This window comes from uncultured Ruegeria sp., from assembly GCF_947497005.1.
Lineage (GTDB): Bacteria > Pseudomonadota > Alphaproteobacteria > Rhodobacterales > Rhodobacteraceae > Ruegeria.
In genome coordinates this window covers 223694-338743 of sequence record NZ_CANMFF010000003.1, presented here as the reverse complement: position 1 = coordinate 338743, position 115050 = coordinate 223694, and the positions used below count along the sequence as shown (strand labels likewise).

General features: G+C 56.3%; 101 protein-coding genes, 1 tRNA gene and 2 pseudogenes (2 of these 104 only partly in view). 42 read left to right on the top strand and 62 right to left on the bottom strand.

Going from position 1 to position 115050, the window contains the following annotated elements; all coding sequences use genetic code 11:
* From Q0816_RS06445 to Q0816_RS06425, 5 genes are all read right to left on the bottom strand, one after another.
* Positions 1 to 2634, bottom strand: the 5' portion of a protein-coding gene (locus Q0816_RS06445) for a formate dehydrogenase subunit alpha (RefSeq protein WP_298848741.1). The gene continues 261 nt to the left of window position 1, outside the view; 2634 of the gene's 2895 nt are visible here — the first part of the coding sequence; the start codon lies at positions 2632 to 2634; its stop codon lies off the left edge, out of view.
* 105 nt (positions 2635 to 2739) lie between these two features.
* A complete protein-coding gene (locus Q0816_RS06440) occupies positions 2740 to 2928 on the bottom strand; it encodes a ubiquinol-cytochrome c reductase iron-sulfur subunit N-terminal domain-containing protein (RefSeq protein WP_298848739.1) in 189 nt (62 codons plus the stop codon).
* Between the two features lie 61 nt (positions 2929 to 2989).
* A complete protein-coding gene (locus Q0816_RS06435) occupies positions 2990 to 3601 on the bottom strand; it encodes a molecular chaperone (protein ID WP_298848737.1) in 612 nt (203 codons plus the stop codon).
* 4 nt (positions 3602 to 3605) lie between these two features.
* Positions 3606 to 4178, bottom strand: coding sequence for a DUF3306 domain-containing protein (locus Q0816_RS06430; protein WP_298848735.1), 573 nt, complete (start codon positions 4176 to 4178; stop codon positions 3606 to 3608).
* Positions 4175 to 4729, bottom strand: a complete 555-nt coding sequence (locus tag Q0816_RS06425) for a DUF3305 domain-containing protein (RefSeq protein WP_298848734.1) — start codon at positions 4727 to 4729, stop codon at positions 4175 to 4177. The genes Q0816_RS06430 and Q0816_RS06425 overlap by 4 nt, the downstream gene beginning before the upstream one ends.
* Before the next feature lie 264 nt (positions 4730 to 4993).
* Between Q0816_RS06425 and Q0816_RS06420 the strand changes: the two genes are divergently transcribed.
* Positions 4994 to 6946, top strand: a complete 1953-nt coding sequence (locus Q0816_RS06420) for a 4Fe-4S binding protein (RefSeq protein WP_298848732.1) — start codon at positions 4994 to 4996, stop codon at positions 6944 to 6946.
* Here the strand turns inward: Q0816_RS06420 and Q0816_RS06415 are convergent.
* A complete protein-coding gene (locus tag Q0816_RS06415) occupies positions 6940 to 7668 on the bottom strand; it encodes a cytochrome c (RefSeq protein WP_298848730.1) in 729 nt (242 codons plus the stop codon). The two genes, Q0816_RS06420 and Q0816_RS06415, sit on opposite strands and share 7 nt — an antisense overlap.
* 132 nt (positions 7669 to 7800) lie before the next feature.
* On the opposite strand from Q0816_RS06415, the gene Q0816_RS06410 reads away from it, so the two are divergent.
* Genes Q0816_RS06410 through Q0816_RS06400 form a run of 3 tightly spaced genes read left to right on the top strand, consistent with a single transcriptional unit; the run spans position 7801 to position 10033 of the window.
* The gene (locus Q0816_RS06410) at positions 7801 to 8862 is read left to right on the top strand and encodes an Mrp/NBP35 family ATP-binding protein (protein WP_298848729.1); all 1062 of its coding nucleotides are present in this window, start codon (positions 7801 to 7803) and stop codon (positions 8860 to 8862) included.
* Positions 8859 to 9554, top strand: coding sequence for a biotin/lipoate--protein ligase family protein (locus tag Q0816_RS06405; protein WP_298848727.1), 696 nt, complete (start codon positions 8859 to 8861; stop codon positions 9552 to 9554). The genes Q0816_RS06410 and Q0816_RS06405 overlap by 4 nt, the downstream gene beginning before the upstream one ends.
* Positions 9554 to 10033 (top strand): DUF6505 family protein, encoded by a 480-nt coding sequence (locus Q0816_RS06400; RefSeq protein ID WP_298848893.1) that lies wholly within the window; start codon positions 9554 to 9556, stop codon positions 10031 to 10033. The genes Q0816_RS06405 and Q0816_RS06400 overlap by 1 nt, the downstream gene beginning before the upstream one ends.
* On the opposite strand, the gene Q0816_RS06395 is transcribed toward Q0816_RS06400, so the two are convergent.
* The 8 genes from Q0816_RS06395 to acs form a co-directional block, all read right to left on the bottom strand.
* Positions 10030 to 10530: a flavin reductase family protein gene (locus Q0816_RS06395; RefSeq protein ID WP_298848726.1), complete on the bottom strand. Its 501-nt coding sequence runs from the start codon at positions 10528 to 10530 to the stop codon at positions 10030 to 10032. The two genes, Q0816_RS06400 and Q0816_RS06395, sit on opposite strands and share 4 nt — an antisense overlap.
* An 88-nt stretch (positions 10531 to 10618) precedes the next feature.
* Complete coding sequence (locus Q0816_RS06390) at positions 10619 to 12031, bottom strand: exonuclease domain-containing protein (RefSeq protein ID WP_298848725.1); 1413 nt, start codon at positions 12029 to 12031, stop codon at positions 10619 to 10621.
* Positions 12032 to 12033: 2 nt separating this feature from the next.
* Positions 12034 to 12552: a hypothetical protein gene (locus Q0816_RS06385; protein ID WP_298848724.1), complete on the bottom strand. Its 519-nt coding sequence runs from the start codon at positions 12550 to 12552 to the stop codon at positions 12034 to 12036.
* Positions 12553 to 12579: 27 nt separating this feature from the next.
* Positions 12580 to 14403, bottom strand: a complete 1824-nt coding sequence (locus Q0816_RS06380) for a DUF294 nucleotidyltransferase-like domain-containing protein (protein WP_298848723.1) — start codon at positions 14401 to 14403, stop codon at positions 12580 to 12582.
* A 108-nt stretch (positions 14404 to 14511) separates the two neighbouring features.
* Positions 14512 to 16296: a sodium:solute symporter family protein gene (locus Q0816_RS06375; protein WP_298848722.1), complete on the bottom strand. Its 1785-nt coding sequence runs from the start codon at positions 16294 to 16296 to the stop codon at positions 14512 to 14514.
* A 5-nt stretch (positions 16297 to 16301) separates the two neighbouring features.
* A complete protein-coding gene (locus Q0816_RS06370; protein ID WP_298848721.1) occupies positions 16302 to 16583 on the bottom strand; it encodes a DUF4212 domain-containing protein in 282 nt (93 codons plus the stop codon).
* Positions 16584 to 16761: 178 nt separating this feature from the next.
* On the bottom strand, positions 16762 to 17445 hold the full coding sequence (locus tag Q0816_RS06365; RefSeq protein ID WP_298848720.1) for an adenylate kinase: 684 nt from the start codon (positions 17443 to 17445) through the stop codon (positions 16762 to 16764).
* Positions 17446 to 17452: 7 nt separating this feature from the next.
* Positions 17453 to 19417 carry an acetate--CoA ligase gene (gene acs, locus Q0816_RS06360; RefSeq protein WP_298848719.1) on the bottom strand — a complete coding sequence of 655 codons (1965 nt, stop codon included), beginning with the start codon at positions 19415 to 19417 and terminating at the stop codon, positions 17453 to 17455.
* A 430-nt stretch (positions 19418 to 19847) separates the two neighbouring features.
* On the opposite strand from acs, the gene Q0816_RS06355 reads away from it, so the two are divergent.
* Genes Q0816_RS06355 through Q0816_RS06345 form a run of 3 tightly spaced genes read left to right on the top strand, consistent with a single transcriptional unit; the run spans position 19848 to position 22959 of the window.
* Positions 19848 to 20864, top strand: a complete 1017-nt coding sequence (locus Q0816_RS06355; RefSeq protein WP_298848718.1) for a C4-dicarboxylate TRAP transporter substrate-binding protein — start codon at positions 19848 to 19850, stop codon at positions 20862 to 20864.
* 58 nt (positions 20865 to 20922) lie between these two features.
* The gene (locus Q0816_RS06350) at positions 20923 to 21552 is read left to right on the top strand and encodes a TRAP transporter small permease subunit (protein ID WP_298848717.1); all 630 of its coding nucleotides are present in this window, start codon (positions 20923 to 20925) and stop codon (positions 21550 to 21552) included.
* A gap of 3 nt (positions 21553 to 21555) precedes the next feature.
* Positions 21556 to 22959, top strand: a complete 1404-nt coding sequence (locus tag Q0816_RS06345; RefSeq protein ID WP_298848715.1) for a TRAP transporter large permease — start codon at positions 21556 to 21558, stop codon at positions 22957 to 22959.
* Between the two features lie 138 nt (positions 22960 to 23097).
* On the opposite strand, the gene Q0816_RS06340 is transcribed toward Q0816_RS06345, so the two are convergent.
* The 3 genes from Q0816_RS06340 to rocF are packed head-to-tail and all read right to left on the bottom strand — an operon-like array spanning position 23098 to position 25988.
* Positions 23098 to 24138, bottom strand: a complete 1041-nt coding sequence (locus Q0816_RS06340; protein ID WP_298848713.1) for an ornithine cyclodeaminase — start codon at positions 24136 to 24138, stop codon at positions 23098 to 23100.
* Between the two features lie 9 nt (positions 24139 to 24147).
* Complete coding sequence (gene ctlX, locus Q0816_RS06335) at positions 24148 to 25068, bottom strand: citrulline utilization hydrolase CtlX (protein WP_298848711.1); 921 nt, start codon at positions 25066 to 25068, stop codon at positions 24148 to 24150.
* A complete protein-coding gene (gene rocF, locus Q0816_RS06330; protein ID WP_298848709.1) occupies positions 25068 to 25988 on the bottom strand; it encodes an arginase in 921 nt (306 codons plus the stop codon). Before rocF ends, ctlX begins: the two co-directional genes overlap by 1 nt.
* Before the next feature lie 86 nt (positions 25989 to 26074).
* Between rocF and Q0816_RS06325 the strand changes: the two genes are divergently transcribed.
* Positions 26075 to 26503, top strand: coding sequence for an Lrp/AsnC family transcriptional regulator (locus Q0816_RS06325; RefSeq protein WP_298848707.1), 429 nt, complete (start codon positions 26075 to 26077; stop codon positions 26501 to 26503).
* 117 nt (positions 26504 to 26620) lie between these two features.
* Positions 26621 to 29230, top strand: coding sequence for a bifunctional lysylphosphatidylglycerol flippase/synthetase MprF (gene mprF / locus Q0816_RS06320; RefSeq protein WP_298848705.1), 2610 nt, complete (start codon positions 26621 to 26623; stop codon positions 29228 to 29230).
* Positions 29231 to 29232: 2 nt separating this feature from the next.
* Here the strand turns inward: mprF and Q0816_RS06315 are convergent, their stop codons facing one another.
* The 6 genes from Q0816_RS06315 to Q0816_RS06290 all read right to left on the bottom strand — a co-directional run bounded on the left by Q0816_RS06315 (position 29233) and on the right by Q0816_RS06290 (position 33967).
* A complete protein-coding gene (locus Q0816_RS06315) occupies positions 29233 to 30783 on the bottom strand; it encodes an efflux transporter outer membrane subunit (protein WP_298848703.1) in 1551 nt (516 codons plus the stop codon).
* An 11-nt stretch (positions 30784 to 30794) separates the two neighbouring features.
* Positions 30795 to 31940 (bottom strand): HlyD family secretion protein, encoded by a 1146-nt coding sequence (locus Q0816_RS06310; protein WP_298848702.1) that lies wholly within the window; start codon positions 31938 to 31940, stop codon positions 30795 to 30797.
* Between the two features lie 21 nt (positions 31941 to 31961).
* Positions 31962 to 32324, bottom strand: a complete 363-nt coding sequence (locus Q0816_RS06305; protein WP_298848700.1) for a DUF3302 domain-containing protein — start codon at positions 32322 to 32324, stop codon at positions 31962 to 31964.
* A gap of 36 nt (positions 32325 to 32360) precedes the next feature.
* Positions 32361 to 32930, bottom strand: coding sequence for a disulfide bond formation protein B (locus Q0816_RS06300; RefSeq protein ID WP_298848698.1), 570 nt, complete (start codon positions 32928 to 32930; stop codon positions 32361 to 32363).
* A 10-nt stretch (positions 32931 to 32940) separates the two neighbouring features.
* Positions 32941 to 33096: a DUF5993 family protein gene (locus tag Q0816_RS06295; RefSeq protein WP_298848697.1), complete on the bottom strand. Its 156-nt coding sequence runs from the start codon at positions 33094 to 33096 to the stop codon at positions 32941 to 32943.
* A gap of 109 nt (positions 33097 to 33205) precedes the next feature.
* Positions 33206 to 33967, bottom strand: a complete 762-nt coding sequence (locus Q0816_RS06290; protein ID WP_298848695.1) for a DeoR/GlpR family DNA-binding transcription regulator — start codon at positions 33965 to 33967, stop codon at positions 33206 to 33208.
* Between the two features lie 181 nt (positions 33968 to 34148).
* Between Q0816_RS06290 and glpD the strand changes: the two genes are divergently transcribed.
* Both glpD and Q0816_RS06280 read left to right on the top strand, forming a co-directional pair.
* Positions 34149 to 35735 carry a glycerol-3-phosphate dehydrogenase gene (glpD, locus tag Q0816_RS06285; RefSeq protein WP_298848693.1) on the top strand — a complete coding sequence of 529 codons (1587 nt, stop codon included), beginning with the start codon at positions 34149 to 34151 and terminating at the stop codon, positions 35733 to 35735.
* A gap of 195 nt (positions 35736 to 35930) precedes the next feature.
* On the top strand, positions 35931 to 36476 hold the full coding sequence (locus Q0816_RS06280; protein ID WP_298848692.1) for a DUF2087 domain-containing protein: 546 nt from the start codon (positions 35931 to 35933) through the stop codon (positions 36474 to 36476).
* A 43-nt stretch (positions 36477 to 36519) separates the two neighbouring features.
* Here Q0816_RS06280 and Q0816_RS06275 read toward each other — a convergent pair whose 3' ends face one another.
* From Q0816_RS06275 to metG, 3 genes are all read right to left on the bottom strand, one after another.
* The gene (locus Q0816_RS06275) at positions 36520 to 39657 is read right to left on the bottom strand and encodes an efflux RND transporter permease subunit (protein ID WP_298848691.1); all 3138 of its coding nucleotides are present in this window, start codon (positions 39655 to 39657) and stop codon (positions 36520 to 36522) included.
* A gap of 3 nt (positions 39658 to 39660) precedes the next feature.
* On the bottom strand, positions 39661 to 40764 hold the full coding sequence (locus Q0816_RS06270) for an efflux RND transporter periplasmic adaptor subunit (RefSeq protein ID WP_298848891.1): 1104 nt from the start codon (positions 40762 to 40764) through the stop codon (positions 39661 to 39663).
* 303 nt (positions 40765 to 41067) lie between these two features.
* Positions 41068 to 42786 (bottom strand): methionine--tRNA ligase, encoded by a 1719-nt coding sequence (gene metG / locus Q0816_RS06265; protein WP_298848688.1) that lies wholly within the window; start codon positions 42784 to 42786, stop codon positions 41068 to 41070.
* Between the two features lie 256 nt (positions 42787 to 43042).
* On the opposite strand from metG, the gene Q0816_RS06260 reads away from it, so the two are divergent.
* Both Q0816_RS06260 and Q0816_RS06255 read left to right on the top strand, forming a co-directional pair.
* Complete coding sequence (locus Q0816_RS06260) at positions 43043 to 43759, top strand: OB-fold-containig protein (protein WP_298848687.1); 717 nt, start codon at positions 43043 to 43045, stop codon at positions 43757 to 43759.
* Positions 43760 to 43793: 34 nt separating this feature from the next.
* Positions 43794 to 45464 carry a flotillin domain-containing protein gene (locus tag Q0816_RS06255; RefSeq protein WP_298848685.1) on the top strand — a complete coding sequence of 557 codons (1671 nt, stop codon included), beginning with the start codon at positions 43794 to 43796 and terminating at the stop codon, positions 45462 to 45464.
* A gap of 30 nt (positions 45465 to 45494) precedes the next feature.
* Here the strand turns inward: Q0816_RS06255 and Q0816_RS06250 are convergent, their stop codons facing one another.
* From Q0816_RS06250 to Q0816_RS06220, 7 genes are all read right to left on the bottom strand, one after another.
* Positions 45495 to 46715, bottom strand: coding sequence for an MFS transporter (locus Q0816_RS06250; RefSeq protein WP_298848681.1), 1221 nt, complete (start codon positions 46713 to 46715; stop codon positions 45495 to 45497).
* A gap of 80 nt (positions 46716 to 46795) precedes the next feature.
* Positions 46796 to 47392 (bottom strand): YceI family protein, encoded by a 597-nt coding sequence (locus Q0816_RS06245; protein WP_298848679.1) that lies wholly within the window; start codon positions 47390 to 47392, stop codon positions 46796 to 46798.
* A 61-nt stretch (positions 47393 to 47453) separates the two neighbouring features.
* A complete protein-coding gene (locus tag Q0816_RS06240) occupies positions 47454 to 48074 on the bottom strand; it encodes a hypothetical protein (RefSeq protein WP_298848677.1) in 621 nt (206 codons plus the stop codon).
* A gap of 48 nt (positions 48075 to 48122) precedes the next feature.
* Positions 48123 to 48704, bottom strand: a complete 582-nt coding sequence (locus Q0816_RS06235) for a TIGR02281 family clan AA aspartic protease (RefSeq protein ID WP_298848676.1) — start codon at positions 48702 to 48704, stop codon at positions 48123 to 48125.
* A gap of 42 nt (positions 48705 to 48746) precedes the next feature.
* Positions 48747 to 49364 (bottom strand): MarC family protein, encoded by a 618-nt coding sequence (locus Q0816_RS06230; protein WP_298848674.1) that lies wholly within the window; start codon positions 49362 to 49364, stop codon positions 48747 to 48749.
* A gap of 2 nt (positions 49365 to 49366) precedes the next feature.
* On the bottom strand, positions 49367 to 49756 hold the full coding sequence (locus tag Q0816_RS06225; protein WP_298848672.1) for an ACT domain-containing protein: 390 nt from the start codon (positions 49754 to 49756) through the stop codon (positions 49367 to 49369).
* Positions 49753 to 51603, bottom strand: coding sequence for an ABC-F family ATP-binding cassette domain-containing protein (locus Q0816_RS06220; protein ID WP_298848670.1), 1851 nt, complete (start codon positions 51601 to 51603; stop codon positions 49753 to 49755). Before Q0816_RS06220 ends, Q0816_RS06225 begins: the two co-directional genes overlap by 4 nt.
* A 107-nt stretch (positions 51604 to 51710) precedes the next feature.
* On the opposite strand from Q0816_RS06220, the pseudogene Q0816_RS06215 reads away from it, so the two are divergent.
* Both Q0816_RS06215 and ndk read left to right on the top strand, forming a co-directional pair.
* Positions 51711 to 52912 (top strand): annotated as a pseudogene (locus Q0816_RS06215) (multidrug effflux MFS transporter).
* Between the two features lie 115 nt (positions 52913 to 53027).
* Positions 53028 to 53450 (top strand): nucleoside-diphosphate kinase, encoded by a 423-nt coding sequence (gene ndk, locus Q0816_RS06210; RefSeq protein WP_298848668.1) that lies wholly within the window; start codon positions 53028 to 53030, stop codon positions 53448 to 53450.
* 55 nt (positions 53451 to 53505) lie between these two features.
* On the opposite strand, the gene Q0816_RS06205 is transcribed toward ndk, so the two are convergent.
* Positions 53506 to 53853, bottom strand: coding sequence for a TfoX/Sxy family protein (locus Q0816_RS06205; protein ID WP_298848666.1), 348 nt, complete (start codon positions 53851 to 53853; stop codon positions 53506 to 53508).
* A 202-nt stretch (positions 53854 to 54055) separates the two neighbouring features.
* On the opposite strand from Q0816_RS06205, the gene Q0816_RS06200 reads away from it, so the two are divergent.
* Genes Q0816_RS06200 through Q0816_RS06190 form a run of 3 tightly spaced genes read left to right on the top strand, consistent with a single transcriptional unit; the run spans position 54056 to position 56802 of the window.
* On the top strand, positions 54056 to 55579 hold the full coding sequence (locus Q0816_RS06200) for a CHAD domain-containing protein (protein ID WP_298848664.1): 1524 nt from the start codon (positions 54056 to 54058) through the stop codon (positions 55577 to 55579).
* A gap of 3 nt (positions 55580 to 55582) precedes the next feature.
* The gene (locus tag Q0816_RS06195) at positions 55583 to 56338 is read left to right on the top strand and encodes a ParA family protein (protein WP_298848663.1); all 756 of its coding nucleotides are present in this window, start codon (positions 55583 to 55585) and stop codon (positions 56336 to 56338) included.
* Entirely contained in the window at positions 56335 to 56802 is a 468-nt protein-coding gene (locus Q0816_RS06190; RefSeq protein WP_298848661.1) for a CYTH domain-containing protein, read from the top strand. The genes Q0816_RS06195 and Q0816_RS06190 overlap by 4 nt, the downstream gene beginning before the upstream one ends.
* Here Q0816_RS06190 and Q0816_RS06185 read toward each other — a convergent pair.
* The 5 genes from Q0816_RS06185 to Q0816_RS06165 form a co-directional block, all read right to left on the bottom strand.
* Positions 56799 to 58112 carry an ATP-binding protein gene (locus Q0816_RS06185; protein ID WP_298848659.1) on the bottom strand — a complete coding sequence of 438 codons (1314 nt, stop codon included), beginning with the start codon at positions 58110 to 58112 and terminating at the stop codon, positions 56799 to 56801. The genes Q0816_RS06190 and Q0816_RS06185 overlap by 4 nt on opposite strands.
* Positions 58113 to 58161: 49 nt before the next feature.
* Complete coding sequence (locus Q0816_RS06180; RefSeq protein ID WP_298848658.1) at positions 58162 to 58842, bottom strand: response regulator transcription factor; 681 nt, start codon at positions 58840 to 58842, stop codon at positions 58162 to 58164.
* A 180-nt stretch (positions 58843 to 59022) separates the two neighbouring features.
* Positions 59023 to 60459 (bottom strand): Do family serine endopeptidase, encoded by a 1437-nt coding sequence (locus tag Q0816_RS06175; RefSeq protein ID WP_298848656.1) that lies wholly within the window; start codon positions 60457 to 60459, stop codon positions 59023 to 59025.
* Between the two features lie 748 nt (positions 60460 to 61207).
* A complete protein-coding gene (locus tag Q0816_RS06170) occupies positions 61208 to 61816 on the bottom strand; it encodes a nucleotidyltransferase family protein (protein WP_298848654.1) in 609 nt (202 codons plus the stop codon).
* Between the two features lie 31 nt (positions 61817 to 61847).
* The gene (locus Q0816_RS06165; RefSeq protein WP_298848652.1) at positions 61848 to 64265 is read right to left on the bottom strand and encodes an FAD-dependent oxidoreductase; all 2418 of its coding nucleotides are present in this window, start codon (positions 64263 to 64265) and stop codon (positions 61848 to 61850) included.
* A gap of 190 nt (positions 64266 to 64455) precedes the next feature.
* Between Q0816_RS06165 and Q0816_RS06160 the strand changes: the two genes are divergently transcribed.
* The gene (locus Q0816_RS06160; RefSeq protein ID WP_298848650.1) at positions 64456 to 66024 is read left to right on the top strand and encodes an ABC transporter substrate-binding protein; all 1569 of its coding nucleotides are present in this window, start codon (positions 64456 to 64458) and stop codon (positions 66022 to 66024) included.
* A gap of 49 nt (positions 66025 to 66073) precedes the next feature.
* Here the strand turns inward: Q0816_RS06160 and Q0816_RS06155 are convergent, their stop codons facing one another.
* From Q0816_RS06155 to Q0816_RS06140, 4 genes are all read right to left on the bottom strand, one after another.
* Entirely contained in the window at positions 66074 to 67381 is a 1308-nt protein-coding gene (locus Q0816_RS06155; protein ID WP_298848648.1) for an HlyC/CorC family transporter, read from the bottom strand.
* A gap of 63 nt (positions 67382 to 67444) precedes the next feature.
* The gene (locus Q0816_RS06150) at positions 67445 to 68401 is read right to left on the bottom strand and encodes a site-specific tyrosine recombinase XerD (protein ID WP_298848889.1); all 957 of its coding nucleotides are present in this window, start codon (positions 68399 to 68401) and stop codon (positions 67445 to 67447) included.
* A 2-nt stretch (positions 68402 to 68403) separates the two neighbouring features.
* A complete protein-coding gene (locus tag Q0816_RS06145; protein WP_298848645.1) occupies positions 68404 to 69924 on the bottom strand; it encodes a hypothetical protein in 1521 nt (506 codons plus the stop codon).
* Positions 69914 to 70063: a hypothetical protein gene (locus Q0816_RS06140; protein WP_298848644.1), complete on the bottom strand. Its 150-nt coding sequence runs from the start codon at positions 70061 to 70063 to the stop codon at positions 69914 to 69916. The genes Q0816_RS06145 and Q0816_RS06140 overlap by 11 nt, the downstream gene beginning before the upstream one ends.
* A 79-nt stretch (positions 70064 to 70142) precedes the next feature.
* Here Q0816_RS06140 and Q0816_RS06135 point away from each other — a divergent pair, with 79 nt between their 5' ends.
* Together Q0816_RS06135 and aroB are read left to right on the top strand one after the other, a co-directional pair.
* Entirely contained in the window at positions 70143 to 70730 is a 588-nt protein-coding gene (locus Q0816_RS06135) for a shikimate kinase (RefSeq protein WP_298848642.1), read from the top strand.
* Positions 70731 to 71843, top strand: coding sequence for a 3-dehydroquinate synthase (aroB, locus tag Q0816_RS06130; RefSeq protein ID WP_298848640.1), 1113 nt, complete (start codon positions 70731 to 70733; stop codon positions 71841 to 71843).
* A gap of 9 nt (positions 71844 to 71852) precedes the next feature.
* Here the strand turns inward: aroB and Q0816_RS06125 are convergent, their stop codons facing one another.
* Together Q0816_RS06125 and ssb are read right to left on the bottom strand one after the other, a co-directional pair.
* The gene (locus tag Q0816_RS06125; protein WP_298848638.1) at positions 71853 to 72923 is read right to left on the bottom strand and encodes a site-2 protease family protein; all 1071 of its coding nucleotides are present in this window, start codon (positions 72921 to 72923) and stop codon (positions 71853 to 71855) included.
* A gap of 18 nt (positions 72924 to 72941) precedes the next feature.
* A complete protein-coding gene (ssb, locus tag Q0816_RS06120) occupies positions 72942 to 73436 on the bottom strand; it encodes a single-stranded DNA-binding protein (RefSeq protein ID WP_298848637.1) in 495 nt (164 codons plus the stop codon).
* A 203-nt stretch (positions 73437 to 73639) separates the two neighbouring features.
* Between ssb and Q0816_RS06115 the strand changes: the two genes are divergently transcribed.
* The 3 genes from Q0816_RS06115 (at position 73640) to Q0816_RS06105 (ending at position 76394) form a co-directional block, all read left to right on the top strand.
* The gene (locus Q0816_RS06115; RefSeq protein ID WP_298848635.1) at positions 73640 to 74218 is read left to right on the top strand and encodes a lytic transglycosylase domain-containing protein; all 579 of its coding nucleotides are present in this window, start codon (positions 73640 to 73642) and stop codon (positions 74216 to 74218) included.
* Between the two features lie 96 nt (positions 74219 to 74314).
* Positions 74315 to 75277: a LuxR C-terminal-related transcriptional regulator gene (locus Q0816_RS06110; RefSeq protein WP_298848633.1), complete on the top strand. Its 963-nt coding sequence runs from the start codon at positions 74315 to 74317 to the stop codon at positions 75275 to 75277.
* Between the two features lie 130 nt (positions 75278 to 75407).
* Positions 75408 to 76394, top strand: a complete 987-nt coding sequence (locus tag Q0816_RS06105) for an MBL fold metallo-hydrolase (RefSeq protein WP_298848631.1) — start codon at positions 75408 to 75410, stop codon at positions 76392 to 76394.
* Between the two features lie 119 nt (positions 76395 to 76513).
* Here Q0816_RS06105 and Q0816_RS06100 read toward each other — a convergent pair whose 3' ends face one another.
* From Q0816_RS06100 to miaA, 5 genes are all read right to left on the bottom strand, one after another.
* Positions 76514 to 78601, bottom strand: coding sequence for an ABC transporter ATP-binding protein (locus tag Q0816_RS06100; RefSeq protein ID WP_298848629.1), 2088 nt, complete (start codon positions 78599 to 78601; stop codon positions 76514 to 76516).
* Positions 78602 to 78691: 90 nt separating this feature from the next.
* Complete coding sequence (locus Q0816_RS06095; RefSeq protein WP_298848628.1) at positions 78692 to 80155, bottom strand: ABC transporter permease; 1464 nt, start codon at positions 80153 to 80155, stop codon at positions 78692 to 78694.
* A 13-nt stretch (positions 80156 to 80168) separates the two neighbouring features.
* Positions 80169 to 81215, bottom strand: coding sequence for an ABC transporter permease (locus Q0816_RS06090; RefSeq protein WP_298848626.1), 1047 nt, complete (start codon positions 81213 to 81215; stop codon positions 80169 to 80171).
* A 136-nt stretch (positions 81216 to 81351) separates the two neighbouring features.
* Positions 81352 to 83016 carry an ABC transporter substrate-binding protein gene (locus tag Q0816_RS06085; protein WP_298848625.1) on the bottom strand — a complete coding sequence of 555 codons (1665 nt, stop codon included), beginning with the start codon at positions 83014 to 83016 and terminating at the stop codon, positions 81352 to 81354.
* A 342-nt stretch (positions 83017 to 83358) separates the two neighbouring features.
* Positions 83359 to 84252: a tRNA (adenosine(37)-N6)-dimethylallyltransferase MiaA gene (miaA, locus tag Q0816_RS06080; RefSeq protein WP_298848623.1), complete on the bottom strand. Its 894-nt coding sequence runs from the start codon at positions 84250 to 84252 to the stop codon at positions 83359 to 83361.
* 97 nt (positions 84253 to 84349) lie between these two features.
* Between miaA and pyrH the strand changes: the two genes are divergently transcribed.
* The 11 genes from pyrH (at position 84350) to Q0816_RS06025 (ending at position 96348) form a co-directional block, all read left to right on the top strand.
* Positions 84350 to 85102, top strand: coding sequence for a UMP kinase (gene pyrH / locus Q0816_RS06075; RefSeq protein ID WP_298848622.1), 753 nt, complete (start codon positions 84350 to 84352; stop codon positions 85100 to 85102).
* A 251-nt stretch (positions 85103 to 85353) separates the two neighbouring features.
* A complete protein-coding gene (locus Q0816_RS06070; protein ID WP_298848621.1) occupies positions 85354 to 86580 on the top strand; it encodes an aminotransferase class V-fold PLP-dependent enzyme in 1227 nt (408 codons plus the stop codon).
* Between the two features lie 48 nt (positions 86581 to 86628).
* A complete protein-coding gene (locus tag Q0816_RS06065) occupies positions 86629 to 88053 on the top strand; it encodes a deoxyribodipyrimidine photo-lyase (protein ID WP_298848887.1) in 1425 nt (474 codons plus the stop codon).
* 69 nt (positions 88054 to 88122) lie between these two features.
* Positions 88123 to 89331: a cyclopropane-fatty-acyl-phospholipid synthase family protein gene (locus Q0816_RS06060; RefSeq protein ID WP_298848619.1), complete on the top strand. Its 1209-nt coding sequence runs from the start codon at positions 88123 to 88125 to the stop codon at positions 89329 to 89331.
* Between the two features lie 15 nt (positions 89332 to 89346).
* Complete coding sequence (locus Q0816_RS06055) at positions 89347 to 89787, top strand: TrgA family protein (protein WP_298848617.1); 441 nt, start codon at positions 89347 to 89349, stop codon at positions 89785 to 89787.
* A 27-nt stretch (positions 89788 to 89814) separates the two neighbouring features.
* Positions 89815 to 90930 carry an NUDIX domain-containing protein gene (locus tag Q0816_RS06050; protein WP_298848615.1) on the top strand — a complete coding sequence of 372 codons (1116 nt, stop codon included), beginning with the start codon at positions 89815 to 89817 and terminating at the stop codon, positions 90928 to 90930.
* A gap of 68 nt (positions 90931 to 90998) precedes the next feature.
* Complete coding sequence (locus Q0816_RS06045; protein ID WP_298848613.1) at positions 90999 to 92033, top strand: cysteine synthase A; 1035 nt, start codon at positions 90999 to 91001, stop codon at positions 92031 to 92033.
* Positions 92033 to 94459, top strand: a complete 2427-nt coding sequence (locus Q0816_RS06040; protein WP_298848611.1) for a DUF3772 domain-containing protein — start codon at positions 92033 to 92035, stop codon at positions 94457 to 94459. Before Q0816_RS06045 ends, Q0816_RS06040 begins: the two co-directional genes overlap by 1 nt.
* 131 nt (positions 94460 to 94590) lie before the next feature.
* Positions 94591 to 94680 (top strand) — tRNA-Ser (locus Q0816_RS06035).
* A gap of 244 nt (positions 94681 to 94924) precedes the next feature.
* Positions 94925 to 95293, top strand: coding sequence for a group 1 truncated hemoglobin (locus Q0816_RS06030; protein ID WP_298848609.1), 369 nt, complete (start codon positions 94925 to 94927; stop codon positions 95291 to 95293).
* On the top strand, positions 95290 to 96348 hold the full coding sequence (locus Q0816_RS06025) for an adenylate/guanylate cyclase domain-containing protein (protein WP_298848607.1): 1059 nt from the start codon (positions 95290 to 95292) through the stop codon (positions 96346 to 96348). Before Q0816_RS06030 ends, Q0816_RS06025 begins: the two co-directional genes overlap by 4 nt.
* A gap of 6 nt (positions 96349 to 96354) precedes the next feature.
* Here Q0816_RS06025 and Q0816_RS06020 read toward each other — a convergent pair whose 3' ends face one another.
* The 9 genes from Q0816_RS06020 to guaA all read right to left on the bottom strand — a co-directional run bounded on the left by Q0816_RS06020 (position 96355) and on the right by guaA (position 105776).
* Positions 96355 to 96969, bottom strand: coding sequence for a TetR/AcrR family transcriptional regulator (locus Q0816_RS06020; RefSeq protein ID WP_298848605.1), 615 nt, complete (start codon positions 96967 to 96969; stop codon positions 96355 to 96357).
* Between the two features lie 113 nt (positions 96970 to 97082).
* The gene (ppk2, locus tag Q0816_RS06015; protein ID WP_298848603.1) at positions 97083 to 97952 is read right to left on the bottom strand and encodes a polyphosphate kinase 2; all 870 of its coding nucleotides are present in this window, start codon (positions 97950 to 97952) and stop codon (positions 97083 to 97085) included.
* A gap of 49 nt (positions 97953 to 98001) precedes the next feature.
* Positions 98002 to 98955: an alpha/beta hydrolase gene (locus Q0816_RS06010; RefSeq protein ID WP_298848602.1), complete on the bottom strand. Its 954-nt coding sequence runs from the start codon at positions 98953 to 98955 to the stop codon at positions 98002 to 98004.
* Complete coding sequence (metA, locus tag Q0816_RS06005; protein WP_298848601.1) at positions 98945 to 99862, bottom strand: homoserine O-succinyltransferase; 918 nt, start codon at positions 99860 to 99862, stop codon at positions 98945 to 98947. The genes Q0816_RS06010 and metA overlap by 11 nt, the downstream gene beginning before the upstream one ends.
* 36 nt (positions 99863 to 99898) lie before the next feature.
* Positions 99899 to 100771, bottom strand: a complete 873-nt coding sequence (locus Q0816_RS06000; protein ID WP_298848600.1) for an ATPase — start codon at positions 100769 to 100771, stop codon at positions 99899 to 99901.
* Positions 100772 to 100819: 48 nt separating this feature from the next.
* Entirely contained in the window at positions 100820 to 101716 is an 897-nt protein-coding gene (locus Q0816_RS05995) for a DMT family transporter (protein WP_298848599.1), read from the bottom strand.
* Between the two features lie 100 nt (positions 101717 to 101816).
* The gene (locus Q0816_RS05990) at positions 101817 to 102977 is read right to left on the bottom strand and encodes an OmpP1/FadL family transporter (protein WP_298848598.1); all 1161 of its coding nucleotides are present in this window, start codon (positions 102975 to 102977) and stop codon (positions 101817 to 101819) included.
* A gap of 126 nt (positions 102978 to 103103) precedes the next feature.
* Positions 103104 to 104009 carry a DMT family transporter gene (locus Q0816_RS05985; RefSeq protein WP_298848596.1) on the bottom strand — a complete coding sequence of 302 codons (906 nt, stop codon included), beginning with the start codon at positions 104007 to 104009 and terminating at the stop codon, positions 103104 to 103106.
* Positions 104010 to 104216: 207 nt separating this feature from the next.
* On the bottom strand, positions 104217 to 105776 hold the full coding sequence (guaA, locus tag Q0816_RS05980; protein ID WP_298848594.1) for a glutamine-hydrolyzing GMP synthase: 1560 nt from the start codon (positions 105774 to 105776) through the stop codon (positions 104217 to 104219).
* A gap of 216 nt (positions 105777 to 105992) precedes the next feature.
* Here guaA and Q0816_RS05975 point away from each other — a divergent pair, with 216 nt between their 5' ends.
* Positions 105993 to 106631: an MgtC/SapB family protein gene (locus tag Q0816_RS05975; protein ID WP_298848592.1), complete on the top strand. Its 639-nt coding sequence runs from the start codon at positions 105993 to 105995 to the stop codon at positions 106629 to 106631.
* A gap of 138 nt (positions 106632 to 106769) precedes the next feature.
* Positions 106770 to 108314 (top strand): trimethylamine methyltransferase family protein, encoded by a 1545-nt coding sequence (locus tag Q0816_RS05970; RefSeq protein WP_298848590.1) that lies wholly within the window; start codon positions 106770 to 106772, stop codon positions 108312 to 108314.
* On the opposite strand, the gene Q0816_RS05965 is transcribed toward Q0816_RS05970, so the two are convergent.
* On the bottom strand, positions 108315 to 108614 hold the full coding sequence (locus Q0816_RS05965; protein WP_298848588.1) for a DUF6477 family protein: 300 nt from the start codon (positions 108612 to 108614) through the stop codon (positions 108315 to 108317).
* Positions 108615 to 108853: 239 nt separating this feature from the next.
* Here Q0816_RS05965 and Q0816_RS05960 point away from each other — a divergent pair.
* A pseudogene (locus Q0816_RS05960) lies at positions 108854 to 109934 on the top strand (DUF6456 domain-containing protein).
* A gap of 52 nt (positions 109935 to 109986) precedes the next feature.
* Here the strand turns inward: Q0816_RS05960 and Q0816_RS05955 are convergent.
* Positions 109987 to 110535, bottom strand: coding sequence for a peroxiredoxin (locus Q0816_RS05955; protein ID WP_298848586.1), 549 nt, complete (start codon positions 110533 to 110535; stop codon positions 109987 to 109989).
* A gap of 261 nt (positions 110536 to 110796) precedes the next feature.
* On the opposite strand from Q0816_RS05955, the gene lipA reads away from it, so the two are divergent.
* The gene (lipA, locus tag Q0816_RS05950; RefSeq protein ID WP_298848584.1) at positions 110797 to 111747 is read left to right on the top strand and encodes a lipoyl synthase; all 951 of its coding nucleotides are present in this window, start codon (positions 110797 to 110799) and stop codon (positions 111745 to 111747) included.
* Positions 111744 to 112886, top strand: a complete 1143-nt coding sequence (locus Q0816_RS05945) for an amidohydrolase (RefSeq protein ID WP_298848583.1) — start codon at positions 111744 to 111746, stop codon at positions 112884 to 112886. The genes lipA and Q0816_RS05945 overlap by 4 nt, the downstream gene beginning before the upstream one ends.
* 41 nt (positions 112887 to 112927) lie before the next feature.
* On the opposite strand, the gene hpt is transcribed toward Q0816_RS05945, so the two are convergent.
* On the bottom strand, positions 112928 to 113470 hold the full coding sequence (gene hpt, locus Q0816_RS05940; RefSeq protein ID WP_298848582.1) for a hypoxanthine phosphoribosyltransferase: 543 nt from the start codon (positions 113468 to 113470) through the stop codon (positions 112928 to 112930).
* Between the two features lie 72 nt (positions 113471 to 113542).
* On the opposite strand from hpt, the gene Q0816_RS05935 reads away from it, so the two are divergent.
* Together Q0816_RS05935 and Q0816_RS05930 are read left to right on the top strand one after the other, a co-directional pair.
* Positions 113543 to 113989 carry a type II toxin-antitoxin system RatA family toxin gene (locus Q0816_RS05935; protein WP_298848885.1) on the top strand — a complete coding sequence of 149 codons (447 nt, stop codon included), beginning with the start codon at positions 113543 to 113545 and terminating at the stop codon, positions 113987 to 113989.
* 37 nt (positions 113990 to 114026) lie between these two features.
* Positions 114027 to 115050, top strand: partial view of an MmgE/PrpD family protein gene (locus Q0816_RS05930; RefSeq protein WP_298848581.1) — the 5' portion only. 269 nt of this gene lie beyond the right edge of the window; 1024 of the gene's 1293 nt are visible here — the first part of the coding sequence; it begins with the start codon at positions 114027 to 114029; its stop codon lies beyond the right edge, outside the window.

Below are 115050 nucleotides of genomic sequence, written 5' to 3'. Positions count from 1 at the left end.
CGCCCCGTCCCGAATGCCAAGGTTGTTGGCATCGCGCGGGTTGATCTCGACGAACATGTCCTGCTGTAGCTCGGCCAGCCATGGATTCGACCGGCTTTCCTCGCCGCCGCCTTCATATTCGACCAGACGACCTGACGTGAGGATTATCGGGTAATCCTTTGAAAAGTCGTTCTTTTGGATCGAAGCATAAAGGGTTGGCAGGCGATAGGCCTGACGGTCCTCGTAGGTCGGATAGTCCTCGACCAGATCGCGACGCGGCGTATAGAGAGGCTCGCGATGGATCGGGATCGGGTCCGGGAAGGTCCAGACAACCGCGCGGGCTTTGGCGTTCCCGAAGGGCGCGCAGCCATGCTCGATCGCGACCCGCTGGATACCGCCGGACAGGTCGGTCTTCCAGTTGGTCTCTGGTCCCGCAACGGCATCAATCGCCGCGCGTTCCTCGGCCGTCAGATCGCCGTCCCAGCCAAGGTCCATCAGCATCTGCATCGTGAATTCAGGGTATCCATCCTGAATTTCCGACCCAACGCTATAAACCCCTTCGGCCAGCAGGTTGTCACCATCGCGTTCCACGCCGAATCGAGCACGGAAGGTCAGGCCGCCTTCGGCCACCGGTTTGGACATGTCATAGAGGTTCGGTGTTCCCGTATGACCCATCTCAGCCGTTCCCCAGCAGGGCCAGGGCAGACCGTAATACTCGCCGTCGTTCGGGCCACCAATCGCCTGCAGCGTGGTTCTGTCGAACGTGTGCTGGTTGGCCATATGGCTTTTCAGACGTTCCGGTGACTGCCCGGTATAGCCGATGGTCCAGAGGCCCGAGTTGAATTCACGGGTGATGCTTTCAACATTCGGGGTTTCGGCGTCCTCCATCTCGATATTGCGGAAGAAGCGATCCGCCCAGCCGAACTTGTTGGCGAACTTGGCCATGATGACCTCATCCGGCAGACTTTCGAACAGCGGATCAACCACTTTGTCGCGCCATTGCAGCGACCGGTTCGAAGCCGTGACCGAGCCACGGGTTTCGAACTGCGTACAGGCAGGCAGCAGGTAAACACCATCGGTGCGGTCATGCAGAACGGCGGAAACAGTGGGATACGGGTCGATCACGACCAGCATGTCCAGCTTCTCCATCGCCGTCTTCATCTCCGGTCCCCGCGTTTGCGAGTTCGGAGCATGACCCCACAGAACCATGGCGCGGACGTTGTTGTCCTGATCCATGTTCGCCGGGTCTTCCAGAACACCGTCGATCCAACGGGAGACCGGGATGCCGCGCTCGTTCATCAGCGGCTTGTCCTTGCCTTCCTTGTCCTTGATCGTGGCGAACTGGCCTTTCAGCCAATCGACTTCCTCGCCCCAGACACGGCTCCAATGGCCCCAGGCACCGTTTGACAGGCCATAGTAGCCGGGCAGGGTGTGGGACAGAACACCAAGATCCGTCGCGCCCTGAACATTGTCATGGCCACGGAAGATGTTAGTGCCACCACCCGAGGTGCCCATGTTGCCGAGCGCAAGCTGCAGCACGCAGTAGGCGCGGGTGTTGTTGTTGCCGTTGGTGTGCTGCGTGCCTCCCATGCACCAGATCACCGTGCCAGGACGGTTGTTGGCCATGGTCCGTGCCACGCGCTTGAGCTGCGAGCCGGGCGCACCGGTGACGCGCTCAACCTCGTCCGGGGTCCACTTGGCGACCTCTTCCTGAATCTGGTCCATGCCCCAGACACGGGTGCGGATGAACTCTTTGTCCTCCCAGCCGTTGTCGAAGATGTGCCACAGGATACCCCAGATCAGCGCAACGTCTGTACCGGGGCGGAAACGGACATATTCATCCGCGTGCGCTGCGGTGCGCGTAAAGCGCGGGTCGCAGACGATCAGCGGCGCGTTGTTCTGCTCTTTCGCGCGCAGAACATGCAGCAGCGAGACGGGGTGCGCCTCGGCCGGGTTGCCGCCGATGATGAAGATGGCCCGAGAGTTATGGATGTCGTTATACGAATTGGTCATGGCGCCGTAGCCCCATGTGTTCGCAACACCCGCAACGGTGGTCGAGTGGCAGATACGGGCCTGATGGTCCACGTTGTTCGTACCCCAGTAGGCGGCGAACTTGCGGAACAGATAGGCCTGTTCGTTATTGTGCTTCGCGGAACCCAGCCAGTACACACTGTCTGGCCCGGATTCCTCGCGGATGCTCATCATGCCGTCGCCGATCTCGTCGATGGCCTGTTCCCAGCTAATGCGCTTCCACTCGCCGCCTTCCTTTTTCATCGGATATTTCAGGCGGCGTTCGCCATGGGCGTGCTCGCGGACCGAGGCCCCCTTGGCACAGTGTGCACCCAGGTTGAACGGGCTGTCCCAGCCGGGTTCCTGCCCGACCCAGACGCCGTTCTGCACTTCGGCAACGACTGTACAGCCGACCGAGCAGTGGGTGCATATGGATTTGATATTCTCAACGGCCTGATTCGCCGCAGTTTGGGCACTGGCTGGCGTCACGGTTCCACCCGTGGCGCTGATCGCGGCAAGGCCACCGATCGTCAGGCCCGAGCCACGCAGGAATGCGCGGCGATCGACGGTTTTCTCGCCGACCTGGGACAGGATACTTGTCCGCTGGGGGCGTCTCGCAACCCCGTTGGTCTTTTTCCTAAGCATTTCTTTCCTCCCTTGCGCGCCGTGTGAGCCACGGCTGGCTTGGTACTGCTGATGCCGACGTCAGGGCCAATCGCAACCGTCTGTCGGGTATGAAAACGTCCGGTCCTAGAACCGGGTGCTTTCGATGTAGGCGCGCGTGTGCGCGGTATCCTGAATGCGGGTTTCGTCTGTCGGCAGCTCGGCTGCTTCTGCTTCCCCGGTCAGGCTTGCGGCAGCAACGGCAGCAGGTGCTGCGGTTCCGGCCAGTTTCAGGAAGTCACGGCGCGAGGCACCTTTTTCCTTGGTCTTGCTCATGGGAACCTCCTTTCCCAATTGCAGTGTAACGCCCGTATGGGCGCTGGCGAATGACAGCGGTTCACGCTGTCGTCATCCGGAACGCTTCGCGCTCGATCTCCATGAACACACGCCCGGCAGTGCCGGCGGATGCATATAGAACCGAGTTCTCAGCTGCTTCCAAATCCGAATAAAAATGTGTGGCCCAGGGGCCGATATGCTTGTTCCAGAAAGCTTTCTGGTCTTCCAGCGAGGCGGAAGATCCAAAGCGCCCGACAATCATTCCCGCCATCATCTCCATCAATGATGCGATGTTGTCTTCGGGCTCAAAAACGTTCTGGGCACGTGTGATGCCACGTACCGCCATGTCATTGCGCAACTGTGCCAAGGGCTTCTCGTTCAGGAACCCCGTCAGGTAGAAGCTGGCGTAGGGCAGCAACTCGCCCCGGCCAAGACCGATGAACAAAGCGTTGAATTCCCGCTCGGCTGCAGTGGGCTTGGTGACTTTTGCCACCCGTGCCATGGCCTGAATGGCCTGACCGAGATCGGTGTCATCACCAGACAGCCCGGCCATCTGGTCCAGCAGCATCTGATCGGGCGGACCTGCCAGCAGCAGGCCGAGGAAGTTATAGAAATCCGCGCGCAGGCGATCCTCGGCTGAGATATCCATGGTTTGCGCGTCACTTGCGATCATTCGGTCATCCTTCAAATTCAAAAGTCATGCGGCGCGGGGCCGGGGGCAGGTCGATGTCTTCCGTCTCATCGACCTCGGCCATCAATACAGGTTCCTGGGTTGGTTCAGGTTCAAGCGGTTCAAGCTCGGGTTCGGATTCGTCGCTTACAATCGAGGTTTCTTCAATCTCTTCCGCCTCGGCGGCGAGTGCTTCGACATGTGCAAGCATGCCTTTGCCCACCTGATAGGCGGTTTGGATGTTTTCAATTACACAGGCCGCATCGGTATAGTCTTCGCCATAGTCGACCAGCCCATCGACATTTGCCAGAACCGGGTTCAGCCGCCACAACCGGCGCAGGGCGCGGCGGCGCAGGCGGTCGGGAATGGCTTTGACCATGAAGCCTGAAACATCATCGCCGGGCTGCAACATGTCCGGATCGGGCAGGTCAAACTCAGCCAGAATTTCTGCGTCACTCTTTTCTTCCAGCTCTGCTTGCTGAGCTGCGATCACCTGTTGTTCCGCGACTAGAACTTCAGCTTCAGCTTCGGCTTGAACGGCGGCTTTCCGGCGCGACCAGAAATCACGCGGCCGGGTCATTGCAGCACCTTCCTTGGGGCGCGGTACACGTCCGACTCCTGCCGGATGCGCGCGTCACCTTTGCCGTCTTCCACCAGATCGGTCCGCTTCTTGTCGCGGCGGCGTTTGACGAAGACTTCGTCGTTATGATGCTTGAGCGTGAAATCCCGCACCCAGGCAATTAGCCCCTCGGTCATCGGGATCTTCTCGACAATCTCTTCTCCGGTATCCGCGTAATCCTGCCCCTCGAATGGTGAGGCGGTGATCAATACGGCGTTCAAAGGGGTGTCACCTTTCAGTTCATCCCGCAGTACCAGATAAATCGAAGGTTGCCCGTCAGACAGGTTGACCATGTAGGCCTCGGTTTCGTCTGCCCAAAGGGTAAGGGGGAGGGTGGCGGCATGGTATTCCACAGCATCGCCTTCGCGCCGCAATTCCTGCCAGTCAGCAGATCCTGCACCGGGTAATACGGCAACCGCGCGCCAGTTCCATCGGGCCCAACGTGTGACCCCGGGTGTTTTGCGCACTATGACGCCAACCGGCATTTCGATCTGACTTGCGGCCTTGGCCACTGTTTCCTCCCCGAAAGGCTCTCCCCTGCCTTTCCTCGTCCACTATGGTACACAAGTTAGCTGTGTGCCAAGTCTAAGCTCTACGACTTTGGTCGTAGTCTAGGGTAGCAACTTCGTGAGCGAGCCCCATGACCCCTTTAGTTTCCTGCCATTTTGCGCCGAAATGCAGTCCTGCGCATTGAACGCCACATGGGGTTGAAGTTGCCTTGTCCGAGGTACAGCCTAATGTGCATGCGACCGGGACAGCTTCCCGAGGGAGAAGAAATGGGCACGAAATTATTGCTATGCGACTGCGCTGGTACACAGACACTGGACCCCGACGGGATCGAGAGTGCCTGCGGCATCAGCTGTTCCAAAAAACATACCGCGCTTTGCACGACCGAGCTGCAATCAGCCGCCAAGCTGATGCAGGACGGCGAAACAGTCATTGCTTGCCTTCAAGAGCAGGAGGTCTTCCAGTCGCTTGCCAAAGATCTGAATATCGACGCGCCCGGGTTTGTCGATCTGCGCGACCGTGCCGGGTGGTCCGATCAGGGGGCTGACGCAACCCCGAAGATGGCCGCACTGGCAGCCGAAGCCGTGTTGCCGCAACCCGTGACGCCCAGTGTGGATGTGCTTAGCGAAGGCACCTGTTTCATCATCGGTCCCGGACAGGTGGCGTTTGATTTGGCTGAACGATTGGCAGGCACATTGGCTGTGACTGTTCTGGCCACAGATCAGTCTGAGCCTGTCTCACGAGCCTTTGACGTGGTTCGGGGGAGGCTGTGCTCTGTCTCTGGGGCGCTTGGTGGGTTTGCCTTGCGTCTGGACGCGCTGCAGCAGGTCGTTCCCGGCGGGCGCGGCGCGTTTGCGTGGACTGATCCAAAGGACGGGGCGCATTCGGCCTGCGATATCATTGTTGATCTGACTGGTGATACACCTTTTGTTCAGGCTCCGGCCAAGCGCGAAGGGTATCTGCGGGCCGATCCGAAAGATGCAGTGGCCATCGAACGTTTGGCTTTCGAAGCTGTACAATTAGTCGGGACATTTGAAAAACCACTTTATGTGCGGATGGAAGAAACCCTGTGCGCTCATTCCCGGGCTGAACAGGTGGGCTGTTCAAACTGCCTTGATATCTGCCCGACCGGAGCGATCACTCCGGCGGGTGAGCATGTTGAAATTGATCCGATGGTCTGCGCGGGATGCGGGGAATGTGCGGCAGTCTGCCCGTCAACTGCCATCACCTATGAAGACCCGCCGGTTTCGGCGCTGTTGTCTCGGATGCATATTCTGGCGCGCACCTATCGGCGGGCGGGTGGTCATGCGCCCCGGCTGCTGGTGCATAACGCTCATGGGGCCGAGATGATCCGGCTGTCTGCACGGTTTGGTCGAGGATTACCTTCGGACGTCATCCCGTTGGAATTGAACGTCATATCAGGCTTTGGCCATGCAGAGATGCTGGCTGCTTTGGCGCATGGGTTTGCGCGCGTGGATGTGTTGCTGAGCCCGGCCACGGAACGTGACGCGTTGGACCGTGAACTTGAACTTGCACGCGCAATCGCTAGCCCGGAAAGCATAGGTCTGATTGACGAAGCGGACCCTGATGCCATGGCCGATCTGCTTTACGACCAAGCGGTGCCGCAGCCTTTGACCGATCCGGTTCTGCCGTTGGGCAATCGTCGGCAAATTGCGCGGTTGGCGGCGCAGGCGCTGAACCCTCAGGTTGATGCGCCTTTGTCGTTACCCGAGAATGCGCCTTACGGGGCTGTAGCGGTTAATACGGACAGTTGCACTCTGTGCCTGAGCTGTGTGTCGTTGTGCCCATCTGGTGCTTTGATCGACAACCCGGATTTGCCGCAACTGAACTTCCAACAGGATGCCTGTCTGCAATGCGGGATGTGCAAGACCATCTGCCCTGAGGACGCGATCACTCTGGTTCCACAACTGGATCTCAGCGATGCCGCCCTATCACAGCAGGTCCTGAACGAAGAAGAACCTTTTGCCTGCGTTGAATGCGGCGCGCTGTTCGGAGTGAAATCCACGGTTGAGCGGATCATGGAGAAGCTGTCGGGCACGCATCCGATGTTCGCGACCTCGGATCAGGCACGGATGATCCAGATGTGTGACAATTGCCGGGTCAATACCCAATTCCAACAGCAGGACAATCCGTTTCAATCAAACCCGAGACCTCGGGTTGTCACCACCGAGGATTATTATTCGGACAGAAAGGATCATTGAAACTGCAGCGGGGCACCAAGATCTGCCGCGTCGATGCGCGACACAAAGGCCAGGATCGCATCCAAATCGTCCAGCGTCATCTCGACCGGGTAAATGGGCGACGGACGTTCGGGATCAAACGGCGGCGTCAGTCCGTCGATTTGCGTGAACGCTGGGTGAGGGTTCAATGCAAAGAACGCTTCGAACCGTTCCGACCAGTCGGGCATCGCCCGCAACACGGCGAAAGAGGGTGTCGACCCCAGCCCGTTCATACGGTTCTTTGGCCCGATCACATGACAGCGCCCGCAATGGGTCATCGACAGCTCTTCGCCCAACACTGTGTCTCCGTCCACGGTTTCATCCGACTGAACCGCTTCAATGTCGAAGCTGGCGGTGAAGGGTGCACCCTGCTCAGGAGCATAGCTTTCGACGGTGCGTTTGCCGATATCCGATTGCAGCCAGTCCAAAAACCGGGCCTGACGGTCGTTCTCTTCAGTACGCAGGTGATAGATCACTCCTTCGCGGGCAAAGACCGGATCGCCGGGCGGCGCGGTAACCAGTTCCATAATCCCCGCATCATCTGCAATAACGCGGATCCCGGTCTTGAGAGAGAAGCGAGGAAGGATATGTTGCAGCAGACCAGAGTCGTTCACCTCGGCCGGGGCGGCAAGGCCAATGGCCTCTTGAGACCAAGAAGGGGTGGCAGAGAGCGTCAGGCTCAGGCACAACAGGACAAAGCGCATAGCCCAGCGTAACTTCGCGAAGCGGGATGCGTCAAATGAACAGAAAGAGACGGAGACACATGCAATGAGCGGCGACCAGACTATGTCGATACGCACGACCCTGTCAGCAGGGCGCATTAAAGGGGAGCAGGCATGAGTGTTCGTGACGCGGTTCTGGCGAACCTGAAAAAGATCACCGACCCGGTATCCGGGCAGGATATTGTCAGTGCGGGTATCGTGCGGGCGCTGAACGTGGAAGGCGACGCTGTGCGCTTTGTGCTTGAGATCGATCCAAAGCACGCCGAAAAGATGGAGCCCGTGCGTGCCACTGCCGAAAAAGCCGCGCAGATGGTTGAAGGGGTTGCCAATGTCTCGGCCATGATGACCGCGCATTCCGAAAAGGCTCCACCGGATCTGAAGCCCAAGCCCAAACCGTCGCAGACCGGACCACAGGCCGTTCCCGGTGTGGATCGGATCATTGCCGTTGCCTCTGGCAAGGGTGGGGTGGGCAAATCCACCGTTTCGGCCAACCTGGCTTGCGCACTCGCCGCCGAAGGTCGGCGGGTAGGCTTGTTGGACGCAGACGTATACGGGCCCTCGCAGCCTCGGATGTTGGGTGTCTCGGGCCGTCCGGCCAGCCCCGACGGCAAGACGATCCTGCCACTGCGCAATCACGGCGTTACCATGATGTCGATGGGGTTGATGACCAATGAAGGACAGGCCGTTGTCTGGCGGGGCCCCATGCTGATGGGCGCGTTGCAGCAAATGATGGGACAGGTGCAGTGGGGTGCCTTGGACGTGCTGATCGTAGACCTGCCGCCCGGCACCGGCGACGTACAGTTGACTCTGAGCCAGAAGTTCCAGGTGGACGGTGCTATCGTCGTCTCAACCCCTCAGGACGTGGCGCTGATCGACGCCCGCAAGGGGATCGACATGTTCAACCAGCTCAAGACCCCGATCGTCGGGATGATCGAAAACATGTCCACGCATATTTGTTCGAACTGCGGGCATGAAGAACATGTATTTGGTCATGGTGGCGTGACAGCGGAGGCCGCGGCACTAGGCGTGCCGCTGCTAGGTGAGATTCCGCTGCATCTGGATATCCGGGTCGCAGCTGACGGAGGGGCACCCATTGTGGTCAGCAAACCCGATAGCCCGCAGGCCGAGGCGTTCCGCAAGATAGCCCGAGACCTGATAACCAAGGGCGACGCATGAGCCAGCCAGTCTTTCCCCCCTTGCTGGCGGGCCATCCGGTTCAGGGTGGGGAAGACCCCTTCGAGCGCGCTCAGGCCATGGCGGCGCTGGGCTGTGATGCGGGGTCGGTTGTCTACAACATTCAGGCGGATTTTCTACGGGTGGCGATTGTTTTCGCCCCCGAGGTGGCGCTGCAGGATGCAATGGCGATGCTGCCGCTTTGTGCAGTCGGCTTTCAGAATGCGCTGGGCGCATTGGCTCCGCCCGAGGTCGCGGTGCATCTGGGTTGGGATGGTCTGATCTGCGTCAACGGTGCACGTTGCGGCAGGTTCCGTGCCGCAGCGTCGACTTATGTACCTGAGGAAGAGCCGGACTGGTTGGTCGTCGGTTGGGAGCTAACGCTGTTGCAAACCAGTGACGCTCCGGGTGAAAACCCGGATATCACAGCGCTTTACGATGAGGGGTGCGCTGAGGTTTCAGCCACGCAACTGGTGGAAAGCTGGTCACGACACATGCTGACTTGGCTCAATCGCTGGCAGGAGGATGGCAACGCCCCTGTGCATGCCGAATGGATGGGCCTGCTGCGCGGTGTAGGCGAGCCATTGATTGATGGCGGTGTATTCCTGGGAACGGATGAGCGGTTCGGGATGCTGATCCGCGTCGGGGTGGATACTCACATTCGCCCTTTAACCGAATTGTTGGAGAACGGATGATGAAACTGGCCCGTGCGATCCATTTCGATGAAAGCGACATGAACGTATTTCATTCTCCGGCACGCACCGGAGAGTGGTGCGTTTCAGGCGGGTTTGAGTTTTCAAACTGGGGGCAGGGCGATCTTGAGGGCAAGGCACGTCAGGCGTTTGCAAATGGCTGGCTGGGGTTGGAGACGTTTGGCCGGGTGACTTTTGTAGCTGTGACTCAGATCGAGGCAGCAGAGAAAGATCAGATCACCCGTAATCTGGCGGAACATTTTGTACAATTCTACGGCGCACCATCAGTTGATGCTGCAATGGATGTCGCCCAGTCCGAAATTGATCACATGTCAGAGCTTTGTGACGATCACGCCCCTAACACGCTGCTAACCGTAGCCCGAGAGCTGACAGAGACAGGTGTTCACGAAGCTTTCCGGGTAATCACACCGCAGGACGCGCAGCTTGAGGCGCTTGCGGTCCACGGGTCTCTGGAGGATTAGATCAGGTCGACAAACCCGCCGAACTGTCCGCGTTTGAAGATCAACCCGTTGCCGGTGCGGCACATCACCTGCTCGACCTGACCCACAATGATCAGATGATCACCGGCGTCATGCCGGGCGTGTAGCCGACAATCAAACCGCGCCAAACACCGGGCCAGATGTGGGCGACCGACCCCATCCTCGGCCCAGTCCGCATGTGAAAAATCAGCCCCGTCGCGCGCAAACCGCAGCGCCTGATCCTGCTGATCCTGCGCCATGACGTGGATCGAATAGAGATCGCAGGTGCTGAACGTATCGAAACGGTATGATTCCTTGGCCAGACACCACAGGACCAGCGGAGGTTCCAGTGAGACAGACGCAAATGAGTTCACCGTGATGGCGCGTGGGCCTTTTTCGGATTGCGCGGTGATCACGGTGACACCGGTGCCGAAGCATCCCAAAGCCTCGCGAAAGGCCGGGCCTTGATCCGGTGTGGGTGTGAAGGTCTTTTCGGTCATTGCGCGCTTATTCCCTGGCCGCGCATCAGGTGCCATGCGTGGCCCGAATTGTCCATGAAAAGCTGACTGTGGACTGCAATTTAAACCGTCAGTTCAGGTCTTCCAGCAAACGACCGTGCTTGCGGGTTTCCATAATCACCTCTCCAAATGTTGTCAGGCCACGGGCTTGCAGGATCGGCAGCATCTTGATCAACGCCTCAGCCGTAGCAACGGCATCACCCAGCGCAGTATGGCGTAACGCTTCGGGGATCGTTATTTCCAACCTTTCGCACAGGGCGTCCAGGGTATGAGTATCGCTGGCCCCGAACAGGACAGCAGACAGTAAGACGGTGTCGAGTATTGGATGGTCCCACTCGACTTCCATCCGCTTGGCATGACGGCGCAGGAACGCCAGATCGAACGGGGCGTTATGCGCCACGATCACAGCGTCGCGCGAAAACTGATGAAATACTCGCCCGGCTTCGGCGATATCGGGCGCACCCTGAACCATGCGGTCGCTGACCTTGTGAACTTTGGTCGACGCTGGTGGAATCGGGATGCCTGGATCAACCAGCATGTCCAGATGCTCACCCTGAACAATTCTGCCATTCAGAACGCGTACCGCGCCGATCTGCACGATCTCATCTTTGTGCGGTAGCAGACCGGTTGTCTCGGTGTCGAAAACAACGAAGCACAGATCTGACAGGGGGCGATTCTCGAACGCATCATCCCCCGGCGTGTCGAGCAGTTCGAAATCATAAACCAGCGGGCGGGCCTCATCGGGTGACATATGCAGGGTACTGTCCTCAAAGACCAGCATATAGCCGGGCGCATCCCCCAGCGGCTTCATCCGGGCAGAATAGGTCTGCTTTCCATCGACGCTAGACAGGGTGCAATAGACATCCTTCCCGGTTTTACACAATTTTGCATATGCGTCTGTCAAACCTGTGGATTCGAGATATTCGAAGAGAGAAGCATTCAGGCGTGGATGCGCGATCTGGGCCAGAACTTCGGCTGCCTGACCATCATAAAGCACGAGCTGATGTTTTGGGCTGGCCAGCAACATGGCCACCGGGATTTCGGTCAACAAAGCAGTGAGGCGCTGTTTTTCCGTCGCAAGATGAGCGGTTTCCGTGGCGACGGCCTCGGCTGTTCGCATGGCATTCGAAGCCAGCTGTTCCGCCAACCCAGCAGCAGCCGGGGCCAAATCCCCCAGGTAGCGGGCAGCTTGCATGTCAAGATCGGTGCTGACTCCGGCGTGAGCGCGAGTCCGTAGTTGGGCCGAAAGGCGTTCAATCGGTTTGGCAATATTGTCATCAAACAACAGCCAGACTCCGGCGATCAAGGCCAGCAAGCCAAACCCGATTAGAATTTCGGCAAAGACGAAATCACCCAAAAGCTCTGGATTCCCCGCGCGGACAAATGTGATCCAAAGGGCTGCTGCGCTAATTGCAATCCCACCCAGAGCAAGCAGGCAGAAAAAAAGAAAAATCCTGAGTCTCAGGCTCAATCTGGTTAACATGATCAGACCCCACAGGTGGCCTCAATAATCGGATCGTCGATCCCGGCTGTAAACCAGTCAGCGTTTATCAGACGTCCGTCTTCGGCAAATTCGGCGCCGTCCGCCAGGTTGGCGCGACGGTTCTCGGCACAGTTCACGGCCACCGGCAGTTTCGAAACCGGGGCCCAACGACCGAAAAAGTAGAGATCGACAAGTCTTTGATCCGGAACCCGCTCATTGGTGCGCACCGACACTGTGTCGATGGCGGCAAAGCGATCAACGAACGGTGCCGCATAGGTCCACGGACGATAGAAGGCACGACTTTCGATCTCTTGCACGATCGCCATCTCTTCAGGAAGCTTGTCGCGCATGCGGTCGTACCACGAATACTCGCTGGAGATGGTGACGATGATCATCCCCAGGCCTGCCGCGACCGGTGTGGTCCATTTGGGTAAACGTCCACCCGTCAGTTTGTTCAGCACAAGAACGATGCCAGCAAATGCGAAACCCGCAAAAACCGTGCCGATCAATTCCAGAAACATAGGGTCTCTCCGTTCTTGTTAAGCATTTCAGCCCAGCATGCCTTTGCCGTGGCCGACAGCCGATTGCATTGTTTTAATCACCACGAAGGCATCGCGCAGATGACTTCGCTCAAAGTCTGACAATTCAGACGGCGGCAGATAATTGTCGGGTTTCTCGCCGGATTTGACCAGCCGAACCTGATGTTCCAGCCGGGTTTCGGCAATGAGATCATAGGCATTCAGCAGATCTCGTGCTCCGGACGGGCTGAGAACGCCACTTGCTTCGGCGGCATTCAGACGGGCGCGGGTGTTGGCCTCGGTCAGTTCGCCTTGCAATGTGTAAATCCGCGCCAGATCGACAACGGGCACAACACCGTTGTGCTTTAGATCAAGTGTATTGCGATGTTCACCCGAGCGGATCGTGGCGAAACCGCGCAACAGGCCCAGAGGGGGTGTGTGTTTTAGCGAGTTCGAAATCATGTGCGCCACGAATATCGAATTCGCTTTGGACGCAGCCAACGTGTCGGCCTGCAAGTCAGAGAACAATTCAAACGCGCCGCCAATGGGGCGCAAGTCAAACATGACCGAGGCCAGCATTTGCGCTTCGGGATTTGGTTTTGCAATCCAACCTTTGAAGTAGTCGCGCCAGACACGCACCGGCTGACACCAGCGCGGGTTGGTCGCCATCATGTCGCCGGGGCAGTAGAAATAACCGCAGGTATCCAGACCGTCCGAGACGAGTTTGGCCAGCTTCTGAAAATAAGCCATATCTGAATCGGTGACACTGTCGTCCAGCATCAGGCAGTTGTCCTGATCGGACACGCCCGTTTGTTCCTGCCGTCCCTGCGAGCCGCAGGCCAGCCACAGATACGGTACCGGAGGTGGGCCAAATTCAGCTTCGGCAAGAGCCAAAAGGCGGCGGGTGGCCGTGTCCGCAATATCGGTTATCAGACGTGTAACGATTTCATGCCGGTTGCCCCCGGCAACAAGCTGAACAAGCAGTTGCGGAATCTCTTCGGTTACCCGCGCCATTTCGTCGGCTGTATCAGCCTGCGCGATGCGGCGAACCAGTTCGGCTGAATTCACGGCCTGATAGTGGGTCAGGTCGGTCTGCGTAACGATCCCGACCAGACGACCACCTTCGGAAATCGGGATATGACCAATGCCGCGCTCCATCATGATGTGAAGCACATCCGATCCGATATCGCTGGGCGACAATGTTACCGGATTGGCTGTCATGATTGCAGAAATCGGTGTCGTAGAAGGCAAACCTTGCGCGACGTATTTTCCAGAGATGTCACGCAGGGTTGCAATGCCCAACAGTTGTTTCCCGTCCATAACGCAAAGTGAAGAGATGTGCTTGTCGCGCATGATCTGCGCTGCTTCCTGAACAAGCGTATCAGCAGGGCAGGTGGCCGGATTATGCGCCATCAGAACGTCAATCGAACTGGTCGCAAGGCTTTGAGGACCACTACGGTCGCCGCGTGTCCTGTTGAAGAATTTGGCGACGACATCGTGTCCATCAATCAACTGCCTTACCAGATCCGGTGGCAGCACCATCAGGACCGATGGTGTATGCGCGCGGGCTTTGGTGGCGGCTTTGCCGTCTTTCAGCAGACCTCGCTCACCAAAGGAATTGCGTAACCCCAGATGAGAGACGACCGCACCGTTCTCATCGGTAATCTCAATTTGTCCTTCATAAATTACGAACACACCAGGCAGGGTATGGCCAAGTTCGAAGACTGAGGCGTTTTCCTCAACCTCCCAGACCTCGATCTGCTTGACGATCTGGTCCAGAGCGTCAGCTGGCAATACGTCATAGGGGTGAACGGACTTCAGAAACCGGGCGATTTCATCGTGGGACAAGGACATCTGATGTCTCCGGTATTCTGGTGAAAAAATCCCGCCCAGTGGTGTGCCGGGCGGGAACAGTGGATCGAAAGACGCGGTCGAAGGCAAGAGCCGCCGACCGCATCACACTCAGTGATCCTGAGCTGCACCCGCACCACGGGGAATGCGAACGCTTTCGACCAGATCCTTGATCTCCTGCGGAGTTTCCTTGGTCATGCCGGCAACAACGTAGGCAACACCGAAGTTGACCATGGCACCGATGGCGCCGAACGAGGTCGACTTGATCGGACCTAGCAGCGGGTCAGCATCGGTGAACGAGTTGGTGCCCGGAATGAACAGCCAGCCCTTATGCAGGAAGATGTAGACCAGGGTCACGGTCAGACCAGCCAGCATACCAGCAACCGCGCCGGTGTTGTTGATGCGGGTCGAGAAGATCCCCATCATCAGCGCCGGGAAGATCGAGGCAGCCGCCAGACCAAAGGCCAGGGCAACCGTCTGCGCCGCAAAGCCCGGAGGGTTGAGACCCAGATAGGTTGCGACAACGATGGCAACGGCCATTGCGATCCGCGCCGACAGAAGCTCGCCTTTTTCCGAGATCTGCGGGTTGATCGCACCCTTGATCAGGTCATGCGATACAGCCGACGAGATTGCCAGCAGCAGACCCGCAGCGGTCGACAGAGCAGCCGCAAGACCACCAGCCGCGACCAGACCGATCACCCAACCCGGAAGGTTGGCAATCTCGGGGTTGGCCAGAACCAGGATGTCACGGTTGAACTTGGTCAGCTCGTTTCCGACCCAACCTTTTTCTTCCGCAATCGCCTGCATCGATTCAGACTTGTCGTTGTAGTACTGAATCTTGCCGTCGCCGTTCTTGTCTTCCCAGTCCAGCAGACCGGTTTTCTTCCATGTGGCCATCCAGTCATACCGCGCGTCGTTGTCGATATCCTCGACAGAAACCGCGCCACCTTCGATGCCACCATTGGGCCACATCATGTCACTGATGTTCAGACGCGCCATGGCACCAACCGCAGGGGCAGTCAGATACAGCAGAGCGATGAAGACCAATGCCCAGCCAGCTGACCAACGTGCGTCAGCCACTTTTGGAACGGTAAAGAAGCGCATGATGACGTGGGGCAGACCCGCAGTACCGATCATCAGCGACAAGGTGAACAGCACCATGTTCAGAGTGTTCGAGTGATGGGCGGTATACTCATTGAAACCCAGCTCGGTCACGATGGCGTCCAGCTTGGTCAACAGGGGCTCACCGCTGGCGGTGTCACCAAACAGACCCAGTGCCGGAACCGGTGTGCCGGTCAGCTGCAGCGAGATGAAGATTGCCGGGATGGTGTAGGCTGTGATCAGCACGCAGTACTGAGCGACTTGAGTATAGGTCACGCCCTTCATCCCGCCAAACACTGCGTAGGCGAACACGACGGCCGCACCGATCAACAGACCAGATGTGTTTGACACTTCGAGGAAGCGGCCAAAGGCCACGCCAACGCCGGTCATCTGGCCGATAACATAGGTTACCGACGCAACGATCAGGCAGATCACGGCAACGATACGAGCGGTTTGGCTGTAGAAGCGGTCGCCGATGAACTCCGACACCGTGTATTTGCCGAACTTGCGCAGATAGGGCGCAAGCAGTAGGGCCAGCAGAACGTAACCACCGGTCCAGCCCATCAGGAACGAGCTGTTGTCGTAGCCGGTGAAGGCAATCAGTCCCGCCATCGAGATGAACGAAGCCGCTGACATCCAGTCAGCCGCTGTCGCCATACCGTTGGTGACCGGGTGAATGCCGCGACCGGCGGCGTAGAATTCAGATGTGGAACCCGCACGGGCCCAGATCGCGATGCCGATGTACAGCGCAAAAGACGCACCGACAAACAGCAGGTTGATGGTAAACTGGTCCATGTGGCTTACTCCTCAACACCGTATTCGGCGTCCAGCTTGTTCATGCGCCAGGCGTAGTTGAAGATCAGCACCAGAAAGACCAGAATCGATCCCTGCTGAGCGAACCAAAAGCCCAGATCGGTTCCGCCAACGGCGATCCCCGACAGCATCGGACGTAGCAGAATGCCGAATCCAAAAGACACCAGCGCCCAGATCGCGAGGCTGATGTAGATGAGGCGCAGGTTAGCCTGCCAATAGCCCTTGTCGGCTTCGGCAGTCTGCGCGGAGTTTGTAGATTGATCCGCCATTGCGGGTTCCTCCTTCGCTTCCTCGTTGGGCGGCCCGTGCCCAACTCCTCCAGTGCCGCGGGCCGCTTCTCGATTGCGCCCAATGCCTCATGGCATCAGGCAAAACTTCCCTAGTCCGCCAAGGCGGTCCATTGAAGTATTCTGTTTGGGATCAAAGCCTTGTGGCTTTTCTCCTCCCCTAATTCATTGTTTCGCTAACGATCCTTTCGAGATCGCTGGCGATATGTTCGATCTTGCCCATGGCGTTGGTGCGTTTCAAAACGCCCTGACCGTCGTAATAGGTGATCAGCGGCGCGGTCTGCGCGTGATACGCCTGAAGGCGAGATGCGACAGTTTCTGCATTGTCATCGGCACGGCGCTTGAACTCGGTGTGACCACACTTGTCGCACTTTCCCTCTTCGGCCGGGATCTTGAACTGGTCATGATACCCTTCGCCGCAGCCCGCACAGGTGTAGCGACCTGAGATGCGGATCACCATTTCGGCGTCCTCTACTTCGAGACTGATCGCGGCATTGATCTTCTGGCCATTGGAGGCCAGCAGGCCATCCAGCGCTTCGGCCTGAACGGTTGTGCGAGGAAAACCATCCAGAATGACACCTTTGGCGCAATCCGATTGAGCCATGCGGTCGCGCAGGATGGCGATGACGATTTCGTCGCTGACCAGATCACCGGCTTCCATCACGGCCTTGGCGGCCAGACCTGCTTCGGTGCCTGCGGCGACAGCTTCGCGCAGCAGGTCACCCGTGCTGAGTTGCACAAGCCCGAACTTATCTTCCAGCATCCGGGCCTGCGTGCCCTTCCCGGCACCCGGAGGGCCGAGAAGGATGAGAACGGCGGGTGTGGTGATTGTGGCAACGTCCATCACATCCTCACTTGCTTGCCCGGTTTTCGATCAGGTCTTCGACAACCGAAGGATCGGCCAGTGTCGAAGTGTCACCCAACGAACCAAAGTCGTTCTCGGCAATCTTGCGCAGGATACGACGCATGATTTTTCCCGAGCGGGTCTTGGGCAAGCCTGGCGCCCACTGAATTACGTCAGGGCTGGCGATTGGGCCAATTTCCGTCCGAACCCATGTGCGCAGCTCTTTCAGCAACTCATCCGAAGGCTCGCGATCATTCATCAAAGTGACATAACAATAGATGCCTTGTCCTTTGATATCATGGGGATAGCCTACCACAGCGGCCTCGGCCACGGCGGCATGCGCAACCAGCGCGCTCTCCACTTCAGCGGTGCCCATGCGGTGACCGGACACGTTGATCACGTCATCCACACGACCCGTAATCCAGTAATCGCCATCCTCATCGCGACGGCAACCGTCACCGGTAAAATAATAGCCTTTGTAGTCCGAGAAATAGGTCTTCTCAAACCGCTCATGATCACCCCAGACAGTGCGCATCTGGCCGGGCCAACTGTCTTTGATACACAGCACGCCTTCGACACCGTCACCTTCGATCTCGACACCGGATTGAGGGTCCAAAACCACCGGTTCGATACCAAAGAAGGGTTTCATGGCCGATCCGGGCTTCATCGCATGCGCGCCGGGCAGGGGGGTCATCAGGTGACCACCGGTTTCGGTTTGCCACCAAGTGTCGACGATGGGGCAACGGCCGCCGCCGACAACCTCATTGTACCAATTCCAGGCCTCGGGGTTGATCGGCTCACCAACTGTGCCCAGCGTCCGCAGATCGCTCAGATCGCATTTTTCGACCCATTCGTTGCCTTGCCCCATGAGAGCGCGCAATGCGGTCGGGGCGGTATAGAACTGGTTTACCTTGTGCTTTTCGCAAACCTGCCAGAAACGCGAAGCGTCGGGGTAGGTCGGCACACCTTCGAACATCAACGTGGTCGCACCGTTGGCCAGCGGGCCATAGACGATATAGCTGTGGCCAGTGACCCAGCCCACGTCAGCCGTACACCAGTACACATCCCCTTCGTGGTAATCGAAGGTGACTTCATGCGTCATCGCGGCATAAACCAGATACCCCCCGGTGGTGTGAACAACACCTTTGGGTTGTCCGGTCGAGCCCGAAGTGTACAGGATGAACAGCGGGTCTTCGGCGTTCATCTCGGCAGGCGCGCAATAGTCATCCGCCTCAAGCGCCATTTCGTTATAGTCAAAATCGCGACCGTCTATCCATGTGGTCTGACCGCCGGTTCGTTTGACCACCAGGCATTTCACTGTGTCCTTGCAGTGCAACAGTGCCGCGTCCGCGTTTGACTTCAATGGTGTCTTGCGACCCCCGCGCGGTGCTTCGTCTGCAGTGATAACGACCTTGGCGTCGCACCCATTGATCCGGGCAGCCAGGGCATCGGGCGAGAAACCCGCGAAAACGATGGAGTGAATTGCTCCGATCCGCGCACACGCCAGCATGGCGTATGCGGCTTCGGGGATCATTGGCAGATAGATGACGACGCGGTCGCCTTTGCGCACGCCTAGGGATTCCAGAATGTTGGCCATCCGGCAGGTGCGGCGTTGCAGTTCGGCGTACGAGATGTGCTGGGCCGCGTCGTTCGGATCATCCGGTTCCCAGATGATTGCCGTCTGGTCACCGCGGGTTTTCAGGTGGCGATCCAAGCAGTTGGCCGAGACATTCAGCGTGCCATCGGCATACCAGTTAATCTTGACCGAGCCGAAGTCATAATTGACGTCCTTGACGTTAGTAAAGGGCTTGATCCAGTCGACGCGCTTTCCCTGCTCGCCCCAGAATGCATCGGGGTCATTGATCGAGGCGGCATACATGTCGGAATATTTTCCGGCATCGACATGTGCACGGGCGACGGTTTCTGCGGATGGCGGATATGTCTTGGCATCTGCCTGGGCAGCGGTGGTCATCTTTGAGGCTCCTCCCTCTGGACTGGATTGCTTTGGGACATTTTTTGCCGGTCGTTCTGGCAAAGTCGATCCCGTTCCTCCCCAAGTTTGAATATTACCGGGTTCAGAAAATAAATAAATAAATTGCGGTAATCCTTGAATTTATTTGTAAAGAAATTTCTGATTTTCGATTGGAACTGTAAACAAACATGAAAGTACTTCATAAAAATACTCCAAAACAGACGGTTGTATGTAACGAAACGTTTGCACATGGTGTGCCGAATACGCAGGCTAAGACTCGCCGATCATAATTCGATCAGTCTTCACGGGTCCTTTCGCGACTTGTTCTGTTACCTGCGGAAATCCCGGTCAGGGTTGGCACAATCGAATGTTGGCGCTAGCTTGATCGACAAGCGCCTCGGGAAGGGGCGCACCAAAGGGAGAAATCACTATGAAAAAGATGTTGAGCGGTGCTGCCGTCGCCGCCCTTGGCGTTGCCTTCGTCACCGAAGCAGCTGCAACTGAATGGAATGCATCCGTCTGGGGTAAGCGCCGCGCCTTTACTGAACATGTTGAAAAACTGGCTGAACTCGTCAGCGAAAAGACGGGTGGCGAGTTCACCATCAATGTCAGCTATGGCGGATTGTCCAAGCCACGTGAAAATCTGGACGGCATCGAGATTGGCGCCTTTGAGATGGCTCAGTTCTGCGCGGGCTATCACCGCGACAAGAACCGGGCAATTACCGTTTTGGAGCTGCCATTCCTGGGTGTGAACAATTTGCAGGAAGAGGTTGCGGTCAGCCATGCGGTGTATGAACATCCTGCAGTCAAGGACGAGATGGCCCAATGGAACGCGCGCATCATCATGACCTCACCGATGCCGCAGTATAATATTGTCGGCACCGGCGAGCCGCGGGATGAACTGGCCGATTTTGATGGAATGCGGGTCAGGGCAACTGGCGGCCTTGGGCAAGCCTTCGAGGCCGTCGGAGGGGTTCCCACCTCGGTTCCCGCGACCGAAGCTTTCAACGCGATGGAATCGGGTGTCGTCGACACCGTGGCCTTCGCCCAGCACGCACACTTGTCTTTTGGGACGATCAACGAGGCTGATTGGTGGACTGCAAACCTGAATCCCGGAACAGTTAACTGCCCGGTTGTTGTCAACATTGAAGCCTATGAAGCCTTGCCAGCCGAACACCGCGAGGCGCTGAACAGTTCGATCAATGAGGCGATTGATCACTATCTGGCGAACTACGGCGGGTTGCTCGAGCAGTGGGACAGCGTTCTGGAAGAAAAGGGCGTCCAGAAGGTCAATATCGATGAGGCCGTGATTGACGAGTTCCGCACCAAGGCGGCTGATCCCATTCGCGAAAAGTGGATTGCGGACATGACAGCACAGGGCCTGCCAGCTCAGGATCTTTATGATCTTGTGCAGGTGACGCTGAAACAGCAACGCGGTGGCAACTGATCCTGGGTATCCGGGTGCCATCCAGGCACCCGGCATCAAACAATAAGGAAACACCGGAATGGCAGGACAGGCCACGGTGCTGGTAGACGGCAGCCGTCTCAGCCAGCTGGACCAGCATTTGTTGAAGCTGGAGCGATTTCTGGCGTTCATCAGCGGTTTGGCCGTGTTTGGATTGATGGTCCTGGCCGTCATTTCCGTCAGTGGGCGCAACGCCGTGAATGCGCCCTTGCCGGGATATGTCGACTGGATTGAGCAAGCGATGCCGCTCATCGCCTTTCTTGGCATTTCATATGTTCAGCGCGACGGCGGTCACATTCGGATGGATATCGTTATTTCCCGCCTGCGCGGACGGGCGCTGTGGTTGTTCGAACTGATTTCGGTTGTTTTGATCCTCTTTCTGATGCTGGCACTGGTTTGGGGCAGCTGGTCGCATTTCGACCGGTCCTTTGATATTGGCGCACCAATGTGGAGCAGGGACAGTTCTATTGATATCGGCATTCCCCTTTGGCCTGCAAAACTTCTGGTGCCTGTTGCGTTTTCCGTCCTGTGCCTTCGACTTGCACTACAGGTTTGGGGGTATGGCCGGGCGTTCTGGCTCGGTCTGGACACTCCGGCGGCCGTGCCATTGATACAGGATGCGGCGGAACAGGCAGCGGCCGAGGCCGAGCAGTTCGAAGGGCAGGACTGATACATGGACACGATTGAGATTGGCCTCTGGGTCACGGGCGGTCTGCTGGTCCTTGTTGTGACAGGCATGCGCGTTGCTTTTGCGGCGGGTTTGGCCGGGCTTGTCGGTTTGACCTGGATTTTCTGGGCCAAGTTTGGCTACGATCCGGATCGATTTGGAAAGGCAGTGACGGTGGCCGTCAAGACCGCGGGGCAGGTGCCGCATTCCAAGGTCGCATCCCACACCCTTAGTCTGATTCCAACCTTTATTCTGATCGGGTATCTGGCATATTACGCCGGCCTCACGCGTGCCTTGTTCGAGGCCGCCAAACGATGGGTCGCCTGGGTTCCCGGCGGGCTCGCGGTATCGACCGTCTTCGCCACCGCTGGTTTCGCGGCAGTTTCCGGCGCGTCGGTTGCGACGTCCGCCGTCTTCGCTCGCATTGCGATTCCGGAAATGCTGAAGGTCGGGTATAACAAACGCTTTGCAGCCGGCGTGGTTGCGGCCGGGGGGACGCTGGCATCACTGATCCCACCTTCGGCTATTCTGGTAATCTATGCGATTATCGTCGAGCAGGATGTCGGTAAGCTGTTGCTGGCCGGATTTATTCCGGGCGCGTTTTCTGCCGTAGTTTACGGTCTGCTGATCGTCGGGATTGCGGTGATCTTTAAGTCCGTTGGCCCCCCTGTAAAGGGCTTTACCTGGAAACAGCGTTTTGCCGCGCTTCCTGGCGCCATTCCAATTGTCGCTGTCATTCTGATCATCATCTGCTTTGTTTATAACCCTTTTGGTGAAAAGGCCTGGGGCACGCCAACGGAAGGCGGCGCAATCGGTGCTTTCATCGTGTTCTGTTTCGCCTTGTTCCATGGGATGCGTTGGACCGAGTTCAAATCCGCGCTTTTGGAAACCGCAAAGCTAACCGCGATGATATTCTCGATCATCTGGGGTGTTTTGATCTATGTACGTTTCCTGGGTTTCGCGGACCTTCCGGGCGCGTTTTCAGATTGGATCACAAGCCTTGAAATGTCGCCCATGATGATTTTGGTCTGTATTCTGCTGGCCTATGCGGTGTTGGGCATGTTCATGGATGCAATCGGAATGTTGCTTTTAACTTTGCCAGTTGTCTATCCTGCGGTGATGGCTCTGAACGGTGGCGAAACCGTCAGTGCGGCTGAAAGTGCGTTTGGAATGTCAGGCCCGATGTGCGCGATCTGGTTTGGTATTCTGGTGGTTAAAATGGCCGAGTTCTGCCTGATCACACCGCCCATCGGACTGAACTGTTTTGTCGTGGCCGGAGTGCGTCCGGACCTGAGTGTGCAGGACGTGTTCAAAGGCGTCATGCCCTTTTTCATAGCTGACGCTTTGACCATCGCAATGCTCGTGGCGTTCCCCGGCATTGTTCTCTACCTGCCGTCGCTTGCTGGGTAACGAAGTGGCGAGGCTCTGCCTCGCGCTCCGAGGTATTTGAAGCCAGATGAAGAAAGGATCCTATACTTCATCTGGCTGAAAGTACCTCGGGGGAGGCGCCCGCAGGGCGGCGGGGGCAGAGCCCCTCTTGGTCGTGTCTTAACTGGCTCGCATCAGCATACCGAACAGATCGCGCGGATCGTCCGGGTCGGCCAACATGTCCAGCGGTTCAAAGAATGCAGTGCCTTCGATCGCCTGTTTGACATAGCGCAGCGCCGAGAAATCTTCGATCGCGAAGCCAACGCTGTCGAACAAGGTAATCTGCCGCTCATCGGTGCGTCCATTGGCGGCACCGGTGATGACCTGCCACATCTCAGTTACCGGATGATCCGCGTCCAGCGCCTGAATCTCGCCTTCGATCCTGGTTTGCTCGGGGTATTCGACAAAGATTTCCGAGCGTAACAGGATATCACGATGCAACTCGGTCTTGCCGGGGCAATCGCCTCCGATGGCGTTGATGTGGACACCAGGCCCAACCATGTTGTCGGTCAGGATTGTGGCGTATTTCTTGTCAGCTGTGCAGGTAGTGATGATCTGGGCGCCTTCGATGGCGTCTTCCGGCGACTTACAAGGGATGACTGCCAAGCCCTTACCCTGAAGGTTGGCGGCACATTTCGCGGTGGCGTTCGGGTCGGTATCATAAAGCCGTACTGTGTCGATCCCGCACATTGATTTGAAGGCGAGGCACTGGAATTCAGATTGCGCGCCATTGCCGATCATGGCCATCGTTGTGGCATTCTTCGGGGCCAGATAGCGCCCGACCAGAGCTGAAGTTGCCGCTGTGCGCAGTGCCGTCAGCATTGTCATTTCGGTCAACAGCGTTGGATAGCCCGTGTAGACATCCGCCAGCAGGCCAAATGCGGTGACTGTCTGTAGCCCCTCAGAAGTGTTCTTGGGGTGCCCGTTAACGTATTTGAACCCGTACGCCTCACCATCCGAAGTTGGCATAAGCTCAATTACACCATGAGGCGAGTGTGCCGGAATGCGCGGCGTCTTGTCGAAGCTTTCCCATCGTTTGAAATCAGCTTCGATCTGAGCGGCGATCTGCATGATCATCTGCTCGACACCAACATGGTGAACCAGTCGCATCATGTTGTCGACGGAAACGAAAGGCACCAAGGCCTTGTCTGAAGGTTGCATAGTGCTCTCCTATCGGCGGGCAAGGTGGACGCCTGCGATCATGCAGCGCACGGACCCACCGGCAGTTTCAATAGTTGGAACGGACAGTGGCAAAGGTGTTGCGCTGGCCTGGATTGTCGCGATTTGGTCTGGTGTGAGAGCGGCAAGTGCTCTGCTGGACAAGGCCAGCACCAGCCCGTCGCGCCCCGACAACTCAATTGCGTTGCCAGCGAACTCGGCGATTTGCCCGTGTGTCAGATCAATGACGGTTCGACCGGATTCCTCCAACCGATTGCGAACGGTCAACCGGCGATCAGGATCCGATATCATATCTAGACAGATCAAGGCGTAATGCGTGCCAATACCCATCAACACGTTGGTGTGATAGACATCCCGGCCTTTCGCGTCTCGGGCCTCGAAGGCGATTGGCTCATAGTTGAAATGGGTGCAGAACCGTTCCAGCAGGACCGGGTCGGCACGATTGGACGTGACCGTGTAGGCGATGCGGGTGACGTGATCCAACACCATCGCGCCGGTCCCTTCCAATGCCAGATCGTCTTGTTCCAGCCCGGAATAATCTATGACGTCCTGCACGCGGTATTCTTGTTTGAGTACCTCAATCACGTCGGATCTCCGCTCGCGTCGGCGCGATGGCACAAACATAGGGTAAATCGCTACATGACCACCTAGATGTGTGGAAAACCAGTTGTTTGGGAAAACGCTGTCAGGTGTGTCGAGGTCGCCGAAATCGTCAAAGACATGAACCGTGACGCCTGCGTCGCGCAATTGCAGAACTGCCCGGTCATGCTCATCCCTTGCCGCTTCAGACGTGGTCTCGGCAGACGTGGAGCTCAACGTTTGAAACGCATTGTCATCGCGTGTTTCCGGGTTGGACGCAAAAGCGTGCGGCCGGATCATGACAACGGCAGAGGGTGCTTGTAGAGACAGCATCAGAAACTCCGGGTGGGGCGGTCGAAGATACGGCGCCCCATCAGCGATGCGGCCAGATCGACCATCAGTTTTGCTGTGCGACCGCGTTCATCCAGAAACGGGTTCAATTCGACCAGATCCAGCGAACTGACCAGTCCGCTTTCATGCAGCAACTCCATGGCTAGATGGGCTTCGCGCTCCGTGGCACCTCCGGGAACCGTGGTTCCCACGGCGGGCGCCACTGCCGGATCAAGGAAATCAACGTCCAGCGAGACATGAAGCAAGGCGTTCTCGGCCTTTACGCGATCAAGGAATGCCAAAAGTGGGGCTTTGATCCCGTTCTCATCAATGCTGCGCATGTCTGCGAGCATCGCGCGGTCTTGCTCCAAAGCTGCCCGCTCGGCTGGATCAACTGAACGCAACCCGATCATACCGATACGGTCTGTTGGCACGACGGCGGGCAAAGAGGGGAAGGCCTCGAACCCGGGTCTTCCGGTAAAATACGCCACCGGCGTTCCGTGCAGATTGCCGCTGCCGGTGCTGTCTGGCGTATGGAAGTCGCTGTGGGCATCAAGCCATAGTACGAACAAGGGCCGATCCACCTGTGCAGCATGCGCGGCCATCCCCGCAACGGTGCCCATGGACAGGGCGTGATCCCCCCCCATGAAAATGGGAACACCCCGCTGGGCCGCGTTTTGCGCAACTTTGCTAAGAGCTCGTGTCCACCCCACGCATTCGGGCAGGGCGAACAGGTGCGGGTGTTGGGGGATGTCCACACTTTCTGCTTGCACGTCGCCCCAGTCGTGAATGGTATGACCAAGATCCGAGAGCGCCTGTTCCAGCCCAGCCACACGATAGGCATCAGGGCCCATCCGGCATCCCTGACGACGTTTTCCGGCGTCCATCGGAGCGCCGACCAGAATGATATCTTTGAGTTCCATATGTTCATTTACGTTTTCAGAGTGTCTTGCGTGAAGTCATCAAATTGCTCAAAATGGTTTCAGAAAATCCTTTATGGGAAAACGTTATGGACGAATTGGATAATCGACTGCTCAATGCGTTGCAGCGGGATGCGCGGGCAAGCTTGTCTGAGCTGTCAGAATCGCTGGGCGTAACGCGCACCACCGTGCGCAGCAGGTTGCAGCGGCTGAAACAGTCCGGTGAAATCGTCGGCTTCACCGTTTTGACGCGCCGCGATCTGGCGCAAAGCCCGGTGCGCGGATTGATGATGCTTGAGATTGAAGGGCGCGGGACAGAGCGGGTGATGGCCCGGATCGGAGCCATGCGTCAGGTTACGGCAGTCCATTCGACCAACGGCAGTTGGGATCTGATCGCCGAGATCAGCACCGAAACCCTGGCTGAACTGGACGAAGTTCTGTTTCAGATCCGAAAAATCGACGGCGTGACGCGATCAGAGACGAATCTGCTGCTGTCTACGCGCAAGGGGCGGCTCTAGCGCTTTGAGATGAAACCAAAATGTGCCAGAGTTTGAGGGCAAATTAAGTCTTGATAACAGACGGGCGGGCGAGCCGCGCGTTTGATCTGCGATCGGAAACTGGCGGGGACGTGCACCATGACCAATGCGGAGAATGGCGGTGAACCTTTGGCCGTGCATTGGGCTGAAAAGCTCACGACCTTGCTGGAAAAGCCCTGGTTGCGGGTAGCAATCCCAGTTCTCATTACCGGAATTGCGCTGACAGTTTTGCATGATTTGTCGGCGCACGTGAAATGGTCGGATGTACAGACGGATATCTCGTCGACGTCGTGGAAGCTGATGTTCTTCGCGTTGTGTTGGACGGCATTCAGTTTCTTTTCGTTATCGCTCTATGATGTGTTTGCCGTGCAAAGTGTGGCGGGTGGCAAGGTGCCTTTACCTGTGGCGGGAATGGCGGGGGCCAGTGGCTATGCTGTGTCAAATTGCCTTGGGTTTTCCTACATTACCGGAACTGCCATCCGGTATCGAATTTATGCGTCTCTTGGGTTGGATCTGGGGCGCGTGGCAGGGGTGATCGCAACCTCCTGGGTCGCGTTCTGGATGGGGCTTATCTTGATTCTGGGTTTATTGCTGACCCTGCATCCGGACGGAATATCCAAAGTGATGCCTGTCAGCGAGACCGTCGAAACCGCCATAGGGCTGTGCCTGTTGGGGGCATTGGTTGCCATGTTCATATGGTTGTCCAGCGGCGGCAGGCGTTTGGCCATCGCTGGAATCGGCTTTGATTTGCCGGGGGGGAAACTGGCCAGCCTTCTGACACTTGCCGCGATCGGAGATCTGTTTGGCGCGTCCATGGCGCTCTATGTTCTGATGCCGGACGATCTGGGCGTTGGCTACCCGTATTTCTTTACAGTCTACATTGCCGCCATAGCCGTTGGTATCCTCAGCCACGCTCCGGGTGGGATCGGTGTATTTGAAGCAACGCTGATTGCTGGGCTTGGCGCGTCCGGACGCTCGGATGTGATCGCTGCATTGTTGCTGTATCGCCTGGTTTATACTTTCCTGCCTTTTGGTATTGCCAGCCTGTCCATTGCGGTCGCGTCCGCGCTGACGCAAAGGCACAGGATAGGTGGGGCTGCGACATGGGTCTACCGGGCCATCCGGCCAATTGTTCCCATGGTAGCCGCGGGGGTTGCGGCGGTGGCCGGAGTGATCCTTCTGGTGTCCGGCGCGTTGCCCGCGGGCACCCAGAACCTTGGCGTCCTTCGTGAAGTTCTGCCCTTGTCCTTTGTCGAAGCTTCGCACCTTGCGGGCAGCGCTATAGGTGTTTTGCTGTTGTTGGTATCGCGTGGGTTGTTCCGTAAGCTCTATCGCGCGTGGGTGGTGGCGATGCTGTTGATGGCGGCAGGGTTCTTTGCCTCTCTTGCCAAAGGGCTAGATACCCACGAGGCGCTTTCGATGTTGGGCACAATTGGTTTGTTGGCTCTGTTCCGTGGGGCGTTCTACCGGGTCAGTGGTGCATCGATCTTCAGGCTGAACATCCCTTGGTTGATTAGTGTCGTTGTACTGCTGGCGGTCATTTTCTGGATCGGACTCTTCGCATATTCGCACGTCGAATATCAAAACGCTCTGTGGTGGGAGTTCGCCTGGAACGGGGACGCATCGCGTTTCCTGCGATCTTGCCTTGTTGTTGCGGTGATCGTCGGGATTGTCGCTGCAAATTCCCTATTCGGGCGAGAGATACCAGCGCCCCAACGCACCGAAATCCCTGCGGTTGTGGAACGACTGGTGATGGAGAGTGAGGATACCGAGTCCCAGATATCATTGACCGGCGACAAGCAGTTCCTGATCTCTCCGGACGAAACCGCGTTCATAGCTTACGCTGATACGGGCAACGCGGTCATATCGAAGGGAGAACCAATAGGCGACGAGACGGCCGGGCAACAGTTGATCTGGCAGCTACGCGAAATGGCGGATCGCGAAGGGAAGCTGTGTGCATTCTACAGCGTTTCGACCAAATACCTTCCAACCTTTTTGGATCTCGGTCTGTCGATCCTGAAAATCGGCGAGGTTGCACGGGTGCCTCTGAAAGATTTCTCGCTGGATGGAAAATCGCGCAAGCGGTTCCGTCAGGCCAAAAACCGGGCCCAACGTGAGGGGTATGTGTTCGAGATCATCCCGAAAGAAGGATTGGCACCGGTTCTGCCGGAATTGCGCGCGATTTCTGACCATTGGCTGGCACAAAAGGCCGGTGCCGAAAAGGGTTTCGCTCTGGGTGGATTTGACGATCAGTACCTGTCTTACTTTGATCATGCGGTTCTGCGCGATGGCAATACTGGCAAGATCATGGCCTTTGCCAACTTGTTTCAGGGTGGCAACAAATCCGAGCTGTCGCTGGATCTGATGCGGTATGAGCCGGAAAGCCCTAGCTTTGTCATGGATGCGCTTTTCGCCGAAATGATGGTCTGGGGATCAGAACAGGGGTTCCACTGGTTCTCGCTGGGTGCCGCGCCATTTTCAGGGATCGAGAACCGTCAGCTTGCGTCGCTGTGGAACCGTATCGGAGGTTTTGTCTATGAGCACGGCGAGCAGTTCTATCATTTCGAAGGGCTGCGTGCCTTCAAACAGAAATTTGACCCGGAATGGAGCCCGAACTATTTGGCCGGCCCCGGCGGGCTGGCTGCGCCACGCATCCTATATGAGGTCAATATTCTGATCTCAGGTGGGTTGAGCGGACTGACAAAGTAGGCTCAGTTCAGGCTGGCTCGGGTCGGGGTTTTCTGCAGCAGATCGCCCCAATCGGTGCGATAGGCCATTTCAGCCAGAACCGTTTCGGGCAGGAATTCCTGATTTTGGCGTATCTGCCACCCGCCTCCCAGACCTTTGTATACCGCGACCAGATTGCTGGACACTTGCTGTCGCGCTTCAATCAAGTTGGCCTGAGACCGCAGGAGCGCGGTTTGAGTGTTCAGAATTCGCGAATAGCTGGCGATACCATCAGTATATTGGCTGATCGCAATTTGCGCGGCTTTGCGCGAGGCATCGACACTTTGCTGATAGAAACCAACCTGCTTGCGCGCCTGTACATAGGCAACCATCGCGCTTTCCACCTCGGAATAGGCGGTCAGCACCGTGTTCTGGTAATTGGCGATTAGTGCCTGATAAGCCGCGTCTTGAGCACGGACATTGTTTTTGATGCGGCCATAGTTCAGGACGTTCCAGACCACACCGGCGCTGGCAAGGCCAGTTGCGCTGTTGCCACTGAACAGATCGCGTCCACCCGATGCCTGCAGACCAATCGCGCCAGAAAGGATGAACTGCGGATACAGATCTGCCAGCGCAATGCCAACCTGCGCCGATTGTGTGGCGGCAGCCAATTCGGCAGCACGCACATCCGGGCGTCGGCGCAGCAATTCTGCGGGCACACCTACTGCTATGTTGGACCGTGCTGATGGGATGCGACCTGAATTGCCCAATAAGCTTGTCATCCGAGACGGCGTAGTGCCAAGCAACACCGCCAGTGCATTCTTGGTTTGTTGCAGGTCGCTTTCCAGTTCGGGCACCAGTGCCTTGGTGTTGTTAAGCAAGGCAGTAGATTCCTGAACATCCAATTCAGTGGTGACACCGTTGTTAAAACGCAGCTGGGTCAGATCAGCGGACTCTTGCTGTAACTTGATGTTTTCACGGGCAACCGCCAGCGATTCCTGCAGCGCGCGGATATTGACGTAAAGAGCCGCCACATCCCCGGTCAGCGTCACCAAAGCGTCGTCATAGTTCGCGACCTGCAGCGCCAGATTGGATCGAGCCGCCTGAACGCCACGTCGCTGCGCGCCCCAGACATCCAACTCCCACTGGGCATCGAAACCGACTTGTGAGGTCGAGAATTCGGTATCAAGCGGGATGATGCGATTGATATCGGAGACCGGCCCAAGGTTGTTGCTGATCTGCCGACGCTGCAGTGAACCGCCAATGGCCTGCGACTGCGGGTAAAGCTCTCCGAAGGCGATGCCCAGCTGTGCCCGGGCTTGCAGAACCCGGGCGCCTGCGACCTGCAATGTCAGGTTCTGGGCGTACGCCTCGGCAATCAGCTTATTGAGGGTCCGGTCATTGAACGTCTCCCACCATTTCACAACGGGTGCGCTGCGTGATGTCAGGCCACTTTGACTTGTGCTTGGGCTGTTCACCTCGATCCACTGTTTTACGACCGGTGAGTTTGGGCGCACGAAATCAGGCCCAACAGGTGTGCAGGCCGTGAAAGCGGCGGCGCAAAGGGCAGTTCCCAGCAACCGGCGGAGTGTCATAATGCGCATCCTCAGATATCCAACGGTCGGATGAAGTTGGCGAACGAATAGAGGCGGATGTTGATGCGCCTCAGGAACTCAAAGCTTTTGCCCTGACCTGTATAGATCGTCACCGCAGCATGCCCGCCTGCAGGGAAGGTGTGTTCTTCCGGAACATCTACCGTGATCTGCACCGCGATCCGACCGGGCAGTTTGGGCAGTTCAAAGCCGGGCAGGCGGCCTGAAGGGATGAATTGCCCTTGCCGCGTGGCCCACCAGATCGCCTCGACCTTTCCTGTCAGGATTTCACCGGGATAAAGATCCAGCGCCACCTCGACCTCTTGGCCGGGTTCCACGAACTTCAGGTTCTGTTGGCGGAAGGTTGCAAGAATATAAGGGCTGTCCTCGGTCACGAAACTGGCAATCGCGCCCAACCGAACATCGCCAACAACCAATCCTGGGCGGGCCTGTTGCGAAACGATCATGCCGTTTTCAGGCGCATAGATCGTTGTGTTTTCAAGGAAGTACTCGGCCTCGGCCAATTGCGATCGCGCCTGAAGAATACCCGTGTTCACACCATCTATCTGGGATTCCACGGCCAGCTGCGCCTTTTCTAGATTTGCCTCGGCCTGTTTCACGGCGGCAAGGTCTTCGGTCACCTGCTCGTTCCAGCGGTCCAGATCGTCTTGCCGCGCTCCACCGGCGGGCACGAGGTTTTCATACCGTGCTTGCTGGGTCTGCGCATAGGCCAGTTGCGCGTTTGCCCGTTCAACAGCCTCAGTCGACGAGATCACATCCTGATCAAGAATTTTAGCATTCTGCTCAGCCGCGACCAACTGCGCCTGCGCATTGTCTACCGCCAGTGAAAACACCGTATCATCAAAGCGGTAAAGCGGATCGCCCTTGGTGACCGGTGTATTTGGTTCCACAAGAACCTCGGTCAGGATCGTGGGCTGTGTCAGCTTGGGGATGATCTGTATGGTCGAGCGCACAACATGGCTGTCCGCCGAGAAGGGCTGAAAGAACCGCAAGGCGACAAGAAAAATCAGCAGAAGGTGTGCACCGACCCAAAAGGAAACGATGCCCCAGGCAATGTTGAATTTGAGCAATTCCAGCTTGAAGAAAATAAGCCAGACGAAAATGATGTAGAATAGGGTGATGCCAAGGGCGACGAACATGAGTAGTAATTTCCTTCGGCCTTAGCCCTGCTGCGTGTCGTCTGTGTCCAGACTGCCTTGGTATTCCGGTTTAACTTTACCGCCTAACCGCTTGATTTCATCTCGAATAGCGTCTTTTTCCTCGTCAGGGCCACGGCGAATGTCGACCGTAACTCCATCGTGGAAAGCCCACATAAAGGCATGAACCCAGGGAACGACGGCCAGAAACCCCATCCATCCCATGATCTTCACCGCTTCGGCATGGGGATGGTTGCGTTTGATTGCGATCCGGCCCGGCAGACCCATGATGAACAGAAACAACGCCATCACCGCAGCCAATAGCAGAATCAACGCCACGAAAGTCAGGTAGTCGTAATAGCCAAGCGGCTGTCCCAATAGTCCCATGCTCGCGCCTCCTTTTTTGGGAAGGTTAAGGTATCTTCAGTTGCCTGCGTCCAATTCGTCAATCAACTTGTAGCTTGTCGGCGGGTCAGCGCAGATACCGGGCCCGCATTCCAACAAAGTCGAACCCGCATTCAACACTGCCAGAGCCAGCATGGTGAAAAAAGCGACTTTGGCCAGAGAATTGCCGCCAAACCGGGGCTCTTGATCTGAAGACCCCTCGTATTGGCGATCAAACAGCAGCATGATCGATGTGCCCAGCAAAACAAGGAAAAAGGCGATTCCGGCCCAAGTATAGTAGTGCAGTCCAAAAACAGGAGAGCCGTAGTGACCGGTTCCAGGTACGATATGCAGCAGAATTTGGCGGATCGAGACACTTCCGCCGTACAAGGCTGCGATCAGCATAATGGCATAGTGTTGCGGGCGCGCACCGTAAAGCAGGTTCAAGCCAATCCCTACACCGACCGCGACCAGGCCAACGCGCTGCAGCAGGCAAAGCGGGCAGGGTAGTTCGTATAGGACAAGTTGATAGAAAAACGCCAACGCCAGGACAAGGCAAACGGCCAGCATGCCGATGGCGTTGAGGGTGCGGGACAGTTCAGATGTCATGGCAAGCCCCTCAGAGTTGAATTGTCAGCTGGGTGGTTGCGTGGAACTTCAACCAATAGACACACAAGGCCAAAGTGACGAAAAACAGCGCGTTTCCGATCCTTGTCAGGTTGAAATAGTTGAGCCCCATCGTGGCGATAAATAATGCAAACAAAAGCGCAATCATGGCCCGGTTCTCCCCTCCCGTGCACAATTCCTTGTATCAATGATAGTGTCAGGCCGGTTCCCATCTGGCAAGCCGCGCAACTCGCCCAAACGCTGAAACCTGTCTGCCTCTAGTCGCAGATTATGACGTTTGTTTGCCACTCGCGACAATGGTGCGGCAGGTTGCCGGGTAAAGGTGCATCGGTATAGACAGTGTCGATTTCGGCCATCGAGCCTATTCGCGCCGGGGCCGAGCGTTGAAATTTCGAATGATCGGCAACCAAAGATGTGCATCGCGCCTGTTCAATAATGGACTTACTGACCTGAACCTCCTGAAAGTCGAAGTCCAAAAGATCGCCATCGGTGTCCAGAGCCGAGCACCCGATGACAGCGAGGTCGAACTTGAATTGCCGGATGGTCGATACAGTCAGGTTTCCAATCAGGCCTCCGTCTGTTCGACGCAGGACCCCACCGGCCATGACGATTTCACAGTCGGGGTTTTCGATCAGGATGTTTGCAACGTTAATATTGTTCGTCACCACCATCAGGTTCTTGTGATTCAGTAATTGTTTGGCCACGGCCTCGGTCGAGGTTCCGATATTCAGGAAGATTGACGCGCCATCGGGGATATCAGCCGCGCAAGCCTGCGCGATGCGGATCTTGGCGTCAGCGTTCAGGGCACGGCGGTCCTCATATCCGATATTTGAGACGCCTGATCGCAAAACCGCGCCACCATGGACCCGGTCCAGTTTGCCCGCATCTGCAAGCTCTGTCAGGTCGCGTCGGATTGTCTGAACGGTGACGCCAAAGCGTTCGGCTAACCCGTCGACGGTGACACGCCCTTCAGAGCTGGCGATTTCAAGAATGTCGGATTGGCGAAAGGACAGGGACATGGTCGGTTCCAAAACAGAAGACGTATTTTCGTTTTTGTTTTTTTAGGTGGGGTTTGCAAGGTGACACGTAAAAATTTCATAGCAGCGTTGCAAAAAAAGAAAAAAAACGAACAAATACGTTGACGATACGAATGGGGTTCTGGCAAATGCCAGTAACAATGCCTGGCGGGAATCATAGGATATGCAGTCGACAGACGGAAAGATCACAGACCTTTTCATCATCGGTGGTGGGATCAACGGTTGCGGCATCGCCCGCGATGCTGCCGGACGAGGCCTTTCGGTAAAACTGGCCGAGATGAATGATCTGGCCTCGGCGACGTCATCAGCTTCGACAAAGCTGTTTCATGGTGGGCTGCGATATCTGGAATACTTCGAAATTCGTTTGGTGCGCGAGGCCCTGATCGAGCGTGAAACCCTGCTGCGCGCGATGCCACATATCAGCTGGCCGATGCGCTTTGTGCTGCCGTACCACAAGGATATGCGGTTTGACTCTGAAACGCCAACCTCTCGGCTGCTGAGCACGGTCATGCCGTGGATGCGGGGGCGGCGCCCGGCCTGGCTGATCCGGTTGGGCCTGTTCATGTATGACAATCTGGGCGGGCGCAAAATCCTGCCGGGAACGACGTCGTTGAACCTGCGTTCGGCACCGGAAGGTGCCCCTCTGCAGGACAAGTTTGAAACGGCTTATGAGTATTCGGACTGCTGGATTGAAGACTCGCGGCTAGTGGTCCTGAATGCGCGTGACGCCGAAGGACGCGGCGCGCAAATCATGGTGCGAACCGAGGTAATTTCGGCTGAGCGGGTTGGTGATCTTTGGGAAGTGTCCATTCGGGATCGTGACAGCGGTGAAACCCAAGTGGTTCAGGCCAAAATGCTGATCAACGCCGGTGGCCCATGGGTAGGGGACATCATCCAAACCAAGATCCGTGTGAATTCACGCGAGGGTGTTCGACTTGTTCGGGGCAGCCACATTGTGACGCCCCGGCTGTATGACCACGACAAATGCTATTTCTTTCAGGGTGAAGATGGTCGCATCATTTTCGCAATACCGTACGAGCAGGACTTTACCCTGATCGGCACAACGGATCAGGATCATCCGGACCCGTCCACCAAACCGGTTTGTACCGAAGCCGAACAGGATTACCTGTGCGCCTTTGCCTCTAAGTACTTCAAGCGTGCTGTGACTCGCGATGACGTGGTGTGGACCTATTCCGGCGTGCGACCGCTTTATGATGACGGTGCAAGCAGTGCCACTGCCGCGACACGGGATTACACTCTGAAAGTTGATGCGCAGGGCGGGGCGCCTGTATTGAACGTATTCGGCGGCAAGATCACCACCTATCGTCGGCTCGCGGAAAGTGCACTGGAGAAGGTTGGCGAATTCTTCCCGAACATGCCGGGCCCGTGGACTGCGGGTGTTGCCTTGCCAGGTGGTGACTTTCCGGTTGATGCCGTTGAAGCCCTGACCGGTAAGCTTTTGGCCGCGTATCCGTTTCTTAATGCCGTTTGGGCCGCACGACTGATCAGGGCCTATGGGACCGAAGCACACGACGTCCTTGGGGACGCACAGCAGATGTCCGATCTGGGTGAGGATTTCGGGGCGACACTGACAGCTCAGGAAGTTGCCTGGCTGATCGACAAGGAATATGCCCGAGCAGCCGAAGACGTGGTCTGGCGTCGCAACAAGCTGGGTCTGCGGTTAAGCGCCGAACAGATCGCGCGGATCGACAGTTGGATGGCCGAACGGCAGGCCCAGACCACCACCTGATCCACTTTTCTATCCCCTTGGCGGGTGATCCGTGTTGTGCTAGCCATTGACTACGGTCGGCAGACACCGAGGCGTCGCTGCTCTTTTACAGAGTGCTAAACCTGCCAGAGGATATGAAATTATCGCAACCATCAGGGCGTTGTTTCGTTAAGTCAGCGACCAACGATCGCGCAAAACGCCCGATATGGATTTGTGATGAGCAAAACTCCCGTTCCGTTGCACGCCGATGATTTGACCGGTTTCGTGCGTACCTTGTCCCAACAACTTGGGGATACCAGCCCGTCGCACCTGACCCTGATGAACATGGTCGCTCGTGCAGCGGGGTTTCAGAACGTGCAACACATGCGCAACGCCGGTGCCGCTGTCAGGCGGATGGAGGCCCGTTCGAAGCAGCCAGCAGCAGACATGCGTGTGGTAGAGCGTACACTGCTTATGTTCGACGTACAGGGCAGGTTTCGGCAATGGCCGTCGAAACGACTGGTGCAAACCTTGTCCCTGTGGGTGCTCTGGTCTGCTGTACCAGCCGGTGCGGTGTTGCAAGAGAGTGAAATCAACACATATCTCAATGCCGAGCATTGCTTTGATGACCCTGCCACCTTGCGTCGGACTATGATTTCCTGCGGACTTCTGACGCGGAACCGGGACGGGTCAGATTATCGCCGGGTCGAGCAGTCACCAAGTGCCGAGGCAAAGGTGGTGATCCGGGAAGTAACGGTGCGTCGTCGCAGAAGATCTGACTGAGATCAGGAAAAAGCCCCGCCGGTGAGGCGGGGCTTTGATTGGATCAGGCGTTGGTTTCTTTTGGTTCCGAACCGTTCTTGCTGCCTTTCAGCCACTCTCGCAAACCTTGCATCAGGGCATAGAGGACGGGCACGACGATCACACCCACCAGTGTTGCGGCCAGCATGCCACCGAACACGGCCACACCGATGGCTTTCTGACTGGCAGCACCGGCACCATTTGCTGCAAGCAGCGGGACAACGCCCAGAAGGAAGGACAGTGCAGTCATCATCACCGCGCGAAAACGTTGATACGCGGCTTCTGCGGCGGCCTCCTTGATGGAAAGACCCTTGGCGCGCTGCTCCATCGCAAATTCGACGATCAGGATGCCGTTCTTGGATGCCAGCCCCACAAGCATGATCATACCGATCTGCGTATAGAGGTTGATATCACTGCCCACGATGGCCACGGCGGCCACGGCACCAAACAAGGCCACTACAACTGAAAGCAGGATCGAAACGGGCAGGGTCCAGCTTTCATATTGCCCAACCAGGAACAAGTATCCGAACAGGATGGCAAGCCCGAGGATGATGATAACCAAACTGCCAGAGGCCAGCTGTTGCTGCGCCGTCCCTGTCCATTCGAACGCATAGCCGGGGGGCAGGGCGGTCGCGGATTCTTCTGTCATCACGCTGATCGCGTCGCCGCTGGATAAACCGGGCGCAGGTACCGCGGTCACTGTGGCTGACCGGAACAGGTTATGGCGCTTCAGCAGAACCGGACCCAGCACATTCTCTACGTCGATCAACGTCCCCAAGGGCACCATGTCGCCATTTTGAGACCGGACATAGAGGTTCGCGATATCATCGACATTGTCGCGATAGGTTCCGTCGGCTTGAATCATCACGCGATAAACGCGACCGAACAGGTTGAAGTCATTCACATAATAAGACCCCAGTTGTGCCTGCATTGTCTGGAAAATCTCGGCCACTGAAACGTTCAGCGTCTTGGCTTTTTCGCGATCAAGATCCACGAATAACTGCGGGACGTTTGCGCGGAATGTCGTGTAGGCTTGTCCGATCTCGGGTCTCTGGTTTGCCGAATACACGAATGAACCCACAGCCGAGGCCAGATCCTGTGGTGTACCACCGCCGGTTTGCTGAACCTCCATTTCAACACCCGCAGACATACCAAGACCCTGAATCGGGGGCGGATTGAAGGCCAGGATCGAAGCTGCTGTTTCACCATTCGCAATGGCCAGAACTTTGGCCAGTATGGCGTCGGCGCTCAGATCGTCTTCCTGCCGTTCGCTCCAGTTTTCGAGGTTGACGAAAATCGCAGCCCCGTTGGTAATGGTGCCGTTCAGCATAGAAAAGCCGTTGACCAGAACAGTGCTAGCGACACCCGGAATTTCACGAATTTGATCGTCCAAACGTGCGGTAACTGCTTCGGTTCGTTCCAGCGTGGCAGCATCAGGCAATTGAACATCAACGAACAGGTAACCGTTGTCCTCAAGCGGGATAAACCCCGCAGAGGTGTTCGACATGATTGTCCCGGTCCCAAAACCAAGCCCGACAACGATGGCCAGTGCGATGGCAGGGAAAATCAGCAGTTTGCGAACAATGGCGACATAGCCATTGCGCACTGAGCCAATGAAATTCTCGAAGGCCGCCAGCACCCCTTTGGGCGGGCCGGATCTGGCCCGAAGGACCAGCCCGCACAAAGCCGGAGAAAGGGTCAGTGCGTTAACAGACGAGATTACAACGGCGGTTGAGATCGTGACGGCAAATTGGGAATACAGCCGCCCTGAGATGCCGGGCATGAACGTCACCGGCACGAACACCGCCAGCAAAACCAGCGTGGTTGCGATGACCGGTCCGGTGATCTGGCCCATGGCTTTGCGGGTCGCTTCTGCAGGGGGCAGGCCCTCATCCGCAATAATGCGTTCTACGTTTTCAACCACTACGATTGCGTCATCCACCACGATACCGATGGCAAGCACCAAGGCGAACAGCGAGATCGTGTTCAGGGACATGCCAAAGGCCAGCAAGAAGGCAAAGGTACCTATCAAAGACACTGGAATCGCAACCGCCGGGATGATCGTGGCACGCCAGCTTCCTAAGAACACGAACACGACCGAGATCACAAGAATGAAGGTCAGGATCAGGGTGGAGACCACGTCGTTCAGAGATGCTTCGACAAAGTCGGTGGTGTTGAAGGGGACTTCATATTCAACATCTGTCGGGAACGCGCGTGATAGACGCTCCAATTCGGCCTGCACACGCTCTGAAACCGCCAAAGCGTTTGCGCCTGGGGCCTGATAGATGCCGATCACAGTGGCGGGAACCGCTTGGAAATAGCCCGAGGCCGAGTAGAACTGCGCGCCAAGCTCTGTACGTGCAATGTCTTTGACGCGGACAATGGCGCCGGCATCGCCGGTGCGGATGACGATGTCTCCAAATTCTTCTGCGGATGTCAGGCGACCTTTGGATTTGATCGTGTATTGAAACGTCTGCCCTTCAGGCACCGGAGGGGACCCGATGGAACCTGCGGACACCTCGATATTCTGTTCACGGATTGCGTTAATCACGTCACCCGGCGTGATGGAGAGCGCCGCCATTTTATCCGGGTCCATCCAGATCCGCATGGCGTATTCAAGGTTGGTCAGAACGTCGGCCTTACCAACGCCCTGCACACGTGCCAGCGCGTCACGCAAGTTGATCGACGCATAGTTGGACAGAAAAACGCTGTCATACGTGCCTTCAGGTGACGTCAGCGTGACCAGCATCAGCATGTTGGTCGAAGACTTTTGTGTCACGACACCGGACGAAGTCACCTCGGTCGGTAACGACGACATAGCCTGAGCCACCCGGTTCTGAACATTGACCGATGCGATGTCGGGATCTGTTCCAACCTCGAAGGTGATGTTCAGAGAGTAAGACCCGTTATCCGAAGATGTGGACGTCATGTAGATCATGTCGTCCACACCGTTTACCTGCGCCTCTATCGGCGCAGCGACAGTGTTTTCCACGGTTTCAGCGTTCGCGCCGGTATAGGTGGTTGTGACGCTGACAACTGGTGGCGTGATATCCGGGAACTGTGCCACTGGCAGCACCAGATAGCCGATACCGCCCATGATGGTCAGCACCAGCGAGATGACAAGCGCCAGCTTGGGCCGGCTGATGAACAGGGCTGAGAACATCTGTTACTCTCCCGGCTGTTCTGAGGCCACGACTGCGTCAACAGCCACGCCGGGGCGGACCCGCTGCAGGCCCTCGACAATCACGCTTTCGCCTTCCCGTAGACCGTCTGTTACGATGATGGCGGTGCCGACTGTGTCGCCTGTGGTGATGTAGCGTTGTTCCACCATCTGCTTGTCGTTGACCACCAGAACAAATTCACCGCGCTGATCGCGCTGCAGGGCGGCTTGTGGTACAAGAACCTGCAGGGTAGGCTCCAGCGCTTCAATCTGCACGTTTACAAAGGCGCCGTCCAGGATCAAACGGTCAGTGTTTTCGAACTGCGCGCGCATTGTGATCGCGCCGGTCAATGGATCGATACGGTTGTCAACGAACACAATTCTGCCGGTCTCATCCAACTCGGTTCCATTGGGTAGTGTGACATGCACATTTGGGCTTTGTGGGCTATCGGCAAGAGAGGCCGAGTTTTCGCCAACGGTCTGCAGAACCGAGGTAAAGAGTTTTTCGTTCAGTGAGAAATTCACGTAGATCGGCGACTCGCTGACGATATTGACCAGCGGAGGGTTGGTTGGGCCGACCACGTCACCAACACTGGTTGTGATGCTGCCGATACGCCCTTCAAAAGGTGCATGGATCTGCGTATAACTCAGGTCCAGTTCGGCCTGTTGGATCGCCGCATTCGCGGCCTTAACTTCTGCTTCTGCCACCAACTCATTGGCGCGGGCGATATCGCGTTCGGATTCCGGCGTCGCGTCGCGTTTGTAAAGCTCTTCCTTGCGCGCCAGATCAACCTTGGCCAGTTCCAGATTAGCCTCAGCCCGGTTCAGATCGGCTTTTCGGGCCTCAAGCGTGGCTTCGTACAGGTTGGGTTCGATCGTAAACAACAGGTCGCCTTCCTTGACGGACGCACCATCTTCGACCTCGCGGCTGTCGAGAAATCCGTTTACGCGGGCCACGATGTCGACCTTGTTGATCGCCTGAGCACGTCCGATGAAAGTGGCCTCGTCGGTGATTTCTTCGGTGTAGGCCGCGGCGATTGAAACCTTTGGTGGTGCCCCTTCTTCCTGCGCGGTCGCAGGATGCGCCAGACCCAGAGACAGCAGCAACATTGCAGTGGCGAGCGGCTTGCTGGTCTGAGTGCGTAAACAGAATGTTGGGGACATGGCGGAAGCCTCGTTCGTTTCAGAAACAAATGATCCCGACCTTGCTGCCATTGTGGCCCGAGTCGGAGGAACTTGGTCTCAAGATGACTTTTTTAAAATGATTTCTCAAGCGTGATGAATCCTGGGTCGGGTGATGCCGACGCCAGAAATTTTAGTACTCAGGCTGGTTTAGGGGGTGGTCTGGCCTGAAGGTCCAAACGACAACAGGGGCCGAAAAGGCCCCTGTGTGGTTTGCCTACATGCACGTTCTTAGGTGCGCCCGCCCGCGAATTTTTCCTGCCATTCCTCGCGCTGTTCGTCCGATATCTTGGCGAACAAAACATTGGGTACAGTGAACTCATGACCAGAGGGCAGCGCGGTCAGCGCTGCGGCCACGTCGTCCGGCCAACCGGTATCAAGCGTGTTCATGGCGCTCAGCATACGCGCCGAAGTATCAGGGATGAACGGCGCGCTCAGCACCGCATAAAGCCGGATCAGGTTCAGACCCAGACGCACCTGTGCCGCCGCCTGTTCCGGATCTTCCTTGAAGGTCGACCAAGGCGCTGCAGCTTGCAGGTATTCATTGCCGGCAACCCAGATTGCCCGCAGCTCCTGCGCAGATTTTCGGATTTCCATCGCTTGCATATGGCCTTCATAGGCCCGGACACGACGGGTGAGATCCTCAATAAGTGCTTCTTCTCGTTCACCGAACGCGCCGCCTTCGGGGACGGCCTCGCCAAACTTGGAACGGCAGAACTTGGTAATTCGACTGACGAAGTTACCCAGAACGTCTGCCAGATCCTTGTTCACCGATTGCTGGAAATTCTCCCACGTGAACTCACTGTCGCTGCTTTCGGGCGCATGGCTCAGCAACCACCAACGCCAGAAATCAGCGGGCAGAAGGTCCAGCGCCTGATCCATGAACACGCCGCGACCCTGAGAAGTCGAGAACTGACCGCCGTCATAATTCAAGTAGTTGAAGGATTTCAGATGGTCGACCATTTTCCACGGCTCGCCCGAGCCCAGAATGGTCGCCGGGAAGCTGAGCGTATGGAAAGGCACGTTGTCCTTGCCCATGAACTGCACATAGCGCACGTCGTCCGCACCCTTGTCGGTGCGCCACCAGCGCTCCCACTCGGCATCGGGTTTTCCAGTGGAATCAGCCCATTCCTTGGCACAGGCGATGTATTCGATGGGTGCGTCGAACCATACGTAGAAAACTTTGCCCTCCATTCCTGGCCAGTCCTGATCGCCTTTCTTGACCGGCACGCCCCAATCCAAATCACGGGTGATGCCGCGATCGCGTAGCCCGTCACCGTCATGCAGCCACTTTTTGGCAATCGAAGTGGTCAGGATCGGCCAGTCAGCCTTGCTGTCGATCCATGCATCCAATTGATCCTTCATCGCCGATTGGCGCAGATACAGATGCTTGGTCTCACGCACTTCCAGATCGGTCGAACCGGAAATGGCGGAACGTGGCTCGATCAGGTCGGTCGGGTCCAACTGCTTGGTGCAGTTCTCGCACTGGTCACCGCGCGCGCGCTCATAGCCGCAATTGGGGCAGGTGCCTTCGATATAGCGGTCGGGCAGGAATCGGCCATCTGCGTTCGAATAGACCTGTTTCTCACTGACCTCTCGGATCAGCCCCGCGTCGTCCAGCTTGCCAGCGAAATGCTGGGTCAGGGCCTTGTTCTGCTCACTGGACGAACGACCAAAGTAATCGAAGCTGAGCCCGAACCGGTTGGCGATATCCATTTGGACGCCGTGCATCTCGGCACAGTATTCGGCCACCGGCTTGCCAGCCTTGGCAGCGGCAAGTTCCGCCGGAGTACCATGTTCGTCGGTGGCGCACAGGAACATGACCTCGTTCCCCCGGCCGCGCTGATAGCGTGCGTACAGGTCAGCAGGCAATTGCGAGCCGATCAGGTTGCCGAGGTGTTTGATCCCATTGATATAGGGGATCGCCGAGGTGATGAGAATCCGAGCCATGTTCCGTATCCGCGTAACTGTCTGCGCGCCCGTCTACCTTATGTGACCGGCCAGCAAAAGGCCGGGTTTTGTGCGGATATCATTTAAAACAACAATCACGAAAAAAATAGGCGGAATACAGGAACGCAGATTGCATATCAGTTTTGCGCCACAGTACCCATTGGTTGAATATTGGAATCACAACCTCTTGAAATACTTGTTATGACTACCCATCTGTAATGTATACCAAAGTATACCAAACAGGGACAGCCTGCTGATGTTTGACTTTCTGCTCGAAGGGGCATTTGCACCCTTTACAATGGCGCTCGGGCTATTGTTCGGTCTATTGGCGCTGGAACTGATCGCGCTGGTGTTGGGCGGAAGTCTGATGGCAGGCGAGGGCGAGGTCGATCTGGACATGGTCGATGCCCCTGATCTGGACGTTGCTGATTTCGACCTGGATATCGACGCGGATGTTGATCTGGGCAATTTCGAATTTGCCGAGGTCGAGGCCGATGCGCCCGAGCTTGCAACGGTTGGTCCGCTGAGTTGGTTGGGCATTGGAAAGATGCCCTTCATGATCTGGCTGGCGGTGCTTCTGGCCGGGTTTGGTCTCAGCGGTATCGGCCTGCAACTGGCGCTGCGCGATTTGCTGGGCTTTGATCTGCCTAGCTGGATGGCAGCGATACCCGCAGGTGCTTTTGGGCTTTGGTTCGCACGTGGCTTTGGCGCAGTCTTTGCGCGACTGCTGCCAAAAACAGAGACCGAGACGATGTCTGAACGGATGCTGGCCCGGCGCAGGGGCGTTATTTCTCAGGGCACTGCGTCACGCGGGCGTCCGGCAGAAGTGCGCGTGATGGACCGGTTCGGCAACACGCATTACCTGCGCGCCGAACCGCTGCAGGAAAAAGACACGCTTGAACAGGGCACCGACGTGCTTGTGCTGCGCGACCGACGGCGCGACCGGTTCGTGCTGGTTGGTTTGTCTGAGTAACCGAATTTCTTAATCTAAAATCGGAGGATATTGCATGGAACTTCAATTCCTGGCCGTCACGATTGTGACCTTTTTAGCGGTAATCTTGTTCATTGGCCTTGTGCTTGGCCGTCTCTACCGCCGCTCAACCCGCGAGATCAGTCTTGTGAAAACCGGAGCTGGCGGCAAGAAAGTCATCATGGATGGCGGCGTTCTGGTCGTACCGTTGCTGCACGAAGTCAGCCCAGTCAACATGAAGACACTGCGCCTTGAGGTGCAACGCAGCGGCGAGGCTGCCCTGATCACCCAGGACCGGATGCGTGTAGACGTTGGCGTGGAATTCTACGTTTCTGTCATGGCAACCGAAGAGGGCATCGCACGCGCCGCCCAGACATTGGGTGACCGCACCTTTGATGTCGAGCAATTGCGCGAGATGATCGAAGGTAAGCTGATCGATGGCCTGCGTGCCGTGGCCGCTCAGATGACTATGGACGGTTTGCATGAAAACCGCGCCGACTTTGTGCAAGAAGTGCAGAATGCGGTGTCCGAGGATCTGCTGAAAAACGGTCTGTCGCTCGAATCCGTCTCGCTGACTGCGCTGGACCAGACCCCGTTCGAAGCTTTGGATGAGAACAACGCGTTTAACGCCGTGGGTATGCGCAAGCTGGCCGAGGTTATCGCGACTTCAAAGAAAGAACGTGCGCAGATTGATGCGGATGCCGAGGTCGAGGTGCGTCGTGCGGCGATGGAAGCACAGCGTCAGAAACTGTTAATCGAAAAGGACGAAGAACAGGCTCGTATTGAGCAGACGCAAATGGTGGAAACCCTGCGCGTGGCCCAAGAGGCTGAGATCGCAGCGCGGACAGAAGACTCGGTACGTGAAACAGAACGCGCTCGGATCGCCCGCGAAGAAGCCATCCGTGCTGCCGAGATCGAGCGCGAGCGCAAGATCCGCGATGCGGAAATCTCCAAGGAGCGCGAAATCGAAGTGGCCGAGCAAGAGCGCCAGATCATCATCGCGCAGAAATCCGAAGAAGAAAGCCGCGCGCGTGCATCTGCTGATTTGGCCCGTGCCGAGGCGACCAAGGCGACCGAATCTGTTGTGACCGCCCGTGAAGTGGCCGAGGCCGAACGTCAGAAACAGATCGTTCTGATCGAAGCTGCCCGCGAAGCAGAACGTCAGGCAACTGCGATCCGCCTCGCTGCACAGGCCGAGAAAGAGGCCGCCGCCGACCGTGCCGAAGCCCGGCGCGAGGAAGCTCAGGCCGATGCCGACGCGCTCAACATTCGTGCCGAAGCCAAGAAGAACGACATGCTGGCCGAAGCCGAAGGTAAACGTGCGATTGTCGAGGCCGACAACGCTCTGTCGCCGGAACAGATCCGAATGAAGGTCGACCTAACCCGGATTGAAACCATGCCGTCCATCATCTCGGAAATGGTCAAACCGGCTGAGAAGATCGACTCGATCAAGATCCACCAGGTTGGTGGGATCGGTGGCGGCCACATCGGTACTGCCTCGAACGGTGACAAGCCAGTGGTCAATCAGGCGCTGGACTCGATCATGGGAATGGCCGTTCAGATGCCCGCACTCAAGAAACTGGGTGATGAGCTGGGCCTGTCGATGGAGCAGGGCGTCGCCGGTGTTGTCAATGGGGCTCTGGAAGCTACGCCACCCGTAGATGACGCCATTGAAGAGGTGTTGGACGACAGCCCGACACAGCAATAAACAAGAGGGCCGGGTTTCCGGCCCTTTTCTTTACTCTTCACGCGACCGTTTCAACAAACGTCCAATGGTGAAGGATGTCCGGGGTGCGTAAACATAGTTCGTGCGTTCATCCGGCGTCGGGCGCGAGCGCATTCGGGCAAGACCGAACACGATCAGACCCACATGGCCAATGGCCACAAAGGCAAAAAGCGCCCCCGGGCCGAATTTTTGGATCAGGTTCGAAGAGATGTAGGGCGATGCGATTGCACCCAGCGCAAACCAGAACATCAACGCTGCCGAAAGCTCGACACGTTCCTCGGTTGTCGCAAAGTCATTGGCATGTGCCGACGACACCGAAAAGATCGGAAAAGTCGTCAACCCAAAGAACCCTGCGGCGAGCATGACGCCCAGTGTCCCCGTACCACTGGCCGCCATTGTAATGCCGCTGCTGAGCACTGCAGCAGCCGACAGCCAGATCAGGACCCAGCGCCGGTCATATTTGTCTGCAAGCCATCCCACTGGATATTGAGCCAAGGCGCCGCCCAGCACGAACGAGGCGAGGAAGAACGCGATCTGGTCCACGCCCAGCCCGACCTCCTGACCATAAACCGGTCCGACCATTCGGAACGAGGCCGAACTGAGTGCAGCCACGATCACCCCGGCCACAGCCAGCGGTGAGCTGCGCCAGGCCAGTTTCGGACGCAAGCGTGGCGCGTCGGGCGTTTCGGGCTGGCTGGCCTTGGTCAGCGTCAGGGGCAGCAGTGCGGCGCAGCACAGGATGGCCAGAAGATTATAAGATACATATGAAGCAGGTGGCAGAACTGCGATGATGAGCTGGGCGCTCAGCGAGGCACCCATGTCGACGATGCGGTACGTGCCCATGGCACGACCGCGTGTTTCATTTGTGACCTTGGCGTTCAGCCAGGCCTCGATCACCGTGTAACATCCGGCGACACACGTGCCCGAGGCGATCCGCAGCGCCGCCCAGACATAAGGATCTTCTGTCAGTGTGTGCCCAATCAACCCCATTGCACCCAGAGCAGTACAAACAGCAAAGGCGCGCGAATGCCCAACACTGCCCATCAGACGGGGCGCCCACCAGCAGCCGACAAAGAACCCGATGAAATGTGCCGATCCCAGCAGACCGATTTGCTCGGTCGTGAAGTTCAGCGTTATGCCGGATATGGCGTCGAGCGGACCGACCCCGCCCGTCGAAAGCTGTAGCAGAATGACCGAAAAAAACAGGGCGGCAAAGGAAATGATCGTGCGCATAGTGATCTCAGATTGGCAGTGTTGTCGCACAATGCGCGCATCAATTCGACTTTAGCGAGTCGTTTTTTGCTGTTTGGCGATCAGGTCGCGCGGATGATCTCTGCGTGGATGTCCAGACCGACGTTTTCCCGAACCAGATCGGGGTAGCCTGATGCACCAAAATCATGCCGATTCAAGGCCCCCGTCAAGCCGATGGACAAGTTGTTCAGATCGGTTGTGGCGGTTCCGGCTTGTCGGTACAGGTTGGCCTCGAGCGTGATCGGACGAGTCACACCCCGTACGGTCAGATCCCCGGTGATAAGGGCACCATCCGATATACGGCCATCAGAGCCAAGCTGTATTTCCGTTGAGACAAACTGAATCGTTGGGTGTTCTTTCGCGTTTAGCACGCTGGTGCTGAGCATGGGCATGCGGGCGAAGGGCAGCTTTGTTCTGGCTTTGCTGACATCCAGCACAACTGTGACCTTGCTGTTCTGCAAGCTTTGGGTGTCGACCTGAACATCGGCGGATAGGATCGGCATTGTCCCGGTTTGTGCCACGCCGGACAGATCGAAGGTGAAACCGACTTTGGTGGCGTCAGGAGAAAGCTCATAGGGGCTTAATGCCGCGTATGACGGTTGGGCGAGGGGAAGGGTCGCCAGCCCCGCAAGAATGGTACGTCGGGTCAGGATGCTCATTTCGGAACGCTAGGGCTTGGCGTGCGGCTGACCAATCAAATATTGCGTGATCTTTGTGTCTTTATGCCGGTGCATCTTCTTTTTCAGCCCGTTCCAACTGCAAGCCGGTTCGGGCAGCGGTCATGGTGGCCTGCCATGTGACCGGAGGCAGGGCACGGGCACGGCGGCGGGTCAGGGTCCAGCGTCTGGCTTCGCCCTGATGGGCGGCGGCCATGTGCCAGCGCGTCTCAACCCCTTGCGCGCCACCGTCGCCGGGGGTCAGCAGCAAGCCAAGCGGAGCCCGCCCCATCGCGCCGCCCTGTTCGGCAGCCAGATGCATCCGGCGTATCGGCGTCAGTCCCGGCGCGCCGGGCAGGTCGCCGATGATCAGCGGGATAGCGCCGCTGCGCAGCGCCTCTTCCAGGCACCACAGCAGATCCTCGGCGCGGGTAGGGCGGACAAAGATGAACCGGGCCGGATCGGCAAAGGCCATCATCCCGTCGGGGTTCAGCTGGTCGGGCTCCCACGCGGGGGAAATCCACAAGACCGGCCCCTGCGTCTGACCGGCCAGCCACATGGCAAAGCTGCGCCGGGCCGGGCCGCAGGCCTCGTGCACGCGGCCCAGTTGCAGGCTGATCTGCGGATGGAGGTTCAGCCCGGGCGCCTGACGCGCGGGTTTGTGACCAAGAAGCTGTGTTGACATGCGGACAAGATAGCATGTTCCACTTTTGTTCTCAAGTGGCGAGTGCTTTTACCGAGACAAAATTAGCTTGCCATCTGCAAATTGAATGCTCGAAAATCGATGCAGGTAATCCATCCCTAAAAGGGACTTGTCCAGCTCGCCTTCGTTGATCCAGGCCGACACGTTTTGATCCGTAATCGGCCCTACAGTCAGAGTCTCAAGCCGCACCGGGGCCGTACGGACTTCTCCGTTTGCGGTCAGCGCGCGCCCGAAATAGTTCAATTGATCGGGATCGATGCCCACGCGCACGGCGTCCTGCGCACTTAGCACGATCTGGCTGGCGCCGGTATCGACAAGAAAGTTGATCGGCTCATCGTTCACCAAAACCGGAAGGTAATAGTGGCCGTCATGGGCGCGGGGCACCTCGATCGTTTGACCGGTAACGGTCATCTGCGGGGCAGGCCCAACCGAGGACCGGATGTCCTCCCACAATCCAACAACGGCAATGACACCAACAAAAATGAACACCCAAGCCATCACCTGCTGCAACGTCTTGTTCAGGGACTGGCGGTTTTGTGAAACGAACCAGAACGCGACCGCCAGGCCGAGCACGACCAGATAGACCAGTTGTCCAATGTCGACACTTTCCACAGGGTTCACCCCACTCAAGGTACACGCAATGTATATGGGGGTTTAAGACGCAAAACCAAAGGCCTTGAGGCCATCAAGAATGAATTGAACTGACAAGGCCGCAAGCAGCATTCCCAATAGTCGCGTCAATACGTTCAACCCGGTTTTGCCCAGAACGCGTGCTACAGCGCCAGATGTCAGATACATCACAAACACCATCGCCAGCACGACCAGCATCACACCAATGACAACCGCAAGGCCCTGAATGCCGGGTTGCTGACCGGCAAGCAGAATCATCGTTGCAATCGAGCCGGGGCCGGCGATCAGCGGGATGCCCAGCGGAAAGACTGACGGATCCGGATGTTCTTCTTCTTCTGCGCTGCTTTCGCGCCGTTTGGTGCGACGCTCAAACAGCATGTCGAGCGCGGTCAGGAACAGCAGAACGCCGCCCGCGACCCGAAACGCCTCCATCGAGATGCCGACAAACCCCAAAAGGGCTTCGCCAAACGCTGCAAACAGAGCCAGAATGAAACCTGCGGTCAGGCACGCCCGGATTGCAATGGACCGACGCGTGGTCCAGTCCATGCCCTGAGTCAGTGCCACAAAGATCGGTGTTTGCGCAGGCGGATCAAGGACCACAAATAGGGTTGTGAACGCGGTTATCAGGAATGCGCTGTCCATTACTATTTGTTGCTCCTTTGCAGGTCCTGCAGGATATTCAGGGCGTTTTGTGCCGAATCTGAAGGGACGTAAACGTGATCGTGGTGATATCCCGCGACCATGTTCGCGGGAATACCTGCCTGAGCCAACGCGCTGGAAACGGCAGCCGTCAGACCAACACCTTCCAGCGAGGAATGAACCTGCAACGTAATGCAGCGCATGGCGACAGCATCCTGCGGTGCATGGTGGGTCGGAACGATGAGAGACATCCCTTCGGCCTCGGCACAGCTGGCGCGCGTGCCTTCTGGCCAGGGTTTATTTTCAGGCCACACGACGAAGGCAAACTCACCCGGCTGCAAAACGGGATGCATACCCGCGATCATTGCAATGGTGTCCTTAACGGGCTTTGTCATGCTGTTTCTGCCTGTTCAAGCCGTTCGGCAGCAGCCACCCAAAGTGCTTCGGCTTTTTGCATGGCCTCAGTGACTTCGGTGAACTTGCGGTTCCAGGTTTCCAAATCGTTGACCTTGTCATCTTCATACAACGCGGGGTCGGCCAGTTTGGCCGAAAGCTTGTCGTGCATGCCTGTCAGCTTCTCGATGCGTTCTTCGCACTTGCGCAGATCTGCACGCAGGCCAAGCATGGCCTCGCGTGAAGGGCGTTTGGGTTTCGCGGCACGCGGTTTTTCCCTGACGGGTTTGTCGCGTGCCAGCAGCAAAGACCGATAGGCTTCAAGGTCGCCGTCGAACTGGTTGACCGTACCGTCAGAAACCAACCACAGCCGATCCGCGACAAGGCCAAGAAGATGCATGTCGTGACTGACCAGAACCACTGCACCGGAATACGCAGTCAACGCTTCGACCAGTGCCTCGCGGCTTTCGATGTCGAGGTGGTTAGTTGGTTCGTCAAGGATCAGCATATGCGGCGCGTCGATGGTGGCGAGCAGCAATGACAGGCGTGCTTTCTGACCACCCGAAAGACGACCGACCTTGGTTTCCGCCTGATCCGCATTCAGCCCGAACCCGGCCAGACGCGAGCGCCATTTGCCGGGCGCCTCAACCGGGCGCAGGCGACGCAAGTGGTCCAATGGCGTTTCGTCTACATGCAGTTCATCCACCTGATGTTGCGCGAAATAGCCGATGCGCAGTTTGTTGCTGCGCGTCATTTTGCCCGCCATCAGCGGCAAACGGTCCGACAACAGCTTAGACAGGGTCGATTTGCCCTGACCGTTCTTGCCCAGCAGCGCGATCCGGTCATCCTGATCGATACGCAGGTTCAGGCGGCGCAGAACTTCGGTCTCGCCATAGCCTGTGGTGCCGCCCTCTATCTGGATAATCGGGGGCGACAGTTCCTCGGGCTCGGGGAAGGTGAAAGCGCGCAAGGCCGCCTCTTGTGGAGTTGAGACCAGCTGGATGCGCTCGATCATCTTTAGCCGAGACTGGGCCTGCACGGCTTTGGACGCCTTGTACCTGAAGCGGTCAACAAAGCTCTGTAGATGGGCGATGCGAGCCTTAGCTTTGGTGTTTTCGGATTCAGCCTGCGCCAGACGTTCCGCACGGCGTTCGGCAAACTTGTCATAAGGCACCGCGTAATAGGTCAGCTTGCGGTCTTCCAGATGCAGGATCGATCCGACCGCGCGGTTCAGCAATCCGCGGTCATGGCTGATAATGATCACGGTATGTGGATACTTTGCCAGATAGCTCTCCAGCCAAAGCGCGCCTTCAAGGTCAAGATAGTTGGTCGGTTCGTCCAGCAGCAACAGATCAGGTTGAGAGAACAGCACCGCCGCCAGCGCGACACGCATCCGCCAACCGCCTGAGAAATCCGAGCAGGGGCGCAGCTGATCTTCGTCGCCAAAACCAAGACCCTTGAGAATCGAGGCTGCACGCGCTTCGGCCGACCACGCGTCGATATCGGCCAAACGGGTCTGAATATCGGCAATCCGCGTGGGGTCTTCGGCGCTGTCGGCCTCGGCCATAAGCGCACTGCGTTCTTGGTCGGCGGCCAGAACCGTGTTGATCAGCGAGACATCAGAAGAGGGCACCTCTTGCGCGACCCCGCCAATGCGTGCGCGCTTCGGGACTGAGATATTGCCCGATTCCAACGCCAGCTCGCCCCGGATCAGGCGGAAAAGGGTCGTTTTCCCGGTACCATTACGTCCGACAAGGCCAACCTTGTGACCATCGGGAATCGTAGCGCTTGCGCCATCAAACAATGGGCGGCCTTCAACGGCATAGGTGATATCTTCGATCCGTAACATGGGCCGCTCTTAGCAGAGGTGTGATGCCGCCGCCAGCGGCTTGGCATGTTCAAGCTTCCAGCAATGTGTTAGCGCTGTATCGTTTGCTTTTCTGAACGGTTTTCCACATGCACTCGGCCCGGACGCCCCCATCCCTGATCACTTTGATCTTTGTCACCGCGCTGTCGGTGCTGTCGCTGAATATGTTCCTGCCGTCCCTTGCGCATATGAGCGAAGACTTCGCGGTCGACTATGGTTTGATGAACATTTCCGTTGCCGGGTATCTGGCGGTGTCAGCCGTGTTGCAACTTATCATGGGCCCGCTTTCAGATCGCTTCGGGCGCAGGCCGATCTTATTGATCTGTACGGTGATTTTCGTCGTCGCCTCAATTGGGTGCACGCTGGCCGTGTCCATCTGGTCCTTTCTGGGTTTTCGTCTTTTGCAGGCCGCCGTTGTGGCTGGGTCGGTTCTGTCCAGCGCATCGATCAGAGATCGGTATCCGCCGAATGAAGCGGCCAGTAAACTGGGCTATGTGGCGATGGCGATGGCTTTGGCTCCGATGCTTGGGCCGATGCTGGGCGGGGCGCTGGATATGCTCTTCGGATGGCGCTCGGGGTTTGTGCTTTATACGCTGCTGGGGGCAGGGCTGCTGGTGTTGCTTTGGTTCGATATGGGTGAAACCAACACGAACCGCTCCTCGACCTTTACCGCTCAACTGCACGAGTACCCGCACTTGTTTCGTGCGCGTCGATTCTGGGGATATGCCCTGTGCGCGGCGTTTTCGATTGGCGGTTTCTACAGCTTCATCACTGGTGCTCCTCTGGTCGCTGCCGCGTGGTTTGATCTAAGCCCTGCGATGTTGGGTCTTGGTCTTGGTATCATCACGGGCGGTTTTATGGTCGGGAACTTTGTCACTGGCCGGATCGCGGCGCGGACACGTCTGACCACGATGATCCTGATTGGACGGGTTGTGGCTTCGACCGGGCCCTTCTGCGGACTACTGCTTTTCTTCGCCAATCTGGGGTCGGTTTGGGTGTTCTTCGGCTCGGCCATCTGTGTCGGGTTCGGCAATGGCCTGACCAATGCAAATACTTCGGCAGGTGTCATGTCTGTGCGCCCCAATCTGGCAGGCAGTGCAGCCGGGTTGTCGGGAGCGATGGTGGTAACACTTGGCGCGATTCTGACTTCGATGACGGGTGCATTTGTCAGCCCTAAAACGGGCCATTTCTGGTTTTGGGCATGATGTGTGTGTGCAGCGTTGCGGGTTTACTTGCGGTGCTTTACGTCCGACGCCTGGACCGGATTGATCCTTTGCCCGACACATTCTGAACCCCAATGCTGCGGGCAGGTCATCATAACACTTTTCATGAGCTGAAGACCGTGATACCCGGCGCGCGATGGATTTCGGCGCGAACGCTGCGCCACATTGTAAGGAGAGGCCGACATGGCACTGGAACGTACATTCTCGATCATTAAACCCGATGCAACCCGCCGCAACCTGACTGGCAAGATCAACGCCAAGTTCGAAGAGGCAGGCCTGCGCGTTGTGGCGCAAAAGCGCATCCACATGACCAAAGCTCAGGCCGGCAAGTTCTACGACGTGCATGCCGAGCGCCCGTTCTATGACGAACTGTGCGAATTCATGTCCTCCGAACCGGTTGTTGTTCAGGTTCTGGAAGGCGAAGGCGCCATTGCCAAGAACCGTGAAGTCATGGGCGCAACCAACCCTGCAGACGCGGCCCCCGGCACCATCCGCGCCGAATTCGCTGAATCGGTTGGCGAAAACTCGGTCCACGGTTCGGACGCTCCGGAAACCGCAGCGGTCGAGATCGCATACTTCTTCTCGGGCATCGAACTGGTCGGCTAAGCCGCAGCCTTCGGTAAAAGATTGGGCCGCTCCTGCCGGGGCGGCCTTTTATTGTTCAGACTTGCTTGAGATCTTTGGGGGCGACACGTACGCCGATAGCATCCAGGTCAGCAACCAACTGGCTTTCCGGCGCCGCGCTGTTGCCTGCCTTGATCGCGTCAAAACGCTGGCGCAGGGCCTTTTTCTCTTCACCCTTGCAGTCATTCCATGGGCGGCCCTGCAGGCCCATCACCAACACATAATACCCGATGAAATGCGCCTTGGTCCCTGCGCGCAAAAGGCGGGCATAGGCATCATCTGGTCCTAGCTCTCGCAACGCGTCGGCCGAATGAATGCCAGCGCGTGCACAGGCCTGCTCAAAGGCGGGGCCAAGGTTGCGGATCGATGATACCGGGTCACTCATACGGTTGTCATACTTCCGCAACTGACATCTGTCACCCAGGGATTACACTTGGTCAAACCAGAATGTCTTGATGTCTTCGCGAGAATAAGTTTGCATGACGTCACGCTGTCGCGGAGGGTCGGGTGTCGAAATCCAATGATACCGAAGGGAAATCTTTCAAGAGCATGACCAACACCAACCTGTCCGCGCCTCGGAAGGGTGGATGATGACCGAGCCGTCAGGTGATCAGTTTGTTCTTATCAAGCCGATTGATGCGACAAAACTGGCAAAGGCGCTTGCGGGTTTCTCGGTCGAAATTGCGCCTGAGGTTGCCGCCAAGCCATTCGTGCTGCTGGATTGTCACGATCAATCCTTGCGTGCTTCGGGTCGGGTTCTGATCGAGACCAATGGAGTGCTGCAACTTTGGCAGAATAAGCGCAAACCATTATCTCAGCGCGGCAAAGGGCTGGGTTTGTTTGTTCAAAACTTGCCGCACGGCCCGGTACAGGTAGCATTGAAGGGCTTTCCCGAGCTACGCGCCTTGATACAGATCGGCGCCGGAAAGATCGCGGTGAAGTCCCTCGTGGTGCTGGATGAGCTGCAAAAGACTCAGGTCAGGGGGACAATCTGGTTTATGACCTCGTCAACCGGGCAAGCGGCTATTGTGCGTATTCAGAAGCTGCGCGGGTATGAAAGAGCGTATCAAAAGGTCTGTGATGCGATTTCCGACCTGCCCAGCGGTGCGTTGGGCACCGAAGCATTCTTTGCAGGGCTGTTTCCCGGCATGTTTACATATCAGGCCAAGCCGGAGATCAGGCTGGGACAAACAGAGCCATCTATCGAAGTCGCGGCAGATATCATTCAGACTTATCTGAAGGTAGCCCGGCAAAACGAAGATGGGGTAATCGCTGACATCGATACAGAGTTTCTGCATGATTACCGTGTAAGTCTCCGAAAAATCAGATCTGTCGTCAGCCTGTTCAAGGGCGTCTTTTCCCAAACGCAAACTGCAGAGTTGAAGCGGGTCTTTTCCGAACTTATGGCACCCACCGGGCGAATGCGTGATCTGGATGTGTATCTTCTGGATAAAGATATGTATTTCAATCTGGTACCGTCAAAACTTCATGCCGGATTGCATGAGATGTTCGACCGGTTTCAAAAGGAACGCATGCAGGAAATGTCACGCTTGTCCCGCCGGTTGCGCGGCGATGCTTATGATACGTCGATGTCAGAATTGATCGCTTTGTTCAGCGAAACGACGCGTTTGGAGGCAGGGCCTAACGCCGATCGGGGTGCTTCTGAATATGCCTGCGCGTTGATCTGGAAACGCTATCGTAAAGTGTGCAGAACTGCCCGCAGCATCACCGACGATACACCGGACGAAACGGTGCATGATCTCCGCATTGATTGCAAAAAGCTGCGATATTTGATGGAGTTCTTTGGTCCTCTCTTTGATGCAAAGAGCTTTAGAACCATCATCAGGCCGTTAAAAAAGCTTCAGGACAACCTGGGGCTGTTCAACGACTATTCTGTCCAGCAAGAGGCCTTGTTGGCCTTTGTCTCTCAACAAAGCAATGCGCAGGGCCGGGTAGATGCACAGGTCGGTCTGGCCGTCGGTGGACTTATTGCGGTGCTGGATCAACGCCAAAAGGCCGAGCGGAGCCGCGTCATCTCAAGCTTTCAGCAATTTGACAGGCTTGAGACCCGGCACCTGTTCCGAAGCTTGTTTCACCAAAAAGAGGAGTGAGGAATGAAGATCATTGCCTGTTACAGCAATAAGGGCGGTGTTGGAAAAACCGCAACCTCGGTGAACCTAGCTTATGCGTATGCGCAGGCAGGACAGCAGGTATTGCTGTGCGATCTCGATCCTCAGGGTGCGGCGGGGTTCTATTTTCGGGTGAAGCCATCGAAAAAGCTGACGGATGCGCGGTTTTTTGAAGACGTGCAAAGGTTTGTCAAAGCGATCCGAGCCAGCGATTTCGAAGGGTTGGACGTGCTGCCAGCAAACCTGAGCTTTCGTGATTTCGATGTGTTCCTGTCGCGGATGCGCAACAAACGCTCGCGTTTGAAAAAAGCTCTGGTCGCGGCGGGCAGCGATTATGACGTGATCATTCTGGATTGCCCGCCCAATTTCTCGACCCTGTCCGAGAATATTTTCAAGGTAGCTGATGAAATCGTGGTGCCGGTCATTCCCACCACCCTGTCCGAGCGGACGTTCGATCAGTTGGTCAGCTTTTTCGACGAACATAAGTTGCGCAAGAAGAAGCTGCGGGCGTTCTTCTCGATGGTGCAAAAACGGAAGGTTTTGCATCAGGAAACGATGAAATCGATGCGGAAGCTATATCCCAAACGCTTTTTGCAGACGACGGTTCCCTTCGCGTCGGACATCGAAAAAATGGGTCAGCACCGGGCGCCAGTCAGTACCTATGCCGGACGCAGTACGGCCTGTGCAGCTTACCGGACGCTGTTTGACGAATTGGAAGACGGAGTGGTCAAAACCCAATGAGCAAGGAAATCGAACGCAAGTTTTTGGTAGCAACGGTTCCTGACCTGAGTGGCGCGGAAAAAGCTGTTATCCGTCAGGGGTATCTGACGGCTCCTGGTGACACGACCGAATTGCGGCTGAGGCAGAAGAACGATGTGTTTTTTCTGACCCTGAAGGGGCGCGGTGGCCTCGTGCGTGTTGAGCGTGAGACAGAGATTACTGCGGATCAGTTCGAAACCTTTTGGCCGGAAACAGAAGGGCGCAGAGTTGAAAAGGAACGCTACACTGGCCAATTGCCGGATGGTCTGGTGTTTGAGTTGGATGTCTTCTCGGGTGATCTGGTGCCTTTACGGTTGGTCGAAGTGGAATTCACATCCGAAGCGCAGGCCAAAGGTTATGTACCACCAGATTGGTTCGGTGCAGATGTGACCGAAGATAAGCGTTATAAAAACAAGACATTGGCAATAAATGGCGTTCCGGATTAGCGCCTTTGCGCCAGATCTATCATGGTTTCCAATCCGGGGTCACAATTTCGGGCCGCAAATTTCCCGCCATGCATATGTGAGATCGCAGCAACCAGGGCCAGGCCCAAACCTGCATTCCGCTCTGTCCGCGCTGGGTCAAGTGTTACGAAGGGAAGCTGCAGTCGATCAAGTTCTTCGGGCGGAACGCCCGGGCCACGGTCCCGGACGCACAACTGCGCAAAACCGTCATGTGCATAGATTGAAATCGTGATCGCTGTATCCGCGGGCGCATAGCGCATAGCGTTTTCAAGCAGATTGGAAAGAGCCTGAGAGAGAAGAGGCCGGTGTCCCTGAATGACAAGGGCGGAGCCTTTGACTTCAAGTTGCACACCTTGATCGGCGGCCACAGGATCATAAAGCTCGACGACGTCGCCGACCAGTTGCCGTAAATCAATGGCTTCGAATTGCTCTCGCCCCAGACCAGCCTCTGCCCGCGAAATTTCGGTGAGCTGCCCCAGCACCCGCAGGACGTGATCGATTTCACCCGTTGCCCGCGCGATGTCGATCTCACGATCCAGATCGCTTTTGTCGGGTGCCGACAGGGCTTCGACCCTTTGACGCAAGCGTGACAGAGGAGAGCGCAGATCATGTGCAATCGAATTCGAAGTGGTACGAAGGTTGCTGATCAATTCCTCGATCCGGTCGAGCATGTTGTTCAGTGTGCCCGAGACCTGATCAAATTCATCCCCCGTCCCGCGTAACGGCATCCGTTTAGACAGATCGCCAGAAACGATATTCTCGGCCGTGCTGGCGATCTCGGAGAGGCGCGAAAACACCATCCGCGTGAACAGCCAGCCGGTGATGACACTCAGCACAAAAGCGATCCCCAGCGCCAGCGCGACAGAGCGAAACAGAACCCTGTCGAATTGCTGGCGCGTCGCAGCATCCCGTCCGACCAAAAGGCGCTCGCCGCCCGGCAGACGGATCGACGCGGCCGAGACGGGTACAAGCTGGTCATTGTCGGCACGGAGCAGTTCCAGATCCACCCAACCACTTCCGGCGGCAATATTTACTGGCCAGGTTTTCAGGTTGCCCACCAGCTTGACGCCCAGACGATCCGTTAAAAGATAAAGCGCGTCGCGCTCTGAGGCGCTTGGCAGGCGGCGCTCGATCGCTGCGACGAGCCCCAGCAGCCCCCGTCTTTCATATTCGTCTGCAAGCCCGGTCAGTTCGGCGGACACGACCGAGCGGGTTTCGGATTCGATGCTTCGATTGGCCGTCACATACACAAGTGCCAGCACAGAGGCTGTCAGGAATGTGCTTAGGAACATGCTGGTGGCAACCAGCCTTGTGCGGGAATTGTTTAAAGAAAGTCGAAGGTTATCCATCAGACATCATGTAACCCGCGCCGCGGATAGTTTCAATCAACGGTATATCTCCGCCTTCGTCCAGCTGGCGCCGAAGTTTCGAGATGTGAACATCTACAACGTTGGTGTTCGGGTCGAAATGGTAATCCCAGACCCCTTCAAGCAACATGGTGCGCGACACGACCCGGTTTTTGCGGCGTAGAAAGAACTCAAGAATTTGAAACTCTCGAGGGGTCAAAGTGATTTCGTGTCCGTCGCGCGTGACTTTGCGGGTCAGCAAATCCATTTGCAGATCCTTGCAGGTCAGTGTTGGCACCTCTTCAGATTCCTGTGGGCGGCGCAACAAGGCTTCGATCCGGGCATGCAGCTCCTGAAACGAGAAGGGCTTGACCAGATAATCGTCAGCGCCCGAACGCAGGCCTTTGACTCGCTCGTCCACCGCGCTCATTGCTGTCAGCATCAGAACCGGCGTTTTCATTCCGGCTGCGCGCAGGGATTTTATCAGCGACAGCCCGTCCAAACCGGGCAACATCCTGTCCAGAACAATTGCGTCAAACCCGCCATCGGTTGCATGGTACAATCCCTCGCGTCCGTCAGCCGCAGATTCGACCACGTAACCCTCTTCACCAAACCCTTTGGCGATAAAGTCCCTGGTGTCGGCATCATCTTCGACGATCAACAGACGGCGGCTCATGGTCAGGCTCCTTTCTTTCCGGATTTAAACATAAATTTCAGGTAAAGCACATGGTTTGAAGAGGTTCTTGCCGGGTGCTGGGCCTGCACCCGGCAAGCCCGGCGGATAGTGGACAACTCTGATCCGCCAGGTGAGGCGTGCGCCGAAAATCCCCATCAAGCGGCGCACGCATGTTCAAGTTCAGGCCAGTTCAACCGCGACGAAAATCTGGCTGCCGGCGCGATTGATCAGCACTAGGGCAGGATCGGTTTTCTCGCTGTCCAGAGCCGCCTTCAGCGCATCCGGCGTGAAGGTGTCCTGCGTACCGAGCTTGACGATCACATCGCCGCGCTGCAGCCCAGCCTTGGCTGCGGGGCTGTCTGGCTTCAGATCGGTGACGACCACGCCCTCGACAGTTTCGGCGACACCTGTTTCGGCGCGAACTGTTTCAGTCAGCGGTGCGACAGTGACACCGAGCGTTGTGCCTGCAACTTCAGCTTCGACCGGGGCACCGGCCTGAGCAGATGCTGCTTGGTGCTGACCGATTGTCAGACTAACCGTTTCCTGTTTGCCGTCGCGCAACACGGTCAGGGTACTGTCGGTGCCGACTTTGGTCGTGCCCACAAGGATGGGCAGATCGCCACTGGAGGCTACGGCCTCGTCGTTGAAGGACAGGATCACATCGCCTTGCTTCAGGATGCCATCTGCCGGGCTTTCTGCAACGACGTCAGACACCAGCGCGCCCGACGAAGCGTCGATACCCAACGCGGCCGCAAGTTGCGGGCTCACGTTCTGAATCGACACGCCCAGCCAACCACGGCTGACCTGCCCATCATCCCGCAGGTCGGCTGTGATGTGCTGGACAATGTTAGAGGTGACCGCAAAGCCAAGGCCAACCGATCCGCCGCTGGGCGAATAGATGGCGGAATTCACGCCAACAACCTCGCCATCCATGTTGAACAGCGGACCACCCGAGTTGCCTTTGTTGATCGCCGCATCCGTCTGGATAAACTCAGCATATGGGCCTTCCGAGATGTTGCGTTCTTTGGCGGAAACGATGCCGGTAGTCACGGTCGAACTCAGACCGAAGGGGTTCCCGATGGCGACCACGTCTTCACCCACGCGGATCGCGTCGCTGTCACCCAGTTCAACGGCTTGAAGGTCCGCGCCTGCGTCGATCTTGAGAACGGCGATATCTGTCAGCGGGTCAGTTCCGACCACTTCAGCTTCAAACGTGCGATCGTCGCTTAGCCGTACGGTCACGGTTGAGGCATTGTCGACAACATGATGATTGGTGACGATGTATCCAGCTTTATCCAAAACAAAACCCGAGCCAAGGCCCTGTGCGGGACCGCGCTGAGGCATGTTAAACCCTTCAGGCTCGCCGAAGCGTTTGAAGAATTCTCCGAACGGGTGTCCTTCAAAGTCAAAGTTCTGGCCTTGGGTCGGAGTCGGTACAGCCTCTTGTTCGGCGATTATGGTTACGACCGAGGGCGAAACGGTTTCGACTAGGTCAGCCAGTGCTTCGTCGGCCATCGAGGGCATGGCGGTTGTTGCCAGCAATGCGGCGCCAAGTGCACTGACACCCATCCAGTTGGATGTGCGAGGAAGTAGAAGCGAGGATTTGCGGATGCTCATGTGTGTCTCCTGTTATTTTTCACGCAGCTGCGATTGCGCGTTGAGACACCAGATGCCCTCTCAGGATTGGGGTTTTCTGATTGATCAATTAATAAATCTTAATTTTGCCATAAAGCCTGTGTTTTGTGTCGGCGGATGATGGTCAGGATTCGCGGGATTTGCCGGTTCGAACGTAAACGAATCGGAGGATTGTTGCTAAAATTGACGTCAAACTTTCAAAAACATTGAATTTGTTTTGTTTTGTTGACAATCATCCCCTCAAGTAGCGAATAAAAACACTGCTCTTCCAGTGGTTGTGGGTGAGTCCGAGTGAAGCAGGGCTTGACACGAAAATGGCGCCGTTGATCGAGGAAATAAGCTCATAAGTTTGTGCTTATTCTCGAATCATTACCGTGTTCGCACATATGAATTCATCTCTTGGTTGAGTGGCGTTTTGTCAGATGTTGCGGAAAAGCCATTCGCTACAAGGCCAAATTAACCCTTTCTTCCAATTTTACGTTGTTTCGAGGGATCGGATCAGTGAGGATAAAGGTGCCCAAGTGAGGGGGGCCAAAAGCGCTAGGGGGCGCTGGCGGCTAACTCGATCACCAAAAGTGATAGCGGCATGTTAACGAGGGGGTCTTGTTTAGGTTTGGCTGTTTTGTAGTCGGAGTGTTTTGAAAGCACACTGACCACACTTTTGGGATTGATTAAAGTGGTAGTCCTGTTTTGGGCACCGGCCCGGTCGAATAGACCGGGCCGTGTTTGTTCAGGGGGTGCGTTTCCTGCGCCAGTCTTCCCAGATTTCCCAATCTTCCGGGGTATCCAGGTCCAGCAATGCATTTTGCCCTGGCAGCGGTTCCAAATGTACCCTGCCGCGCTGTTTCCGCACGACTACTTGTGCACCGTCGTCGCCCTGCAGCTTTGAGAGTTGATCGAAGAGAGACCTGTCAAACACCACTGGATGACCAGGTTTTCCGTCTTCGGTCGTGCCGCGCCAGATTAGGTCGCCGGGATGGGTTTGCCGCGCTTTCAGGATTGTCGCCAGATCGGTTTCAGTCAGATCCGGTAGATCGGCCAACAAGACCATTACTGCCGGTGCTTCAGCAGGCAATTGTCGGATGGCGGCGCGCAGGCTGGCGTTCATTCCTTCTGCAGCATCCAAAACCGGGACGACCTGAATATCCAGACCCTCAAGTGCATCATACCTTGGATGGGGTTTTGGGGGCAGGGCGACGATAACAGGACCGACAGCGCAGGCTCTGGTTGCGGAATGGGCAAGCAGTGGAACGCCATCGATCAATTGCATCAGTTTATCCAGACCGCCCATGCGGCTGGATTGGCCGGCGGCCAGCAGGATGATTGGAATCTCTGTCATTGCGCCACAATGCCGTCGGCCCAAGTCCGAGTCATCCCCTCATCCGGGTTCCATCCGCATCAAACAAAGGCACCGAGATGACCCTGGCCCTGCGCATCTGTCCCAGAATCTCGATTTCCACCTCAAGACCGTCGGCGACAAGTCCGGATGGCAGAAAACCCATGGCGACGGACCTTTGAGCGTAATGCGAATAGCCGCCCGAAGTGCAGAATCCAACAACCGTGCCATCCAGCCAGATCGGTTCATAGGCGTTGACGTCTGCGTCGCTGGCCTCGACCTCGAACGCAACCAAGGTGCGTGCTGTGCCTTCGGCGCGTTCCGCCTCGGCAGCTGCGCGACCAATGAAATCTGCGTTTTTGCGGAATGAGATGAATCGGTCCAACCCGGTTTCCGCTGCCGTGTAATCGGGCGAGAATTCACGCATCCAGGACCCGAAGAACTTGTCCAGCCGCAGGCTCATCATTGCGCGCATTCCGAACGGAACCATGCCGTGTGTTTGCCCGGCCTGCCATAACGTCCACCAGAGTTGCCGCTGCGCGAGCGGGTCGCAATAGATCTCATAGCCCAAGTCGCCTGTATAGCTGACCCTTTGCACGATGCAGTCAGTCATACCAACAGTCATGCGACGTACATCGAGGAAGTTGAATTCTGACAGGTTGTTACGTGTACAGGTGGCCAGAACCTGCGTTGCTTTGGGGCCCGCGATCTGAAACCCGTTCAAACGGTCGCTGATATTCTCAATTGCGACGCCATCCTGCGCGTTCTGCTGGAACCAGCGCATGTGGAAAGCCTGACTGCCGTAGGAAGCGGTAAGCTGGAACTCGGTCTCGCTGAGACAGGAAACAGTGAAATCCCCGAACAGCTTGCCCTTGTGAGACAGCATCGGAGTCAATGACAGCCGTCCGGGTTTCGGAATACGACCTGCCATGATCCGATCCAGCCAATCCCGTGCGGCCGGTCCTGTGATGCGGTATTTGCCGAAATTGTGGACTTCGTTGATGCCGACACTTTCACGCACGGCCCGCACTTCGCGGCCTGTCGCCGTGAACGCATCCGAACGCCGGAACGAAGGTGTTTCATACCCCGGCTCATCGCCCTGCGCGAAGTAGTTGGCGACCTCTAGCCCATATTGCTGCCCCCAGACCGCGCCCAGGTCGCTGAAGATGTCGTACATCGGGGTCGTGCGGTTAGGGCGCGCGGCGGGCAGTTCTTCGTTCGGGTAGGCGACGCTGAAGCGTTTCTGATAATTCTCGATCACTTTAGGGCGGGTATAGCCGGGGCTGATCCAGTCGCCAAAACGCGCGACGTCCATGGCAAAGACATCCCGTTCGGGCTCACCCTCGATCATCCATTGCGCCAGTGTCAGGCCAACGCCGCCACCTTGACTGAACCCTGCCATGACACCGCAGGCCGACCAGTAATTGCGCACGCCCGGAACTGGCCCGACCAGAGGGTTGCCATCCGGAGCAAAGGTAAACGGCCCGTGGATTACCGATTTCACCCCGGCCTCGGCTAGAACCGGGAAACGGCGATATGCGAATTCGATACTGTCCGTGATCTTGTCATAGTCGTCAGGCAGCAATTCATGGCCGAATTCCCAGGGCGTGCCATCGACGGCCCAGGGTTTGCAGGGCTGTTCGTAAAAGCCGATGCACAACCCACGTCCTTCCTGACGCAGGTAGCTTTCGCCTGCCGGATCCATGACATGAGGATGTTCACCGCCTGCGTCGATGATCGCTTCGATTTGAGGGATCGAATCGGTCACCAGATATTGGTGTTCCATCGGATGCAGCGGGAAATAGACCCCGGCCATCGCGCCAACCTCACGTGCCCAGAGCCCGCCTGCATTTACGACATGCTCGGCGTGAATGGTTCCCTTGTTGGTGACCACATCCCAGGTTCCGTCCGGGCGTTGGTTGGTCTCACGCACCATGCAATGGGTTTCGATGGTGGCACCGCCCATGCGGGCTGCTTTGGCATATGCGTGTGTGGTACCTGAGGGGTCGAGATGCCCGTCCAAGGGATCGTAGAGTGCGCCGATAATGCCGTCTGTATTGGTGATCGGTGCGATCTTCTTGATCTCTTCGGGTCCGACGATTTCAGTTTCCAACCCCATGAACCGGTGCTTGGCACGTTCGGCCAGAAGCATGTCGAACCGGTCCTGATTATCGGCGAGTGTCACACCGCCCACATGGTGCAGGCCGCAGGACATGCCGGTGATCTCTTCCAGTTCCTTATACAACCGGATCGTATAACCCTGCAGCGCAGCCATATTGGTGTCGCCGTTCAGGGTGTGAAACCCGCCTGCCGCGTGCCAGGTCGATCCGCTGGTCAGTTCGGATCTTTCTAACAGCATGACATCGGACCAGCCCAGTTTCGTCAGGTGATAAAGAACCGAGCAGCCAACGACGCCGCCGCCAATTACCACCACGCGAGTTTGAAGTTTCATAAGGGCCTCCGACTGATTTTCGCCAGTGTGCTTAGGATGGATCAGAGCGCAATGCCAAACGCGACAAAACTTGTCGTGGAAGTAATTCTCCGAGCCGGATAAGAGCCCCGTGGCTGGTCACGGGACTGTTACAGAATCAAGTTAACAGCCGCGCCGGCACCGCCTCTAAAATACCCAAATAGGATAAGAAATGAGCAAATTCGACCTCAAACCCCAGGCGCTGAGTCGCCGTGAATTTATGGCGAAAGCCACTGCGTTGGGTCTGAGCACGGCTGTCGCAAGCACGATCTGGGCTGAAGCGGGCCTAGCAGAGACACCGAAAAAGGGTGGTCACTTTGTTCTGGGCCTGAAGGGCGGCGAAAGCACCAATACTCTGGATCCGGCTTTGTCGGCTTCGCATGTGACCGCCAAAGCCCTGCGCGCCTTTGGCAATACCCTGACTGCGGTTGCCGCTGAGGGTGGGATCGCACCAAGCCTGGCGGAAAGCTGGGAAGCGTCCGAGGATGGAAAGGTCTGGCATTTCAATATCCGCAAAGGTGTGGAATTCCACAATGGCAAGACTCTGACACCAGAAGATGTTCAACTGACACTGGCGCGGCATTCGAACGAAGATTCGCAATCCGGTGCGCTCGGTATCATGCGCGGGATCGAGGAGGTGCGGGTCGACGGTGACAATGTGGTTGTCACTTTGGCTACGCCAAACGCCGATCTACCGTATCTGTTGTCGGATTATCATCTTGTTATTCAGCCCGGCGGCGGTATCGACAATCCGGCGGACGGCATCGCAACCGGTGCGTACAAGGTTACCGCCGACGAACCCGGCATACGCTATGGGTTCGAGAAGTTCGCCAATCACTGGGATGAAAGTGTCGGTCACTTTGACAGCCATGAAATTCTGGTTCTGAATGACGACACGGCACGCTCGGCAGCGCTGCAGTCCGGCCAGGTTCACGCCATCAACATCGTGCCACCACGCACCGCCAAGTTGTTCGGGCGGGCGCCGGGCGTGACGCTCAATGCTGCCTCGGGTCGCGGACATTATATCTTTGCCATGCATTGCGACACTGCACCATTCGACAACAAGGATCTGCGTCTGGCTTTGAAATATGCCATCAACCGAGAAGAGCTGGTGGACAAGGTCCTGCGTGGCTATGGCTCGGTCGGCAACGATATCCCGATCAACGAAGCATATCCTCTGTTCGACGGCGCGATGGAGCAGCGGGCATTCGATCTTGCCAAGGCGGCCGAACATTACAAAGCGTCGGGGCATGATGGATCGCCCATCGTACTGCATGTCTCGGATGGCGCCTTTGCCGGGGCAATCGATGCAGCACAACTGTTCCAACTGACCGCACAAGTGGCCGGCATCCCGTTGGAAATCCAGCGTGTGCCCGCTGATGGTTACTGGTCGGAAGTGTGGAACAACAAACCTTTCTGCGCCTCTTACTGGGGTGGTCGTCCGGTACAGGATCAGATGTGGTCGGTTGGTTACCTGTCGACTGCGGACTGGAACGACACCCGCTTCAAGAATGAAGAGTTCGACACCCTGCTACTTAAAGCGCGGGCAGAGCTGGACGAGGCAAAGCGTAAGGACACCTATGCCCAGATGGCGCGAATCGTCTGGGAAGAAGGCGGTCTTATCAACCCGATGTTCAACCAGTTCATCGACGGGTATTCGGACGGGGTTACAGGCTGGGCTGCGCATGCAAACGGCGATCTGATGGATGGCTACGTCGCCAGCCGCACCTGGTTTGCGTAAGGTTTGAAAAATCGCCGGTGCCCTGTTACGGGCACCGGATTCTGTACCTTTAAAGCGGTCGCACTTTCAGCCCGGTGAGGCGGTTGCCTTCGCGCGCTGTGACCTCGAACCGGAAGCCGTGAAACGAAAACACCTGACCGACGACAGGGATCATCTGCGCCTCGTGAATCACCAGACCGGCCAGAGTGTTGGCTTCTTCATCCGGCAGTAACCAGTCCAGCGCGCGGTTGGCGTCGCGAATGGTCATGGCGCCTTCGACCAGATACTGGCCATCTTCGGTACGGGTGACCGGGACCTCTTCTTCAATGTCGAATTCGTCGGCGATCTCGCCCACGATTTCTTCCAGGATGTCTTCAAGTGTGATCAAACCACGCAAAGAGCCATACTCATCCACCACCAGCGCAAAATGGCTGTGCATACGCAGGAATTCCCGCATCTGGTCGTCTAGCGTGGTGGTTTCGGGCACAAAATAAGGATCATTTGCAACCTTGCCGATGTCGAAACTGGCCAGACGGTCTGTACTGCCGTCGCTGCCGCCAGCCTGCGCGTACATGGCGCGGAAGAGGTCCTTGGCATGAACAACACCCACGATATTTTCCGGTTCCTCCCGGAAAACTGGCAGTCGGGTATGAGGGCTTTGCAGGCATTGCTTCAGGATCGCCTCGGGTGCGTCATCGGCATCGATCATCTCGATGTTCGAGCGGTGCAACATGATTTCTTCCACGGCCCGGTCGCCCAGATCCAACGCGCCCAGAATGCGGTCCCGGTCTTCTTTTTCGACGACCCCTTCGGAATGGCCCAGTTGCAAGGCCCCGGCGATTTCTTCACGAACAGCCAGAATGTTACTGTCCGGGTCAATCTGAACGCCAAACAGGCGCAAGACACCGCGCACCAGCAACCGCACCGCGGCCACAATGGGAGAAAACACCGTCACGACCACGCTGATGATCGGCGCGACAGCTGCGGCGGCCTTTTCGGAATTGGTGATCGCATAGGTTTTGGGCAGCACTTCCGCGAAGATCAAAACCAACAGGGTCATGACCAGCGTTGCCAAAGCCACGCCGCTTTCTCCGAACAACCGGGTGAACAAGGCCGTCGCCAGCGAGGCCGCCAGAATGTTGACCAGGTTGTTGCCCAGCAGAACCGAACCGATCAGACGTTCATTGTCATCGGTAATCTCCAGCGCCTTTTTTGCCCCGCGTGATCCCTTGTCGGCCTGCGCCCGTAACTTTCCGCGTGAAGAGGCCGTGAGCGCCGTTTCCGAGCCCGAGAAAAAGGCGGATAAAACGAGCAATAAGAGGATCGCGCCTGACGTAAGCCAGAATGCGCTGTCGATCAGAGAAGGTGAGGGTTTCATTGGTCCTTGGTGGTTTAGGGTGTTGCATCCGTTATGGGGACGCCGCCCCGCCGGATCAAGGGCTTAGCCCTTGTCTCTATCGGGGTCTTTGCTCAGCGGGTGATGTTGCAACACCAATTCCGCCAGTCGTTCGTCCAGAACATGAGTGTAAATCTCGGTCGTGGCTACGTCTGCATGGCCCAACAATGTCTGGATTGAACGCAGGTCGGCCCCGTTTGCCAGCAGATGTGTCGCAAAAGCGTGACGCAGCGTATGCGGGGTGACTTTCTCGGGCGACACACCACCCTGAACCGCCAGTTCCTTGACCAGCAGAAAAAACCTGTGCCGCGTCAAGTGGCCGGACTTGCCGCGCGAGGGGAACAGGAAGCGGGATCTTTGGCCGCCTTTTTCCACGGTCTGATCTTCGACCTCGTCACGCACGATCAGCCAGGCGGCCAATGCGTTCCGCGCGGGAGGGGACAGAGGCACCATACGTTCCTTGCCACCTTTCCCAAGAACCAACAACATGCGAGGGTCGCCTCGGGCCGAGGAGACGGGCAGGGACACCAGTTCGGTCACGCGCATTCCGGTGGCGTACAGTACCTCCATCAGACATGTGTTGCGTACCCGGTCGACAGTGGTGCGCCCGGTTTGTCGGGCAGCCTCGAGCAGGCGGTCGACTTCAGGCACGTCCAACGTTTTGGGCAGACGTTTCTGCCGCCCGGGGCCTTTGATCTGTATGGCTGGGTTTGTCTCGCTCCATCCCTCCTCGAACGCAAATCGATAGAGCTGTTTGATGGCCGATAATCGCCGCGCACGGGTAGAACGCGACAAGCCCTGTGCATCACAATCGATCAGGTAGGCTTCGATCTGATCGCGATCTGCCTGATCGAACCCGGATGTTCTGTGCTCTAACCAGGACGCAAAGTCTTTCAGGTCGCGCCCATAGGCCAGCAACGTGTTTGTGGCTGCCCCCAGTTCAGCGGCCTGAGCCTGCAGGAAGGTTGATATCCACAATTCGTTTGATGCCGGGGCGTCCATCGTCATCGTTCTTGCAGGATCAATAATGTCAGCGCCGCGCGTCGCGCGGTATCTTCCAGGCCCACACGCCGGAAAGTTGCAATTGAGGCGGTCAGATCTACCAGATTGCCCCGTGCGCCGTGCGCAAACAGTTGCATGGCTTCCAAGATAGCTTCACCAAGCTGACCGTTGGCAAGCAACGCGTCAATGTCGTTTGGTACCGGTGCCGCCCATTCGAACCCCTGGGCAACCGCGTCCGCCCATGGGGAAGGGGATTTCGCGCGCCCGGGATCACCCTGTGCCAGTGCCGCAAGGAATTGCGCGTTGTTTGACGTATCAGGCGCGGACAGCGCGGCCTGTTCATAAAGGTCAGAGAGCATCAGGATACGCCAGCGCAGATTTTCGGTGCCGGACACCTCCAGTGATATCTGCGCCAAACGCTCGGCGAAGAGTTCTGCAAAAGGCACCTCAAGCCCGACACTGCGCATCTGTCGCCAGACCACTGGCAGTGTTTTTCCGATGGCGTCTGTGTTGCCGGTATCCAGCGCACTTTCAAAACGTTGAATGGCGGCGACCCTGTCCCAAACTGCGCCGGACGCCGCCGGAGACCGTTCAGTATAGAGGCCCAGCAATTGATTTGGGGTCAAAGCTCCAATGCGCGTGAGCCGCTCTGCGGCTTCGATCTGGGCTTTCCACCCGGCTACATCCCGCAAATCTGCGTTTGCAAAGGCCCTCGGCAATGGGGCGGACGGAAGCCGTTCACCAATCGCTTCAAACAGCCGGAAACTCAGCGGATCAGGGTTGTCAGGTTGCGGCAGATAAGCCGCGCCTTCATAGAGCTCGGGGCTTAGAAAACGATCCAGAACCGCAAGGTCTTCTGGTGGCAGGATTTCCAACGCATGCGCTGCCTCAAGCGTCAGGGCGGCCGAAGCCCAATCCCCTCGGCGAGCTTTACAAAACACTTGAGCGGAATAATCCTTAGAAAGGTGTGGTTCGGCGATCAGGGCGGTACAACTGCGATCCTCATCCCCGGTCAGCAATGTTGCATCGAACCATCGTTGAAATCGATCTCGCGTATCGGTCGGCCCGGCCAATTGAACCAACGACTGAACAGGATCAGCTGCGCCCAGCTGCATAAGACGGTCCAGTCGCGCCAACAGCATAACCTCTTGTGCTTCAGGCCCAGCGGGTGCGCGGGTTTCTGAGAGAAGCAATGTGAACAACAGGCGCTGCATGGCCGGGTTTTCGCGAACGGGTGTTTTAGCGATCAGGTCAGCCAGACGGTCCGCATCGCTGCCTTGCCACAAATCAACGGGCAAGCCAGTGACGGACGACGCAACGAGGCCCAACGGCTGCGAAAGCGCCTCAAGCGGCGTCACCTCAATCTCGGGCAGAGCACCATTCTGCGTTACCGGAGGTTCAAGCAAAACGGTTCCGGGCAGGTTTTCAGGCGGATCCGACAGCCAGTCGATCGCAGACAACGGGTCTTGCGCTTGTGCCGATCCAGCCAGAAAGATCGCCAACAGCGCCTGTTTAGTTGACATCCAATACGACCGGTTCGCGGATTTCACTTTTTGGCGCAGAGAAATCCGCGCCAAAGAACGGGCCGACATAGGCATAGGCAACCAGCCCAATGAACCCCAGGCAAAGAATATATATCAGGAACTTGATCAGACGACCCATGGCGCCACGCTGCCTCAATTTTTGATTTTGGCCAAGTTATAACTGGCATTTTCCCTAAGATCACGTCATTCACGGTTAAATGAGCGAAATTAAGCATAACACGCACTCAGGGGATACGCAGGCTGGTTTTGATCTGCACAAAACCGTGGTTCTGGTGGGTATGATGGGGGCTGGCAAGACCGCCGTGGGCCGCGCATTGGCCGCCCGGCTGGGCGTTCCGTTTCTGGACAGCGATGCCGAGATCGAATCGGCCGCCAACATGACCATTCCAGAAATCTTTGAACGTGATGGCGAACCTTTCTTTCGCACAAAGGAAACACAGGTCATTGGACGCTTGCTGGAAGAGAAAAAGGGCATTCTTTCAACAGGTGGTGGGGCGTTTTTGCAGCCGGAAAACCGAAGCACGATTGCCCAGAAGGGCGCTGCAGTTTGGCTGCGGGCGGACCTGAATGTGCTATGGAATCGCGTTCGCCACAAAGACACACGTCCCTTGCTGCGGACCGCCGATCCGTATGCGACACTGAAATCTCTCTACGAGGCACGAGTACCGATCTATGCTCAGGCTGATCTGACCGTAGAGTCGGATGGCGAGACCTCGATCGAAAATATGGTGGGCCGCGTTGTCGACGCTCTGTTGGCGCGCCCTGATGTTTTGGAACTTAGATAAATGCATCAAACAGTACATGTAGAGTTGGGTGACCGTTCGTATGACGTCGAGATCGGGCCGGACCTTTTGGCACGTGCAGGGGATTTGATTTCACCGATTCTGGCCCGGCCAAAAGTGGCGGTTTTGACTGATGAGAACGTGGCCGATTTGCATCTGGATGCTCTGCGCGCCGGGCTGAAGACCGCAGGGATTGAAATGACTGCACTGGCTTTGCCTGCCGGAGAGAGCACCAAAAGCTGGCCGCATTTCGAGCGCTCCGTTGAGTGGTTGCTGGCCGAAAAGGTCGAACGCCGGGATGTGATCGTGGCTTTGGGCGGTGGGGTGATTGGTGATCTTGCAGGTTTTGCAGCGGCGGTTTTGCGGCGGGGCGTTCGGTTTGTGCAGATCCCAACGTCTTTGCTGGCGCAGGTCGACAGTTCCGTGGGTGGCAAAACCGGGATCAACGCGCCTCAGGGGAAGAATCTGATTGGCGCGTTTCATCAACCCTCGCTGGTCCTGGCCGACACGTCGGTGCTGGCTACTATGACCCAGAGGGACTTTTTGTCCGGTTATGGCGAGGTCGTGAAATACGGTTTGCTAGGCGATGCAAGTTTCTTTGACTGGCTTGAGGAAAACGGTCCAAGCGTATCCTCTGGTGACTTGACGGCCCGGGTGCGTGCCGTAACGCGTTCGGTTCAAATGAAAGCCGATATCGTGGCGCGAGACGAAACCGAACAGGGCGACCGTGCCCTTCTCAATCTGGGGCACACGTTTTGCCATGCGTTAGAGGCTGCTGCGGGCTATTCCGACCGCCTTCTGCACGGCGAAGGCGTGGCCATTGGCTGTGCGCTGGCGTTTGAGCTGTCATCCCGCCTTGGCTTGTGTTCGCAAGAAGACCCAAGCCGGGTGCGCGCGCATTTGCGGGCGATGGGGATGAAAACCGATCTTGCTGATATTCCGGGCGAATTGCCAAGCGCAGAAGCGTTGGTGGATCTTATGGGACAGGACAAGAAAGTCGTGGACGGGCAGTTGCGGTTCATTCTGGCGCGCGGAATTGGGCAAGCGTTTGTGACCTCGGAAGTGCCGAAAGATGCGGTTCTATCGGTTCTGTCGGACGCGCTTGCGACCGCTTGAGCTGAAACCCTAACGGCCTTGAATGACCATCAGCTCGCCAATGTTTTCGCGCGTGATGTAACCCATCATGCGTCCTCCACGGGTGACTACTGCGATGGCCGGAGCACCTTTGTGCAGATGTTCCAGCACGGTTTCAAGGCCGGTGGTAAGCGAAACTGCAGGGACATCCGCATCCATGATCGAGGTGGCAGGTGCCGATCTGGGTTGATCACTAGCCAGCGCAGCAAACAGTCGATTGCGGGTTACAAAACCCAGCAGGGTCTGGTCTGCGTCCAATACAGGGAACTCGTGTTGAGTGGTGTGAATCACGGCTTGTGCCGCGGTGCTCAGCGTATCGTTGGGCGAGAGCGCGTGAAACTCGGTGATCATTGCGTCCCGGGCCAGAACGCGGCGTGCAGCAGATCGCAAAGCGACATCCTGGCTTTCGGCATTGGCGGCGATGAACACAAACACTGCGATCAGCACAAGAAATGGGTTGCCTGAACTTAGCCCGAAAAATCCAAAGCCAACAGCAACGATCTGACCGCCGACCGCTGCCACACGGGTGGCTTTGACGCGATCCATGCGCAGGCACAGAAGGGCACGGAACACGCGTCCTCCATCCATTGGGAAAGCCGGGATCATGTTGAAGACGGCCAGCAGCAGATTGATGTAGGCCAATCTGTTCAGAAATCCGATACCCGGTGAATCGATTTGGGAGAGCGTCTCTAGTGGCAGTCCCGCTCCCAGTGCGACAAGAACGATCCAGATCACGATGTTCACCGCAGGACCTGCAAGCGCCACCAGAACTTCCTGCATTGGTTTCTCTGGCATTCTTTCAAGCCGGGCCAACCCACCAATGGGCAGCAGGGTTATGTCGGGGGTTTTGATTCCATAGCGCCGGGCCATGAGGGCATGGCCGAATTCATGTGCGACCACACAGGCAAACAATGCCAGAACAAAAAGCAGATTTTCAATGGCTGCAGGCAGACCACCGGCAGAATAAGCCGCAAAGCCCACCCAAGCCAGCAGTAGGAAGAATGTGACATGGACCCTCAGTTCGGACCCGAGCAATCGGCCGAGAGAGAAGGACCATGTCATGTTGTGTCTCCGTATTGCTTAGAACGGAATCTCGTCGTCGTCGATTCCGCCAGATGCCGGCGCGGGAGAGCTAGACGGACCGCCATAAGGGTCTCCGTAGCCGCCACCACCGGCCTGGCCGCCGCCAAAACCACCGCCACCACTGCTGCCGCCGCCTTCACCGCGCGCATCCAGCATCACAAGGGTAGAGCCAAAGCCCTGTAGGACAACTTCGGTAGAATAGCGGTCCTGGCCTGACTGATCTTGCCACTTGCGGGTCTGTAATTGCCCTTCGAGATAGACCTTTGACCCTTTGCGCAGATATTGCTCGGCCACGCGGACCAGACCTTCGTTGAAGATGGCGACCGAGTGCCATTCCGTGCGTTCGCGGCGTTCACCTGTGTTGCGATCTTTCCAGTTCTCTGACGTGGCAATGCGCAGATTGCAGACCTTGCCGCCGTTCTGGAATGTCCGCACTTCGGGATCACGACCCAGATTTCCGACCAGAATGACCTTGTTGACTGAACCCGCCATGTTATTCCTCGTTCTGTTCTGACGTAAATGCGCCGAATCTGGCGCTATGAGTTTTGCGTGACCCTATACGGCCTGCATCGTGGTTGAAAACAGTTGATACAACACTGTTGAACAAGAGTCTTACCGTAGTCTTTACCAAGCTTTCATTTTTTGCGGGAATACCTATACTCCGACTGGTTTCTTATCGAGCAGGATAGGCATTGATGCGTTCTTGGGTTGCTGGGTTTTCTGTTGTCTGCCTTGTGCTGGCTGTTGTGCCTGCGCAGGCACAAACTTTGTCCACCAAAAGCCGTAAGGATATTTTCCTCAAACAGTCCAAGGTTCTGGATTCCCGTGCGGCGACGCAATATCGCGATTCCGCCCGGTTGAAACCCAAGGCATCCCGCGCGCAGGTCAGCAAACGGTATACCGGGAAGTATCGCGGCCAGTATCTGGACCTGGCGAAGCAGGCAGCCCGACTTCATAATATTCCAGAAGATTTGTTCCTGCGCCTTGTGCAGCAGGAAAGCGGTTGGAACGCGCAAGCGAAGTCTCACAAAGGTGCGCTGGGATTGGCGCAGCTGATGCCTCAGACGGCTGAACTTTTGGGGGTCAACCCGCATGACCCCAAGCAGAACCTTGAAGGTGGGGCCAGATATCTGTCCTGGCAGTATCGCAAGTTCAAGTCCTGGCCTCTGGCCCTCGCCGCGTATAATGCGGGACCAAAAGCGGTCGAAAAACATGGTGGCATTCCGCCGTACAAGGAAACCCAGAATTACGTGAAGGTCATCTGGGGCGGCTAAGCCCCGATGCTGCGGCGCAGAGCGTTCAATTCTTGATTCCACACAACCTGACCAACTAACCTGAAAGGGTACGCCTACTAACTCATGAGGCTCCTGATGCGTGTTGATCACCCTAAAATTCCCAGGGAAACGCTGGCCAATTGGCAGCAACTGGTTGATCTGGTCGCAGAGCTGGCGGATGTACCAGCAAGCTTGATCATGAAAACCGACGCGCCGGATCATGCCGTTCTGATTACCTCGGATCATCCGGAAAACCCGTATCCTGTTGGCATGAGTTTCCAATTGAACCCAAAGCTTTATTGTCAGGGCGTCCTGCAGCGGGACGGTGAACTGGTGGTCGAGGATGCCGCCTGCGATCCGGTCTGGTCAGACAATGACGATCTGGAACATGGGATGACGTTCTACATCGGTCTGCCGCTGAAATGGCCCGATGGATCGGTGTTCGGAACAATTTGCGTTCTGGACCGCAAACAAAACCGGCGGGCTTTGTTGTTTCGCGAAGGCCTGACGCAATTTGCACGTATGGTCGAGTCGGATTTAGCTTTGTTGCAAGAGGTTTATCTGCGCCGGGCACTGGAGGAAAAACTGAACGAAACACTGACGCAGCTCGAAACGCGGGTCTCGGATCGCACCCGGGAATTGGAGGAAACGAACACGGCATTGCGCGTCCTGCTGTCCAGTCTGGATGATGATCGTAAAAGCCGGGACTACGAAATTGTCGAACAAGTCCGCAGCCGGGTATTGCCGTATCTCGAAAAGGTACGGACACAGCTTTCAGGGGATGAAGCGCAGTATGTTTATCTTGAGCTCGCCGAAAAGAACCTGAATGAGATCACATCGTCACTGTCCGATAAACTGACAGATGCGTTTGCGGCAATGACCCCGACTGAGATGGAGATCGCGCAGATGGTCATGTTCGGGAAGACAACCAAGGACATCGCTAACGCGCTGTCGCGTGAAACGTCGACTATCGATTTTCATCGCAACAATATCCGCCGCAAACTTGGCCTCGAGGGGCGGGACCAGAACCTGCGCAGTCACTTGCTCTCGATTTCGTGAACATTGAATATGGGGATTGGCCCCATATTCCACCCCTAATATTCCGGTCTGAGCCAATATGCTCTGGCTTGTTACCCTCAGTTGGGACGTGCGGAGAAACCGCATAGGTCCAACAGAGAGGTACACAGAAATGGATCGCAAAGATCTTAAGCCAACTATCCTGAGAGGGGACAAGGATCATCTGGCGCCAGGGCTGTCGCGCCGGTCGTTCTTCATGGCGGCAGGCGCTGCGGGGGTTGGTGCCGCTGCCTCTGTTCTGGGCGCGAAACCGGCCGAAGCACAATCTCAGGCGTGGCTGCAGCCGGGGAACAACAACCATGTGATCGATCTTCAGGGATCGACCGGACAGGCCAGCACCGGGGCGGTTGGCATCGACTATTACGGTCATTGTGCCATCAAAATCACCTCGCCTGGCGGGGCAACCGTACTGTTTGATCCGTGGCGCGATGATCCGTCGGGGGCTTGGGGACTGTGGTTCCGCAATGAGTTCCCTCAAATCCCCGTAGACATAACTCTGTCGACGCATGCGCATTTCGACCACGATGCGATTGAACGCCCAAGCTCAACCATGGTTCTGGACCGCATGGCGGGCAATTTCGAGTTTGCCGACATCAAGATCACGGGCTTTGCCGACAAGCACGCCTGTGTCGCACCGGGATGGTACGACTGGACCAACGCGCTGGCCGAGTTTGGAGTTGAAGCCTGCCCACCGAACAATGTGGGTCACATGGACATGGTGGTCTATCTGGTTGAAACCGGGGGCATCCGCACGTTGATCTGGGGCGACAACCGCCATAACCCGCCACAGGAGTTCTGGGACGCAATCGGACAGGTGGATGTCCTGACGCTGCCGGTGGATGGTTCGGAACATATTCTCAGCTTTGATCAGGGCAACGACATCGTGTCCAAGCTCAAGCCGAAGGTCATCATACCGACCCACTATCTGAACGAGGTCACGTCTTACACATTGACTACGCTGCAATCTGCTGACGACTGGGTAAAAGGACAGCAGAGTTTCAAGATGCTCGACAGTGCCAGTCTGCAGCTTGAAGCCGGCGAGATTGCCGGAATGAACCAGGAATTCATGCATTTCGGCAACAATGTGATGACCGGTTGAAATCATAACGGGGGCTGCCACTCACGCACACTCCCAAGCGCCGTCTGTCTCCCCACCAACCACGGCGCAACAGAAAGGGCCGGTCATTGACCGGCCCTTTTTTTATCTGATCGGCAAGATTACTCCGCCGCGACTTTGATCACCGGCTCCATCCGGGCCAGGACATCTTCGGCCAGATGGCATTTGACCTGATGACCATCCGTCAAGGTCTGGACCGGAGGCACATGCGACTCGCACCGACCGTCCGGCACTTCCGATTTCCAGCGGCAACGCGTCTGGAACGGACAACCCGGTGGCGGGTTCATGGCCGAAGGGATGTCGCCATCCAGAACGATATGCTGTTTCTCGACCGAAGTATCAGCGATAGGCACCGCGCTTAACAAAGCTTCGGTGTATGGATGGTAGGGCGGCGCAAATACCTGATCGGTTGTACCAAGTTCGACCACGTGGCCAAGATACATTACCATGACCCGGTCACTGAGATAGCGTACGATCGACAGATCGTGGCTGATGAACAGCAACGTTGTTTTCTGTTCTCGCTGAATCTCCATCAGCAAGTCCGTCACCGCAGCCTGAACCGACACGTCCAGCGCCGAAACAGGCTCGTCCGCCACCACGATGCGCGCATCACCGGCAAAGGCTCGGGCGATACCCACACGTTGCTTTTGCCCGCCTGACAACTGGCGTGGCATCCGTTCTGCAAAAGCGCGCGGCAGCTTCACCAGATCCAGCAATTCCAGCATTCGCTTTTTACGTTCGGCCTCAGAATTTCCAATGCCGAAGATTTCCAACGCACGAATGATCTGGCGCCCCACGGTCATCGACGGGTTCAGCGTATCGAATGGATTTTGGAACACCATCTGAACTTCACCAACCGTCTTGGCGTCACGCTCTTCGATGGGAACGTCTTCGATGTTGCGATTGTCCAGCAGAATTTGCCCATCCGTGGCGGTCTCCAACCCCATCAGAACCTTGGCGAAGGTGGACTTGCCGCAGCCGGATTCACCTACAATGGCCAAAGTCTCAGACTCATGGGCCTCAAAGCTCAGCGTCTCGTTGGCCTTTACAACCTTCTTCTCGCCGCCACCGAACAGCGCGTTCGCGGCAACCTCATAATATTTCTTGAGGTTGTCCATCTTCAGAACGACGCGACCGATCTCGCCCTTGTCCTTCTGATCCGCCAGCGCAAGTGGCGCGTTCCAGTCGATCTCCTGGAACTTCAGACAGCGCGTATGGTGCCGGTCATTCCCGGGCACTGCCTCCATCAGGATATCCTTGGCGTCACAGCGACCTTCTTCGAAGTAGTCGCAGCGTGGGCCAAAGTTGCAGCCTGACGGCCGTTCATGAGGCAGGGGGAAGTTCCCAGGAATCGCCACCAGCGGACGAGAGTTCTTGTCGGCCCCCGGTAGCGGGATCGACCGGAACAGTGCCTGTGTGTAAGGATGTTGCATCTCGTCGAACACATCCTTGATCGAGCCACGCTCGACCGCCTCACCCGAATACATCACGCACAGCCGGTCACAGGTTTCCAGAACCAGACCAAGGTTATGTGAGATAAACAGCATTGAGGTGCCGTATTTCTTACCCAGATCCTTGACCAGTTCGACCACAGCGGCCTCAACAGTCACGTCCAAAGCGGTCGTTGGCTCATCCAGAATCAGCAATGCGGGTTTCGACATCAACGCCATCGCAATCACGATCCGTTGCTGCTGTCCGCCAGACAGCTGGTGCGGGAACGAGTTCAGCATCCGCTCGGGGTCCGGCAGGCGAACATCGGTCACTACTTCCAGCGCACGGGAATAAGCCTCTTCCTGACTTACACCCTCGTGAATCATCGGTACTTCCATCAGCTGTTTGCCGATCTTCATCGCCGGATTCAATGATGCCATCGGTTCCTGATAGATCATCGCGATCTCATTACCGCGAATGTCTCGCAGTTCCTCTGCGGACATCTCGGCCAGATCACGGCCCTTGAACTTGATCGTGCCACCCACGACGCGACCGTTCTTGCCAAGATCCTGCATGACGCCCAGCGCCACCGTTGATTTACCGCAACCGGACTCGCCCACCAGACCGACAGCTTCGCCAGGTTGTACACTGACCGAGAAATCCATCACGGCTGGAATTTCCCGCAGGCGGGTAAAGAATGAAATCGACAGCTTGTCGATCTCCAGGATCGGGCCGTCATATTCCGCCATCTTGCTCATTTTGCTTCCTCCTCACCAAATGCGGGGATCCCCTTCATCTGGCCAAAAATACCTTGGGGGTCCGGGGCAGAGCCCCCGGCCTCGGTCACATCAATCCTTCAGGCTTTCTTCGCGCAAACCGTCAGCCAGCAGGTTCAGACCAAGAACCAGAGACAGCAGTGCAAAGGCAGGCGGAAGGGCAGGGTGCAGGTAGATCGACAGAAGCTTTCGCCCTTCGTTGATCGTAGAACCCCAGTCAGGGCTTTCAGGTGGAAGGCCCAGCCCGAAGAAACCCAAGGTTCCCAGAAGGATGGTGGTATAGCCGATGCGCAGACAGAAATCGACGATCAGCGGGCCTCGGGCGTTGGGCAGGATTTCCCAAAGCATGATGTACCAAGGACCTTCGCCGCGGGTCTGGGCCGCAGCCACGTAATCGCGGGTTTTGATATCCAGCGCCAGCCCTCGCACGATACGGAAGACGGTGGGCGAGTTCACAAAGACCACCGAGACGAAGACCACCAGAATGCCGCCCGGGATGTCGAACAGGTCCAGATATGTCGGCAGACCCCAGATCCGATAGGCCTCGGTATTGATGATGTAGCCATCGGTCGAGATCAGCGACAAATACAGCCAGATCGCCACGCCCAGAACACCGATCAGCAGCGGAGTTCGAAAATTCGGGCGCGTGTAATAGCGCGAATTCAGCAGCACACCGATGAACAGGATCGGGAACACAAACAGCACTGCGGCCATATAGTTTGGCACTCCGGTCGCCACGATTTCCGGTGTCACCAGCAGATAGAAAAGCAGGATCACTGGGAAGGCGAGGATCAGGTTGGCCAGGAAGGACAGGAACGTGTCCAGACGACCGCCATAATATCCGGCAGGAAGTCCCAGCGTGATGCCGACCATGAAGGCGAACATCGTCGCCAGCGGTGCAATCTGCACCACGACCCATGCTCCTTTGACCATCCGGCTAAAGACGTCACGGGCCAAGTTATCACCGCCCAGAAGGTACCAGGCGTATTGTCCGTCCTCCGGGTTCGGCAACGGTGTTCCGGGCACTTTGTTCTTCATGCCGGACAGCTGTGACAGAGGGTCATGAGTTACGATTAGATCAAGCGCACCAAAGATGCCGGTAAAAACCCAGAACATCACAAGGCCAAAACCGATCATGCCAATAGGGCTGTCATACAGTTTGCCGTACAGTCCCAGCCGTCGCTTAAAGGCGATGGACATGGCGAACATGATGATCAGCGCGACCCATACCGGCATGAATTGCTGGGAAATTGCACCAACAATTCCGGCGTTGGTTCCCATCAGGACGCCCAGCACCAGATAGGCAACAGCCAGTCCAACACTGCCCAGGAAACTGTAGTACAGTACCATCTGGATCAGCCCGCGGGCACCGCCGCCGGAACTGACGGACCCATCCGGGTTCACGATAAGTTGCTGTTCGGGTAAGAAGACACTGGCGATGATCCAGACCACGATCGACAGGATCAGAACGGCCAGTGCGACCATCAGCAACGGGTTCAGGAAGGCAATAGAGCCGGTCCAGGTAAGTGGTTCCATAATCTCGCCCTCCTTATGAAATGCGGATGCGCGGGTTGAGGTAGACGTAGCCGATATCCGAGATCAGCTGCGTTATCAGAACCACAAAGACCGACACGACCGAAATTGCCAGCAGAAGCTGGATGTCGTTGTTGCCTGCAGCCTGAACAAGCGCCCAGCCAAAACCCTTGTAGTTGAACAGGGTCTCGACAATCACCACGCCATTCAGCAGCCATGGGAACTGCAGCATGATGACGGTAAAGGGTGCGATCAGCGCGTTGCGCAGGGCATGTTTCATAACGATATTTGAAAACGACACACCTTTCAGCCGTGCGGTACGGATATACTGTGCGGTCATCACTTCCGTCATCGAAGCGCGGGTCATCCGGGCGATATACCCCATCCCATAAAGTGCGATCGTCAGCACCGGCAGAAAGAAGTTCTCGAATGTCGGGTTGTCCATCGCTTGGGTCGCAGTGCCTTTGAACCATTTCAAACCCACCGTGGATGAGGTGAAAATGGCGATGAAGATAACACCGGACACGTATTCCGGTGTTGCCGTCGTGATGATCGAGAAGGTCGACAGCGACCGGTCCAGCGCCGATCCTTCGCGCATCCCGGCCAAGACACCAACGATCAGGGCCGATGGCACCATCAGGACCAGAACCCAGAACATCAGGTAACCCGTATTCCCAAGACGTTTGCCGACAATCTTGCCAACCTCGTCCTTGAATACGGTCGAGTATCCCCAATCGCCCTGAAGAACACCGCAATATTTTGATGTTTCCTCTGCCGTCGAACCAGGTCTCGTGCAGGTGCCCACAAACTGGCCATCTTCCAGAGTATTCTGGAAACCAGGCATTACGCCCAGCCATTGGCCGTATTTTACAAGTGTGGGCTGGAGGTAACCGCGATTTTCCAGCCAAGCTTCGACCTGTTCGTCTGACATTCGCTGGTTGCCCTGCGTTTTCGCAAGTTTTTCAAGGTTCGGGTATAGGTTGGTCAGGAAAAAGACGACGAATGTCAGACATAATGCTGTAAGCAGCATGACGCCGAACCGTCGTAGGATGAATAGTCCCATGGTGGCCCCTGTTGTTCAGGTATTCCGCAGATCATTGGACCATTTTCTGGCCTCGGACGTCCGACCCCGTGTCGGCAAGTCTGCGGCTGGAAAGGGGCGCCCGTGTCAGGCACCCCTCGCGTGTCATTGGCAGAGCTTAGGCGGCCCAGCCCCACTTGTAGTGGTGGTGTTCGAAGGTCACGTGCATGTCGGTCCCGACAAGACCCTCTTTCATGTGGCGATAGAGCGAGCGCCAGTAGGGCTGAATAGTAACCCCGTCTTCTTGCAGTAGTGCTTCGCCACGCGCCATGACTTCGCGACGCGCATCTGCGTCAGCAATGGCCAGTGCCTCTTCCAGAATGGCGTCAAATTCAGGGCTTGCATAGCCGAACTCGTTCCAGGCTTCACCCGAACGGTAGGCCAGCGCCCAGATCTGAACACCCAGCGGGCGTGGGTTCCAGTTGGTCGAGCTGAACGGATATTTCGCCCAGTCGTTCCAGAAGGTGTTGCCCGGCAGAACCGTACGCTTGACCTTGATTCCGGCATCGCGCAGCTGCGCAGCCACCGCGTCGGTGGTGTTGCGGCGCCAGTCATCGTCGATCGAGATGATCTCGTGTTCGAAATCACCGAACCCGGCCTCGTCCATCAGCGCCTTGGCAGCTGCGGGGTCGACCTTCTGCGGGGGCAGCTCTGCATATTCCGGGTGCAGCGGAGCCACATGGTGGTTTTCCGCAGGGGCACCACGACCGCCATAGCCCAGTTCCAGACAAACGGCGTTGTCGACTGCCATCTGAATTGCCTGACGGACACGCTTGTCTGCATAAGGCTTCTGACCGTCGAAATCGGCCAGCTGGTTCGGGCGAATTACGATTGTTGCAGCAGTCACAACTTCGGACTTAGCGTAGCCAAGCCCATCCATCACATCGATGAACTCACCTACCGACTCATAGAGCATGTCGACTTCGTCGGATTCCAGAGCTGCCAGCCAGGCAGACGGGTCGGTTCCGTAGTCGATGTATTCGATACGATCCAGGGCAGGGCGGCCATAAACTTCCTCACCCCACCAGGTGTGATCCGGGTTGCGAACCAGAACGGCTTTTACGCCGACCTCCAGTTCTTCCATAAGATAGGGTCCGGTTCCCACGTTGTTCAGAAGATCTGTCTCGCTGAATGAGCTGTGAACAATCGCGCCCGGATAATCGGCCATACCCGGGATTAGGGTGATATCCGGCTTCGGCAGGTTCAGCTTGACCGTGGTTGCGTCGACAACTTCGATGACGCCTTCACCGGCCTGACCCGAGTCTGCGTCGATCAGGGTCGCAAAGCGACCTGCCATCGAGTTGGTTTCCGAGGATTTGTCGCACCAGCGTGCGATGTTGCGGGCAACGTCGTCGGCCGTGAAATCGTCGCCATTGTTCCACTTGACGCCCGGGCGGACATTCAGAGTGTAAACAGTCGCGTCGTCGTTGACTTCCCAGCTTTCAAGCAACATGCCGCGGAACGAGCCGTCCGAGTTGTACTCGACCAGATATTCCAGCGTGCCGCGCGATACGTTTGCGATCTGCGACCAGTCATAAGTACGGGGGTCTTTGAGGGCGCGCACTTCCTGCTGCACGCGCAGCGTGCCACCCTCTTGCTTTGCCCCCTCTGCCACAGCAGGCGTCGGCAAGCCGATCATGCTGTAAGCTACGGCGGCTGTAACCCCAAGACCGGTTGCGCGCGTCATGAATTCCCGCCGGCTTAGCTTGCCGTCGCGGTATTCCTGAGCGTGCATCTCGGCCGCCCAGTGCACCTTGTCTTCGGTGGATACGGTATTCGTCATGGATGTCTCCCTGTGACACTGATTTTGTTGATTGAATATGGCTCTACGCGACCCGGTTTTTCACAGTCGCCAGAGTGAAGGATTTTGGTTTTTGGACTCTGTACATCCCCATGTCGTTATTCGGCACCAGTTTTCGTTTAAGGTCAATGTTCGAAATCGTCATTCGAGGTACAAAAACGACATTCGCGCATTGTTGAAATCACGTGTTGTTTTTCTTCACGCAGCTCTGATCGGTTCCGAGATCCACATTGTTTTCTCGGATTGTTAAGGAAATTCACTGCATTTCATTAAATTTTGAGACTTGATCGCTGTTTTGATCTGTAAGTTCAAAGATGCCAAGTATCACTTTGAGAAGTCGAGGTGATTCCAGGTTTTCATACGGGCGCGGAACCAGGTGCGTTGACGCTTGGCGAACTGCCTGGTCGAAATCGTCGCGCGGTCCCGGGCCTGATCCAAAGTCATTGAACCATCCAGATAGGCCCTGAGTTCGGATACACCTATGGCCTTACAGGCTGGAAGAGTGGGATCGAAGCGGTCCTGCATGGCGCGTACCTCCTCAATTGCACCTTGTTCGAGCATCTGATCGAAACGACGTTCAATCCTGTCTAATAGCCATGCTTTATCAACGTCAAAAACGATGGGAACCGTGTCGCTTATCTGTAAGACCGGCCGGGGTGTGTCGGCCTGCCATGCGAGCAGGCTGCGACCGGTGGCGCGCTGTACTTCCCAGGCGCGTTGCACGCGCGCACGGTTCTGTCTGTCCAGCCCTGCAAGCGTCTGTGCATCGACACCCGCCAGAAGTTCGGCCATGGGCATCTGATCAGCCTCGGCCCGAACTGCAGGTGGAGTGGCCGGAATCTGGGCCATGCCTTCTGTCAGGGCAGTGAAATACAGGCCCGTTCCGCCAACGATGATCGGGCGTTGATCGCCTGCGAGCAGGGGCACGGCTTCGCGCAGCCAGTGACCAGTCGAGTAATCCTGATCATAGGCGACGTGCCCGTACAATAGATGAGGCGCGCGGGTTTCTTCCTCGGTCGATGGTCGGGCTGAGATGACGCGCCAGCAATCATAAACCTGACTTGCATCAGCATTGACGATTACTCCGCCATGCCGCTCGGCGATCTCCAGTGCCAGCGCCGATTTCCCGGATGCCGTCGGTCCCGCAATCAGGACCGGTTGGTCATCAGGAATGGGCGGCAATTGCCGGAAAAACTGGTTTGTCGATCGCCTGGTCATATGCGGTTGTCTCAATCCTCATCAACCGCATTGAACCTGCGGAGCTTTTGCTTCATTTTGCGCCGGAAATTAACCCCGTGCCAGCCCGGAGCGCAACATGAGCCTTTCCCCGTCTTCTGAAACTGCCAATGCCCCTAAAACCACTTATAAACGGGTCATGTTGAAGATCTCGGGCGAGGCGTTGATGGGGGATCAAGGATTCGGCCTGCACCCGCCCACCGTTCAACGCATCGCACAAGAGGTGAAATCGGTTCACGATCTGGGCGTTGAGATTTGCATGGTTATCGGCGGCGGCAACATTTTCCGGGGCCTGAGCGGATCGGCACAGGGTATGGAACGGACCACAGCGGACTATATGGGCATGCTGGCCACAGTGATGAATGCGCTGGGGATGCAGTCTGCGCTGGAAGAGATCGGGGTATTCACCCGCGTAATCTCGGCCATCCGCATGGACGAAGTGTGCGAGCCTTATATTCGTCGTCGGGCCGTGCGGCACCTTGAGAAAAAGCGGGTCTGTATTTTTGCTGCGGGAACCGGGAACCCGTATTTCACTACAGATACGGCTGCCACATTGCGTGCCAATGAAATGGCGTGTGAAGCGATTTTCATGGGCAAGAACGGCGTTGATGGCGTTTATGACAAAGACCCCGCGGAACATGCCGACGCCGTGCGTTATGACACTGTCTCTTATGACGACGTGCTGGCCAAACGACTGCGAGTCATGGATGCCTCGGCCATCGCTTTGGCGCGCGACAATAATTTGCCGCTGATTGTCTTTGGTCTGGACGAGCCGGGCGGGTTTCGTGGTATTCTTGCGGGGGAAGGGACTTATACCAAGGTTCAAGGATAAAGTCTCAGCAAGCGTCTGACAAATCTGCTAGCTTTCGGAGCCCCGGCATCAAGTCGGGGCTTTTGCTTGACGGTCAAGGACGACGCTGTCTAAGTATCGGTGTCCTTCTACGGCGAAGGGCTGCCCCGTGTTTTGCTGCCCTGAGGCGCAAGCACAGGCCGGGCTGGAAGACCTGCCATGATTTCTGAGGTGTGCGGAAACATGCGCGGGCATCTCATTGATCTGAATGCAAAACTAAGGAGCGATGAGGCATGAGCTCTCTGGATATCGATTTCGTACGGGCGCAATTCCCGGCCTTTTCCGAACCCAGCCTGCAAGGTCAGGCTTTTTTTGAAAACGCGGGTGGTTCTTATACCTGCAAGCCGGTGATTGACCGGCTGACACGGTTCTACACGCAGCGCAAGGTTCAGCCCTATGCCCCGTACGAGACCAGCCGTCTGGCAGGCGACGAAATGGACGAAGCGCGTACGCGTATGGCGGCCATTCTGGGCGTTGATACCGATGAACTGAGCTTTGGTCCTTCAACCACGCAGAACACCTATGTTCTGGCGCAGGCTTTCCGGCAATGGATGCAACCCGGCGAAGCAATCGTCGTGACCAATCAGGATCACGAGGCCAATTCCGGCCCGTGGCGCCGTTTATCCGAGGCCGGGATCGAGGTGCGGGAATGGCAGATCGATCCGGAAACAGGATCGCTCAACCCGCAAGACCTGGAGAACATGTTGGACGAAAAAGTGCGTCTGGTCTGTTTCCCGCATTGTTCAAATGTCGTTGGTGAGATCAATCCAGTGACAGAGATTACTGCCATTGCGCATGCGGCGGGTGCGTTTGTATGCGTGGACGGCGTGTCATACGCCCCGCACGGATTTCCGAATGTGGGTGATCTCGGGCCAGATATATATCTGTTTTCAGCCTATAAAACATACGGTCCACATCAGGGATGCATGGTCATTCGCCGCACGCTGGGAGAGTTGTTGCCCAATCAGGCGCATTATTTCAACGGCGACGTCCTGTATAAACGGTTCACTCCTGCGGGTCCGGATCACGCACAGATCGCGGCCAGTGCAGGCATGGCGGACTATGTTGATCTGCTGTGTGCCCATCATGGCGGTCCTGCGTCAGACGCGGCAGAGAAGGGCGCTTTTGTCCACGATCTGATGCGGTCGCATGAAGTATCGCTGCTGCAACCGGTTCTGGATGCAGTAAAGGATCGTAACGCTGTGAGAGTGATCGGCACTTCCGACGCCAACCGACGCGCCCCGACCGTTGCGCTTTCGTTAAACCGTCCGGCTGAAGCTGTTGCAGCGGAACTGACGCAATACAGTGTTATGGCGGGGGGCGGAGATTTCTATGCAGTGCGCCCATTGAAGGCAATGGGAGTTGATCCGGATCAGGGTGTTTTGCGGGTCAGCTTTACCCACTATACCTCGCAACAAGAAATTGATCAGCTTTTAGAGGCTCTTGAGCGCGTTTTGTGATCCACTATCCGCCCGGGTTCGTAGAACCAAGAAAACCTCTGGGTGGATATGGTGCAAGAGCAGTCTCCGATTATTATGTGGTTCCGGCGGGATCTGCGTCTTTCGGACCATCCGGCGTTAACCACAGCCGTTGAGAGCGGTCGCCCGGTCATACCGGTCTTTATTCACGATGATTTGGTGCACCAGCTTGGTGCGGCCCCGAAGTGGCGTCTGGGGCTGGCACTAGAGGTTTTTAGAGCGTCACTGGCTAATATGGGCAGTCGGCTGATCTGTCGATGTGGTGATGCGTTGGAACAGTTGCAACAAATTGCGACTGAGACCGGGGCAACCACGGTATTCTGGTCCCGCGCCTATGATCCTGACTCGATTGAACGTGACAACAAGATCAAGTCTGTTCTGAAGAATGAGGGCGTTTCGGCGCAATCCTTTGGCGGGCATTTGCTGTTCGAACCTTGGACTGTTGCAACCAAGGCAGGATATCCGTTTCGCGTCTTTACGCCCATGTGGCGTGCAGTTCAGGGGCGGGACGTATCATCTCCCCAAGCTCCGATCTCGCACTTGCGGGCGCCGAATTCATGGCCCGCCTCAGTTGAATTGAGCACTTGGCGGATGGCGGATGCAATGAACAGAGGCGCGAGTGTTATGCGCGGGCATGTTCAACCTGGTGAGCGGGCCGCTCTGGATCATCTGGAAGAGTTTCTCGGTCGGGTTTCCCAATATTCCAGCCATCGGGACCGGCTCGATCACGAAGGAACGTCAAACCTGTCAGAATACCTCTCATTGGGTGAGATCGGGCCGCGCACTGTCTGGCACATGGTCCAAAGGGCTGCGTTGACGGGAACTCCGGGAACCGAAGCCTTTTTACGCCAGCTTGTCTGGCGTGAGTTTGCCTATCACCTGATGTTTCACACGCCCCAATTGTTGACAGCCAACTGGAAACCGGATTGGGACAGTTTTCCCTGGAATACGGTTCCAGACCATCCTGAGGTTGTCTCCTGGCAGCAGGCCAGAACTGGAATCCCTGTTGTCGATGCCGGTTTGCGGCAAATGTACGTGACAGGTCGGATGCACAACAGGTCCCGAATGATAGCCGCGAGTTATCTGACCAAGCATTTGATGACTCACTGGAAAATAGGGATGGACTGGTTCGGGGATTGTCTGATTGACTGGGATCCGGCCTGTAATGCCATGGGCTGGCAATGGGTGGCGGGTTCTGGACCTGATGCGGCGCCGTTTTTTCGGGTTTTCAATCCTCAGACACAAGCCGAGAAGTTCGATCCGGACGGGGTCTATGTGCGTCGCTGGATCGCTGAAGGACATGCAGAACCCAGCAAAACGGCCCTTTCATACTTCGATGCAGTCCCACGATCCTGGGGTCTGTGCCCGGATGCGGCCTACCCAAAGCCGGTCACTGAATTGCTCGAAGGACGGAACCGTGCGTTGCGAGCATATGAAAGCCGAAAATCCCCCTAAGGAACTGAAAACTTGCCAGAAACAAAATCGCGACCTAGCTTTATACATATACCGCAGAGGGGAGAGCGGATGATCCTGACGACGACTGAGGGGCAGAATGATCTGCCCAGATACTTTGCACAAGTTTTCAAAATGCTGACCCGGATGGAATCTGGGCGTCTGGATATCAAACTACCCGATGGTCGCACGTTTCGCGCCGAAGGTACAAAGGCAGGACCGGTTGCTCAGATCGATATTCACGACGATGACGTGTTTGCACGCCTGATCCGCGAAGGCGAACTTGGTTTTTCGGATGCTTATCTGGACGGTCATTGGAGCACCCCTGATCTGAGGTCCTTCATGGATCTGGTACATCTTGGGACGGAGGCCGTTTATGACGGGTTTACGGGCCAGTTTCTTGTTCAGGCCTACGAAAGGTTGCGGTTCTGGTTGCATAGAAACAACAAGATACAAGCAAAGAAAAATATCTCGTATCACTATGATCTGGGAAATGAATTCTACAGTTCTTGGCTGGACGATACGATGACCTATTCAAGTGCCATTTTTGAATCCGGGCAAGAAAGCCTGGAGAAGGCACAGACGGTCAAATACGCTAGCCTTGTGGATGAGATGGGTGCCAAACCAGGTGACCATGTTCTGGAGATCGGATGTGGCTGGGGCGGGTTTGCGGAATATGCTGCAAAAGAACGAGGCTTGCGCGTAACCGGACTGACCATCAGTCAGGAACAGTTTAAATACGCAAATGAACGTATTGAAAAGGCAGGATTATCTGATCAGGTCGAGTTTAAGTTGCAAGATTATCGGGACGAACGCGGGATTTATGACGGCATTGCATCCATCGAGATGTTCGAGGCGGTGGGTCAAAAATATTGGCCAGTCTATTTTGAAACTGTTCGTGAGCGGCTGAGGCCCGGTGCTCAGGCGACTTTGCAAATTATTACGGTCGGTGATCATCGCTGGGACTTTTACAAGAACGGCGTTGATTTCATTCAGAAATACATCTTTCCTGGCGGGATGCTTCCGTCGCCGACAATTCTACGTCAGCAGATTGAACAAGCTGGGCTGACCGTTGTTCACTCGAAAGAGTTCGGGAAGAGCTACGACTTGACTTTGCGCCGCTGGTACGAGACATTCAACGCCAAGTGGGATCAAATCTCGGACATGGGGTTTGATGAGCGTTTTCGCCGCATGTGGAATTATTATTTGACCGCATGTGGCGCAGCCTTTGACACGGGCAATTGCGATGTGACACAGATCACAATAGCGAAACGAAGTTAATTCACGGACTGTCCTATGCCCACTGCCTCGCGTCTTGTAGCCGCTGTTTGCCTTGTCGTGCTGGCTTTTATCGTTTCGAGCATGGTTATCGAAAACGGCGAAGAAGGTAAGGACTATGGCTACTTTACCCTGGTCAATATGGCCCTTGGCGCGATCTGTGGCTGGAAAATTATGGGCAAGCGTGCCGGGCGCGGCTGGACTGCTGGGATCAACAATGGTCTGACAGGTGTTGCCTCTCTCATCTTCTGGGCTTTGTTTGTCCAAGGCTGTTACGAGATGTTCCGACTTGCCATGCGCAACCGCTACGGCGGTCCGTTTGAAGCGGTTATGGCCATTTTCCAGATCGGGATAGAATATGGTAAACAACTGATCTATCCCGAGATTCTGATTACTTTCGCCATTGGTTCAATAGTCGCGGGGCTGGCCACAGAGCAGGCCAAACGCCAATGGCGCTGAACCGTTTTCTTACAAGAGAGATCGATTTTGTCTGAATTGTTCTTCTATGGAACGCTGCGGCACCTGCCGCTGTTGGAAAGCGTTTTGGGCCGTCCGCTGAGAGAAACCGATGCTCAGACAGCCATCCTGCGTGACCACGCGGTTCACGCGGTACGAGGGCAGGATTTTCCTATGATCCTGCCAGCGAAAGGTGCCAAAACCGTAGGCTTGTTGTCGCAAGGACTGTCACCTGATGACTTGGCCAGACTGGCTTACTATGAAGGGTCTTTCGACTATGATCTGAAGCCTCTGAAGGTCCTACTGGAAGACGGAAGCGAAGCCGGGGCACAGGTCTTTTTCCCGGCCCCCGGTGTTTGGCAACCGGGGGATTTGTGGTCGCTGCAGGATTGGGCGGACAAACTGGGAGAGCTCACAACGCTCGCCGCAGAGGAAGAGATGGCCTATTTCGGTAAAATCGATCCTCAGACCATGGCGCGCAGCGTGCGCCCCATTCAAACCCGCGCCTGGGCGAAAGTTTTGGCCGGGCAGCGTCGAACCGGAGATCCTCGGGACGTGACCAAGGATGTGATCGTGCATCGACATGATCGGGTCTACGTGGATTACTTCGGGATGGAGGAAATCGATCTTCAACACCGGCAACATGACGGCAGCATGGGGCCGGTTCTGCGCCGAGCAGGCTTGCTGCAGGGCAGTGCCGTCTCAGTACTGCCATATGACCCTGTCCGCGATACCGTGCTTGTGGTCGAGCAGTTCAGACCGCCTGTTTTTCTGATCAACGATCCTGAACCTTGGCTATGGGAAGCCATTGCCGGAATGATTGATCCGGGCGAAACACCCGAACAGACCGCGCATCGCGAGGCGATGGAGGAAGCTGGTGTTCGATTTGACAGGCTGGAATACGCTGGTGGAGCCTATTCCTCAGCCGGGTCCTCGACTGGATTCATGTATCTTTATGTCGGGCTTGGTGACCTGACCGAGACGACTCTCACCGGTGGTTTGGATACTGAAGGTGAAGATATCCGCAGCCAGATCTTGCCGTTTGACGAATTTGTCGACATGACCGACCGTCATCTTTTCAAGGATTTGCAACTGGTGTCTCTAGCGTATTGGCTGGCCCGTCATCGGGACCGGTTGCGCGCGTGACTATCGCGCTTGTGGTCGCGGCAGTGCGGCTGTAAATCTTCGGGGATACCAAATTACAAGGGGCGACCATGCGCATTGCACGAGATCTTGCTGACGCAGTAGGAAAAACACCGTTGATCCGGCTGCGCCGTATCAGTGAAGAGACTGGATGCGAAATTCTCGGCAAAGCCGAGTTCATGAACCCGGGTCAATCGGTCAAGGATCGTGCTGCGCTCTATATCATCAAGGATGCCATTGCGCGGGGTGATTTGAAGCCCGGCGGCACCATTGTGGAAGGCACTGCCGGCAATACCGGTATTGGTCTGGCGCTGGTGGGGGCGTCGATGGGGTTCAAAACAGTTATCGTAATCCCGGAAACCCAGTCGGAAGAAAAGAAAGACATGTTGCGTTTGGCTGGCGCCCAACTGGTACAGGTACCTGCGGCCCCGTATCGCAACCCTAACAATTTTGTACATTACTCACGCCGTCTGGCCGAAGAACTGGCGCAGACAGAGCCCAATGGCGCAATATGGGCCAACCAGTTCGACAACGTGGCGAATCGCCAGGCGCATGTGGAAACCACAGGTCCGGAAATCTGGGAACAGACCGGCGGTAAGGTTGACGGGTTCGTCAGCGCGGTAGGCTCTGGCGGAACGCTGGCGGGTGTCGCCGACGTTTTGCAGCCCAAGGGAGTCAAAATCGGACTGGCTGATCCGATGGGCGCCGGCCTGTTTTCCTTCTACACCACTGGTGAAATCGCGATGGAGGGCAGTTCGATCGCTGAAGGCATCGGGCAGGTGCGGGTCACCAGGAACCTGGAAGGGTTCACCCCGGATCACTCCTATCAGATCCCTGATAACGAGGCGTTGCCCTACATCTTTGACCTGCTGCGTGACGAAGGCCTGGTTATGGGCGGCTCAACCGCGATCAACATGGCGGGTGCTGTGCGTTTGGCCAAGGACATGGGGCCGGGCCACACCATCGTGACGATCCTGTGTGACTATGGCACGCGCTATCAGTCCAAGCTGTTCAACCCTGAATTCCTGCGTGAAAAAGAGCTGCCGGTTCCGGATTGGATGACCGAGGCACCGCGCAGCATTCCCGGCGTGTTCGAGGACGTGTAATGCTGGGACAGGTCCGCCTGTTTCTGACCCTGTTATTCCTGTGCTTTGTCGGGTTTTCGGATGGCGCAGTCGCGCAGCTGACGGACCGGCAAAGCGAGTATTATCAGGGTTGGATCAAAACGGCGGACCGCGCCGAATCCGTGATCGAGGCGAACCGCGCTTCGGACGCTGCTTTGGAAAATTTACGCTCTGAAATAAACAGTTACAGGGACGACTTTAACCGCGCTCGCAATGCAAATACCGACCGCATTACTACGTTGGAAAGCCAGATCAAGGCGTTGGGTCCCAAACCCGAAGGGGACGCGACAGAGCCTGAAGACATTGCCAAACTTCGCGCGCATCTAGAAGAACAGCTCAACAGTCTGCGTGTTCCGCGCATCATTTCCGAAGAGGCATATAGCCGTGCCAACGGGCTGATCAGCGAAATAGATCAGATCATTCGCGCGCGGCAGACAAAGGAGTTCTTTGAACAGGGTCCGTCGCCGATAAACCCAGCGTATTGGGGGCCGGCATGGGTGGATGTCAAAGAAGCTATCCAAAGCCTGACAAATGAAACGATCACCAACTTGCGTTCAGATGTTGTGCGTGAGCAAATCCGTGATCGCGGGTTAGCAATCTTCATACTGCTAATCATTTCAGCTGTGCTTTTGATCTTTGGCAAACGTTGGTCAGAACGTGGGGGCGACTACCTGAGGCTGCTAGGCGGGGCCGGTACGGGGGTGTGGTCGTTCGTAATCTCTCTGTTACGGATTCTGTTGCCTTGGATCGGCGTTTTGACCGTGGTCACAGCAATTGGCCTCACTGGTGTTCCGGGTTTGCGGGGAAGCCTGTTGCTGCAGAATATTCCGTATTGGGCAGCGATTGTATTTTTCTATGACTGGATCGGTCGCCAAGTTTACGTGATCGGCGCGTCGCAGGGTTTCAAACGACTGTCTGCTGCACGCATTACAGAGCTGCGTGTGTATATTGATCTGCTTGCCTTGATGCTGGTTTTGCATGAATTGGCACTGCTATTCGAACGGATCGAAAACATTTCGGACGCGACGCGTGCAGTTGTCAGTTTTCCGGTCATTGTCGCAACAGCTTTGTTGTTGTTGCGAATACGCCAGATTCGAACAACCGACGGCCCGCCGGATCAATCTTCCTCAACCCGTTCTGCAGGCTTCAGCCAATTGGTTGAGTTTCTGCGCCGGGCTTTGTTCCTGTTGGGCATCGCGTCTCCTCTTCTGGCGATTTTCGGGTACACCAATGCAGCCGAAGCAATCGTGTTTCCCGCCGTTAAGACACTGGTGCTCATCGGGGCTTTGGTTATCCTGCAGCGGTTTATCAGCCAGATTTACGGTTGGATCACTGGCCAAGGTGAGGCCGCGCGGGATTCGCTTTTTGCAGTGCTGGTCGGGTTTGCGCTGGCTATCGTGGCGCTGCCCGTCCTGGCGATTTACTGGGGCGCGCGCGAGACCGATTTGCTGGAAGCATGGTCGCGCCTGCTGCTTGGGTTTGATATCGGCGGCGTCACAGTATCACCAAGCAATTTCCTGACATTTGTTGCTGTTTTCGCAATCGGTTATACGCTGACGCGGTTATTGCAAAGCGGGCTGCGCAATTCGCTTCTGCCGAAAACCAGTATCGACCCCGGCGGCCAAAACGCGATTGTCGCTGGTTCGGGATATGTCGGTGTTTTTCTGGCCGCTTTGGTCGCAATTATGGTGGCCGGATTTGACCTTTCGTCTCTGGCTATTGTCGCTGGCGCGCTGTCTGTAGGTATTGGTTTTGGCTTACAAACCATCGTATCGAACTTTGTTTCAGGCATCATCCTTCTGGTCGAGCGCCCGATTTCCAAAGGGGATTGGATCGATGTGAACGGCATGATGGGATATGTGCGGGACATTTCCGTTCGCTCGACCCGGATCGAGACGTTTGACAGGACGGATGTAATTGTTCCGAACTCTGACCTGATCAGCGGGGTTGTCACGAACTATACCCGTGGAAACACAATCGGTCGGGTGATCGTTCCGGTTGGTGTTGCATACGGTACCAACACGCGCTTGGTTGAAACCATTTTAGGCGAAATTGCCAACAGTCATCCGATGGTTCTGGCCAACCCGGCGCCAAGCGTGGTGTTCCAGGGGTTTGGTGCGGATTCGCTTGATTTTGAGATCCGCGCAATCCTGCGGGACGTGAATTGGGTTCTGTCGGTGAAATCTGACATGAACCATGAAATCAACCAAAAATTCTCGGAAGCGGGGATCGAAATTCCCTTTGCGCAGCGCGACATCTGGTTGCGTAATCCCGAAGCCTTGCAAACCCCGGACAAGGGTGAGCAGGATACCTCCGAGTCCGTTCAGGAAGAGCCACGCGCGGTCGCAGGAAAACCAGCGGACCTGACCGAAGCGGATTTGGACCCGGACGCCGGCGATGAAATCTGAGGGGGCAGGCAGCATGCTTTGGCGATTGATCGGCCCTCAGAGGGTTGCTTGATTTATTTAAGCTATTCCCCGGATTTCGCCAAATTGGGGCCTTGCAAATCCGATTACATTCGTCCAAATATCGCCGTCACGGAGAGGTGGCCGAGTGGTCGAAGGCGCACGCCTGGAAAGTGTGTAGGCGGGAGACCGTCTCCAGGGTTCGAATCCCTGTCTCTCCGCCATCAACCTTTATGTCATGACAAAAAATGTGTGTCACACTAGCGTGGCGCATATGCATCTTCGGTTTCAATTTCCTCAGCGAAGTCAGAAATTCTCAAGATACGAACATGCGGAATCTCGAAGCTATGTCCAGCGCCACAACCAGGTTCTGGGGATCATTCTCTGTCAGAAATCATAAACATTAACAAAAATCTCAATTTGATATAGTGTTGTAGTGTTATTGATTGGTAACGCGCGAGTATTCGTTTGGCACAGACACTCTATGAGAAGTACGGCGGCTTCAAAACAATCAGCCGTGTCGTAATGACCTTCTATGAAATGGCGCTGGATTCGGATGATATCGGCCATCACTTTGAAGATATCGATATGCCGCGTTTGATTGATCATCAGACTAAATTCGTATCGTCCCTGATTGGCGGACCCGCATCTTTCAGTGATGACAGGATCGAAGCTGTTCATCGGCATCTGAACATTTCGCATGATGAGTTTGACGTTATGGCCGAACTGTTTGGCGACGCACTGAGCCAGCATGGAATGTCGGATGGTGACATCAAAACTGCACTGGCCGCAATTGAAGGAAAACGTTCGATCATTGTCGCCCGGAACGCGGCATGAGCATTCTTGCAATTAACGAACAACTGCTACGCGCAATCGGTGTAGGAGTCGCGGTGGTGCGCGCATCCGATTTGCAGTTCGTGTTCCACAACGGGCCCTTCACGGAATGGTTCGGAACCCCCAACGCAGAAAATACCCTTAGGGACATTTTGCCTGATCTGGATCCAAAAGAGCTGGAAGATGTGAAACAGTCTGGCCTGAGGTACTCGGTTGAATTGCAAATCAAGCCCAAACGCCGGACATTGATATTTGCGGTCACGGTCTCGTTGGCTAGTGGGTTGTCCGAGCAGGTGCTGATCATCGAATGTCAGAATATTACCCGCATTCGCGAGTTGGAAAGCATGATCGACAGCTATTCCACCATGGTCGAACGCAACACCCGAGAGCTTGAGCGCGAAAAGGAGAGGGTCGAACGCCTGTTGCTGAACCTGATGCCACGGGCCGTGTATGAAGAATTCAAGACTTTTGGCGTTGTCACTCCGCAATTGTATAAGCAGGTCTCGGTGGTGATGCTGGATTTTGTCGGATTCACGGATTTTGCTGCTAAAACCGACCCGACGGTGACCTTGAGTGAGCTGAATGACATCTTCACGGCCTTCGACCGCATTGTTGAACAATTCGGGTGTGAGCGGATCAAGACGATTGGCGACGCGTATTTAGCCGTGTCAGGTATGCCTGACCCCACACCGGATCATGCGACCGCTGTGGCACATTGTGCGGTACGGTTCCTGCGGTATCTTGAACGCCGTAACGAAAGTCATCCACACAAATGGCAGGCCCGGATTGGTCTGGGGATGGGCGCTGCCGTCGGATCGGTCGTAGGAATTCAAAAATATGTCTATGACGTCTTTGGCCCAGCCGTAAACATCGCGTCCCGGTTGCAGGTGTTCGCCAATCCGATGAACATCGTCGCCCCGGAAGAGATGAAGTACGCCCTGATCGACGAGTTCCAAGTATCCGACCTTGGGCAGGTCGAAATCAAGGGGATGGGTGAGATGGAACTGATTAACGTGACTTCGGGCTTAAGTATGCCTCAGGGCAGCCGTTCGTTCTGACAGCCGTCAGTTGTCCTGTTGGATCAGGCCCAGACCGCGCAGGTAAATTCCGATACCGCTTTCCAGCAGATCTTCCGGTGGGAACGGCGAGGTTGCGCCTGTATTGCGGGCGTAGAGTTCAACTACGCCGTGGCTCATCGCCCAAATATGGGCACTGAACATCGAGGCGGGCGGGCGCTTCTCTGGGGGAATATGCTGGGACAGATCAGCCGCAGCCTTTTCCAGAACGGATTTTGCACGGTTTGCTGCGAGGGACAATTCGGGCGTCCGGTTCAAAGATATCCCGCTTTCGAACATGGCGATGTAATGCCCGGGGTTTTTTCGCGCAAAGGCCAGATAAGCGCGTCCGGTTGCTTCAAAGGCCGCCAGGGCAGATGGTTGGCCTTTGTCATAGGCGTATTGCATCAGGTCCGCGAACATCTCAAACCCTTGCCGTGCGGCTTCGGCAATCAAGTCCTCACGCCCGTGAAAATGACGATAGACGGCGGCAGGCGTGACACCGGCGGTTTTTGCTGCCTCGGACAAAGTGAAGCCGGTTGGCCCCTTTTCTTCGATCAGAGACAATGCCGCCTCGATCAGGGCTTGTTTCAGGTTTCCGTGGTGATAGCCCCGTTTCGACATCCTGGCCTCAGGTTTCTTGAATAGATGTTGAGACACAAGGACATAGAACAAAGACGCACTGCCGTCCAACACATGCCTGTGAAGGCTTCAACCGGGTGGGGCGAGTTCGCAATTTATGCCTCCCACACATCTGGGCCACCGCAAATCTGTGGATCAATATTGCCGATGCTTTTCGTGTCTTTCTCACCGTAATCCAAAGCATGCAGGACCGTTCGGATAGCGGCAAGGCGCGCGCGTTTTTTGTCATCGGAACGTACAATGGTCCAGGGGCAGGCGTCAGTGTGCGACCGGGTCAGGGTTTCCGAGATCGATTGCGTATATTCGTCCCACTTGTTCAGCCCTGCCACGTCAATCGGGCTAAGTTTCCACTGCTTCAATGGGTCGGTTTCGCGCGCCAGAAAACGATTCAGCTGTTCTGCGCGTCCAACATTGAGCCAGAATTTGAAGAAATGGATGCCGTCATTCACCAGACCAGTTTCAAGTGGCAAAACCTGACGGAAAAACCGCTCACGCTCTTCCTGCGTGCAAAAGCCAAAGACGTTCTCGACAACACCGCGATTATACCAGCTGCGATCAAAGAACACGATTTCCCCGGCAGCGGGCAGGTGGGGGATGTAGCGCTGAAAATACCACTGGCTGCGTTCTGTGTCCGAAGGCTTGCTAAGCGCCACGTTGCGGGCACCGCGCGGGTTCAGGTTTTCGCGAAATCGCTTGATGGTTCCACCTTTACCTGCGGCATCGCGGCCTTCGAAAATGATGGCGACCCGTTGATCGGTTTCCTTGACCCACGATTGCATCTTGACGAGTTCGATTTGGAGCAGCTCTATCTGACTTTCATAGTCCTTGGTCTTAATTTTTTCCGAATACGGGTAGGTCGGGTTCAGGATATCGCCCTTTTTCGCGCTTTTTATTTCTTCCCGCACAGCTTTGGGCGCGTCTTTCTGAAAATACTTCTTAATAGAGCCTTTTCCGGACCGGGCCATATGTCACCTCGCGATAAAATCCATATCTGACTATGGATTAGAGCTTAGGTTAACGCAAACCCGCTCGCTGCGCTGCACGATCTATCGCGGCGGCGACTTCGGGTGCTGCAACCACCTGTGGCATATGACCGATACCCGGCAACTCGATCAGTTCAGCGCCGGGGATTTGTTCGATCAGACGTTCAGAATGCCATTCAAGACCAACCGTGTCGTCTGCAGTTCCGTGAATGATTTCTGTCGGAATGGAAATTTCGCCGTATCTCGGTTGCAGGCGGGTGACCTCATCCAGCAGGTTGGCGCGTTGCTTGGCGTTTGCATGCATTGACCCGCGCCGCGTTGTCAGCCCGGGCCCGAAATGTTCAACGTATCCTTCAGGGGCCGTTTGCGGTGCAAACACTTTGTCCAACGCTTGTACTACGTACCAGTCAGGCACGAATGAACTGATCAAGGGCAAGACAAACGCATTACCAGCCGAGGTCGACGCAAGCCGGTTGAACCCGTCCAAAGGCGTTTCCCATGGGATCGCAGCTGGGGCGATCAGAACCAAAGCCGAGATATTCTGAGGTCGGGTCACAGCCCAGGCAAGTGACACTGAACCGCCATAGCTTTGCCCAGCCACGATGGGCTTTTCCGCCCCAAGTTGGGCCGCGGCGCGTTGCAGGATATCCGCTTGTTCAATGATGGTTTCGCCATCGGGATTGAAGCTTTCGGAATAGCCCAACCCCGGTCGGTCAAATACGATCACGCGGTACGACTTGGCCAGAATGGGGGCCAACGCAAAGGTCATATCGCGCGTGTTTCCACTTGAACCGTGGATCAGAACGACATCAGGCCCTTCACCCATGACTACTGCATGAACAGCGATGCCATTCACGTCCAGTATCTGACCTTCGGGCGGAAAAGCCGCTTCGGCCTGCGCTTCGTTCCGGGCGCTGCGCCAGGTTGTCAGCACGACAAGGCCCAGAACGATCAGGCCAAAGGATATCAGGGCTTTAACGGCCAATTTTGGTCATATCGAAAGGTGTGGACTGATATATCTCGTTAATCCAGTTGCCATAGAGAAGATGTGCGTGACTGCGCCACCGGTTCTGCGGCGTCTTGGACGGATCATCGTCAGGATAGTAGTTTATTGGCACGTTGATGGGGGTGCCGTTGGTGACGTCCCGATCATATTCCTGTTTCAGCGTGTCACTGTCATATTCGAAATGATTGAAGATATACAATGCCCGGTGGCCACGATCTTCGACCAGACAGGGGCCGACATCGTCGCTACCCAGCAGGGTCCTCAAACCGGGTGCAAGATCGATCTCGTCCTGTTTCATTTCTGTCCAGCGGCTGACCGGTATGACGCAATCATCTGAAAACCCGCGTAAAAAAGGAGATGCCGAATCTAGGTTGCGATGCCGGAAACACCCGAAAGCCTTGGCTTCCAGCATGTGCTTCCGGACGCCATGGAAATGATTGATCATCGCCATCCCGCCCCAGCACACCCCAAAGGTGGACTGCACGTTGGTTTGGGTCCATTCGAAGATTTCGCTGATTTCGTCCCAATATGTGACATCACCGAATTCCAGATGTTCGATTGGGGCACCGGTAATGATCAGGCCGTCGAACTTCTGATCCTTGACCTCCTGAAAAGGTCGGTAAAATTCGGACATATGCTCAGCAGCGGCGGTCTTGGTGCGGTGTTCGGTCATGCGGATCAACGACAGGTCAATCTGCAACGGGGTTGCACCGATCAGACGCGCGAACTGGTTTTCTGTCTGAATTTTCTTGGGCATCAGATTCAGCAAGCCGATACGCAGGGGGCGGATATCCTGACGCATGGCCTGATCTTCGTCCATGACCATGACGCCCTCTTTGGTCAGGACGTCAAAAGCAGGCAGATCTGATGGGATTTTGATGGGCATGTGTCAGACTTCGAAGAGAATAGTGAAAACTGGTAGTTAGGCGTTATTGCGCTTGGCCTCAAGGGTGCGTTCGATCAACTCATCGAAATCGGTGGCATCGCGAATATTACCGATGTCACTGGCGGCAATCGCCACACCCCAGTTTTTCGCCATAGCCTCGTATCGGGGGTGGCGATGCGCCAGTGCCTGCGCATAGGTCCAGCGAACGAAATCATCGGGGTTTACATCAGATTCCGCACATCCGTGCTGGTCCAGGTATTTTGTCCAGGCATGTGTCAGAAACTCGGCCTGATAAGACATTGGTTTGGGGGCTTTGTCGAAGCGGCGCACAAGTTCTGCGGTGTGGCCTTCATCACCTTTCAACCAGATCATCAGGGTCTGCTGCGAAAGCTCGGACAGAACCTGATCCCTCGGGTCCTCGGGATCCACCCATTCGCAGATTGATCCACCGGTATCGCAGATGAAATTGGGGTATTTATACAGGCGCTCGGCGCGGTCGATAAAGTACTCGGTATCCAGTAAGGCATGTATTTCCGCCAGACGGAATTGTTCCTGTCTGCGGCGGTATTCCGGCATTTCAAGCCCGCCCAGGGCAGGATTGCCTGGCTTGCCCAGATAGGCCGCAACCGGTGTCAGGTTTGCAAATGAGATATTCGAGCCAATATAGATCGAATCCGACAGCAGCAGCTCTCGCAGAAACGGAACCTTCATCGCCTCGGCTTTGGCGTTGTCGGTGATGTACTCGCCCATATAGCGCGTGCCGATCCGATAGTCGATCGAGTAGTGGAACCAGTTTCCCGAGTCCCTGAGAATGTTCGAGACATAGGTCTTTCCCAGACCGGACATGCCAAAGAACAGCACTTTCTTGCGGCTTGCCGTGCGCCAGTCTTGGGCCGTGTTATAGATCATTTCGTGCTGTCCCTTTTTAGCCTTTGCTAAATCGGGCAGCGCGCGGCGTCAATCGCGCCGACCGGACCAGTTCAATACCAAAAGACCCAGGGCAAGAATGGCAAAGCCGAAATAGGCGTTGGGTGGCAGTGCTTCGTTTCGCAGAATTGCGCCAAGTACAATGGCCACCGGAGGGATCACAAGCGTCACCAGCATCAGGTTACCACTGCCAGCCATTGCCAGCACGCGGTAGTACAAAAGATATGCCCCGGCCGTCGCCACAATGGCGTAATATCCAATCGCCACCCAAGTGATTGCAGGCAATGCAAGCGTTGGCACCCCATCTGCGGCAAGCGAAAGCGGAAGCATCAACAGAGTTGAACCGGTCAACATCCCGGCCGCAGCGACGATTGGATGAAGGTCCGACAACGAAATTCGTGCCCAAGCCGCGGCAAAAGCGTAAGAGATTGTTCCTGCTAATACCGCAAGTTGGGCGGTGCTTTGCAGGCTGAAAGAGGTGAAGTTCTGTAGTCCGATGGTAATTGAGACGCCTAGGAAACCCAGGAAAACGCCAAGCAGACGGGGTTTCGTCAACCGCTCGTCCCTGAAAAACAGGGCTGCAACCAGAACACCAAATATAGCCGTGGCCGCGTTCAGGATCGCGGTAAGACCGGTATCAATGTAAAGTTGACCCCAAGCCATAAGGCTGAACGGTATCACGTTGTTCAGCAACCCCATGATCAGAAACGCGCCCCAGATGCGAGGCGACCGTGGGAGCGAAAGCCCCATGCTCCACGCGACCAACCAGAGCGCCAGCATCGCCCAGAATGTGCGATGCAATACCGATGTCATCACGGGGATGGTGTCCAGGGCGATCCGGATAGCCACAAAGGACGCGCCCCAGATGACCGCAAGAAGCATGAGTTCGGCCCAGGCGCGCTGAGAAAGGTGTTTTTGTGTGCTCATGGCTGCACTTTTCCATTCATGCGGTCCGTTCGCGACCCGAAACTTGCGCAAAAAAAGGCTCCGCTGAAACAGCGGAGCCTCGAATAAAGATCTTTCTGGTTTAGTTCAGAGCGTAGGTGATCTGGAAGCCGACGCTCCAGGCGCTGTTACCCGTAAAGGTGGCGGTTTGGCCAAAGGCGCCATCTGCCGTTGCGTCGCCAATGTCTGTGTAGCGTACGCCGCCGGAAATCTTGGCGTTCTCTAACGAGTATGTGCCACCCACGCCAATGCTCCAGAACCCATCGGTCGGACCGAGGTTCGATACAGGAGTACCTTGCGAAGATTCGTAGCCCAATGTCACAGCGCCGGAAAATTCCTCGGAAAACTGATAGCCCATGCCAAGCGAGTAGGTAAACGTGGCGTCGTCATAATCGACCAGGTTGGTTGTTGGTGGATAGTTTGGCGGGTTATAGACGAGTTGTGGCCAGTCGACCCAACGGATAGAGCCAAACACCAGAGTTTTAGGCGCGACGCCTGTCTGGAAATCCAGGTTGATCGACTGAGGCGTCTCAATTTCACTGTTGGTGTTGAAGGTGGCCACAGTCCCAGGAGGAATTGGCGGGAATGGTGGTGGGTTCAGCGACTCTGACTGCGAAAGATCGTGGCTGATCTTGGAGTTGTAGGTCAATGATACACGAGCCGCGATCTCTGGTTTTTCCCATGCGACACCGACAACGTAACCGAATGCAGTGTCAGCGTCCGAGTCAACCTGGTAGCCCGCAGCAAGCGGCACTGTAACCGAAGCCTGCACACGCTGCGCACGAATGCCGCCGATTGCGCTGAACCCGCCGTCGAATTTGTAGCGCAGCAATGCCGTGATGGCATCCGTGTCTGCCGTGGCCCTCAGAGTATCGGTCCGGCCACCTGGAATTGGGTTGATCGAAAGAGGATAGGTGTTTGCATATTCGATGTCTGCCCCAAAGGGCTGATCATACATGATCGCAAAGTCGAGCTTTTCGGTCAGCGAGGTTTTATAACCCAAATGCGGTGTGAAAAAGTCGTTGGCCACTTCACCGGAGTTCTGGGGTTGGCCTATGTTCGGGCCGGCTAACGCGGGCATGGTCCCGGTTACGCTGGGATCGGTGTACCCCAACCGGAACTGAACCGCTGAACCTTCTTCAAAGACCAGGTTAATGCCCTGACCGCTGCGATCCAGACCGCCTGCATATCCTGCCGTCGCTCCAGCGCACATAGCACAGGTTGCGAGTAGTACTTTCTTCATACTGTCCTCCCTGACAAACTCCCGCGGGCTATTATGACGATGAATTGAGTGTATTAAGCGTCTGCCCGTTGTATGATGCACGATACTTTCTTTTTGGTTACTTTAAGGTCAACTGGTGACGGTGCGTTACGTATTGCGACTACTGTTTTCAACTGTTGCTAAACTGTTACGATTTTCGGACCAGATATTCAGGAAAATACCGGAAATGATGACGGCTGCGCCTATCAAGACCCAGTGATCGATTGGTTCGTGATAAAGGATCATCCCGACCACTGCGATTGTTGGAAGGCGCGCAAAATCAAAAGGGACCACGACAGTTGCCGGGGCAATTGCCAGGGCTTTGGTGATGCAGAAATGGGCCAGTAGTCCAGCAAGTCCGACGAGTACCAAAAACGGAGCGGTTTGGGGTGTTGGAAGGGAGATCTGACCGTCGAATCCAGCGGCGATAACCCCCAGAACCGCCTGCATCGTCGTAAGCCAGAAAACGATGCAACCGATACTGGCAAAGCCTGTGAGCTTTTTGGTGGTGATAGTTGTAAACGCAAAGAAAATAGCCGACGCAGCTGCCGTCAAAAGGCCGGGGCTCAAGGGCGCCGCGCCCGGGCGTGTCACGATCAGAACGCCAGCAAAACCGATGAGAGCTGCTGTTATTCTAAAGGCGGTCAGGCGTTCGTTCAGAAACAGCGGCGAAAGCAGGATCACCCATAGCGGTTGTGTGAATTCCAGCGCAAAAACCTGCGCCAAAGGCGCCACAGCGACTGCGTAGAACCAAAGATTCTGACCCGTGAAATGCAAGGTATTGCGCACAGCGTGCAATCCCAGACGCTGCGTTGAAACCTGCGCCCATTTGCGGGTGAGAGTGAGTGCGAGGGCGACAACAACAAACCCAACCACGCTTCGGTACATCATGATCTCGAACGTGTCATGCGTGACACTCAGTTCGCGACCGGCAACTGCCATGGAAGAGAAGGACGCAATGGCTCCCGTCATCCACAAGGCGGCTTTGAACGTGTTTTCTTGTATTTGATTCACGTACTGCACCCCGGAATGTACGCAGGGTCACAGCCTCGGAAATGAGGCCTTCGCCACGCGCTTAAAACAAATCGATTGAATTCGTCGAATCATTCAAACGCTGATGAGGCGTCATGTTCAAGCCACGCCCGACGTTTTCGGGCACGGTTTGAACATGAATGCCGCACTATTGGTCACCCATCATCAGATGCAGGGTTCACGGCTGGATCATTCCCATTCAATCGTCCCGGGCGGTTTCGAAGTGATGTCATAGGTGCACCGGTTGATGCCCTTGACTTCGTTGATGATCCGGGTCGCCGTTTCCCCAAGGAATTCATGGCTAAACGGGTAGTAGTCCGCCGTCATCCCGTCGACCGAGGTAACGGCCCGCAATGCACAGGCGAAATCATAGGTGCGGCCATCGCCCATAACACCAACTGTCCGCACCGGAAGAATTGCAACGAACGCCTGCCAGATTTCGTCGTAAAGCCCATGTTTGCGAATCTGGTCGATAAAGATCGCATCGGCTTCACGCAGAATCTTCAGCTTTTCGCGGGTGATTTCGCCGGGGCAGCGAATCGCCAGGCCAGGTCCGGGGAAGGGGTGGCGGCCGATAAAGCTCTGCGGCAGGCCCAGCTCGCGGCCCAGCGCGCGGACTTCGTCCTTGAACAGTTCACGCAGCGGTTCGACCAGTTTCAGCCCCATCTTTTCCGGCAGACCGCCCACATTGTGGTGCGATTTGATGGTTACCGAGGGCCCGCCAGAAAACGACACAGATTCGATTACGTCAGGATACAGTGTGCCTTGAGCCAGGAATTCCGCTCCATCAATGGTATCAGCGTGTTTCTGAAATACGTCGATGAACAGCTTGCCGATGATCTTGCGTTTGGTCTCTGGATCGCTCTGACCTTCCAACTCGCCCAGAAACAGCTCGGATTCATCTGCATGGATCAATTGGATGTTGTAATTGTCGCGGAACATACCGACGACTTCTTCGGCCTCGTTCTTACGCAGCAGCCCGTGATCGACGAACACACAGGTCAGCTGATCCCCGATTGCTTCGTGAATCAAAATTGCAGCAACCGAGCTGTCGACGCCGCCTGATAGGCCGCAGATGACCTTTTTGTCACCAACCTGTTCGCGAATTTTACGGATCATCTCTTCGCGATAGGCGCCCATGGTCCAGTCGCCTTTGAACCCGGCGAGTTTGACGAAATTCTCGTACAGCTTCGCGCCCTTGGGTGTGTGGTGTACCTCGGGGTGAAACTGCACGGCGTAGAAGTGACGCGAAGGATCAGCCGTGATCGCATATGGCGCGTTGGGTGATGTGCCGAACACCTGAAATCCCGGCGCGATATCGCTGACGTGGTCGCCATGGCTCATCCAGACCTGTTCATCGCCTTCAGTGAACCAGCCGTCCAGGATGTCCAGATTGGCCTTCGGTGTGACAAAGGCCCGACCAAACTCGGCCGTGCCATGGCCACTTTCAACTTTACCGCCAAGCTGATGCATCATCACCTGCTGACCATAGCAGATGCCCAGAATCGGAACGCCATAATCAAAAATCTCTTGCGGAACGCGGGGCGATCCCTCGCGCGTCACGCTGTCCGGGCCGCCCGAAAAGATCACAGCGCGCGGGGCTATTTCCCGCACGAAATCCATCGTGACATTTTGGTAAGGGTGAATTTCGCAGTAGACGTTCAATTCGCGCAGGCGCCGGGCAATAAGCTGCGTAACCTGGCTGCCGAAGTCGATGATCAGAAGGCGGTCGTGGGATGTCTGGGTCATGCCTGCGCCTTATGGCAAGCCCAGCGATTTCGCAAGAGCGACGTCCATTTCCTGAAGGATTTCATTTGTTCGACAAAGAGAAATCGGAAAGTTTGTAACAAATACATGACAGATTTACAGAAGCCATGGGTGAATTCATCTGAACGAGGAAATCAAGTGGCTAATTTCCATTGAGATTGCTGCACTGAACCTGGGGTCGGCGTTGTTTCTTACTGTGTGCTGATAGGGTCAGAGCGGCAGGCCCGGCAGAGAAGTGCGGGTTTGCAGGCAAATACTCAGGAGGCGTCGAGCGCCGCGGCTTTTGTTGTGTTTACGGCGCTGTTGCCAGACGAAGTCAGCCCGATCCGAGTGGCAGCGCAGGTCGTTTCCGGCATCGGGTTCTTGGCGGCGGGCCTCACTTTTCACCACGGATTTACGATTCACGGTCTGAATACCGTATCAACCCTGCGAAGTTCGGCAGCTGTAGGATTGATGGCCGGAACGGTGGGCTGGTTGTTCGCAATTATGATGGCCGGGTCCGCCATCTTCGTGAATTTTGGTCTCGGGCCCTTGGTGAAATTGTTGAAGCGCAAAACACGAGCCGGTGTCCCCTTGGCGCAGAAGTTCAAGATTTTGCGGCGGTATACAGAAGAAGCACAGGCAGACGCACGCTTGGCTGTTCTTGAGGCGCTGACCCGGAACGACGTTCGGACTGAGGGTTTCGAAAAGGGCGACAGTGCAGACACTATACAGACAATTGCGGTTTTGGTTTCGTTAAAAGACAATCCCGAGGAACTTCGGCACAAGGTCGTCACTCCGCCTGTATCAGAGCCAAGTACTGGCAGCGTCGAATGGGATAGCGTGCCCGAAGCCTGATGCTGCCTTTGTGACCGGTTCACTGGTTTGTGGGTTTGCAATGTCGCTTTTCCCCCCAGAGCGCCGCTATCCCGATGCTTGTGATCTGGTAAACCTGTATCACAACCTCCAATCTAACCAACCAGACGGGATTTTCTCATGGCAGAGGCAAACACCCGACGCAGGGCGAGAGGTGGCGGTGGCGCTGCCCGCCGTGCCGAGCGTACCGCAGTTCGTATCGAGACCGCGAAATACATCGAACGGAATATTCCAAACTTCGAAGTGCTAAATGAAGAAGCGCTCGAGGTCATTGAAAACAACGCGGAAACCGTGTTGCAGGAAATTGGGGTCAACTTTGTTGACAATCCGGCGGCCCTGGAGCGTTGGCGCGATGCCGGTGCGGATATCGATGGCGAACGTGTGCGCATTCCGCGTGGCTTGGCCCGCGAATTGATCAAAACGGCCCCCAGCCAGTTCACCCAACATGCCCGAGATCCCGAGAAATCGGTTGTGATCGGCGGTCGTAATATGGTTCTGGCACCGGTTTATGGTCCTCCGTTCGTGCGTGATGCACAAGGCGGCCGTCGGTATGCGACAATGGATGATTTCAACAAGTTCGTGAAACTTGCCTACATGTCCAAATGGCTGCACCACTCGGGCGGTACGGTATGCGAACCGACCGATGTTCCGGTGAACAAGCGCCATCTCGACATGTTGAAAGCCCATATGACCCTGTCGGACAAGCCTTTCATGGGGTCGGTCACCGATCCCAGCCGGGCGCAGGATTCGGTCGAGATGTGTGAAATCCTGTTCGGTAAGGAATTCGTTCAGGAAAACACAGTGATGACCTCGCTGACCAACATCAACTCGCCGATGACGTTTGACGATGTGATGATGGGTTCGCTGGAAGTCTATGCGCGCAACAATCAGGCCTGTATCATCTCGCCCTTTATTGTTGGTGGTGCGATGTCGCCAGTGTCCGTCACCGGGACTCTGACACAGGTTCTGGCCGAGGTTCTGGCAGGTGTCGCCTATAGCCAGATCATTCGCCCGGGAGCACCGGCAATCTTCGGGGCCATGGTGACATCCATCGATATGAACTCGGGCGCGCCGACATTTGGCACACCTGAAGCGTCGCATATTACTTATGGGGCTGGCCAGTTGGCGCGTCGCCTGAACCTGCCGTTCCGTTCGTCGGGATCGTTCTGCGGTTCGAAACTTCCGGACGCGCAAGCGGCTTATGAGACCGCAAACTCACTGAACATGGGTCTGATGTCCGGTGTGAACTTCATGTTGCACTCCTGCGGCTGGCTGGAGGGCGGTTTGGTCGCCGATTTCGAGAAATTCGTCATGGATGCTGATCAGCTTGGTGTTCTGCATGGGTTGGCCAAAGGCGTGGCGTATGACGAGAATGCACAGGCCATGGATGCGATCCGCGAAGTCGGACCTGGCGGGCATTATCTCGGATGTGCCCACACGCAGGCCAACTTTAAGGAATCGTTCTGGAAATCCGATCTGCTAGACTACAAGCCGTATGAAACCTGGCAGGAAGAAGGCGCGCGTGATACGCGGGCTTTGGCCACCACACGGGTTGAACATTTGCTGGCCAACTATCAGCAGCCGCAGATGGATCCCGACATTGCTGCGGCACTGGAAGCCTATATCACTGAGAAGAAGGCCTCCATGCCGGACGCGTTCGCCTGATTATTGAAAAATCGAGGCGCGGCTGGCCTGATACAGCTGCGCCTCACCCAACAGCGCAATAAGCAGATCCAGATGCCGCACCAGTGAATATGCGGCATCTTCTTCTTTTCGCTGTGCATTTACCTCTTTTTCCATCTCCATCAGCCGTAGTACAGCCTGACCTGAACCGGGTAGCGATCCGTATCCCAGAATACGTTGCAGGTGCCTGTCTCGGTTGTAATCCTGCGCCCCGAATTTTGCAGCGCGCGCCAACATCCGTGGGCGGCGGAGGGTCGCGATCATTGTCATCAGGTCCTGCATTTCATGTGTCCCTTATTTGAAGATTTGCACATCTTTTTTGCACAACCTAAGCGGGTGTTGCCTTTGTTAAAGTCACCCCGAACGATGGTTTCACGACTGTTTATCTTTTTGAATCAAATCTGGTTCTTGGCTTGTGTGGTTAACGAACGAGTAACGAATGGACCTCTAGTTAGATTTGGTTAACCCACATTCCGAGGGCGAAAAGTGGCAGTTTGTTTTGTCGATGAGGGCAAATAATGATGGAAAACAACATGGCTTTCACCATTCCGGCATGGGTTCCAGAAAGGGCGCAAAGATACCTTGCTCATACCGAGACCGGGCGTTCGATCCGCGATATCGCGCGATCAGCCGGATGCCATGCGTCGACCATCCTCAGGCAAATTCGACGCATCGAAATGCGCCGCGACGATCCGTTGGTGGATGCGGCTTTGCAATCGTTGGCCGAGACACATTTTTCGACGTCTGACTATGTTGACGATCTATCAAGCGAGATGGAAGACGCCGCGGATGAAGACTTTGACAAAGAGGCGCTGCGTGTATTGCGCCGCCTGAGCGAGACGGGTGCAGTCCTTGCCGTGGCCGAAGAAATGGACAAGGCCGTTGTTGTGCGTGACACCGGCGATGCAGTGACAACAAGAACGGCGGTTGTAGAGTGCAGGATTGCACAAGCGCTGGCTTTGAAAGACTGGATCTCCTGTGACAATCCCGGGCGTATTTCCCGGTATCGGATTTCTACGGCAGGGCGAACGGCGCTGAGCCATCTTATTGCAAAGGCTGAAAACAAGGCGCGAGCGGGGACCGATTTCGGATTTGCGGAAGCTCCGAGTACTTTTCAGACAAAACCCTCAGGCGGGTCTGCCGAACGGGCCAGACGCATTCGATACAGCGTAGCCGAAAGCCCTTTGATCGCCTTGGCCCGCAGGCGTGATCGCGACGGTAAACCGTTTTTGGACGAATCCCTTGTCAGCGCCGGAGAGCGTTTGCGCGAAGACTTTGAACTGGCGCAGATCGGTCCTCAGGTTTCCCAGAATTGGGATCGTTTTCTGACCGCTGGAGGACGTGGAAGCTTTGACAGCGAAAGCCATGGGGGCAGGGGCATCTTCTGATGCGAAGGATCGCGTAGCACGGGCTTTGTCAGACCTGGGGCCGGGGCTGAGCGATGTTGCGCTACGTTGCTGCTGCTATCTGGAAGGTTTGGAACTTGCGGAAAAGCGCATGGGATGGTCGGCGCGCTCTGGCAAGATTGTGCTTCGGATTGCTTTGCAGCGTTTGAAAAGACACTATCAGGATCAGGCTGAACGCGACCGAATGATTGGCTGAACGGAAAAAGGCCCGGCAAAAGTCCGGGCCTTTTTATGTTCCGAGGCTCTGATCAGGCCATTTCCGGCTCTGCTGGCGCCTGTAGATGTTTTATCAGATTTTCGGGCGAAGACACACCATAAGGATCTTCGGGGCAGTTATCCATCAGGCCAGGTTCTTCGAACCACGCTTCGACGACACCGTCGTTAACGATGGCCGCATACCGCCACGAGCGCATACCGAAACCCAGATTGTCCTTGTCGACCAGCATACCCATTTTGCGGGTGAATTCCGCCGATCCATCGGGGATGACCTTGACGTTTTTCAGGCCCTGATCCTGAGCCCATTTGTTCATCACGAAGCTGTCGTTGACAGACAAGCAATAGATTTCGTCGATCCCCCTGGCAGTGAAATCGGCATAGCCATTTTCAAAACCGGGCAGTTGGTAGGTCGAGCAGGTCGGGGTGAACGCCCCCGGCAGGGAGAACAGGATTACGCGCTTGTCGGCGAAATAGTCAGCTGTCGTCTTGTCTTCCCAACGAAAGGGATTGGGTCCGTCGATTGACTCGTCGCGGACACGAGTGTGAAAAGTCACGTCGGGCAGTTGTGCGCCGGATTTCATGGTCAAGCTCCTGTGATTCACGTGTGATTTTGTCGTGAGTTAAAACAGTTCCAAACCGCATTCAATCGAGGAAACGCAGCGTGCGTGAATAAACTCATCGTCTCGTTAAATATTGAATTTACGTCGTAAATGTTGAGTCCTTGCTATTCTTTTTTGGTTTGCGAATTGGTGACGCATAGCGGCTATGCACCGCTGGTGTAACAATGCGCTTCTGTCTATGTTATGAGTAACAAAAGTTGACCCAAACTCAGGAAAACTAACGTGCGAGACCTGAAGATCCCAGAACAGCGTCATCCGGAAAAAGCTCATCGCCCGGATAATGCGCAGCCCAAGAAGCCGAATTGGATCAGGGTCAAAGCACCCGGCGGCAAAGGCTATGCGGACACGCGTCGGATCATGCGCGACAACAATCTGGTGACTGTCTGCGAAGAAGCCGGGTGCCCCAACGTCGGAGAATGTTGGAGCCAGGGCCACGCCACCATGATGATCATGGGCGAGATTTGTACGCGTGGCTGCACTTTCTGCAATATCGCAACCGGTCGCCCTGACGAACTGGATGCGTTTGAGCCCGGCCGGGTGGCGCACGCGGTTGAAAAACTTGGCTTGAATCACGTGGTCATCACCTCGGTTGACCGGGACGATCTGAGCGATGGCGGGGCAGAGCATTTTGCGCAGACCATTCGCGCGGTGCGTCACCGCTCTCCCAAAACAACAATCGAGATTCTGACGCCGGACTTCCTAAAATGTGATCCGGAGGTTCTTGAGGTAGTGGTTCAGGCGAAGCCGGACGTGTTCAATCACAATCTGGAAACTGTGCCGGGTCTTTATCTCGAGGTCCGACCGGGCGCGCGGTATTTCCATTCGCTGCGACTTCTGCAACGGGTGAAAGAACTTGATCCGTCCATCTTCACCAAATCCGGCATCATGGTCGGGTTGGGTGAAGACGAACAGCAGGTGCGGCAGGTCATGGACGACATGCGCGCAGCGGATATCGATTTCCTGACCATTGGCCAGTATTTGCAGCCGACTCCAAAGCATCACGGCGTTGATCGCTTCGTGACACCGGAAGAGTTCGCCTCTTATGAAAAAGCAGCGTACGGCAAAGGGTTTTTGATGGTGTCTGCAACGCCATTGACCCGGTCGTCCTATCACGCGGGTGACGATTTCGCCCGACTACGCGCGGCACGGCAAGCAAAGTTGCAGCAGGCGTGACACCGGAACGGATCGCGTGGCTAACGCGTCTGCGCCACGAACTGCATCAACAGCCTGAACTTTCAGGACAGGAAGAGAAAACTGCTGCGCGGGTTGCTGATCTTCTGCGAAAAGCGGGTGCAGACCGCGTTCTGACCGGCTTGGGCGGACATGGGGTAGCTGCCGTTTTCGAAAGCGGCCGATCCGGTCCCACGCTTGGTATTCGTTGTGAATTGGATGGGCTGCCAATTCAGGAATTGTCGGATCTTCCTTATGTGTCTCAGTTTGCGGGCAAAGGGCACCTGTGCGGCCATGATGGCCACATGACGATGGTGCTGGGCGTCGCCGACGCGCTGATGGAACAGCGCCCGAAAACAGGACGCGTGGTTCTGATTTTCCAGCCCGCTGAAGAAACCGGCCATGGTGCCGTCGCTTACCGGGCCGCCCGTCGATTCGCTGAGATTTCGCCTGATATGGTGTTGTCTCTGCACAATTTGCCGGGTCTTGAACTTGGCACAGTTCAGATTTGTGAAGGTCCCGCGAATTGCGCCTCCTGCGGGATGCAGATCGTTTTGACGGGCAAGACATCACATGCGGCTGCCCCGCAAGACGGAGTTTCACCAGCGGGTGCATTGTCCAGCTTGATGCCCGCTTTGGCCACGTTGGGGGCGGGTGGTGAATTGAGTGTCGATTATGCCCTGACCACAGTCACGCATGCCACCCTTGGCGAACGAACGGTTGGCGTCGCGCCTGGGCACGCCGAATTGTGGGTGACCCTTCGCACGGTCACGGATACACGGATGGAACGTCTTGTGTCCGATGCTGAATCACTGGTGAGCGAAACGGCCAAGGCCGAGGGGCTGTCGGTCGAAATCAGCTATGACGAAGTGTTCGAATCCTGCGTCAATGACCCTGAAGCTGTCGCGGTTTTGGCAATGGCCTGTTCCGATCAGGCCGTTGCCTGCAAGCTGGTCGATCAGCCGCAGCGGTTTTCAGAAGATTTCGGTCAGTTTGGCAAAAGTGCAAAAACTGCCATGTTCTGGTTGGGATCGGGACGGGACCATCCACAATTGCACAACCCAGACTACGATTTCCCGGATACACTGATCCCTACCGGTACCGGCATCTTCGTGTCTGCCATTCGGCAGGTTCTGGGATAGGCTGTGACAAAAGCAGGCACGCTGCCGATCGCAGAAGGTGTTCAACCCTCGGTAAACCGAACCTTACCGATAAAGGGCAGGTTGCGATTGCGCTGTGCGTAGTCGATCCCGTAACCAACGACGAATTCATCCGGAATTTCGAAGCCGATCCAATCTGACCGGAAATCAACTTCACGGCGGCTGGGTTTGTCGAGCAATGCGATGGATTTCAAACGTTTGGGCTTACGACTTTGAAGCAGCTTGGTGACGTGGTTCAGGGTGTGACCCGTATCGACAATATCTTCGACGACCAACACATCGCGCCCTTCAACTGCGCCACGTAAGTCTTTGAGAATGCGAACTTCACGACTGCTTTCCATAGTATCGCCGTAAGAGGAAGCTTCAAGAAAATCCACTTCAATAGGAAGATCCAACTCGCGTACAAGATCGGCAATGAACACAAAGCTGCCACGCAGCAAGCCCACGACCACCAGCTTGTCGGTTTGGTCAAACTCCGCCGTTATCTCGCGGCATAATTCCTCGATTCGGGCGGCGATGGCCTTGGCCGAGATCATCTCATCTATCACATATGCGCGGTTAGTCATCGCAGCCCCCTTGATCTTTGGCGCGCAACATACGACATGACGCGCCATTGTCACCTGCAAATACCGGACATCATGCCAATCCATTCGGAAACCCGCCACCTGCCATACACAGCCCAGCAGATGTATGATCTTGTTGCGGATGTGGGCAACTATCCCAAGTTTCTACCATGGTGTGCTGCCGCACGTATCCGTAAGACTTATGTGGTTGGCAAGGCAGAGGTGATGGAGGCCGATCTGGTCATCTCGTTCAAGGTGTTCCGTGAACGGTTCGGCAGCCGTGTGACCCTGTTTGCAGATCAGAAAAAGATCGACACCGAATATCTGGACGGCCCCTTCAAATACATGAAGTCCGACTGGCTATTCGAGGATGCACCTGACGGGGGTTGCAACATCACTTTTCATGTGGATTTCGAATTCAAGAATGCCATCTTGCAAGGGATTATCGGCGTCGTGTTCAACGAAGCCATGCAACGGATTGTGCGCGCTTTCGAGGCGCGTGCCAAAGAACTCTACGACTAGGTCTTTACCCCGTTAAGGCGCGCGCTAGACTGCGCCCATGACGGAATTTACAGCAGCATTGGCCACCTTCGCGGCTGGCCCGGTTTCAACGACCACTCAGGCACGGATTATCACGTCGCTTTCTGTTCTGGATTGGATCGCCGTTGGTCGTGCAGGTGCAGCCGAGCCGGTATCTACCCTAGTTCGCGATATGGTTCTGGCGGAGGGCGGGAACACTCAGGCCCATCTCTTTGGCGGTGGCGCCGCCCCTTTGCGCGGCGCAGCTTTGGTGAATGGCACCGTGTCTCATGCGCTGGATTACGATGACACGCATTTTGCGCATATTGGGCATCCGTCGGTCGCCATCTTGCCTGCTGCCCTTGCTGTGTCCGAGTGGGATGACCGCATTCTGGTCGATATGCTCGAATCCGCGCTGGTCGGGATGGAAACTTCGATTCGCGTTGGCCTGTGGCTGGGTCGGGGGCATTATCAGGCCGGGTTTCATCAAACAGCTACAGCCGGCGCTTTCGGGGCGGCAGTCTCAGTTGGTCGGTTGCTGGGGTTTGATACAGGCCAGATGCGGTCCGTTTTGGGGCTGACAGCCACCCGAGCGGCCGGACTGAAGGCCCAGTTCGGGACTATGGGCAAACCGTATAACGCGGGTCTTGCCGCTTCGGCCGGAGTCGAGGCGGCCTTGTTGGTACACGGCGGGTTTCAGGCTAACGCCGATGCGTTGGAAGGCTCGTCCGGATTTGCGGCGACCCATCATGGTGCAGCGTATCAAAGCGCGCTGGATGGTTTGGGTGATGAGTGGCTGTTCGAAACAGTCAGTCACAAGTTCCACGCCTGTTGTCACGGCCTGCACGCCGCGTTGGAGGCGGCGCGGGAACTGGACATCGCCGAACCTGAAGTGGCTGAAATCAAGATCAAAACTCATCCCCGCTGGATGAGTGTTTGTAATCAACTTTCGCCCACAACCGGGTTGGGGGCTAAATTCTCTTACCGTACTGTCATCGCGATGCAGGCGATGGGGTATGATACGGCCGTGCCCGGTAGTTATACCGACAAGGTCTGCGCAGACC

Excerpts from the sequence above, each read along its gene's own strand:
- Q0816_RS06440 (WP_298848739.1), bottom strand. The coding sequence starts at position 2,928 with ATGAGCAAGACCAAGGAAAAAGGTGCCTCGCGCCGTGACTTCCTGAAA.
- Q0816_RS06435 (WP_298848737.1), bottom strand. The coding sequence starts at position 3,601 with ATGATCGCAAGTGACGCGCAAACCATGGATATCTCAGCCGAGGATCGC.
- Q0816_RS06430 (WP_298848735.1), bottom strand. The coding sequence starts at position 4,178 with ATGACCCGGCCGCGTGATTTCTGGTCGCGCCGGAAAGCCGCCGTTCAA.
- Q0816_RS06420 (WP_298848732.1), top strand. The coding sequence starts at position 4,994 with ATGGGCACGAAATTATTGCTATGCGACTGCGCTGGTACACAGACACTG.
- Q0816_RS06415 (WP_298848730.1), bottom strand. The coding sequence starts at position 7,668 with ATGCGCTTTGTCCTGTTGTGCCTGAGCCTGACGCTCTCTGCCACCCCT.
- Q0816_RS06410 (WP_298848729.1), top strand. The coding sequence starts at position 7,801 with ATGAGTGTTCGTGACGCGGTTCTGGCGAACCTGAAAAAGATCACCGAC.
- Q0816_RS06405 (WP_298848727.1), top strand. The coding sequence starts at position 8,859 with ATGAGCCAGCCAGTCTTTCCCCCCTTGCTGGCGGGCCATCCGGTTCAG.
- Q0816_RS06400 (WP_298848893.1), top strand. The coding sequence starts at position 9,554 with ATGAAACTGGCCCGTGCGATCCATTTCGATGAAAGCGACATGAACGTA.
- Q0816_RS06395 (WP_298848726.1), bottom strand. The coding sequence starts at position 10,530 with ATGACCGAAAAGACCTTCACACCCACACCGGATCAAGGCCCGGCCTTT.
- Q0816_RS06390 (WP_298848725.1), bottom strand. The coding sequence starts at position 12,031 with ATGTTAACCAGATTGAGCCTGAGACTCAGGATTTTTCTTTTTTTCTGC.
- Q0816_RS06385 (WP_298848724.1), bottom strand. The coding sequence starts at position 12,552 with ATGTTTCTGGAATTGATCGGCACGGTTTTTGCGGGTTTCGCATTTGCT.
- Q0816_RS06380 (WP_298848723.1), bottom strand. The coding sequence starts at position 14,403 with ATGTCCTTGTCCCACGATGAAATCGCCCGGTTTCTGAAGTCCGTTCAC.
- Q0816_RS06375 (WP_298848722.1), bottom strand. The coding sequence starts at position 16,296 with ATGGACCAGTTTACCATCAACCTGCTGTTTGTCGGTGCGTCTTTTGCG.
- Q0816_RS06370 (WP_298848721.1), bottom strand. The coding sequence starts at position 16,583 with ATGGCGGATCAATCTACAAACTCCGCGCAGACTGCCGAAGCCGACAAG.
- Q0816_RS06365 (WP_298848720.1), bottom strand. The coding sequence starts at position 17,445 with ATGGACGTTGCCACAATCACCACACCCGCCGTTCTCATCCTTCTCGGC.
- acs (WP_298848719.1), bottom strand. The coding sequence starts at position 19,417 with ATGACCACCGCTGCCCAGGCAGATGCCAAGACATATCCGCCATCCGCA.
- Q0816_RS06355 (WP_298848718.1), top strand. The coding sequence starts at position 19,848 with ATGAAAAAGATGTTGAGCGGTGCTGCCGTCGCCGCCCTTGGCGTTGCC.
- Q0816_RS06350 (WP_298848717.1), top strand. The coding sequence starts at position 20,923 with ATGGCAGGACAGGCCACGGTGCTGGTAGACGGCAGCCGTCTCAGCCAG.
- Q0816_RS06345 (WP_298848715.1), top strand. The coding sequence starts at position 21,556 with ATGGACACGATTGAGATTGGCCTCTGGGTCACGGGCGGTCTGCTGGTC.
- Q0816_RS06340 (WP_298848713.1), bottom strand. The coding sequence starts at position 24,138 with ATGCAACCTTCAGACAAGGCCTTGGTGCCTTTCGTTTCCGTCGACAAC.
- ctlX (WP_298848711.1), bottom strand. The coding sequence starts at position 25,068 with ATGCTGTCTCTACAAGCACCCTCTGCCGTTGTCATGATCCGGCCGCAC.
- rocF (WP_298848709.1), bottom strand. The coding sequence starts at position 25,988 with ATGGAACTCAAAGATATCATTCTGGTCGGCGCTCCGATGGACGCCGGA.
- Q0816_RS06325 (WP_298848707.1), top strand. The coding sequence starts at position 26,075 with ATGGACGAATTGGATAATCGACTGCTCAATGCGTTGCAGCGGGATGCG.
- mprF (WP_298848705.1), top strand. The coding sequence starts at position 26,621 with ATGACCAATGCGGAGAATGGCGGTGAACCTTTGGCCGTGCATTGGGCT.
- Q0816_RS06315 (WP_298848703.1), bottom strand. The coding sequence starts at position 30,783 with ATGACACTCCGCCGGTTGCTGGGAACTGCCCTTTGCGCCGCCGCTTTC.
- Q0816_RS06310 (WP_298848702.1), bottom strand. The coding sequence starts at position 31,940 with ATGTTCGTCGCCCTTGGCATCACCCTATTCTACATCATTTTCGTCTGG.
- Q0816_RS06305 (WP_298848700.1), bottom strand. The coding sequence starts at position 32,324 with ATGGGACTATTGGGACAGCCGCTTGGCTATTACGACTACCTGACTTTC.
- Q0816_RS06300 (WP_298848698.1), bottom strand. The coding sequence starts at position 32,930 with ATGACATCTGAACTGTCCCGCACCCTCAACGCCATCGGCATGCTGGCC.
- Q0816_RS06295 (WP_298848697.1), bottom strand. The coding sequence starts at position 33,096 with ATGATTGCGCTTTTGTTTGCATTATTTATCGCCACGATGGGGCTCAAC.
- Q0816_RS06290 (WP_298848695.1), bottom strand. The coding sequence starts at position 33,967 with ATGTCCCTGTCCTTTCGCCAATCCGACATTCTTGAAATCGCCAGCTCT.
- glpD (WP_298848693.1), top strand. The coding sequence starts at position 34,149 with ATGCAGTCGACAGACGGAAAGATCACAGACCTTTTCATCATCGGTGGT.
- Q0816_RS06280 (WP_298848692.1), top strand. The coding sequence starts at position 35,931 with ATGAGCAAAACTCCCGTTCCGTTGCACGCCGATGATTTGACCGGTTTC.
- Q0816_RS06275 (WP_298848691.1), bottom strand. The coding sequence starts at position 39,657 with ATGTTCTCAGCCCTGTTCATCAGCCGGCCCAAGCTGGCGCTTGTCATC.
- Q0816_RS06270 (WP_298848891.1), bottom strand. The coding sequence starts at position 40,764 with ATGTTGCTGCTGTCTCTGGGTCTGGCGCATCCTGCGACCGCGCAGGAA.
- metG (WP_298848688.1), bottom strand. The coding sequence starts at position 42,786 with ATGGCTCGGATTCTCATCACCTCGGCGATCCCCTATATCAATGGGATC.
- Q0816_RS06260 (WP_298848687.1), top strand. The coding sequence starts at position 43,043 with ATGTTTGACTTTCTGCTCGAAGGGGCATTTGCACCCTTTACAATGGCG.
- Q0816_RS06255 (WP_298848685.1), top strand. The coding sequence starts at position 43,794 with ATGGAACTTCAATTCCTGGCCGTCACGATTGTGACCTTTTTAGCGGTA.
- Q0816_RS06250 (WP_298848681.1), bottom strand. The coding sequence starts at position 46,715 with ATGCGCACGATCATTTCCTTTGCCGCCCTGTTTTTTTCGGTCATTCTG.
- Q0816_RS06245 (WP_298848679.1), bottom strand. The coding sequence starts at position 47,392 with ATGAGCATCCTGACCCGACGTACCATTCTTGCGGGGCTGGCGACCCTT.
- Q0816_RS06240 (WP_298848677.1), bottom strand. The coding sequence starts at position 48,074 with ATGTCAACACAGCTTCTTGGTCACAAACCCGCGCGTCAGGCGCCCGGG.
- Q0816_RS06230 (WP_298848674.1), bottom strand. The coding sequence starts at position 49,364 with ATGGACAGCGCATTCCTGATAACCGCGTTCACAACCCTATTTGTGGTC.
- Q0816_RS06225 (WP_298848672.1), bottom strand. The coding sequence starts at position 49,756 with ATGACAAAGCCCGTTAAGGACACCATTGCAATGATCGCGGGTATGCAT.
- Q0816_RS06220 (WP_298848670.1), bottom strand. The coding sequence starts at position 51,603 with ATGTTACGGATCGAAGATATCACCTATGCCGTTGAAGGCCGCCCATTG.
- ndk (WP_298848668.1), top strand. The coding sequence starts at position 53,028 with ATGGCACTGGAACGTACATTCTCGATCATTAAACCCGATGCAACCCGC.
- Q0816_RS06205 (WP_298848666.1), bottom strand. The coding sequence starts at position 53,853 with ATGAGTGACCCGGTATCATCGATCCGCAACCTTGGCCCCGCCTTTGAG.
- Q0816_RS06200 (WP_298848664.1), top strand. The coding sequence starts at position 54,056 with ATGATGACCGAGCCGTCAGGTGATCAGTTTGTTCTTATCAAGCCGATT.
- Q0816_RS06195 (WP_298848663.1), top strand. The coding sequence starts at position 55,583 with ATGAAGATCATTGCCTGTTACAGCAATAAGGGCGGTGTTGGAAAAACC.
- Q0816_RS06190 (WP_298848661.1), top strand. The coding sequence starts at position 56,335 with ATGAGCAAGGAAATCGAACGCAAGTTTTTGGTAGCAACGGTTCCTGAC.
- Q0816_RS06185 (WP_298848659.1), bottom strand. The coding sequence starts at position 58,112 with ATGTTCCTAAGCACATTCCTGACAGCCTCTGTGCTGGCACTTGTGTAT.
- Q0816_RS06180 (WP_298848658.1), bottom strand. The coding sequence starts at position 58,842 with ATGAGCCGCCGTCTGTTGATCGTCGAAGATGATGCCGACACCAGGGAC.
- Q0816_RS06175 (WP_298848656.1), bottom strand. The coding sequence starts at position 60,459 with ATGAGCATCCGCAAATCCTCGCTTCTACTTCCTCGCACATCCAACTGG.
- Q0816_RS06170 (WP_298848654.1), bottom strand. The coding sequence starts at position 61,816 with ATGACAGAGATTCCAATCATCCTGCTGGCCGCCGGCCAATCCAGCCGC.
- Q0816_RS06165 (WP_298848652.1), bottom strand. The coding sequence starts at position 64,265 with ATGAAACTTCAAACTCGCGTGGTGGTAATTGGCGGCGGCGTCGTTGGC.
- Q0816_RS06160 (WP_298848650.1), top strand. The coding sequence starts at position 64,456 with ATGAGCAAATTCGACCTCAAACCCCAGGCGCTGAGTCGCCGTGAATTT.
- Q0816_RS06155 (WP_298848648.1), bottom strand. The coding sequence starts at position 67,381 with ATGAAACCCTCACCTTCTCTGATCGACAGCGCATTCTGGCTTACGTCA.
- Q0816_RS06150 (WP_298848889.1), bottom strand. The coding sequence starts at position 68,401 with ATGGACGCCCCGGCATCAAACGAATTGTGGATATCAACCTTCCTGCAG.
- Q0816_RS06145 (WP_298848645.1), bottom strand. The coding sequence starts at position 69,924 with ATGTCAACTAAACAGGCGCTGTTGGCGATCTTTCTGGCTGGATCGGCA.
- Q0816_RS06140 (WP_298848644.1), bottom strand. The coding sequence starts at position 70,063 with ATGGGTCGTCTGATCAAGTTCCTGATATATATTCTTTGCCTGGGGTTC.
- Q0816_RS06135 (WP_298848642.1), top strand. The coding sequence starts at position 70,143 with ATGAGCGAAATTAAGCATAACACGCACTCAGGGGATACGCAGGCTGGT.
- aroB (WP_298848640.1), top strand. The coding sequence starts at position 70,731 with ATGCATCAAACAGTACATGTAGAGTTGGGTGACCGTTCGTATGACGTC.
- Q0816_RS06125 (WP_298848638.1), bottom strand. The coding sequence starts at position 72,923 with ATGACATGGTCCTTCTCTCTCGGCCGATTGCTCGGGTCCGAACTGAGG.
- ssb (WP_298848637.1), bottom strand. The coding sequence starts at position 73,436 with ATGGCGGGTTCAGTCAACAAGGTCATTCTGGTCGGAAATCTGGGTCGT.
- Q0816_RS06115 (WP_298848635.1), top strand. The coding sequence starts at position 73,640 with ATGCGTTCTTGGGTTGCTGGGTTTTCTGTTGTCTGCCTTGTGCTGGCT.
- Q0816_RS06110 (WP_298848633.1), top strand. The coding sequence starts at position 74,315 with ATGCGTGTTGATCACCCTAAAATTCCCAGGGAAACGCTGGCCAATTGG.
- Q0816_RS06105 (WP_298848631.1), top strand. The coding sequence starts at position 75,408 with ATGGATCGCAAAGATCTTAAGCCAACTATCCTGAGAGGGGACAAGGAT.
- Q0816_RS06100 (WP_298848629.1), bottom strand. The coding sequence starts at position 78,601 with ATGAGCAAGATGGCGGAATATGACGGCCCGATCCTGGAGATCGACAAG.
- Q0816_RS06095 (WP_298848628.1), bottom strand. The coding sequence starts at position 80,155 with ATGGAACCACTTACCTGGACCGGCTCTATTGCCTTCCTGAACCCGTTG.
- Q0816_RS06090 (WP_298848626.1), bottom strand. The coding sequence starts at position 81,215 with ATGGGACTATTCATCCTACGACGGTTCGGCGTCATGCTGCTTACAGCA.
- Q0816_RS06085 (WP_298848625.1), bottom strand. The coding sequence starts at position 83,016 with ATGACGAATACCGTATCCACCGAAGACAAGGTGCACTGGGCGGCCGAG.
- miaA (WP_298848623.1), bottom strand. The coding sequence starts at position 84,252 with ATGACCAGGCGATCGACAAACCAGTTTTTCCGGCAATTGCCGCCCATT.
- pyrH (WP_298848622.1), top strand. The coding sequence starts at position 84,350 with ATGAGCCTTTCCCCGTCTTCTGAAACTGCCAATGCCCCTAAAACCACT.
- Q0816_RS06070 (WP_298848621.1), top strand. The coding sequence starts at position 85,354 with ATGAGCTCTCTGGATATCGATTTCGTACGGGCGCAATTCCCGGCCTTT.
- Q0816_RS06065 (WP_298848887.1), top strand. The coding sequence starts at position 86,629 with ATGGTGCAAGAGCAGTCTCCGATTATTATGTGGTTCCGGCGGGATCTG.
- Q0816_RS06060 (WP_298848619.1), top strand. The coding sequence starts at position 88,123 with ATGATCCTGACGACGACTGAGGGGCAGAATGATCTGCCCAGATACTTT.
- Q0816_RS06055 (WP_298848617.1), top strand. The coding sequence starts at position 89,347 with ATGCCCACTGCCTCGCGTCTTGTAGCCGCTGTTTGCCTTGTCGTGCTG.
- Q0816_RS06045 (WP_298848613.1), top strand. The coding sequence starts at position 90,999 with ATGCGCATTGCACGAGATCTTGCTGACGCAGTAGGAAAAACACCGTTG.
- Q0816_RS06040 (WP_298848611.1), top strand. The coding sequence starts at position 92,033 with ATGCTGGGACAGGTCCGCCTGTTTCTGACCCTGTTATTCCTGTGCTTT.
- Q0816_RS06025 (WP_298848607.1), top strand. The coding sequence starts at position 95,290 with ATGAGCATTCTTGCAATTAACGAACAACTGCTACGCGCAATCGGTGTA.
- Q0816_RS06020 (WP_298848605.1), bottom strand. The coding sequence starts at position 96,969 with ATGTCGAAACGGGGCTATCACCACGGAAACCTGAAACAAGCCCTGATC.
- ppk2 (WP_298848603.1), bottom strand. The coding sequence starts at position 97,952 with ATGGCCCGGTCCGGAAAAGGCTCTATTAAGAAGTATTTTCAGAAAGAC.
- metA (WP_298848601.1), bottom strand. The coding sequence starts at position 99,862 with ATGCCCATCAAAATCCCATCAGATCTGCCTGCTTTTGACGTCCTGACC.
- Q0816_RS06000 (WP_298848600.1), bottom strand. The coding sequence starts at position 100,771 with ATGATCTATAACACGGCCCAAGACTGGCGCACGGCAAGCCGCAAGAAA.
- Q0816_RS05995 (WP_298848599.1), bottom strand. The coding sequence starts at position 101,716 with ATGAGCACACAAAAACACCTTTCTCAGCGCGCCTGGGCCGAACTCATG.
- Q0816_RS05990 (WP_298848598.1), bottom strand. The coding sequence starts at position 102,977 with ATGAAGAAAGTACTACTCGCAACCTGTGCTATGTGCGCTGGAGCGACG.
- guaA (WP_298848594.1), bottom strand. The coding sequence starts at position 105,776 with ATGACCCAGACATCCCACGACCGCCTTCTGATCATCGACTTCGGCAGC.
- Q0816_RS05970 (WP_298848590.1), top strand. The coding sequence starts at position 106,770 with ATGGCAGAGGCAAACACCCGACGCAGGGCGAGAGGTGGCGGTGGCGCT.
- Q0816_RS05965 (WP_298848588.1), bottom strand. The coding sequence starts at position 108,614 with ATGCAGGACCTGATGACAATGATCGCGACCCTCCGCCGCCCACGGATG.
- Q0816_RS05955 (WP_298848586.1), bottom strand. The coding sequence starts at position 110,535 with ATGAAATCCGGCGCACAACTGCCCGACGTGACTTTTCACACTCGTGTC.
- hpt (WP_298848582.1), bottom strand. The coding sequence starts at position 113,470 with ATGACTAACCGCGCATATGTGATAGATGAGATGATCTCGGCCAAGGCC.
- Q0816_RS05935 (WP_298848885.1), top strand. The coding sequence starts at position 113,543 with ATGCCAATCCATTCGGAAACCCGCCACCTGCCATACACAGCCCAGCAG.